Raw genomic sequence first — 113,928 nt, forward strand, 5'->3', positions numbered from 1 at the left:
CGTGTGTGCCACCGCCACCACCCTGCACACCGGCACCCACGACACCGACCGCGGCCCCGACACCACCCTCCACCTCACCATCCCCCTGACCGACCTCACGAGCGGGACGACCCCGGACCCACGCGAGCTCCTCGTGAACCTCACCGGCGGCGTCCGCTCCTCCGCGACGGCGCCTGTCAAAGGGCCGTCGACCGCGCGCGGCGCCGGGACCGTGCTGGCCACCGCCGCCGACGGCACCCTCCTGACATCCGAGACCGTCCGCCGCCTCGGCTGCGACGCCGGCCTCCTGATCCACCTGCTGGGCGCTCGCGGCGAACCCCTCACCCTCACCCGCATCCTGCGCCTCTACACCCGCGGCCAACGCCGACACCTCCTCCTGCGCGACCGCGGCTGCACCTACCCCGGCTGCACCGCCCCCGCCGCCTGGACCCGCGCCCACCACGTCCACCACTGGGCCGACGGCGGACCCACCGACGTCACCAACGCCGCCCTCCTCTGCCCCCGCCACCACACCCACGTCCACCACCGACGCTTCTGGGCCACCGTCCGAGCACACCCCGACCAGCACGGCCACCACGTCACCTGGGACCTCACCCCCGGCTCCTACGACCGCGCCGTCCACGCCCTCCGCCACCCACCCGATGACCGCGCCAGCCCCGCCGCCTGACGAGCCGACCGTCGCCGGAGGAGCGACCCCGGTCGGGTTGCCGGCCCTGCGGTCCCGTCAACCGCGGGAGCCAGTGCCCCACGATGCCGAGGCGTGGGCGGTCAGTGACCGGTGGGGTCGGGGCTCCCGCCTGTCGCTCCTGCGCCGTCGGTGGCGGAGAAGGCAGGGTGCCTCGTGCCGACATCGCGCGCGGTCGACAGGTGCCCGCCGAGGTAGGCCGCGGCCCCCATGGCGGCCGCTCCGGCGAACGCGAGCAGCGCTCCCTGCGTGTGCCGCCCGCGCCGCCGGGAGAGGTAGGAGGCGCCGTACAGCCCGATCGCGACGCCGTTGGTCACCGCGTGCACCAGCCCGACCCGCTGCTCGCGCGGTCCGGAGCCAGACCACTCGGCCCAGCCGGTCCATGCCGTCGGGCCGACCGAGACAAGACCGACCCCGACGAGGGTGCGCGCCGCCCCACGGGTGTCGTCCCCGCCGATGGCGTCGAGCACGGAGGCCGACGTCCACGTGCCGATGACGACGTCGGTGAGCAGGGGGTGCAGCGCGTGGCCGAGCCACTCACCCCGCAGCAGCCGCCCGCGCCGGCCGGTGGCGAAGGCCGCCCCGACGACCGGCGCGACCGCGGCCACCGCGCGGTCCAGGCTCTCGGCCTCCTCCAGGCGCAGCATCGCCGACACCTGCGGCGGCAGTTTCTCGACCGAGCTCATGGGGTCCCCTCTCGACGGTGACGACGCGTGGGTCGCCTACCCGCTCGATGCTCCCCACAACCGCATCCCCCGTCAACGCCCCCCGCCGCGGGCGGCAGCGGGCGCTGCATCGCGCGTCACGCGGCGACTCGCACCGAGTCGCCGAGGTCGCGCGAGGCGACGTCGCCCGAGGCACCCCGCGCGGCAGCGGCGCGTCCGACCACGAACACGTAGAGGACGAACGCCGTCTCGGCGAGCAGGCCGATGGCGATCCGCGCCCACGTCGGCAGGCCCGACGGCGTCACGAACCCCTCGATGACGCCACTGACGAAGAGCACCGCGACGAGCCCGAGCGCGACCCCCGTCCCGGTGCGTGCCTCCCGCGCCAGTGACCGCCCTCGGGGCAGCCCGCCGGGACTGACCCACGACCAGAAGATCCGCAGCCCGACGGCGCCGGCGACGAAGACGGCCGTCAGCTCGAGCAGCCCGTGCGGCAGGATCAGCCCGAAGAACAGCGCGGTGCGCTCGTTGTAGGCCATGAGCGCCCCGGAGATGCCGACGTTGAGCACGTTGTTCGCGAGGATGTAGATGACCGGGAGCCCGAGGACGCCGAGCGCGATGACCAGCGCCGACACCCAGGCGTTGTTCGTCCAGACGAGCCCGGTGAAGTCCAGGTGGGCGTACTCGCTGTAGTAGTTCTCGAAGTCGGTGTCGACGAACTGCGAGATCTCCTCGGGCGTCATCGTCCGGGTCCACACCTGCGGGTGGCGGTAGGCGTACCACCCGACGAGGAAGGCGATCCCGACGTTGACGAGCGCGGTCGTCACCCACCACCACCGCAGCCGGTAGAGCGCGGCGGGGAACGTCGTCGTGAAGAACGTGATCGGCGTGCGCCACCAGGTCCCGCGGCGGCTCGACGTCGCGAACCGCGCCCGCGCGACGAGGGAGGAGAGGTGGGCGACGAGCGAGGGGTCCGGGCTCGCCGAGCGGACGACCGAGAGGTGTGTCGAGACGCGCTGGTAGAGGTCGAGCAGCTCGTCGGCCTCCGCGCCGGTGTGCCGACGCTGCCCCACGAGCGTCTCGAGCCGGTTCCACTGCGCCTGGTGGGCGGCCACATAGGCGTCGAGGTCCACGGGCTCAGCCTAGGCGACCGCGCGCGTCGGCCCACCCGGTTAGCCTGTGCCCGTGAGCAGCAGCGAGCAGACGGGCTACCGCGCGTACGCGAGCGAGGACGTCGTGACGGGCGAGGGCGTCGCCGTCGAGCTGCCCGTCGCCGGCACCCTCGTCCGGGCCGCCAGCGGGCTCATCGACGTCGTCGTGACGGTCGTGCTGCTCATCGCGATCGGCTTCGGCGTCGGCTGGCTCGTCGCCAACGCGAGCACCGCGGTCGCCACCGCCCTCGGGCTCGTCGCCACCGTCGCCGTGCTCGTCGGCTTCCCGACGGCGATGGAGACCCTCACCCGCGGACGCACGCTCGGCAAGCTGGCGCTCGGCCTGCGCACCGTGCGCGACGACGGCGGGCCCATCACCGTCCGCCACGCCCTGACCCGCGCGCTCGTCGGGGTCGTCGAGCTGTGGACCCCGCCGTTCCTCGGCGTCCCCGCGCTCGTGTCGTCGGTGGTCAGCGCCCGCAGCAAGCGGCTCGGCGACTACGCCGCCGGCACCTACGTCGTGACCCAGCGCAGCCGGATGCGCCTGCTGCCGCCGCCCGTGATGCCGCCGCCGCTCGCCGCCTGGGCCGGCGCCGCCGACGTCGCGGCGCTCCCGGCCGGGCTGACGGTCGCCGTGCGCCAGTTCCTCGCCCGCTCGGGCAGCCTGACCCCGGCCTCGCGCGAGCCGATGGCCCGCGAGCTGCTCACCGACGTGCTGCGCTTCGTCGCGCCCGCCCCGCCGGCCGGCTTCCACCCCGAGTACGTGCTCTCCGCGGTCATCGCCGAGCGCCGCCGGCGCGACACCGAGCGCCTGGCCCGCGAGGACGCCTTGCGGCGCCGCGTCGTCGGCGCCGACCCCCTCGCCTGACCCCGGCGCGGGTCTCGTCACCAGTCGCCGGGCCTGCCTCCGATCGCCCGAGCTCCGACTTCTTGCGAGTTCCGCCGCCCGACGCGCCGGCGTGGGGCGTGTCGAGCGGCGGAACTCGCAACCAGTGGAGGGGCGTCAGGCGCCGAGGGCGGCGTACCCCGGCTTGACGACGTGCTCGATGAGCTCGAGCCGCTCGTCGAACGGCAGGAACGAGGACTTGAGCGCGTTGATGGTCACCCAGCGCAGGTCCTCGAGGGTCCACCCGGCCTCGTCGACGAGCAGCTGCATCTCGCGCGACATCGACGTGCCGCTCATCAGCCGGTTGTCGGTGTTCACCGTCACCCGGAAGCGCAGACCCTTGAGCAGCGTGATCGGGTGCGCGGCGATCGACTCCGCCGCCCCCGTCTGCAGGTTCGAGGACGGGCACATCTCGAGCGGGATGCGCCGGTCGCGGACGTACGCGGCGAGCCGGCCGAGCGAGACCGCGCCTCCGTCGAGGACCTCGACGTCGTCGACGATGCGCACGCCGTGCCCGAGCCGGTCGGCGCCGCACCACTGGATCGCCTCCCAGATCGACGGCAGCCCGAAGGCCTCGCCCGCGTGGATCGTGAAGTGCGCGTTCTCGCGGCGCAGGTACTCGAACGCGTCGAGGTGCCGGGTGGGAGGGAACCCGGCCTCGGCCCCGGCGATGTCGAACCCGCCGACGCCGTGGTCGCGGTGGGCGACGGCCAGCTCGGCGATCTCGCGGGAGCGCGCGGCGTGCCGCATCGCCGTCAGCAGCGCGACCATCCGGATGGGGGTGCCGGCGGCCGCGGCCTCCGCCTCGCCCTCGCGGAAGCCGGCGAGCACCGCCTGCACGACCTCCTCGAGCGAGAGCCCGCCCTCGATGTGCAGCTCGGGCGCGAAGCGCGACTCGGCGTAGACCACGCCGTCGGCGGCGAGGTCGAGCGCGCACTCGCGGGCGACGCGGGTCAGCTGCTCACGCGTCTGCATCACGGCGACGGTGTGCGAGAACGTCTCGAGGTAGCGCTCGAGCGAGCCCGAGTCGGCGGCGTCGCGGAACCAGCCGCCGAGCTCCTCGGGGTCGGTCGTCGGCAGCCCGTCGTAGCCGGAGGCCGCGGCGAGGTCGACCACGGTCGAGGGGCGCAGGCCACCGTCGAGGTGGTCGTGCAGGAGGGCCTTCGGGGCGCGGCGGACGACCTCCGCGGTCGGGGCGGCGGTGGCCATCAGGCGATCCGGTCGATGACGACGGAGTCGGGGGTCTGCGCGGTGCCACCGTCGACGACGTCGATGCCGCCCTCGAGCGCCTCCTCGGCGCGGGCGAACCGCTCCGGGGTGTCGGTGTGCAGCGTGAGCAGCACGTCGCCCTCGCGGACGGTGTCGCCGGGCTTGGCGTGGATCTCGACGCCGGCGCCGGCCTGCACCGGGTCCTCCTTGCGCGCGCGGCCGGCGCCGAGGCGCCAGGCCGCGACACCGACGGCGTAGGCGTCGAGGCGGGTCAGCGTGCCCGACGCGGTGGCCTTCACCTCGTGGGTGTGCGCGGCGGTCGGGAGCGCGGCGTCGGGGTCTCCACCCTGGGCGGCGATCATCCGGCGCCAGACGTCCATCGCGCGCCCGTCGGACAGCGCCGCACGGACGTCCTGGCCGCCGCGACCGGCGGCCTCGAGCATCTCCTCGGCCAGGCGGACGGTCAGCTCGACGACGTCCTCGGGCCCGCCTCCGGCGAGCACCTCCACCGACTCACGGACCTCGAGCGCGTTGCCGGCGGTGAGGCCGAGCGGGGTCGACATGTCCGTGAGCAGCGCGACCGTCGTGACGCCCGCGTCGGTGCCGAGGTCGACCATCGTCCGGGCGAGCTCGGTCGCGTTCTCGCGGGTCTTCATGAACGCCCCCGAGCCGACCTTGACGTCGAGGACGAGCGCGCCCGTGCCCTCGGCGATCTTCTTGCTCATGATCGAGGAGGCGATGAGCGGGATCGCCTCGACCGTCCCGGTGACGTCGCGCAGTGCGTAGAGCTTCTTGTCGGCCGGTGCCAGGCCCGAGCCGGCGGCGCAGATGACGGCGCCGACGTCGTCGAGCTGACGCATCATCGCCTCGTTCGTCAGGCCCGCCTGCCAGCCGGCGACCGACTCGAGCTTGTCGAGCGTCCCGCCGGTGTGGCCGAGGCCGCGCCCGGACAGCTGCGGCACCGCGACGTCGAAGACCGCGACGAGCGGCGCGAGCGGGAGGGTGATCTTGTCGCCGACCCCACCGGTGGAGTGCTTGTCGGCGGTCGGGCGCGAGAGGGACGAGAAGTCCATCCGCTCGCCGATGGCGATCATCGCGGTGGTCCAGGTGGAGATCTCGCGGCGGGTCATCCCGTTGAGGAGGATGGCCATCGCGAGCGAGCTCATCTGCTCCTCGGCGACGACCCCGCGGGTGTAGGCGTCGACGACCCAGCGGATCTCCGCGTCGGAGAGCTCGCGGCGGTCGCGCTTGTGGACGATGACGTCGACGGCGTCGAAGGCTTCGGTCATCCGCCCATCATGGCAGGCGCGCACGGCACTCCTGAACGCCCCCGGACCACCACCGCGGGACCACCACGTCGTCGAGATCTGCCGTCCCGCGGACGGTCGACGGTCAGGGGCCTCGGGTCGCCAGGTCGTCCGGGCCGAAGGCCTGCGGCAGCACCTCGCGCATCGTCAGGACGCCCTCCGGCGTCTGCAGGAGCGTGTCCGCAGTTCCGTTCTCCCACAGCAGCTGTCGGCACCGCCCGCACGGCATGAGGGTCTCGCCGCGGCCGTCGACGCACCAGACGGCGGTCAGCCTGCCGCCACCGGTCGCGTGCAGCGTCGACACCATGCCGCACTCGGCGCAGAGCGTGACGCCGTAGCCGGCGTTCTCGACGTTGCAGCCGGACACCATCCGGCCGTCGTCGACCCACCCGGCGACCCCGACGGGGAACTCGCTGTACGGGCAGTACGCCAGGGTCGTCATGCGGACGGCCTCGACGCGCAGCGCCTCCCAGTCCACGTCGGCAGCGGTCACGACTCCTCCTTCGGGGCCTGGCGGCGCGCGTCGAGCCCGCGGACGACCGCGGCGGTCGCGAGCAGCCGCGCGCCGAGGGCGATCGCCCGCTCGTCGACGACGAGGTCGCCCTGGTGCAGGTCGTAGGTCGGCCCGCCCGGGGTGCGGGTGCCGAGGCGCGCCATCGCGCCGGGGCAGTGGTCGAGGTACCAGGCGAAGTCCTCGCCGCCCAGCGACTGGGCGGTGGGGACCGGCGTGAGCCGGCCGGCGAGCGCGCCGCGGCGCAGGGCCGAGATGCCGTCGGCCGTGTTGACGACCGGGGGCACCCCCTTGACCCGCTCGACCTTGGCCTGCACGCCGTACGGCTGGACGACGCCGTGGACGATCTCCTCGAGCAGCGGCCCGACGGTGTGCCACGACTCGGCGTCGAGCATCCGCAGCGTGCCGCGGCACTCGCCGGAGGACGGGATGACGTTGGCGACCCGGCCGGCCTGGACGCTGCCCCACACGAGGGCCGCGCCGGTGCGCGGGTCGAGGCGGCGGCCGAGGACGGCCGGCACGTCGGTGATGACCTTGGCCAGCGCGAAGACGAGGTCCTCGGTCAGCTGCGGGCGCGAGGTGTGGCCGCCCCGACCGTGCAGCGTGATGTGCACCTGGTCCGCGGCCGCGGTGAGCGCCCCCTCGCGCAGCCCGACCTGGCCGACGTCGATGCTCGGGTCGCAGTGGACGGCGAAGACGGAGTCGACACATTCGAGGGCGCCGGCCGTGATGGCGTCGAGCGCGCCGCCGGGCATGACCTCCTCGGCGGCCTGGAAGACGGCGCGGACGGCGATCCCGCGGTCGGCGAGCGCGTCCTCGACCTCGTGCAGGGCGAGCACGGCGCCGACGAGAGCGGCGGTGTGCACGTCGTGGCCGCAGGCGTGGCACACGCCCTCGGTGCGCGAGCCGAACTCGAGGCCGGAGCGTTCGCGGACGGGCAGGGCGTCCATGTCGGCGCGCAGCGCGATGCGGTGCACGGGCTCGGCCGCGCCGAGGTCGGCGAGGACGCCGGTGCCGGGGAGCAGCCGGACGGCGACGCCGGCGGCGTCGAGCCGTCGCGCCACGGACTGGGTCGTGCGCGTCTCCTCGCGGGACAGCTCGGGGTGGGCGTGGAGGTCGCGCCGGATCTCGATGAGCTCGGGTGCAAGCGAGGTGATGCGTTCGCCGAGGGCGGCGAGGAGGGCATCGTCGTTCATCAGAGGACCGACTGTACCGCCGCGGACCTCGCCGCCCGGACCGAACCCGCCGAACCGTCACGCCGGTCCCGACCCGCGGGACGCGACGGCGTCCCGTTCGAGGACGAGCACGACGGCGCCGGCGGCGCCACCCACCCCTCAGACCGGAGGCGTCGTCCGGCGTGCCTTGTACTCGTCCCAGCGGGAGGCCATCTGCTCCATCTCGGCCATGACGAACTCGAGGAACTCGACCGAGAGCTGCATCCGCTCCCCCGCGCGGGTTCCTCCGCCGACGGCATCCCGGGCCGCGGTCAGCGCGACGACGAGCGGCCCGTAGAGGCTCTCCTTCTGGACCATGACGTCGTGCCACGCGTCGTCCTGGACGACGTAGACGTCCCGACGGCTCCCGCGCTCGCGCTCGCGCCGGACCATCCGGACCGAGGTGAGGAAGCGGACGGCGCCGGACACCGCCGCGGGGCTGAGGCCCAGCAGCTCGACCAGCTCGGCGGAGGTGAGCCGGCCGTCCTCGGTCACGAGCAGCGCCGCGAAGACCCGTGCCGGCTGGAGCTGCATCCCCAGCGACGCGAGGGTCCCACCGACCTGCTCGACGACCGCGGCGTCCGGGAGGTCGTGCCCGGGGCTCGTGGGGTGGGAGGTCGCCATGCGGCGCACATTACAACATTCACAACATTGTGAAACCGGAGTAGCGTGGACGACGTGACCACCGCCATCGACGTCGTCGGGCTGCGCAAGTCCTTCGGCCACACCACCGCCCTCGACGGCCTCGACCTCGCCGTGCGCGAGGGCGAGGTCCACGGCTTCCTCGGCCCCAACGGGTCCGGCAAGTCCACGACGCTGCGCATCCTCCTCGGGCTCCTGCGCGCCGACGACGGCCGCGCCACCGTGCTCGGGCGTGACCCCTGGGCCGACAGCACCGAGCTGCACCGCAGCCTCGCCTACGTCCCCGGCGACGTCGTGCTCTGGCCGACGCTGACCGGCGGCGAGACCATCGACCTGCTCGGCCGGCTGCGGGGCGGCCTCGACGAGGACCGCCGCCGACGCCTCGTCGACGCCTTCGAGCTCGACGAGACGAAGAAGGGCAAGGCCTACAGCAAGGGCAACCGCCAGAAGGTCGCCCTCGTCGCGGCGCTGGCGAGCGAGGCGCCGCTCCTCGTCCTCGACGAGCCGACCGCCGGGCTCGACCCGCTGATGGAGCAGGTCTTCCAGGAGGAGCTCGCCGGTCTGCGCGAGCGCGGCCGCACCGTCCTGCTGTCGAGCCACGTGCTGAGCGAGGTCGAGCGCGCCTGCGAGCGTGTGAGCATCGTGCGGGCCGGGCGCGTCGTCGACTCCGGCACCCTCACCGAGCTGCGCCACCTGACCCGCACGACCGTCCAGGCCGAGCTGCGCGAGGTGCCGACGGCGGTGGAGGTCGGCGCGTGGCCGGGCACCCACGACGTCTCCGTCGAGGGCTCGACCCTGCGCCTGACGGTCGACCCCGACCACCTCGACGCGCTCGTCGCCGCGCTCGCGCCGCGCGGGGTCACCGGGCTGACCTGCCGGCCCCCGACGCTGGAGGAGCTCTTCCTCGCCCGCTACCGGACCGAGGCGCACCGGGAGGAGGTGCCGGCATGACCACGCGGCTGGCCGGTCTCGGCCGCTTGCTGCGGCTCGCGCTGCGCCGCGACCGGGTGATCCTCCCCGCGAGCGTCCTCGGCCTCGTCCTGCTCTCCGTGGGTTCCGCGCAGGCCACGCTCGAGCTCTTCCCCGACGACGCCTCCGCGGTCGCGGGCCTCGGCGACCTCGTCGGCAACCCGGCCGTCGTCGCCATGTACGGCCCGATCAGCGCCGCGGACGCCGACGCGCTCGCCGTCTTCAAGACCGTGATGATGGGCGCCGTCCTCGTCGCGGTGCTCGCGGTCGTCCTCGTGCGCCGGCACACCCGGACCGAGGAGGAGGAGGGCCGCCTCGAGCTCGTGGGCGCGGGCGCGGTGGGGCGCTGGGCGCCGCTCGCGGCGGGGATCCTCGTCGCGCTGCTCGGTGTCGTCGCGGCGAGCGGCCTGTCGTCCCTCGGCCTCGCCTCGCTCGGGATGGACCCTGCGGGGTCGGTGGCCTTCGGGGTCGCCTGGGCGACAGCAGGGTTCGCCTGGGTCGGCGTCACCGCGACGGCCGTCCAGCTGGCCTCGACGACGCGCGGGGCCGGCGGGCTGGCCTTCGGCACGCTCGGTGCCGCCTTCGTCCTGCGGGCGGCCGCGGACTCGGTCGACGACGGCGTCGTCCACGCGCTCGGATGGGCCTCCCCGCTCGGCTGGGCCGGACGGGTCGAGCCGTACGGACCGGACCGGACGTGGGTCCTCCTGCTGGGCCTCGCGGTGCTCGTCGCGGGGGTGGCGACCGGGCTCGCCGTGCTCGGCCGGCGCGACCTCGGCGCGGGCGTGCTCCCGGCCCGGCTCGGCCCGGCCCGGGCTGCCCGCAGCCTCACGGGTCCGTTCGCCCTCGTCTCCCGCCTCGCGACCGGGACGGTCACCGGCTGGGTCGTCGGGATGCTCGTCGGTGGCGTCGTCCTCGGGTCGCTGCTCGGGGCGGTCGGCGACCTCACCTCCAACCCCGCGATGGCCCGCTTCCTCGAGGCCCTCGGCGGGTCCGCCGGCACCGTCGAGGACATCTACCTCGCGAGCGAGACGCGCTTCGTCGCCGTCGCCGTCGCCGCGGCCGGGGTCGCCCTCGTCCTGCGGCTCGGCGCCTCGGAGCGGTCGGGCCTCGGGGAGTCGGTGCTCCCGACGGGGACGAGCCGCCTGCGCTGGTACGGCGCGCACGTCCTCGTCGCGGTGCTGGCGACGACCCTCTTCCTCCTCGTCATCGGGGCGACCGTCGGTGTCGTCGGCTCCCTCGCGAGCAGCAGCGCCCCGGGCTTCTGGGCGACGCTCGGCGCGTTCGCCGCCACGCTCCCCGCGGTGTGGGTCCTCGTCGGGGTGGCCGGCCTGCTCGTCGGCGCCCGCCCCCGCCTCGCGCCGCTGGCCTGGGCCCTCCTCCTCGTCGGGTTCGTCGTCGGCGAGCTCGGGCCGACGATGGACCTGCCGGGCTGGCTCGTCGACGTCTCGCCCTTCGCGCACCTCGGACAGCTGCCCGGCGGGGACTTCGCGGTCCTCGCCGCGGCCGTGATGACGCTCGCGGCCGCGGGTCTCACGGCGGCCGGGGCGCTCGCCTACGGTCGGCGCGACGTCGCCTGAGCGCGAGCGACCCCGCCCGGCGGGATGCCGGACGGGGTCGCGCAGCGAGGTCGTCGTCGCCGCGGTACGAGGTCAGTCGGTCGTCACGCGCACCCGGGTGTGCAGGGTGTCGCCCTCCGGCCACATCGACATCCCGACGGCCGAGAGCGGCTCGAGGTTCTTCGCCACCTCCGGCTCGTCGGCAGCGAGCCGGGCGAGCCAGCCGTCGCGACCGTCGACGTCGAGGTAGAACGCCGCGACGGCCGTGTCGGCGTGCGGCACGACGGAGCGGAAGGCCGCCTGGCTGCCGAGCGAGCCGCCCGTGGCGACGCTCGTCCGGTAGTCGGCGTCCGGGCCGACGACGACGGTGCGGTCGCCCTCGCGGGTCGTCGCGAGCAGCTCGCCGACGCTGGGGTCGAGCGACCCGAGCCGGCCGAGGACGTCCTCGATGCCGGCCGCGTCGCCGGTGACCTTGGCCGCCACCGGCAGGGCGCCGGGACCGGCGGTGTCGAGAGCCGCCGGGTCGAAGCCCGGGCCGAGCGAGAGCACGGTGCTCGTGCCGAAGAGCGTCTCGAGGTCACCCGGGAGCTCGAGGCCGGTCGCCTCCCCGATGGCGGAGTACAGCTCCTCGACGTCCGCGCCCGACTGCGCCGACATCCGGGCGGCCTGCGCCTCGAACCACCCCTGGCCGGGGCTCACGGCGAGCGCCGCGAGCGTGTCGTCGGGCAGCGAGGCCATCGACGTCCCCGCCCCGGACCCGAGCATCGTCCGGGTCGCGTCGTCCAGGCCGCTCACGCCCTCGAGCTCGAACCCGCCGTCGGCGAAACGCAGGGTCATCGCACCCCCGACGAACTCGTCGTCCTGTGCGGTGGCCGACTCGAGGGCCGACAGGTCCTCGCCGAGGTCGAGCGACCCGACGAGCGAGCGGATCTGGCTGCCCGGCTTCGGGGCGAGGTAGATCGTCACGAGGCCCTGCTCACCGACGGCGCCGGTCCACTCGGCCCAGTCGCGCGACCCGGCGAGGGTGGTCTTCGCGGCGGCGTCGGCGACGCGCGTCGCGGTGTCGGCGTCCCGGGCCACGTAGGCCCAGCCGTCGCGCACGATCCACGTCGGGGTCAGGCCGTCGGTCTTCGCCGCGTCGTGGTTCTCGGAACACGCGAGGAGCTTGAGCATCCCGGCGCCCGCGGCCTCGTCGTCGGTGACCTGAACGACGCCGACGGGCACGGAGTCCTCGCCGACGGTGACGCCGGCGACGGCCGCGCGCTGCCCGAGCCACGGGGTGACGTCGCGCGCGGGGTCGAGGTTCGCGCACTCGTCGTCGGAGAGGACGAGGTCGGTGAGCGTCGTGCCGAGGTCGGACTTCTGGGAGACGCCCTTCGAGGACAGCCCGGGGAACTTCGAGAGCGTGCGGAGGGCCTCGACCTTCTGGCCCGCGCCGGGGTCGAGGTCGACGGCGGCGTACGCGAACGTCGTGCCGGGCAGGACGTCGGCGGGTCGCTCGCCTCCCCCACCGAGCGCGGTCCACGCCCAGGCGCCGGCGCCACCGACGACGACGAGCGCGGCGATGCCGCCGACCGCGAGCCCGCGCCCGAGGCCGCGGCGCACGCCGGGCTGCTCGGTGACGACGTTGTCGGCGGAGGCGCCGGCGGCATCGGACGGCTCGACGGCTCCGTACGCGGGAGGGTCGAAGGGCGGCTCGGGGCCGCGCAGCGGGCCGGACGGCGGGACGGACGACGACATGGGACTCCCCCTCGGTGGGCATCCCCTGGGGATGCGGGCTCGGCGGTGCGACCGCTCGCCGCGGCCGCACCGGAGCGCACCCTAGCGGCGGGGGGCGACAGGGGGAGAGCACTTCGGCCGCGTCTCCGCCGAACGGGTGACGCGCCGCTCAGAGCAGGTCGGTGCGGCCCTCGGCACGCAGCACGTCGACGACCGCCTTGACCTCCTGGGCCCGGGCCCGGGTCGTCACGAGGAGGGCGTCCGGGGTGTCGACGACGACGACGTCGTCGAGCCCGACGACCGCGACCCGCCGGGCGCCGCCCGGCACGACGACCCCCGAGCCGTCGAGGACGGTGACGTCCGAGCGGTCCCCGAGGACGGCCGTGCCGTCCGGCGCCGGCAGCAGGGCCGAGAGGCTCGCGAAGTCGCCCACGTCGTCCCACCCGAAGGGCGCCGGCACGACGACGACCCGGCCGGCCGCCGCGGCCGGCTCGGCGACGGCGTGGTCGATGGCGATGCGCGTCAGGCCGGGCCACACGTCGTCGAGACGGCTCGGTGCGGCCGCGATCTCGCGCAGCCCGGCGGCGAGGTCGGGGTGCCACTGCGCGAGCAGGTCGAGCAGGACCGAGGCCCGGACGACGAACATCCCCGCGTTCCAACGGAACTCGCCGGAGTCGACGTAGGCCCGGGCGCGCTCGGCATCCGGCTTCTCGACGAACTCGACGGCGTGCAGGGCCGTCGGGAAGCCGGCCAGCGGCTCACCCGCCCGGATGTACCCGAAGCCGGTGGCCGGGTGCGTCGGCTCGACCCCGAGCGTCACGAGGTGCCCGTCGCGCGCGACGTCGACCGCCTCGCGGACCGCCGTCCGGAAGGCGTCGGCGTCGGGGATGACGTGGTCGGCGGCGAAGGACCCGATGACGGCGTCGGGGTCGGTGCGCTCGACGACGGCGGCGGCGAGGCCGATGGCGGCCATCGAGTCACGTGGCGCGGGCTCGGCGAGGACGCGACCGGCCGGGAGCTCCGGCAGCTGGGCGCGGACGGCGTCGGCGTGCGCGGCGCCGGTGACGACGACGGCGTGGTCGCCGGTGAGGGGGGCCAGCCGGTCGAGCGTCGCCTGGAGCAGCGAGCGGCCGCCTCCGGTCAGGTCGAGGAGGAACTTCGGGTGGCCGGCGCGGCTCAGCGGCCACAGCCGGGTGCCGGCGCCCCCGGCCGGGACGACGGCCCAGAACCCCTCGATCTCCGGCATGGCCCGAGGGTATCCGGTCACCCGCTGGTCACCGGATCCCGACCCGGCCGTCGCCGGCCCGTCGCCCGGCGGGGGGACGCTGGGGGTCGTGCGCATCGTCGTCGTCACCGAGTCCTTCCTCCCGACCCTCAACGGCGTGACCACCTCGGTCTGCCGGGTCGTCGAGTGCCTCGCCGCGCAGGGGCACCGCGTCTCCGTCGTCTGCCCGCGGCCCGCGCCCGCGGAGCACGCCGGCGTGCCGGTGCACGCCGTCCCGTCGGTGTCGGTCCGGGCCTTCCCCACCGGGCTGCCGTCCGGCGCCGTGCGGGACGTGCTCGAGGAGCTGCGGCCGGACGTCGTGCACGTCGCCTCCCCGTTCGTCCTCGGGGCCCGCGCGCTGCGCGAGACCGCGCGCCTGGGCATCCCGTCCGTGGCCGTCTACCAGACGGACATGCCGAGCTACCTGGCGCAGCACGCGCCCCGCCCGGTCGGGCCCGGTGCCTCGCAGGCCGCGTGGCGCTGGGTGCGTCGCGTCCACGGCCTCGCCCACCTGACGCTCGCGCCGTCACGACACACGATGGCCGAGCTCGCCGCGCACGGGGTGCCCCGGACGGCCCGGTGGGGACGGGGCGTCGACGCGCGGCTCTTCCACCCCGGCCGCCGCGACGCCGTCGCGGCCGCCCGGCGCGAGCTGGCCCCCGACGGGGAGGTCGTCGTCGGCTACGTCGGCCGGCTGGCCCCCGAGAAGGAGCTGGACCGGCTGGCCGACGTCGCGCGGGTGCCGGGCGTGCGCCTCGTCCTCGTCGGCGACGGCCCGGACCGCGCCCGCACGGCCGCGCTGCTCGCCGAGGCGGTGGCGAGCACCCCCGGTCGCCCGAACCGGCCGCCGGTCCTGCTCGGCGCGCGCTCCGGCGAGGCCCTGGCCGACGCCTACGGGCTGCTCGACGTGTTCGTCCACACGGGGACCCGCGAGACGTTCGGGCAGACCCTCCAGGAGGCGCACGCGAGCGGGCTGCCGGTCGTCGCGCCGGCGCGGGGCGGGCCGCTCGACCTCGTCGAGCACGGACGCACCGGGCTGCTCGTCGACCCCGACCGGCCGGGCGCCCTCGCCGCCGCGGTGGCCGCGCTCGTCGCCGACCCGGCCCTGCGCGCGCGGACGGGCCGCGCCGGCCGTGCGTCGGTCGAGGGACGCACCTGGGCCGGCGTCACCGCGGAGCTCGTCGGCCACTACGAGGCGGCGGTCGACGCCCGGTGGAGCCGCCGCGGACGCCGGGCCGCCTGAGCGCGACCGGTCGTCAGCCGCCGAGCGGGAGCGACCGGATGACGCGCCAGACGCCGTCCGGGTCGTGGTGGTAGAGCTCGATGCTCGCGACGGTGAAGGCGCAGCGGAACCCCGCGAGCCCCTCGAAGGCGCGGTCGAGCGCGTCGTCATCGAGGTGGTGGGCGATCGTCACGTGCGGGTGGTACGGGAAGTCCAGCGTGCGCTCCACGGGCCCGCCGCGCACGGCGCTCTCGAGCCGCTCGCACTCCCCGATCCCCTTGGAGACCTGGACGAACACGACCGGCGAGACCGGCCGGAAGGTCCCCGTGCCGGACAGCACCATCTCGAACGGCCGGACCGCGCGGCAGACGTCATCGAGGTGGTCCGTGAACTCCGCGTGGTGCTCGGGCGGGACGACCGTGGGCGGCAGCAACGTCACGTGCGGCGGGATGGCGCCGGCCATCGGGTCGCCGAAACCGGCTCGGGCGGACTGCAGCTGCTCGCCCCAGGGTTCGGGGATGGTGACGGCGACGCCGTGGACGGGCACGAGCAGGCTCCTCAGCGCGCGGCCGGCAGCAGGCCGACGGCGTCCCGGACGCGGGTCATCGTCGCCGCCGCGACGACCGCGGCGCGCTCGGCACCCCGGGCGAGGATGCGGTCGAGCTCGGCGGGGTCGTCGAGCAGCTCGGCCATCCGGGAGCGGAACGGGCCCACGGCCTCGAGCACGACCTCGGCCACGGCCTTCTTGAGGTCGCCATAGCCGCGCCCCGCGAACTGCGCCTCGAGGTCGGTCACGGGCGTCCCGGTGAGCACGCTGTGGATGACGAGCAGGTTCGAGACCCCGGCCTTGGTCTCCGGGTCGTAGCGGATCTCGGTCTCGGTGTCCGTGACCGCGGACATGATCTTCTTGCGCAGCCGGTTCGGCTCGTCGCTGAGCAGCAGCAGGCCCTTGTCGGGCGAGTTCGTGCCGGACATCTTCGACGTGGGGTCGGTCAGCTCCATGATCTTGGCCGACTCCTTGAGGATGTACGGCTCGGGCACGGCCAGCGTCGGGCCGAAGCGCGTGTTGAAGCGCTCGGCGAGGTCGCGGGTGATCTCCAGGTGCTGGCGCTGGTCCTCGCCGACCGGCACGTACGCGGCGTCGTACATGAGGATGTCGGCGGCCATGAGCATCGGGTAGGTGAACAGCCCGACGTTGGCGTTCTGGCCCTTGGCCGTCTTGTCCTTGAACTGCGTCATCCGGCTGGCCTCGCCGAAGGCGGTGAGGCAGTTCATGACCCAGCCGAGCTCGGCGTGCGCCGTGACGTGGCTCTGGCAGAAGACGGCCGAGCGCTCGGGGTCGACCCCGCCGGCGATGAACTGCGCGGCGGTGACGCGGGTGCGGCGGCGCAGCACCTCGGGGTCGGTCGGGACGGTCAGCGCGTGGAGGTCGGCGACGAAGTAGTAGGCGTCGAAGTCCTCCTGCAGCCCGACCCAGTTGACGAGCGCCCCGAGGTAGTTGCCGAGGTGGAGCGAGTCGCTCGTCGGCTGCATCCCGGAGAGGATCCGGGGGCGTGCGGCATCGGTCGGGGGCTGGGCGGGCATGGTCCCCATTGTGCCCTGCCGCGCGTCCCTAGACTCACCCGCATGACGAGTGCCGCCACCACCCACCGCGACGTCCACGGCTCGGCGCCCGAGGGCGTCTGGTCGGCCCCCGGACGGGTCAACCTCATCGGCGAGCACACCGACTACAACGGCGGCCTCGCCCTGCCGATCGCCCTGCCGCAGCGCACGACCGCCGCGGCGTCGCCCCGCACCGACGACCTCCTGCGCGTGCACTCGGTCCAGACAAGCGAGACGGTCGAGGTCGACCTCGGCACCGTCGGCCCCGGCTCCCCCGCCGGCTGGGCCGCCTACGTCGCCGGGGTCCTGTGGGCGCTGCGCGAGGACGGTCACCCGGTGCGCGGGATGGACGTGACGGTGACGAGCGAGGTGCCGCTCGGCGCCGGCCTGTCGAGCTCGGCGGCGCTCGAGTGCGCGGTCGGCGCGGCCGCCAGCGGCCTCTTCGGGCTCGACCTGCTCGGCGACGACGACGCCCGCTCCCGCCTGGCCACGGCCTGCGTGCGGGCCGAGAACGAGGTGGCCGGCGCCGCCACGGGCGGGATGGACCAGTCGGCCGCCCTGCTCTGCCGGCCCGGCTCGGCCCTCCTGCTCGACTGCCGCGACGGCGCCACCGAGCACGTGCCGTTCGACCTCGAGGCCGCCGGGATGGTGCTGCTCGTCACCGACACCCGGGCCTCCCACGCGCTCAACGACGGCCAGTACGAGAAGCGCCGGCGGGCCTGCGAGGCGGCGGCCGCCGAGCTCGGGGTCGCGTCGCTGCGCGAGGTCGACCCGGCGGGGCTCGACGCCGCCATCGACCGGCTCTCGACCGACGAGCTGCGCCGGCGCACCCGTCACGTCGTCACCGAGATCGAGCGGGTGCGGCAGGCCGTGGCCGCGCTGCGGGCGGACGACCTCGACGAGGTCGGCCGCCTGTTCACCGCATCCCACGCCTCGCTGCGCGACGACTACGAGGTCAGCTGCGACGAGCTCGACGTCGCGGTCGAGGCCGCCGAGGGCGCCGGTGCGCTCGGGGCGCGGATGACCGGCGGCGGCTTCGGTGGTTCGTGCATCGCGCTCGTGCCGCGCGACTCCGCCGACGACGCCGTCACCGCGGTGCGCGCGGCCTTCGGCGCCCGCGGGTGGGAGGAGCCGACCTGCTTCACCGTCACCGCCGGCGGCCCGGCCGCGCGCGACGCCTGACGCCGCGCCCGACCCGACGCCTGGCACGACGGAGGGCGCCCCGCGACCGCGGGGCGCCCTCTCGTGCGTGCGGGGACTAGTTCGTCATCCCGGCGCCGACCGTGGTGCCGGTGGCCTCGTCGATGAGGATGAACGAGCCGGTCGTGCGGTTCTGCTCGTACGGGTCGACGAACAGCTGCTGCGTCGTCCGCAACCGGATGCGCCCGATCTCGTTGAGCCCCAGCTCACCCGCCTCCAGGTCGCGGTGGAGGGTGTTGATGTCGAGCCGGTACTGCACGTCCTTGACGAGCGCGCGCGCCGAGCGGGTGGTGTGCTTGATGGCGAGCTTGCGGCCGGGCCGCAGCGGGTCGCGCGTCATCCAGCAGACCATCGCGTCGATGTCCTGCGTCGGCTCCGGCGCGTTGCGCACGCGGCAGATCATGTCGCCGCGCGAGACGTCGAGGTCGTCCTCGAGCCGCACGACGACGGACATCGGCGGGAAGGCCTCGGCCACCTCCTCGTCGTACAGGTCGATCCCGGCGATCTTGCTCGTCAGGCCGCTCGGGAGGACGAGGACCTCGTCACCCGGCTTGAGGACACCGCTCGCCACGCGTCCCGCGTAGCCGCGGTAGTCGTGGTGCTCGTCGGACTTCGGGCGCACGACGTACTGCACCGGGAAGCGGACGTCGCGCAGGTCGCGGTCCGAGGCGATGTGCACGTTCTCGAGGTGGTGCATGAGCGAGGAGCCCTCGAACCAGGGCATGTTCTCGCTGCGCGTCACGACGTTGTCGCCCTGGAGCGCCGAGATCGGGATGACCGCGAGGTCGGGCACGTTGAGGCGCTGCGCGAACTGCACGAACTCCTGGCGGATGCGGTTGAAGGTCTCCTCGTCCCAGTCGACGAGGTCCATCTTGTTGACCGCGAGGACGAGGTGCGGGACCCGCAGCAGCGAGAGGATGACCGCGTGCCGGCGCGACTGCTCGGTGAGGCCCTGGCGGGCGTCGACGAGCACGAGGCCGAGGTCGGCGGTCGAGGCACCGGTCACCATGTTGCGCGTGTACTGCACGTGCCCCGGGGTGTCCGCGATGATGAACTTCCGCTGGGGAGTGGCGAAGTAGCGGTAGGCGACGTCGATCGTGATGCCCTGCTCGCGCTCGGAGCGCAGGCCGTCGGTGAGCAGCGCGAGGTCGGTGTAGTCGAAGCCCTTGGTCCTCGACGTGGCCTCGACGGCCTCGAGCTGGTCCTCGAAGATGGCCTTGGAGTCGAGCAGCAGACGACCGATGAGGGTCGACTTGCCGTCGTCGACGGAGCCGGCGGTGGCGAACCTGAGCAGGTCCATCAGAAGTAGCCTTCCTTCTTGCGGTCCTCCATGGCGGCCTCCGAGAAGCGGTCGTCGCCGCGGGTGGCACCACGCTCGGTGACCCGCGCGACCGCCACCTCCTCGACGATCTCGGCGAGCGTGCTCGCCTCGCTCTCGACGCAGCCGGTGAGGCTGAGGTCGCCGACGGTGCGGAACCGGACGGTGCGCTCGGTGACGACCTCGCCGTCACGGCACGGGTTGGCGGGGTGCTCGCTGAGGAGCATCCCGTCGCGCTCGAAGACGCGGCGGCGGTGGGCGAAGTAGATCGAGGGGATCTCGACCTCCTCGCGCTCGAGGTAGTGCCAGATGTCGAGCTCGGTCCAGTTGGACAGCGGGAAGATCCGCATGTGCTCGCCGGCGTGGAGGCGCCCGTTGTAGAGCGACCACAGCTCGGGACGCTGGTTCTTCGGGTCCCACTGGCCGAACTCGTCGCGGTGGGAGTAGACGCGCTCCTTGGCGCGGGCCTTCTCCTCGTCGCGCCGGCCGCCGCCGAACGCCGCGGTGAAGCCGTTCTTCTCGATGGCGTCGAGCAGCGTGCCCGTCTGGAGGCGGTTGCGGCTCGTGCGGCCGTCGTCGACGACGACGCCGTTGGCGATGGCCTCGTCGACCGACGCCACGACGAGCGTCGCGCCGAGGCGCTCGACCCAGCTGTCACGCGTCGCGAGCACCTCGGGGAAGTCGAGCCCGGTGTCGACCTGGAGCAGCGGGAACGGCAGCCGCGCCGGGTAGAAGGCCTTCTCGGCCAACCGGAGCATGACGATCGAGTCCTTGCCCCCGGAGAACATGAGGACAGGTCGCTCGAGCTCGGCGACCACCTCCCGGAAGATGTGGATGGACTCCGACTCGAGCTCGTCGAGCTGCGAGAGCCGGTAGTCGGCATGGGTCTGCACTGGATGTTGCCTTCCGTGACGGGTCGCGGCCGACCCTACCCGCGACCGTGTACCCCACGTGGTGGGAATCTGCACCTCGGACACCGATTTGTGGGCAGACTGGCCGCGTGACCGACCCGCTGCCGACGTTCTGCCCACCGAGGGCGGACCTCGACGACCTCGTCCTGCTGCGTCGCGGGCTCTACGGACCGGACGCGTCGATGCGCCCGCTCCCCCTCCCCGACGACGTCCGCCAGAACGCGATTGCCGCCGGCGGGCTGGTCGTCGTCGACCCCGAGGGCGTGCCGGTCGTCCGCCTCGAGGAGCTCGACGACGCCGGTGGCCCGACCGTCACGGGACGCCCGCAGTGGCTGGGGTGGCCCTCCAGCCGCCCCTTCGAGGAGCTGCACCCCGCCGAGCCGGTCGACCTCACCGGCCGCCGGGTCCTGCTGGTGGACAACCCGTCCGAGGTCCCCGCCGAGGTTCCCGCCGGCGCCGTGGTCCTCGCCCTCGTCTCGACCTCGCTCGACGGGCCGTCGGGGGCCGTCGACACCGTCCGCGCGGCCCTCGCCGCGACGGGGGGCCCGTCCCGGGTGCTCGTGCTGCCCCTCCCGCCCGGTGACGCCGAGCGCCGCCGGGCGCTCCTCGCGACCCTGGGCGTCGACGACGCGCACGCCGCGTCCTCCGCCGCCCCCGCCACGGACGGGAGCCCCGACGGGCTCGGAGGTGTCGTCCTCTTCCTCACCGGCTTCTCCGGGTCGGGCAAGTCGACCGTCGCCCGGGCGGTCTCGACCCGGCTCGTCGAGGACGGTCGCGCGCTGACCCTGCTCGACGGCGACGTCGTCCGTCGCCACCTCACCGCCGGCCTCGGCTTCAGCCCCGCGGACCGTCGGACCAACGTGCTGCGCATCGGCTGGGTCGCGGCGGAGGTCGCCCACCACGGCGGCATCGCCGTCTGCAGCCCGATCGCCCCCGAGGACGAGGTGCGCCGGCAGGTGGCCGAGCGCGTGCGCGAGCGCGGCGGCCGGTTCGTCCTCGTCCACGTCGCGACCCCGCTCGAGGAGTGCGAGCGCCGCGACCGCAAGGGCCTGTACGCCGCCGCCCGGCGCGGCGACATCCCCGACTTCACCGGCATCTCGGCGCCGTACGACGTGCCCGCCGACCCCGACCTGCGCCTCGACACGACCGGGCGCGACGTCCCCGGCTGCGCCGACGAGGTGCTCGCGCTGCTCCGACCGACCGACGGGACCCACCGTGCTTGACGCGCTGTTCACCACCGACGCCCTCGCCGTCCTCGTCGTCGCCCTCGGGGTCGGCGTCGTCGTCGGCCTCACCGGGATGGGCGGCGGGGCCCTCATGACGCCGGCGCTCGTGTTCCTCGGCATCCCGCCGACGGCGGCGGTCGCCAACGACCTCGTCGCGGCCGCGGTCAACAAGTCGATCGGCGCCGCCGTGCACACCCGGCAGGGCTCCCCCGACCTCCGGCTCGCGGGGATGCTCGTCGCCGGCTCCGTGCCGAGCGCCCTCGTCGGGGCGTGGCTCGTGGGGCAGCTCGGCTCCGGCGAGGCCGCGCAGGAGACGCTGCGGCTGGCCATCGGCGTCACGCTGCTGCTCACCGCGCTGACGTACACGGCCCGCGTCTACGGCTCGACGTTCCTCGACTGGGGCGCGCGCTCCGACGACACCCGCCGGGTCAAGCCCCTCCCGACCGTCCTCGTCGGCGCGGTCGGCGGCTTCCTCGTCGGCCTGACGAGTGTCGGCTCGGGCTCGATCATCATGATCTCGCTCCTGCTGCTCAACCCCGGGATGTCGGTCAAGCGCCTCGTCGGCACCGACCTCGTGCAGGCCGTGCCGCTCGTCATCGCCGCGGCCATCGGCCACGTCGTCGTCACCGGCGTCGACTGGGCGGTGCTCATCCCCCTCGTCGTGGGCGGCGCCCCCGGCACCTTCCTCGGGGCCCGGCTCTCGTCGTGGATCCCCTCGCAGGCGGTCCGGCGGGGCATCGTCATCGTCCTCACCCTCACGGGGCTGAGCCTGCTGCGCCTCCCGCCCCTCGGCGTGGGGGCGGCCGGCGCCGCGCTCCTCGTCCTCGGCCCGCTCGCGTGGGCCCTCCTCCGGGTGCGCCACGGGATGACCCCGTTCCGCACCTCCCGCACGTCCGACCTCTGACCACCGACCCCGACGCTCGACGAAGGACCACCGTGACCACACCATCAGCCGACGACCACGCCGTCGCCGCGGAGGTGGCCGAGCAGGCCGGCGCCCTCCTGCTCGCCCTGCGCGAGGAGCACGCCGACCTCGAGGGGCAGGAGCTCAAGGACCTCGGCGACCGCCGTTCCCACGAGCTGATGATGCGCCTGCTCGGCGAGCTGCGCCCCGACGACGCGGTCCTCAGCGAGGAGGGCGCGGACGACCCCGTCCGCCTGTCCGCCTCCCGCGTCTGGATCGTCGACCCCCTCGACGGCACCCGCGAGTTCTCCGAGCGGCCGCGCGACGACTGGGCCGTGCACGTCGCCCTCTGGCAGGACGGTGACCTCGTCGCGGGCGCCGTCGGCATCCCCGCGCGCGGCGTCGTGCACCGGATGGACCGCCCGTCCCCGCTCCCCGCGCGCCCGGACGGCCCGGTGCGGCTCGCGGTGAGCCGCAGCCGTCCGCCGGCCTTCGTCGTCTCGCTCGCCGAGTCCCTCGGCGCCGAGCTCGTCGCCATGGGCTCGGCCGGGGTGAAGGCCATGGCCGTCGTCGACGGCACGGTCGACGCCTACGTGCACGCCGGCGGCCAGTACGAGTGGGACTCGGCGGCGCCGGTCGCCGTCGCGCTCGGGCACGACCTGGCGCCGACGCGGCTCGACGGATCGCCGCTGGAGTACAACCGTGAGAACCCGTGGCTGCCCGACCTCGTCGTCGCGCGGCCGGAGGTGCTCGCCGAGGTGCGCGAGGCGCTCGACCGGCTCGCCTGAGCCGGGCGGACGCGGGTCGGGCGGGGCGGCTCAGAGGGCGTACTCGACGAGCACGGGCGCGTGGTCGCTCCAGCGCTCCGCGTAGCTCGCCGCCCGCCCGACGGAGGCGGCGACGGCGAGCTCGGCGAGCGACGGGGTGGCCAGCTGGTAGTCGATCCGCCAGCCCGCGTCGTTGTCGAACGCCTGCCCGCGCCAGGACCACCACGTGTAGGGCCCGGGGCCGGGGCCGTGGAGGCGACGGGTCACGTCGACGAGCCCGTGCGCGTCAGCCCAGCGGGTGAGGTGGGCCTGCTCCTCGGGCAGGAAGCCGGCCTTGCCGCGGTTGCCCTTCCAGTTCTTGAGGTCGTCCTGGGTGTGCGCGATGTTGAGGTCGCCGGTGAGGACGGCGAGGCGCCCGTCGGCGGCCCACGCCTCGACGCGCGCGCCGACCGCGTCGAGGAAGCGGTACTTCTCGTCCTGGCGGGGCGTGCCGGCCTCGCCGGTGTGGACGTAGGCCGAGGCCACCGTGACGACCCGGCCGGCGACGACGACGTCCGCCTCGACCCAGCGACCGGCTCCGTCGAACTCCTCGCCGACGTCGGTCCGCACGTCCTTGACCGGGTGACGGGAGAGGACGGCCACGCCGGCGCGGCCCTTCGCGACGGAGGGGCCGTGGGCGAGCTCCCAGGACGCGAGCGGCGAGCCGTCGAGGGCGGCGCGCAGCTGGGCGTCGTCGGCCCGCACCTCCTGCAGCGTGACCACCTCGGCGCCGCTGGCGGCCAGCCACTCGACGCCGCCGCGGCGCTGCGCGGCCCGGATGCCGTTGACGTTGGCGGAGGCGACGATCATGCGGACCAGTCCACCATCCGCGGCCACCGCGGCCCGCGTCGGGGGCGCCGCACCGTCTGGTCACCCCGGGGCGACTCCGCTAGGGTTTGTCTTGACGTCAAGATAACCGCCACCACCGAGGAGCGTCGACGACGACCATGGCCACGAAGATCATCTACACCCTGACCGACGAGGCCCCGATGCTGGCCACGTACTCGTTCCTCCCGGTCATCGAGGCCTTCGCCTCCTCCGCCGGCGTCGACGTCGAGACCCGCGACATCTCGCTGGCCGGCCGCATCCTCGCCCTCTTCCCGGAGTACCTCACGGAGGAGCAGCGCATCGGCGACGCCCTCACCGAGCTCGGCGAGCTCGCGACGACGCCCGAGGCGAACATCATCAAGCTGCCGAACATCTCGGCGTCGATGCCGCAGCTCAAGGCGGCCGTCAAGGAGCTGCAGTCGCAGGGCTACGCCCTCCCCGACTACCCGGACAGCCCGCAGACCGACGAGGAGCGCGACGTCCGCGCCCGCTACGACAAGGTCAAGGGCAGCGCGGTCAACCCGGTCCTGCGCGAGGGCAACTCCGACCGCCGCGCGCCCGCTGCCGTCAAGGGCTACGCCCGCAAGCACCCCCACTCGATGGGCGCCTGGTCGGCCGACAGCCGCACGCGCGTCGCGACGATGGGCGCCGACGACTTCCGCAGCAACGAGCAGTCGGTCGTCCTCCCGGCCGACGACACCCTGACCATCCGCCACGTGGCCGCCGACGGCACCGAGACCGTCCTCAAGGACGGCCTCAAGGTCCTCGAGGGCGAGATCGTCGACGCCACCGTCATGCGCGCCGCCGCCCTCGACGCGTTCCTGCGCGAGCAGGTCGCGCAGGCCAAGGCCGACGGCGTCCTCTTCTCGGTGCACCTCAAGGCGACGATGATGAAGGTCAGCGACCCCATCGTCTTCGGCCACGTCGTCACCGCGTTCTTTCCCGAGGTCTTCGCGACGTACGGCGACGACCTCGCGGCCGCCGGCCTCTCGCCGAACAACGGCCTCGGTGGCATCCTCGACGGCCTCGACGCGCTCCCCAACGGCGCCGAGATCCGCGCCGCCTTCGAGCAGGGCCTCGCCGACGGCCCCCGCCTGGCGATGGTGAACTCCGACAAGGGCATCACCAACCTCCACGTCCCGAGCGACGTCATCGTCGACGCCTCGATGCCCGCGATGATCCGCACGGCGGGCCACATGTGGGGCCCGGACGGCGAGGAGGCCGACACCCTCGCGGTCATCCCCGACTCCTCGTACGCCGGCGTCTACCAGGCCGTCATCGAGGACTGCCAGGCCCACGGCGCCTACGACCCGACGACGATGGGCTCGGTCCCCAACGTCGGCCTCATGGCGCAGAAGGCCGAGGAGTACGGCAGCCACGACAAGACCTTCGAGATCGAGGCCGCCGGCCGCGTCGAGGTCGTCGACGGCTCCGGCGCCGTCCTCATGAGCCACGACGTCGAGGCGGGCGACATCTGGCGCGCCTGCCAGACCAAGGACGCCCCGATCCGCGACTGGGTCAAGCTCGCCGTCACCCGCGCCCGGGCCTCGCAGACCCCGGCCGTCTTCTGGCTCGACGAGACCCGCGCCCACGACCGCAACCTCATCGCCAAGGTCGAGGCCTACCTGCCGGAGCACGACACGGACGGCCTGGACCTCCGCGTCCTCTCGCCCGTCGAGGCCGCCAAGCTCTCGGTCGAGCGCATCCGCCGCGGCGAGGACACGATCTCGGTCACCGGCAACGTCCTGCGCGACTACAACACCGACCTCTTCCCGATCCTCGAGCTCGGCACCTCCGCGAAGATGCTGTCCGTCGTCCCGCTGATGAACGGTGGCGGCCTCTTCGAGACCGGCGCCGGCGGCTCGGCCCCGAAGCACGTCCAGCAGCTCGTCGCCGAGGACTACCTGCGCTGGGACAGCCTCGGCGAGTTCCTCGCGCTGGCCGAGTCCTTCCGCCACGAGGCCGACCGCGGCAACGCCCGCGCCGGCGTGCTCGGCGACGCCCTCGACCGCGCCACCGGCACGCTGCTCGACGAGAACAAGTCCCCGGCCCGCCGGGTCGGCTCGATCGACAACCGCGGCAGCCACTTCTGGCTCGCCCGCTACTGGGCCCAGGAGCTCGCTGCGCAGACCGAGGACGCCGAGCTCGCGCAGGTGTTCGCGCCCGTCGCCGAGCAGCTCGTCGCGCAGACCGACGCCATCGAGGCCGAGCTCCTCGCGGTGCAGGGCAAGCCGGCCGACATCGGCGGCTACTACCGTCCCGACCCCGCCAAGGCCGCATCCGTCATGCGCCCGAGCCGCACGCTCAACGGCATCCTCGACGCCCTCAAGCGCTGACCGCAGGCGCCACCGCGCCGGAGGCCGGGCCCACCACGACGGTGGGACCCGGCCTCCGGCGTGTCCGGTCCCGTCGTCGGCCGGACGCGACACGTCCGGACGGACCCCTCGACGGACCCGTGCGTCCGCGCCGCCGACGCGCCACACTGAGCGCCATGACCACACCCACGATGGTGCAGCGGCTCGGTGCGGAGCTGCTCGGCACGTTCTGGCTCGTGTTCGGCGGCTGCGGGTCGGCCGTCTTCGCCGCGGCCTACCTCGCGCCCAACGTCGTCGCCGGCCAGAGCGTGCAGCTCGGCATCGGCTTCGTCGGCGTCGCGCTCGCGTTCGGCCTCACCGTCATGACGATGGCCTACGCCGTCGGCCACGTCTCGGGGGCGCACTTCAACCCGGCCGTCACCATCGGCGTCGCCGTCGCCCGGCGCTTCGAGTGGCGCGACGTGCCGGCCTACGTCGTCACCCAGGTCGTCGGCGGCCTGCTCGGCGGCCTCGCCGTCTGGGGCATCGCCCGGGGCAAGGACGGCTTCGGCGCCGAGGGGAACCTCGCCGCCAACGGCTTCGGTGAGCACTCCCCCGGCGGCTACTCGCTCGTCGCGGTGTTCGTCGCCGAGGCGCTGCTCACCGCCGTCTTCGTCTACGTCATCCTCGGCGCGACGGACTCGCGCGCCCCCGAGGGCTTCGCGCCCATTGCGATCGGCTTGGCGCTCACCCTGATCCACCTGGTCTCGATCCCGATCTCCAACACCTCGGTCAACCCGGCCCGCTCCACCGGCGTCGCGTTCTTCAACGGTGCGGGTGCGCCCGGCCAGCTGTGGGTCTTCTGGCTGGCGCCGATCTTCGGGGCGGCCATCGCCGGCGCGACCTTCCACCTCATCACCGGTGTCGACCGCCGCGACCGCGACATCTCCGGCGAGATCGAGGCCGAGGACGTCCGCGTCGCCGACGGCGTCGACCCCGACGCACCCCGCTGACCGAGCCGGCCACCTTTCACCCGCACCCCCTCCCCGGGCGGGTGGGAGTGGCCAACCCCACCCGGCCGTGCCTGTGGGCGTCGGGCGCCGCGCTGATAGCGTCGAACCGACATCCAGACTCGCTCGTCCGAAGGGGTTACATCCGTGAGCACCACGCCCGTCAAGGTGGCCGTCACCGGCGCCGCCGGCCAGATCGGCTACAGCCTCCTGTTCCGCATCGCGAGCGGTGCGCTGCTCGGGCCGGACACGCCCGTCGAGCTGCGCCTGCTCGAGATCACCCCGGCCCTCAAGGCGCTCGAGGGCGTCGTCATGGAGCTCGATGACTGCGCCTTCCCGACCCTCGCGAAGGTCGAGATCGGCGACGACGCGACGAAGGTCTTCGACGGCGTCAACCACGCCCTCCTCGTCGGTGCCCGCCCGCGCGGCCCGGGCATGGAGCGCGGCGACCTGCTGGAGGCCAACGGCGGCATCTTCGCCCCGCAGGGCAAGGCCCTCAACGAGGTCGCGGCCGACGACATCCGCATCACCGTGACCGGCAACCCGGCCAACACCAACGCCCTCATCGCGATGAGCAACGCCCCCGACATCCCCACCGAGCGCTTCTCGGCGCTGACCCGCCTCGACCACAACCGCGCCATCTCGCAGCTGTCCGCGAAGCTCGGCGTGCCGGTCACCGAGATCAGGAAGATGACGATCTGGGGCAACCACTCGGCGACCCAGTACCCCGACCTCTTCCACGCCGAGGTCGGCGGCCGCAACGCCGCCGAGGCCGTGGGCGACCAGGACTGGCTCGAGAACACCTTCATCCCGACGGTCGCCAAGCGCGGCGCCGCCATCATCGACGCCCGCGGCGCCTCCTCGGCGGCCTCCGCCGCGTCGGCGACCATCGACCACGCCCGCACCTGGGTCGAGGGCACGCCCGACGGTGACTGGGTGTCGATGGCCGTCCGCTCCGACGGATCCTACGGCGTGCAGGAGGGCATCATCTCCTCCTTCCCCGTCACCGTCTCCGGCGGTCGCTGGGAGATCGTCCAGGGCCTCGAGATCGACGAGTTCTCGCGCGGGCGCATCGACGCCTCGGTCGCCGAGCTCGTCGGTGAGCGCGACGCCGTCAAGGAGCTCGGCCTCATCTGACCCGGCCTCCCCGGCGGCTCACCCCGTCGAGTGAACAGAACACGCCGTGCGGCCCTCGGGCTGCACGGCGTGTTCTGTTCGCTCGACGGGTGTCACGGGGACATCGACAAGAACAAGAAGGCCGCGAGCAGCGTCAGGTGCACCGTGCCCTGCAGCCGCGTCGCGCGACCCGGCACGACGGTCAGCACCGCCGCGATCATCGTGATCGAGAGCAGGACGATCTGCGTCGGCCCGAGCCCGAGGTGCAGGGGCGTCGGCACCCAGATGGACGCCACCGCGAGGGTCGGGATGGTCAGGCCGATGGACGCCATCGCCGACCCCATCGCGAGGTTGAGCGAGACCTGGATGCGCTCGCGCCGCGCCGCGTTGGCCGCCGCGATCGTCTCCGGCAGGAGCACGAGCAGCGCGATGACGACACCGACGAACGACACCGGCAGCCCGGCGGCGAGGACCGCCGACTCGATGGCCGGCGACTCGATCTTCGCGAGGCCGACGACCCCGACGAGCGAGAGCAGCAGGAGGACCAGCGAGACGCTCGCCTCGCGGTTCGTCGGCGGGTCGGCGTGGTCCTCCGAGTCCTCCTCCGTCACCGGCTTGCCCTGCTTGGTGACGGGAAGGAAGAAGTCGCGGTGGCGGACGGTCTGGGTGACGACGAACGCCGCGTAGAGGCTGAGCGAGGCGACGGCGGCGAAGACCAGCTGCGGGCCGGTGAACTCCGGGCCGGGCTGGCCGGTCGTGAAGGTCGGCAGCACGAGGCAGGTGGCCGCGAGGGCCGCGACCGTCGCCAGCGCCCCGCCGGTCCCCTCGGCGTTGAAGCGCGCGAAGCCGAAGCGGCGCGCCCCCAGCAGCAGCGAGAGGCCCATGATGCCGTTGACGGTGATCATCACCGCCGCGAAGACCGTGTCGCGCGCGAGCGTCGCGGCCTCGTCGCCGCCGCTGAGCATGAGCGTGACGATGAGCGAAACCTCGATGACGGTCACCGCGACCGCGAGGACGAGCGAGCCGAACGGCTCCCCGACCCGGTGCGCGACCACCTCCGCGTGGTGGACGGCGGCGAGCACGGCGAGGGCGAGGAGGATCGCGACGAGGACGACGACGAGCGTGCCGATGTCGCGGCCCCAGGTCAGGGCCAGGGCGACGAGCGCGACGACGGGGGCGGCCGTCCACGTCCTCGCGGCCATCGGGTGCGTTCCGGCGACGGCCACCTCAGCCACCCCCGGGGTGCAGTCCGGCGGCACGCTCGGCGGCCTCGACGACGTTGGAGAGGAGCATCGCGCGGGTCATCGGCCCGACCCCGCCGGGGTTCGGGCTGACGAAGCCCGCGACGTCCCACACGTCGTCGGCGACGTCGCCGGCGACCCGGCCCTTGCCGGTCTCCTCGTCGACGATCCGCGAGACGCCGACGTCGAGCACGGCCGCACCGGGCTTGACCATCTCGGCCGTGACGATGCCGGGCACGCCGGCCGCGGCGATGACGATGTCGGCCTGGCGCACCTCGGCCGCGAGGTCGCGGGTGCCGGTGTGGCACAGGGTGACGGTGGCGTTCTCGGAACGCCGCGTGAGGATGAGCCCGAGCGGTCGGCCGACGGTCAGGCCGCGGCCCACGACGACGACCTTCGCGCCGGCGATGGGCACGTCGTAGCGGCGGAGGAGCTCGATGCAGCCGACCGGCGTGCAGGGCAGCGGCGCCGGCTCGCCGAGCACGAGCCACCCGAGGTTCGTCGGGTGCAGCCCGTCGACGTCCTTGGCCGGGTCGACCGCCGACAGGATCGCGTTCTCGTCCAGGCCGGTCGGCTGCTGGACGATGAAGCCGGTGCACGCCGGGTCGGCGTTGAGCTCGCGGACGACCGCGAGCACGTCGTCGAGTGAGGAGGTCGCCGGCAGGTCGCGGCGGATCGAGTGGATCCCGATCTCGGCGCAGTCCCGGTGCTTGGCGCCGACGTACCACTGGCTGCCGGGGTCCTCCCCGACGAGGACGGTGCCCAGCCCGGGCACGACCCCGCGTTCCGCGAGCGCGGCCACGCGGGCGCGCAGCTCGTCCTTGATCGTCGCGAGGATGGCCTTGCCGTCGAGTGTCGTGGCGCTCACCCGCCCATCCTCCCATCGACGCGACGGGGGTGGGGACGCCGTCCGGTCCACGCCGGGAACGGGAGCACCGGTGGGGCGGCCCCTCTGCTACGCCGCCCCACCGGCACCCGTGGCCGGTCCTTCTCTGCCAGGAGCCGGTCACGACGAGCTGTTCGGAACGGTCCGGGGGTCCGGATGGGTCCGGTCGCGCACGACCTCCGTCGGCGACCGCACGCCACTCGTCCGGCCGTGCGGCTAGCGTGGTCGGGGTGGCGGTCTACCGGGTCAACGACGAGGCGGTGGAGCACGTGCGGGCGCGCATCGCGGCCCACCAGTATGTGCTCGACAGCGACTGGGGTGCGGTCCAGCCGGACGCCGCCGCGCAGAACGCCTTCCTCGAGCGCCACTCCTGGCCGGAGTACGCCGCGTGGCACCTCGGGCTGACCGAGGGCGCCACCGACGGCACGAAGGCGCGCTACGCCTTCGTCGCCGGGGACTTCCGCCGCGTGCACCGCAGCGCCCTCATCGCCTGCGTGTACCGGGCCTCGGAGTGGCGCCACAAGGAGGTGGAGCTGGCCGCGCACGACCTGCTCCAGCTCCTCGACTCGACGAGCGGCTGACTGAGGCCGGCACGGCGGCCGGTCAGCGGGGGACGGCCTCCGCGAGCGCCTCGACGGCCTGCGTGAAGCACTGCTCGGGCGGGGTGACGAGACCGGCGCCGACCTGTCCGGTGCCCGCGACGCGGCCGGCCATCCCCGTGTTGATCTGGGGCAGCTCGCCGGTGCGGACGACCTTGGTGACGTCGATGCCGACCGGCGTCCCGCGGAAGCCGAGCACCGGCACCTGGTAGACCGGGTGCTCGCCGACGGTCACCTCGTACATCCGGCGGGTCGCGGCGAGAGCGAACGGCACGTCGCCGCCGACGAACCGGACGATGGCCGGCGCCGCGGCCATCGCGAAGCCGCCGATGCCGCCGGTCTCGGTGATCGCCGAGTCGCCGATGTCGGGGTTGGCGTCCTCGGGTCCGTAGTCGCCGAGGAAGAGCCCCTGCGGCGTGTTCGCCGGGCCGGTGAACCAGCGGTCGCCGGTGCCCGAGACGCGGATGCCGAAGTCGGTGCCGTTGCGCGCCATCGTCGTGACGACGCTCGACCCGGGGATGCCCTCGGCGGCGAGGGTCGCCAGCTTGCAGGCGGGCATCCCGAGGTTGAGGAAGAAGTGCTCGTTCGCCCCCGAGAAGCGCACGGCCTCGGCGACGTCGGCCGACGACGCGTCGGCGGTGATCATCCCGGGCAGCAGCTCGCGCAGGAGCATGAGCGAGCCGGCGCGGTTGCGGTTGTGGCCCTCGTCGCCCATCTGAAGCATCTGCGCGACGATGGCCCGGATGTCGATGGGGCCGGTGCTGCGGACGGCCTGGCGCAGGATCGGGCCGAGGACGTCGCCCATCCAGCGCAGGCGCTCGACGACCTCGGCGCCGTACGCGCCGTAGCGCAGCACCTTGCCCAGGCCCTCGTTGAGCGAGCACCACGAGGTGTTGTCGTGCACCTCGTCGCGCAGGACGTAGGTCCACATCGACGGGCTGACGACGCCGGCCATCGGCCCGACCGCGCCGCGGTGGTGGCAGGGCTCGAGCTCGAACTCGCCTGCCGCGAGGCGCTGCTCGGCGTCCTCGGCGGTCTCGGCGAGACCCTCGAGGAGCACCGCGCCGATGAGGGCGCCGCGCAGCGGCCCGGACGCGCGCTCCCACGTGATGGGCGGGCCGGCGTGGAGGAAGGTACCGCGCTCGAGGCCGAGGGCCTCCGAGGCGGGGGCGACGTCGACGAGGGTGGCCTCGGCCGCGGTCATCCGGGCCAGGGCGGTGGCGTTCGCCTCCTCGCGGCGCGGGTCGGCCATGACCCGGGCGAGGGCGTCCTCGGTGCCGGGCATCGGCGGGTGCCAGCCGGCGTCGGTGACCGGGACGGCCTGGTCGCGCAGCGCGTCGGCGAAGAGGGCGACGCCGGAGGTCGCGACGACGGGGTCGGCAGCGAGCAGGCCGCGGAGCGGGGCGGTCATCGGGCACCTCCGAGCAGGGAGACGGCGTGCCGGGTGGCCGCCGCGTTGGACAGGAAGACGGACGCGCCGGCCGCGGCGAGCGCCTCGGCGCAGCGGCTGCGACCCTGGGGGTCGGCGTCGGTCCCGTTGAGGGAGAGGACGACCGGCAGCGCTCGGCCGTCGGCGTGCGCGGTGTCGCGGGCGGCGCGGACGGCGTCGGCGAGCTCGCCGGCGGGGTCGGGATGGGCGCCGTGCCCGAGGACGAGGTCGAGCAGGAGGACGCCGCAGGTCGGGTCGGCGGCCTCGGCGGCGATCCGCTCCATCCGCAGGGTCGGGTCGATCATCGGGTGGGCGCGGCCGCGGGTCAGCTCGTCGGCGCCGAAGTCGACGACGACGTGCCCGGTGCCCGTGAGGTCGGCGCCCAGCGCCGGCTCGTGGCCGAGGTTGGACGTGATCGGGCCGAGGGTCTCGGTGGCGACCAGCAGCGACTCCTCGGCCAGGGTCCCGCCGCAGAAGAGGCCGCGCAGGGCCGCACCGACGGTGAGGCCGGCGTCCTCGGGGGTGGCGGTCGTCGCGGGCCAGGTCGGCACGGTGACGCCCTCCGCGGCGAGCGCCTGCTCGACGGCGGCGGTGAGGTCGGGGCGGCCGGCGCCGAGGGTCGCCCAGTGCACGCGCAGGCCGAGGTCGGCCGCCTCCGCCCGGACGGTCTCGAGCACGGCGTCGTCCGGGGGCTTGGAGACGACGAGGACCCACTCGGTCGACGCGTCGTCGGCGAGCGCCCGCAGCGCCTGCCGCGTGGAGCGACCGCCGACGGCGGCCTTGAGGTCGCGACCGCCGACGCCGAGGCAGTGGCTGACGCCCACCTCCGCGGCCTCCAGGAGGCACATCGCCTGCTGCGCACCGGTGCCCGACGCGGCGACGATGCCGACCGGGCCCTGGCGCACGACGTTGGCGAACCCCAGCGCGACCCCGCCGACGAGCGCGGTGCCGCAGTCCGGCCCCATGACGAGGACGTCGGCGGCGGCCGCGGCGTCCTTGAGGGCGACCTCGTCCTCGACGGACACGTTGTCGGAGAACAGCATCACCGAGGCCCCGGCGGCGATGGCGTCGTAGGTCTCGGTGACGGCGTGCGCGCCGGGGACCGAGACCACGGCGAGGCCGGCGCCGGCCCGACGGATGGCCGAGCCGAGCGTGGCCGGCGGGACCTCGTCGGCCGCGCCGGTGTCGGACGAGGTGGCGGAGAGGGCGCGCAGGGCGTCCTCGACGGCGGCGAGGCCGCTCTCGACGCCGGCCTCGTCGTCCGCGCGGACGGCGACGACCATGTCGTTGGGCCCGGCGTCGGTCGGCACCTCGAAGCCCATCTGGCGCAGGACGTCGACGTTGAGCTCGGTGGCCATCGCGACCTGGGCCGCCTGCACCCCCGGGGCGCCGGCGACGCTGCGGGAGACCTGCATGAGGCTCACCGAGTCGTGGTAGGCCCCTCGACGGAGCTCGACGTGGACGGTCATGCGGCGATCCTTCCGGTGGGTGCCAGGACGGCGAGGGTGGCGGCGAGCCCGGTGACGACGTCGCGGCCGGAGGTGTGCCCCACCGCGAGGACGGCGGGCAGATGGGTGGTGACGCCGGCGGCGTCGGCGCGGGCGACGGCGCAGACGAGCGCGACGACGTCCGGCGTGGCCCAGCCGTCGACGGCGCCCTCGAGGAGGGCCGCCGAGACCGCCGTGGTCGCGGTGAGCCGCCCACGGACGGCGGCGGCGAGCGCGTCGGAGGGGACGCCCGCGGCCCGGTGCAGGAGCAGTGCGCCGGCGAGGGCGTCGTCCCCGCTCGGGGTGAGCCCCGGCCCACGGCCGACGAGGGCGCGGACGGCGACCTCCGGCTCGGCATCGGAGACGGCGCCCGCGGTGCCGGCGACGAGCCATCCCGGAGCCTCCACGGTGGCGGCGGCCAGCAGCGCGGCCACGCGGCCGTCGTCGAGGCCGAGGTGCCCCGTCGGCACGCGCGCCGGACGCCAGGTGCGCCGCGCGACGACCGTGGCCGCGGGCAGGCGCACCCTCCCCTCGCCGACGACGACCGCGTCCCCCGGGGCGAGGGCGGCGACGTGCACGGGCTCGGCGACCCGCAGGGCCGACGGGAGGGCGACGGCGTCCGGGCCGAGCACCGGGAGGACGCGCCCGTCCAGCCGCAGGTAGACGCCGACGCGGCCGGCAGCGAGCACCTCGGCGCGTCGGGGCGGACCGTGGACGAGGTCGGCGGTCAGCGGCGAGACCGCACCGGCCAGCACGCGGGGCTCGGCGGTGGGGTCCGGGATGGGCATACCGAGACGCTAGTGACGCCGCTAGAGTGCCCGGATGGTCAGAGTTGCCAACGATGGGCCCGATCGCGCACAGACCTTGCCAGCCGTCCCGCCGGAGCAGAGCGCGGACCCGGTCGAGCTCGCGGCCCTCGTCGAGCACCAGCGGGCCCTGCTCGCCCGCGAGGACGAGGTGCACCGTGTCCTCGTCCACGTCGTGCTCGACGGCGGGGGGCTGGCGCAGGTCGCCGAGGCCGTCGCCGGGTTCTTCGGCGGCGCGGCGACCGTGACGACGACCGACGGCCGCCTGCTGTCGCAGGCTGGCTCGCTCGAGGGCGTCGACGACGTGACCGACCTCGCCTGCTTCGACCGCACCGGGCGCCTGCTCGTCGAGGACGAGCCCGTCGGCTGGCGCGACCCCGACCGCGGCGCCGACCCGACCCGTGCCTTCGTCCGCATCGTCGCGGGCTCGTCCGACCTCGGGATGCTGGGCGCGTACTCCCCCGGTCCGGCCCTGTCCCGCACCGACGTCCACATGCTCGAGCGGGCGGCGACCGTGGCGGCGCTGGCCATCACGAAGGAGCAGGCGGTCGCCGCGGTCGAGGGCAAGTACCGCGCGGAGTTCCTGCGCGACGCCCTCGCCGGGCGCGCCGGCGACCCCGCCGACGTCGCCTCGCACGCGGCGTCGCTCGGGTGGCGGGTCGACCGGCCGCTCGTCGTCGTCGCCGCCGAGACCGACGAGGACGACTCGGCGACGACCCGCAGCGCCGAGGAGGTGCGGGGCCTGCAGGACCGGTTCGTCCGGGCATGGACCCAGGCGGTGCGCTCGCGCGACACCTCCGTGGCGGTCGCGGGGTTCAGCCAGGAGGTCGTCGTGCTCCTGCCGGTCGACGAGGACGCCGACACCGAGGCCGTTCTGCGACCCGTGGCAGAGCTCGCGCGGGTCGTCCGTGGCGACGGCGGCGGCGGGAGGCGCACCTTCACCACCGGTGTCTCGCGGCTCGTCACCTCGCCGGCCGACCTGCCCCGCGCCTACGACGAGGCGCTGACCGCGGTGCACGTCGGGCGCCAGGTGCACGGCGACTCCGGGCTCGCGCACTTCGACGAGCTCGGCATCTACCGCCTGCTCGCGCTCGTCCCCGACTCGGCCGACCTGCGGCGCTTCGTCACCGAGAGCCTCGGCGAGCTCGCGACCGACGACGTCCCCGAGAACGCCGACCTGCGCAACACCCTGTCGGTGCTCATCGACACCAACCTCAACGTCGCCGAGACCGCGCGCCGGCTGTTCTTCCACTACAACACGCTGCGCTACCGCATCGCCAAGCTCGAGCGGATGCTCGGCCCGTTCACGACCGACCCCCAGCTGCGCCTCACGCTCGCGCTCGCGCTGCGCGTCCACCGCATGAAGGGCCTCTGACAGCCAGACGCTGCCATTGGGACATCGATGGGCCGCAGCGGGCCGCGCAGCCTCGGCGGGTGTTCAGCAAGCTCATGTGACCGAGTCGAGAAGTCGCCCACGCAGGTCGACGAGCGCCAGCTTCCCCCCGTCACGGTGATGACACGTGTTCAACGGAAAAGACTGGCCAACAGCGCGATTGGACGACTTTGCTCTTGCGGTTCGAACAGGCTTTCGATAGGATGAGGCCATCGCAGCAAGGGGGTGCTCATGGTCGACCCGACACAGGTCGCAACGGCTGTGCGCGCCGCCCGCGAGCTCCTTGCCGAGGCCGACCCAGCGGCTCCGGTCGGTGGTTCGCTCGTCGACTGCGCCTCCCTCGTCGGTGAGCTGCAGGCCCTCGTCAACGTCGCGACGGCCTTGCAGGACAGCGCGATCGTCGCCCTGGCTGCCGTGGAGACGGACGTGGCCGAGGACGGCACGCTCGTCGAGCGCCGTCATGCGCCGGGGCACATCGCCCTCGACGCGCCGGCGATCGTCTCCGGCGTCCTGTGCCTCTCGTCCGTCGCCGCCGAGCGTCGGGTCCGCGACGCCGTGCGGCGCGCGGCCGACGGTCCGGACGGGACCGGCACCCACACCGGGCTCGGCGGGCTGCACGACGCGATGGCCGCCGGCCGGCTCGACGCCTTCCGCGCCCAGGTCGTCGCCCACGAGCTCGAGGAGGTGCCCACCGACGTGGCCGCGACGGTGGTCACGACCATCGACGAGCACCTCGACCGCGAGGCCGCGCCGGCGCTGCGCCGGCGGGTCCGGCGCGCCCTTGCCGGCATCTCGCCGGACCTTCTGCGGCAGCGCGCGATCCGTGCCCGCTCGGAGTCCTCCCTGCAACGGTGGGTCGACGAGCCGGGCGTCGACACCTGGCACGGCACCTTCCCGTCCGAAGAGGCCTGCGCGGCGTGGGCGGCCATCGACCGGCTCGCCCAGCAGTACGTGGCCGACGGGGTCTGCGACAGGGTCGACCGCGCCCGCGCCAAGGCCCTGACCGACCTCGTCATCGGGCAGGCCACGATCGACGTCCGGGTCGTCGTCGCCACCCCGGACGGGTCCACCGCTGTCGCCGAACGGAACTCGGTGGCGCCGCTCGCCACCGTCTCGGACGCCGACCTCGTCGAGGTCACCGGCCTGCGCCCCGGCGACCCGGTCCTCGTCCCCCGCGGATGGCTGGCCTCGGCCCTCGGGCGCAGCAGCGGCAGCGACGCTGCCGACGCGACGCCCCTCCTCCGCTGCGACCCGACCACCGGCGCGCCCGTCGATCCCGAGGACACCCTCGCCACCGCGGCCTACCGACCCGGCGCCCGGTTGGCAGCCTTCGTCCGCGACCGCGACCAGCACTGCCGCTTCCCCGGCTGCCACGTCGCCGCCCGGTTCTGCGACCTCGATCACGTCGTCCCGTTCCCCACCGGGCCCACCAGCGCCTCGAACCTCGTCTGCCTGTGCCGTCGGCACCACCGCACCAAGCAACGCCCAGGCTGGCGGGCCGTCCTCCACCCCGACGCCACGATGACCTGGACCGACCCCACCGGCCGGGTCCGGACCACCCATCCGCCCGACCGCCTTGGCCTCACCGTGCTGCCCGACACCGGGACCGATGCCAGTCCCCCGCCCCGCGGCATGCCGCGGCTCGTCCTGCCCGACGGCCCCCACTCGGCCGTCGAGCACCAGCTCGAGCACGAGCACCGCGCCCCGGCCTGCCGCGTCCACGTCGTCCGCCCGCCGGTCCCGATGACCTGCGCGCTCCGCCCGCACCCTCGATCGCGCCGAGCAGGCACCTCCCGGGCCACCGACCCACCCCCCTTCTGACACGACGCACCGTGGACCGTCGGCAGCTCCGGCGTGGCCACGTCCGCCGTTCAGTGACGGCTGGTGAACCGCAGGTAGTAGCCGTCCGGGTCGCTCAGGCGGAAGTCCCGCAGGCCCCACGGCCTGTCCTGCAGGTCCTCGGCGAGTGGGAGGCCGGCACCGACGACCCGGTCCCGGACCTCACGGATGTCGTCGACGTCGATGACGATCTCGGCACCGGTCGGGACCGCTCGAAGGACCGGGTCGACGGCCGCCGCCTCGGCGGCACCGATCCGCGCGCGCCCCATCCGGAAGGCCGCGTACCGCGGCCGCCCGTCCCGACCGGCCAGTCGTCCCGAAGCCCAGCCGTTCGTAGAACCAGACGGTCTCGTCCAGGTCGGCCACGAAGATCTCGACCCTCAGCGACGCATCCACGGTCCCCGTCCTCGCCGTCGCCGATGCCGCGCGCGCAGCCCGCGGGCCTCCGAACCCACAGAGATCATCAGGCGTCGCGCAGGGCGGCCTCGAAGCCGTCCGGGTCGGCGACCGTGAACGTGGCGCCGGGGTGCCGGATGGTCCCGGTCGGGTCGATCGCCGGGACCGGCCGGTGGAACGAGACGCAGACTCCCCGCGAGCTGTTCGTGGCGAAGGTGACGCCCCGGTCCGTGAACGACAGGTGCGGCGGACCGGCGGTCTTGGCGAACGCGTAGCCGCCCGACTGCTCCACCCCCGCCACGTTGGCGAGCGAGGTGTCGAGGGTCCACCACGAGAACCGCGCCCGCAGCCGCCCGTCGCCCACCTCGACCCACGTCGTCGCCGGCAGCACGCCGAACGGCAGCCCGGCGATCCGGTAGCGGGGGTCGAACGCGAAGTCGAAGCGGCGGGACGTCATCCGTCGACGCTACGGGCGCCAGCCGGGCCGCGGGGCGGGGTGAGCTCCTCGGTCTCGCGCGCGACGGAGTCCCAGTGCCGCGCGGCGTCGAACACCACCTCGCCCGGCCCGTCGCCGAGCAGCGCGAGCGCCTCCCCCACCTGGGATGCCGACAGCCGCCGGCCGAGCGTCACGTGCGGGACCCACCGGCCCGGCTCGACGAGCGGCGACGACACCGGGGCCAGGAGACCCCCGAGCGCGGACTGCACCCCGAGCAGCCCGGCGGTCACCACGACCAGACGGGCCAGCACGAACGGCCCCCGCCCGAAGACGACCGGCGCCCCCAGCCGCGTGGGCAGCGGCAGGTCAGCGAGCGCACCGGCCACCGCCTCGCGCCCGGGCCGGCCCTCGCTCGTCACGAGCGTGACGTGCGGGCGGTTGGACGCCCCGCGGTGCTGCGCCTGGCTCGGCGGCCCCACGTCGGCGAGGGCGCCCCACTCGGCGACGACGGCCGCGTCGCCGGCGTCGTCGAGGAGGAGCTCCACGGAGTGCACCCGGCCATCCTCGCCCGCCCGACACGCCGCTGGACACGCGCGCGTCACACGACCGACCCGGGCGTGTGACACCACGACCGCACCGACAGCAGGTTGCCAACCGAAGCGGCATCCGGCTGTCAAAGATTGCTGAGGGTGTCCTCCCACACCGGTCACTAGGTTCCCGGTATCACAAACCCTGTGAGCGGCGTCACCGACGCGGCCCCGGCGAAAGAGGTCACCGCATGTCCCTCGGTCTCGGATGGAAGGTCAAGGGCGACGGCGCGTCGCTCGGCCCCGGTGAGGTCGTCGCCCCCGACGAACGCCTCTCGTGGGGTCGCACCATCGGGCTCGGCGCCCAGCACGTCGTCGCGATGTTCGGCGCGACGTTCGTCTTCCCGCTGGTCATGGGGTTGAACCCCCAGCTGGCCATCATGATGAGCGGCATCGCGACCATCGCGTTCCTCCTCATCGTCTCGGGCAAGGTCCCGAGCTACCTCGGCACCTCCGCCTCGTTCGTCGGCGGCGTCGCGGCCGTGCGCGCCCAGGGCGGCGACTCGGCCGAGGTCACCGGTGCGATCCTCGTCGCCGGCCTCGTCCTCGCCGCGGTCGGCGTCGCGATCCACTTCCTCGGCTCGCGCGTCCTCCACGAGGTGCTGCCCCCGGTCGTCACCGGCGCGGTCGTCATGCTCATCGGCTTCAACCTCGCCCCCGTGGTCGCCGGCATCTACTGGCCGCAGGACCAGTGGGTCGGCTTCCTCACGATGCTCTTCACGATCGTCGTCGCCGTCGCCTTCAAGGGCTTCATCGGCCGCGTCGCGATCTTCCTCGCGCTGATCTTCGGCACGCTCCTCTCGTGGGTCCTCGACAACACGGTCGGCCAGATCACCTCCGTGCTCGGCGGCGCCACCGAGGCGACGACCCACCTGCGCTGGGACACCTCGGGCGTCGGTGACGCCGCCTGGTTCGGCTTCCCGAGCCAGACGATGGTCGCCGCGGACGGCAAGGAGGTCGTCGGGTGGCACCTGCCGAGCTTCTCCGCCACCGCGATCCTGCTCGTCCTGCCCGCCGTCATCGCCCTCATCGCCGAGAACACCGGCCACGTCAAGGCCGTCGCCGAGATGACCGGCGCCAACCTCGACCCGGTCATGGGCCGCGCCATCGCCGCCGACGGCATCGGCACGGTCATCGCGACCTCGGTCGGCGGCTCGCCGACGACCACCTACGCCGAGAACATCGGCGTCATGGCCGCGACCCGCGTCTACTCGACGGCCGCGTACTACGTCGCCGCGATCGTCGCGCTCCTCTTCGGCCTCTCGCCGAAGTTCGGCGCCCTCGTCGCGTCGGTCCCGGGCGGCGTGCTCGGCGGCATCACCGTCGTCCTCTACGGGATGATCGGCCTTCTCGGCGCGAAGATCTGGAAGGAGAACGGGGTCGACTTCGGCAACCCGATCAACCTCGTCCCGGTCGCCGCGGGCATCATCATCGGCATCGGCAACGTCGAGCTCAAGGTGACCGACGACTTCTCGCTCGGCGGCATCGCGCTCGGCACCATCGTCACGGTCGCCGGCTGGCACCTGGCCCGGGCGCTCGCCCCGGCCGAGCTGCGCAAGGACGCCGAGGGCACGCTCGTCGCGGTCGGCGACCACGTCTACGGCGACAGCGACGGCATCGACGACCTCTACCAGGACGGCTACCCCGGCGGCCGCGGCTCCCGCGACCCCGGGCGCGACAGCCGCCCCTGACCGACCACGTGCGCCCCGCCCGGGCACCGCACCGGGCGGGGCGCACTGCTTTTCCCGGACGACCCGCACACCCCACCCCACCCACCGGCCCCGCCCCTACCGCGGCGCCCACCCGAGAGGCAGGATCGACCAGGTGAAGCCCGCCCCCTTCGTCCACCACGCACCCCGCACGCTCGAGGAGGCGGTCGCCGTCCTCGGCGACGTCGGGCACGACGGCAAGGTGCTCGCGGGCGGCCAGAGCCTCATCCCCCTGCTCTCGATGCGCCTCGCCTCGCCGGCCCACCTCGTCGACGTCAACGGCGTGGCCGGGCTCGACACCGTCGAGGTCGCCGACACCCATGTGCGCGTCGGCGCCCTCGTCCGGCACGCCGGGCTCGAGCGGCACGAGGGCGCGGCCGCCGCGCTCCCCCTCCTGCGCCAGGCGGTGCGCAACGTCGCCCACCCGGCCATCCGCACCCGCGGCACGACCGTCGGCTCGATCGCCCACGCCGACCCCTCCGGCGAGATGCCCGCCGTCACCGTCCTCACCGACGGCGTCGTCGAGGCCGCCGGGCCGCGCGGCCGGCGCGAGATCGCCGCCGCCGACTTCTTCACCGGACCGCTCGAGACCACCCTCGCCGAGGACGAGCTCGTCGTCGCCGTGCGCTTCGGCCGGCTGCCCGCCGGCACGCGGACGGGCTTCGTCGAGTCGGCCCGCCGCTCCGGTGACTACGCCCTCGCCGGCGTCGCCCTCGCGGTCGGGCTCGACGGCGAGGTAGTCACCTCGGCGCGCGCCTCGTTCGTCTCGGTCACCCCGGTGCCCGACGTGCTCGACCTCGGCCCGGCCCTCGCCGGCCGGTCGGCCCGCGACCTCCCCCTCGACGACGTGGTCGAGCTCGTCCGCTCCCACGTCGACCCCGAGTCCGACATCCACGCCCCCGCCGACTACCGGCGGATGCTCGCCGCCGAGCTCACCCGGCGGGTCCTGACCACGACGACCACCCCGACGGAGGGAGCGGCATGACGGACGCCGCCACGGAGCAGAAGCTCGACATCACCCTGACGGTCAACGGCGTCCGCCGGACGGCGAGCGCGCCCGCGCGCCGCCTGCTGTCGGACTTCCTGCGCCACGACCTCGGCCTCACCGGCACGCACGTCGGCTGCGAGCACGGGGTGTGCGGTGCCTGCACCGTGCTCCTCGACGGCGAGCCGGCCCGCGCGTGCCTCGTCTTCGCGGTCACCGCGCAGGCGCACGAGATCACCACGGTCGAGGGCATCGGCAACGACCCGGCGAACCTCAGCCCGGTGCAGCAGGCCTTCGCCGAGTGCCACGCGCTCCAGTGCGGCTTCTGCACACCGGGTTTCGTCACCACGATCACCGCCTACCTGGACGAGAACCCGCGGCCGACCCCGGAGGAGGCGCGGGAGGCCATCTCGGGCAACCTCTGCCGGTGCACCGGCTACCAGAACATCGTCAAGGCGGTCGTGCGCGCCTCCGAGATCGTCCGCGAGCGCGAGGAGGAGACCCGATGACCACCCGCCAGGTCGGCGAGCCGGTCCAGCGGCGCGAGGACCCGCGGCTGCTCACCGGCAACGGCCGCTACCTCGACGACCTCGGGCTGGGCGCCCTGCAGGCCGCCTTCGTCCGCAGCCCGCACGCGCACGCCCGCATCGTCGACATCGACATCGACGACGCCTGGGAGCTCGACGGCGTCGAGGCCGTCTACACGTGGGAGGACCTCGACGGCCGCGTCGGCGAGCCGCTGCCCGTCCTCATCCCCCACCCCGCGCTGACCCACCCGCGCACCGGCTACTGCCTCGCCAAGAGCGAGGTCAACCACGTCGGCGAGGCCGTCGTCATGGTCGTCGCCCGCGACCGCTACGTCGCCGAGGACGCCTGCGGGCGCATCCAGGTCACGTACGAGACGCTCAAGCCGGTCGTCGGGCTCGAGAACGCCCGCGCCGCAGAACGACTCGTGCACGACGACGCCCCGGGCAACGTCGCGGCCAACCTGCTCCAGGAGGTCGGTGACGTCGACACCGCGATGGCGGCGGCCCCCAACACGCTGACCCTCGAGCTCGAGATCGAGCGCAGCGCCTGCATGCCGATGGAGGGCAAGGGCGTCTACGCCCGCTGGGACGCCGACGACGCGTCGCTGCGCCTCTACTCCTCGACGCAGACGAGCACCGGGGTGCGCGCGGCCGTCGCGGCCAAGCTCGAGATGCCGCTGGCCAAGGTCGAGGTCGTCACCCCCGACGTCGGCGGCGGCTTCGGTGTCAAGATCATGCACCCGTGGCCCGAGGAGGTCCTCGTGCCGTGGGCGGCACGCCGGCTCGGCCGCGACGTCAAGTGGACCGAGGACCGCCGCGAGCACTTCGTCTCGAGCGCGCACGAGCGCGGGCAGCTCCAGGAGGTCACCGTCGGCTTCGACGACGACGGCCGCCTGCTCGCCCTCGACGTCCGGTTCTGGCACGACAACGGCGCGTACACGCCCTACGGGATCATCGTCCCGATCATCACGGCGACCCAGCTGCTCGGCCCGTACAAGCCCGGCGCCTACCGCGTCGAGTTCTGGTCGCTCTACACGAACACCGTTCTCGTGACGCCGTATCGCGGCGCCGGCCGCCCCCAGGGCTGCTACGCGATGGAGCGGACGATGGACGCCATCGCCGCGCACCTCGGCCTGGACCGCACCGAGGTCCGCAGCCGCAACTTCATCCAGCCGGACGAGATGCCGTACGACCACGGCCTGATGTTCCAGGACGGCCGCCCGCTCAAGTACGACTCGGGTGACTTCCCCGCGTCGCTGGCCAAGCTCAAGGACCTCGTCGGCTGGGACGACTTCGCCGCCTACCGCGAGCAGGCCGCGCGCGAGGGCCGCAAGGTCGGGCTCGGCATCGGCTGCTACGTCGAGGGCACCGGGGTCGGCCCCTACGAGGGCGGCCACGTGCAGGTCGAGACCAACGGGCGCGTCAACGTCGCGACCGGCCTGACCACGCAGGGCCAGGGCCACCAGACGGTGCTCGCGCAGATCGTCGCCGACCAGCTCGGGGTGCGCCTCGAGGACGTGCACGTCACCACCGGTGACACCCGGCGGATGGCGTACGCGGTCGGCACCTTCGCCTCGCGCGGCGCGGTGATGTCCGGCAACGCCGTCGCCCTCGCGGCGAAGGTGGTGCGCGACAAGGCCCTCCGCATCGCGGCGGACGCGCTCGAGGTCTCCCCCGACGACCTCGAGATCACCGACGGCGTCATCTCGGTCAAGGGCGCGCCCGGCACGAGCATCGACCTCAAGACCATCGCGGTGATGTCCAACCCGCTGCGCTACGCGTTCGACACGGCAGCCCAGGCGGCCACCCAGTTCTCGGGCGCGTTCGACCCCGACAAGCCGCCGGTCGCCGACGACGACGAGCCCGGGCTCGAGGGGCAGGACTTCTACTCGCCGACCCAGGCGACGTTCGCGAACGGGATGCACGCGGCGGTCGTCGAGACCGACCCCGTGACGGCCGAGATCCGCATCCTGCGCTACTGCGTCATCCACGACTGCGGCGTCATGGTCAACCCGATGATCGTCGAGGGCCAGGTCCATGGCGGTGTCGCGCAGGGCGTCGGCGGCGCGCTCTACGAGCGGATGGTCTACGACGAGGGCGGCCAGCTGCTCAACGCCTCGTTCATGGACTTCCTCGTGCCCTACGCCTCCGAGGTCCCGCACGTCGAGACCGATCACCTCGAGACCCCCTCGCCCCTCAACCCGTTGGGGCTCAAGGGAGCCGGTGAGGCCGGGACCATCCCGGTCACCGCTGTCATCGCCTCGGCCGTCGAGGACGCCGAGGGCTTCCCCATCCGTTCCATGCCGATCAGCCCCGCCGAGCTGTGGGAGCTGCGCCGGCAGCACTCGTCCGTCCCCGCCGCCCTGGAAGGTGCGTCATGAAGATCTCCGGTTCGTCCACCCTCGAGTCCCCCGTCGAGCAGGTCTGGGCCGCCATCCTCGACCCCGCCGTCCTCGCCCGCTGCATCCCCGGCTGCGAGGCCCTGCGCACCGTCGGCGAGGACCGCTACGCGATGACGGTCACCGCGGGCGTCGCGGCCATCAAGGGCACCTACCAGGGCGAGGTCGCGCTGACCGACATGGAGAAGCCCTCGGCGCTCACGTTGCGCGCCAACGGGTCCGGGGCACCCGGCACCATCGACGCGGACGTGCGCGTCACGCTGTCGCCGGCGGCCAACGGCGGCACCGACCTCTCCTACGACGCCGATGCGACCGTCGGCGGCACGATCGGCGGCGTCGGCCAGCGGATGCTCGCCGGCGTCACGAAGAAGATGGCCGGCCAGTTCTTCAGCGCTCTCGACGCCGACATCGCCGGCGACGGCCCGGCCACCCCCGTCATCGCGCCGCCCGGTGCGTCCGCCGACGCCGTCGCGGTGCCGAGCGAGGCGCCGGTGGGCACCACCTTCGTCGGGAAGGCGGCCTCCGCCCCCGGCTCCGGCGGCGCGGGTGGCGCCGCGTCGGCGCGCGACCTCGTCCTCGCCGGCGTCGCGGGGGCGGTCGTCGCCCTCGTCGGCGTCGCACTCGGCGCCCGGATCGGGCGGGCCCGCTGATGCGCGCCTTCACCGCCGCCGCCGTCCAGGTCGCGCCCGTCGCGGCCCCGCTGACCGCCGAGACCGTCACCGCCAACATCGACCGCTGCATCGAGTACACGCGCCGCTGCGTCGAGGCGACCGGCGCCGAGCTCGTCGTCCTCCCCGAGTCCTGCACGACCGGGTTCACCCCCGGCTGCCCGACCGAGGAGCTGTGGGAGCTCGTCTCCGAGCTGCCCGGCCCCATCACCCAGCGGCTGACCGACCTCGCCGCCGAGCTCGGCATCCACCTCGTCTTCGGCACCTACGAGCGCGGCCCGAGCCCCGACGTCGTCTACAACGCGTCGGTGCTCGTCGACCCCAGCGGCGAGGTCCGGGGCATCTACCGCAAGACGCACCCGTTCTGCTCCGAGTCGGTCTCCGGCGGCGGCTGGGTGACCCCCGGCGACACGGTGACCGTCGTCGACACCGAGCTCGGCCGGATCGGGATGATCATCTGCTTCGACGGCGACTACCCGGAGCTCTCCCGCATCCAGGCGGTCCAGGGCGCCGAGGTCATCGCCCGCCCGTCGGCGCTGCTGCGCTCGGCGGACGTCTGGGAGCTGACCTCGCGGGCCCGGGCGTACGACAACCACGTCTACGTCATCGGGGCCAACGCCACCGGCACCGACGCCGCGGGCGTGCACTACTTCGGCAACAGCCACGTCGTGACGCCGATCGGGCACATCGCCGCCAAGGCCGCCTCGCACGAGGGCTGGGTGTCCGCGCGGCTCGACCCGGCCGAGGCGCTGGCCTCGCTGACCCCCGGCTCGAACATCGGGCAGGGCTTCGACCACCTGCGCGACCGCAACCTCGACCTCATCCGCAACCACCGCGCGGACCTCGAGGCCCCGGCGAAGACCTCCTTCCCGCATGCGTGAGCGGTGCCGGGTCCGCACCCTCGACCGGACCCGGCACCCCCCGTCGGCGTGTCGCGGACGGATCCGGGGGACACTGGGGTCGTGACCTCACGACGCCCGAGCGGCCCCACGACCTACTCCGCGCGCAGCCCGTTCGTCCAGGCGGTGGAGTCCCCGGTCGAGACCTTCGCCGTCGGTGACCGGGTCACGCACGACCGCTACGGGCTCGGCAAGGTCATCGTCCTCGAGTCCGCGGCCGTCCTCGTCGACTTCGGCGCCCAGCGCGCCCGGGTCACGAGCCCCTTCACCCGCCTCACGAAGATCTGAGACCCGCGGCGCCGCTCCACGGCACCCGGTAGGGTCGCCGGACACGACGGCGCGCACCGGCTGCGTCGCGCTCCCGGGGCGGGAAGGACACGACGGATGCAGGTCACGATGCTCGTCATCGGAGGGGTCGGCCTGCTCCTGCTCGTCGTCTCGCTCGTCGTCGGCGACCTCGTCGACGGCTTCCTCGACGGCATCGGCCCCGACTTCCTGTCGGGCCTCGCGGTGGCGGGCTTCCTCGCGGCCTTCGGGTTCGTCGGCGCCCTCGCCCTCGACGCCGGCGCGCCGAGCGGCGTGGCCATCGGCGCCGGGGTGCTGGCGGGCGTCGCCGCCGGTGGAGGTGCCGGATGGGCCAGCAGCCGCCTCATGCGCGGCGGTGACGAGGCGACCGTGCGCACGGCCGGCCTTGTCGGGCTGACCGGCACGGTCGTCGAGCCCGTCCCGGCCGAGGGCTACGGGATGGTCAGCGTCGTCGCCGCGGGTCACATCACCCGCCTCAACGCCCGCGCCGCCGAGCCGCTCCCGAGCGGCGCGGCCATCGTCGTCACGGGGGTCCTCAGCCCCACCGCCGTCACCGTCGCCCGCCGGACGGACTGACCGGCACCCCGCACCCACGCGTCGGCCGGAACCGGGGGGCCGTCCGCCGCGTCCATGTCGTCACCCCACAGACCTGGGTGCCGAGTGCGCCCGGAAAGGCCAGGCACCCATGTTCGGGCTAGACGTCTCGACCGGGCTCATCGCGGTTCTCGGGCTCGTCCTCCTCGTCGTCCTCAGCGGCCTCGTCGTCGCGTCGCGCTACCGCGTGGCGGGGCCGAACGAGGCCTTCATCGTCACCGGGCGCAAGGGCAAGGAGGTGCGCAACCCCGAGACCGGCGAGATCTCGACCGACCTCTCGGGGCAGAAGGTCGTCATGGGCGGCGGCATCTTCGTCATCCCCTTCGTCCAGCGGCTGCACATCCTCGACCTCTCGAGCCGCCGCATCATGGTCCAGATCCGCGGGGCGGTGTCGGGCCAGGGCGTCAAGCTCAACCTCGACGGCGTCGCGATCGTCAAGGTCGGCGGCAACGAGGACTCCATCCGCGCGGCGGCGCAGCGCTTCCTCTCGCAGCAGGGCGAGGTCGAGACCTTCACCCAGGAGACGCTCGCCGGTTCGCTGCGCTCGATCGTCGGCTCGCTGACCGTCGAGCAGATCATCCGCGACCGTGCCGCCTTCGCGCAGCGCGTCGCCGACGAGGCCGAGTCGTCGCTGACCGGCCAGGGCCTGGTCCTCGACACCTTCCAGATCCAGGACATCACCGACGACGGCACCTACCTCTCCGACCTCGGGCGCCCGGAGTCGGCCAAGGTCGGCCAGCTCGCCGCGATCGCCGAGGCCAACGCCCGGCAGGCGGCCGAGCAGGCGCGCATCGTCGCGGAGCAGGAGATCGCGATCAGCCAGCGGCAGCTCGCGCTCAAGCAGGCCGAGATCAAGGCCGAGACCGACGCCGCGCAGGCGCAGGCCGCCGCGGCGGGTCCGCTCGCGCAGGCCGACCGCGACCAGGCCATCCTCACCGAGCAGGAGAAGGTCGCCGTGCGGCAGGCCGCGCTCAAGGAGCGCCAGCTCGACACCGAGGTCCGCAAGCCGGCGGACGCCGAGCGCTACCGCGTCGAGCAGGAGGCCGAGGCCTCGCGCAACGCCGCGATCGCCGAGGCCGAGGCCCGCAAGGCCGCGAGCATCGCCGCCGCTCAGGCCGACGCCGAGAAGGCGCGCCTCACCGGTGAGTCCGAGAAGGCCCGCCGCACGGCGCTCGCCGACGCCGAGGCCATCGAGGGCTCGCGCCGTGGTGAGGCCGACAAGGCGCTGCGTGTCGCGCAGGCCGAGGCCACGCGCGCGGAGGGCGAGGCGCAGGCGTCGGCCATCCTCGCGACCGGTCAGGCCGAGGCCGAGGCGATGAACAAGCGCGCCGACGCGTTCGCCCGGTACAACGAGGCGGCGGTGCTCCAGATGCTCGTCGAGGTGCTGCCGCAGGTGGCCCGCGAGGTCGCGGCCCCGATGGCGGCCATCGACAAGCTGACCGTCGTCTCGACCGACGGCGCCGCCGCGCTGCCGAAGCAGGTGACGGACAACCTGACGCAGACGATGGCGATGCTCGAGAACACGACGGGCGTGGACCTGCAGGCGCTGCTCCAGCGCTTCACGGCGTCGGCGGCGTCGGGAGCGTCGGCGGCGACCGACGGCGAGGTCGTGCGCGCCACGTCGTCCCCGACCGCCTGACCCCTCCGCGACCTCGACTTTTCGGGGTCACCCCGAGAAGTCCACGAGACCCCGGCTACGAGCCGGGGTCTCGTGGACGTTCCGGGGTGTCGTGACCGGGCGGCCGGTGCGACCTCGCCGTGCCGCGGTCCGGTCGCCTCGCCGGGGTGCCATGGCACGGCGGCACGGCGAGGTCAGCGCGGCACCGCGAGGTCGCGAGGGCAGGGCGAGGTCGGGACGGCAGGGCGAGGTCGGGGCGGCACGGCGTGGAAGCAGTCACGCGACAAGGTTTCCCTTCCACCCAGCATGGTCTCCCTTCCACTCAGCATGGTTTCCCTTCCAGCCGGCAAGGGTTTCCGTCCACCCGGCAAGGGATCCCCTGCGGGTGGAAGGAGTGGTTGCGGGGTGGAAGGGATTCCTTCCGCGCCGCATGGAGGCCGGAAGAGCACACTGTTCCTCCCCGATGAACCGGTGGCGCCCGCCGACCGGTTCTCGGCCGCGGACGACCAAGATTTAGGCTGCGCGGATGGGGCGGAGGGTGCTGCGGTGGACGACCGGCGTCGTCGTCGTGCTCGCGCTCGTCGTCGCGGCCGGCTGGGCGGGGTACCGCTGGGTGCTCCCCCACCACCGTCCGGACCTCGCCGCCGGTGAGCGCTACGGCATCGACGTCTCCGCCCACCAGGGCGACGTCGACTGGGAGGCGGTCGCCGCGGACGGCATCGACGCCGCGTACCTCAAGTCCAGCGAGGGCGCGACGTTCGAGGACCCGCGCTTCGCGGCCAACTGGGCCGGCGCGCGCGAGGCCGGCCTCGAGGTCGGGGCGTACCACTTCTTCACCCTCTGCAAGGACGGCCCCGAGCAGGCCGAGAACCTGCTGGCCCGGCTGCGCGAGGTGGGCGCCGACGACACCGCCCTTCCACCGGTGCTCGACCTCGAGCTGAGCGGCAACTGCTCGGCCCGGCCGCCCCGAGGCGTCGTCGACCAGCGCCTGACCGACCTCGTCGAGGCCGTCGAGCGCGGCACCGGCCGACGCGTCGTCCTCTACGCCCTCGACGACTGGACGAGCCGCTACCCGCTGCCGGAGGACCTGCGCGACCGCGACCGCTGGGAGCGCCGCCTCCTGCTGCGCCCGTCGACGGACGGCTGGGCGTGGTGGCAGGTGAGCAGCCGGGCGAGCGTCGCGGGCATCGACGGCCCCGTCGACCTCGACGTGGTCGCGCCCCGCGGCTGACCGCCGCGGCGAGCAGCCACGGGCCCTGGCGAGGTTGGCCGTCGAATCGGCGTTCCGTCGGCAGCATCTGCCAACGCGAGCGTGACCCCGGGACGGGTTGGATCGTGCCCATGACCGACGGGCACCGCAGACGCATCCGGGTGGGCATCGACACCGGGGGCACGTTCACCGACGTCGTCGCCGTGGACGAGGACTCCGGGGAGGTCGTGACGACCAAGACCCCGAGCACCCCCTCGAACCCCGCCGACGGCTTCATCGCCGGCATCGAGAAGATCCTCGGCGTCATGGGCGCCTCGGGTCACGACCTCACCGCCGTCTCGCACGGTACGACGGTCGCGACGAACAAGCTCCTCGAGGGCAAGGTCGAGCGGCTCGGGTTCATCACCACCGAGGGCTACGAGTTCATGCTCGAGATCGCCCGCCAGGCCGTCCCCGACGGATACGGCAACTCCTACTTCTGGGTCAAGCCGCCGCGCATCGTCCCGGCCGACGCCGTCCGCACGGTCGGCGGCCGCCTCGACGTCACCGGCGCCGAGGTGCGGCCCTTCTCGGAGGACGACGCCGTCGCCGCCGCGCGCTTCTTCCGCGACCGCGGCATCACGACGATCGGCGTCTGCTTCCTGCACGCCTACGCCAACGACGAGCACGAGCTCGCCATGCGCGAGGTCCTGCGCCGCGAGCACCCCGAGGCCGTCGTCTCCATCAGCAGCGAGGTGCTGCGCGAGTACCGCGAGTACGAGCGGGCGATGACGACGCTCGTCGACGCCGCGGTCAAGCCGAACGTCAGCCGCTACGTGACCAACATCCACGAGCGCCTCGACGGGTTCACCGGCGGACGCCCCGTGCCGTTCTATGTCATGAAGTCCAACGGGGGCGTGCTCTCGGCCGACGAGGTCGTGCACCAGCCGATCACGACGGTCCTGTCGGGCCCGGCGGCCGGCGCGCTCGGCGCCGCGCTCATCGCCGAGAAGGCCGGCTTCCACAAGGTCCTCACCTGCGACGGCGGCGGCACCTCGACCGACGTCTCGGTCGTCCTCGACGGCGAGCCGACCCTCACCACGGAGGGCTCGGTCGGGGCCTACCCGAGCAAGATCCCGATGATCGACGTCGTCACCGTCGGCGCGGGCGGCGGCTCGGTGGCCTGGGTCTCCCCGGAAGGCACGCTCAAGGTCGGGCCCCACTCGGCCGGCGCCGACCCCGGACCGCTCTGCTACGGCCGTGGCGGCACCGAGCCGACGATCACCGACGCGCACGTCGTCCTCGGCCGCATCCCCCCGCACCTGCTCGGCGGCGAGATCCCCCTCGATGTCGACGCCGCCCGCGCGGGCCTGGTCGACCTCGCCGGCAAGCTCGGGCTCGACCTCGAGACCTGCGCGACGGGCATCCTCGAGATCTCGGCGTGGAACCAGGCCAACGCCCTGCGCCAGGTCTCGGTCAAGCGCGGCCTCGACGTGCGCGACTTCATGCTGACGACCTTCGGCGGCTCGGGCTCGCTCCTCGCGTGCCGGCTCGTCGACGTCCTCGACCTCGCCGGCGCCGTCGTCCCGCAGAACCCGGGCAACCTCAGCGCGTTCGGCCTGCTGACCGTCGACGTCCGCAACGACTACGTCCAGACGCACGTGACGCGCCACGAGGGCATCGACCTCTCGTCCGTCGCCGCGGTCCTCGACTCGCTGACGGCCAAGGGCGCCGCGGCGCTGACGGCCGAGGGCTTCACGCCCGAGCAGCACGAGTTCGTCCGCACCGCCGACCTGCGCTACTTCGGGCAGGCCTACGAGGTGCGCGTGCCGGCCGGCCCCGGGTCGGTCGACGAGGCGTGGACCGACGAGGTCGCGACGCGCTTCCACGACGAGCACCGGCAGCTCTACGGCTACGACTTCCGGGACGACCCGACCCAGCACGTCGAGTGGGTCAACCTGCGCGTCACCGGTGTCGGGCCAATCACCCGTCCCGAGCTGCGCCCGCTCCCCGACCGCGAGGGGTCGTCCGACGTCACCGACGGGCTGCCCGCGCAGCGCTCGGTGCGCCCGGTCTGCTTCGACCCCGCCGCCGGCTACGTCGACACCCCGGTGCTGTGGCGCCCCGACCTGCGGGCCGGCGACTCCTTCAGCGGCCCGGCCATCGTCGAGGAGTTCGGCTCGACCGTCCCCGTCCACCCCGGCTTCGCCGTCCGCGTCGACACCTGGGGCAACCTCGTCATCACCCAGGAGGCGACCCGATGACCGCCGTCCCCACCACGCCCGACCCGCTCGTCGACCTCGAGGCCTACCTCTCGAGCGAGCCGGTCAACCCCGGTGGCCTGCCGACCGCGTACGAGCACGGCGGCCGCCTCACCCCCGAGGGCAGCGCCGTCGACCCGGTGCTCGTCGAGATCGTCCAGGGCACACTGGCCAGCGTCGAGATGGAGGTCGAGACCGCCATCGCGCGCACCTCGCGCTCCCCCATGATCCGCGACGCCCACGACTTCCGCGCCGGCATCCACGACCGTCAGCTGCGCAAGCTGACCGGCCGCTCGTACTCGGCTCTCGTGCACCCGATCGTGCGCGACTTCCCGCTGGACGAGATGCACGAGGGCGACGTCTTCTTCCACAACGACGTCTACGAGTCGGAGGGCGGCATCGGCCACCTGCCCGACCTCTGCGTCACCGTCCCCGTCTTCCACGAGGGCGAGGTCGTCGCGTTCGTCCAGGCCTTCGGCCACCACGACGACATCGGCGGCGCCTGCCCCGGGTCGATGCCCAGCGGCGCCCAGAGCGTGTTCGAGGAGGGCCTCTCGGTCCCGCCGATCAAGCTGTGGGACAGCGGAGTCCCGAACAAGGCGGCGCTGCGGATCATGACCCGCAACAGCCGGATGCCCGACAGCCTCGCGGCCGACCTCGACGCCGAGTGCTCCGCCTGCCTCATGGGCGCGCGCCGCCTCGGCGAGCTGTTCACCCGCTACGGCCGCGAGACGGTCGAGGCCGCGTTCGACGCCATCCTCGACGCGACGACCGAGACCTACCGCCGCGAGATCCTCGACAAGATCCCTGACGGCTCGTACGTCTGGGAGGACTACGCCGAGCACGACGGCGTCGACGAGCCGATGCTGCACACGCAGCGGATCACGCTGACCAAGACCAGCACCGGCGGCCCCGGCCCCGGTGACGGCGGGCCGCGGCTCATCATCGACTTCACCGGGACGAGCGCCCAGGCGAAGGGTCCGATCAACCACTGCGGCGACTACGTCGGCGGCAACTTCCTCAAGAAGTGGCTGGCCCCGATCCTGCGCAACCTCGCCGACACCCCCGAGCGGATGGCCGAGCTCGACGTCAACGAGGGCGTGGTGCCGCTCATCGAGATGCGCTTCCCGGAGAAGGGGACCCTGCTGACGCCGGTCTACCCGGCGCCGACGAACGCCCGCACCTTCGTCATCCTGCGCCTGCTCGGCGTGCTCGCCGGCGTCGTCGCCAAGGCGGTCGACGGCCGGATGCCGGCCGACCAGGAGACCATCCGCTACACCGGCGTCTACGGCAAGGACCGCGACGGCAACGACTACCTCATGCGCGAGGTGCTCGGCGGCGGCTCGGGCGGCCGCTACTACGCCGACGGCGAGGACACCATCCACGTCGTCCCGGACAGCCGCAACCTCCCGACCGAGTTCACCGAGAGCCGTTTCCCGTTCCGCGTCGAGCGCCTCGGGCTCGCGGTCGACTCCGGTGGCGCCGGGCGCCACCGCGGCGGCCTCGGCTACGAGAAGCAGATCCGGATGCTCGAGGACGCGCACTTCATGTCCATCGCGGACCGCTCGATCCTCGCCTGCTGGGGCGTCAAGGGTGGCAAGGCCGGCCGGCCCTTCGAGGTGACGATCGACCTCGGCGGCCCGACCGAGCGCACCGTCGACGCGCTCGCCGACGCCGAGCCGGTCAAGGCCGGCCAGGTCATCCGGATCCGGACCACCGGTGGCGGCGGCTGGGGCGACCCGCTCGACCGCCCCTACGACGAGGTCGAGCGCGACCTGCGCTGGGGCAAGGTGTCGTTCGACGGCGCCCGCGAGGACTACGGCGTCGTGGCGTCGGGCACGAAGGACGAGCCCGTCGTCGACGTCGCCGCCTCCGACGCGCTGCGCGCCGAGCGCCGGGCCGCCCGCGGCGAGGAGCCGTTCTTCGACCGCGGCCCCGGGTACGCCAAGCTGGCCGGCGGCGCCGGCGCGGCGGACGTCGACTGGCTCTGATGCCCACCGGCCCGGTCCTCGTCGTCGGCGCCGCCGGCAAGACGGGCCGGGCCGTGTGCGGCGCCCTGCTCTCGCGGGGCGCCGCCGTGCGGGCCGCGGTGCGACCGGGCCGTGAGGCGTCCGCCCCGGCGGGCACCGAGCCCGTCGCCGTGGACCTGACGGACGGTCGCGGCCTCGACGCCGCGCTCGCGGGGTGCGCAGCCACGTACCACCTGGCGCCCAACGTCCACCCGGACGAGGTCGGCATCGCCGAGCGCGTCGGCGACGCGGCGCGGCGCACGGGACTGCGGCACCTCGTCTTCCACTCGGTGCTCCACCCCGACGACGTCCGGATGCCGCACCACCTGCGCAAGGGAGTCGCCGAACGCGCGCTGCGGCAACGCGTCTCGGGCTCCCTCGTCGTGCTTCGACCGTCCGCCTACCACGAGAACCTGCTGCCGCAGGTGCTCGACGGCGCCGTCGCGCTGCCCTATTCCGCCGACACCCCGTTCACGACCGTCGCGCTCGCCGACGTCGCCGAGGTGGCTGCCACCGCGCTGCTCGACCCCGCGCGGGACGGCGAGGTGCACGACCTCGTCGGACCGGAGGCGTTGACCACCCGCGAGATGGTGGCCCGCGCCGAGCAGGTGCTCGGCCGGCCGGTACGGCTCACCGTCGGGACCCCGGGGGCGTGGGCCGACGGCCCCGGCGCCGGCCTGCCGGCGTCGGCCAGGGAGGCGCTGGTGGCGATGTTCGCGGCCTACGACGAGGACGGTCTGGTTGGCGACCCCGCGGCGCTCACCGCCCTGCTCGGGCGCCGCCCCACGTCCTGGGCCCAGACGCTCGCAGCAGCATGGACGGCATCCGCGCTCCCCCCATCCTGACCCCGGCCCCCTGACCCCACACGGTCGAGTGCGGAAGTGGCGCCCAGGGCAACCACTTCCGCACTCGACTCCGGGGATGAGAGGTGCCTCAGCGGCGGAAGACCTGCACCTCCGAGATGCCGACCTTCTCGGCGCCGCTGTAGTTCGTGGCGCAGTCGGTCGCGTTGGCCGGGTCGTTGTCCTGCTCACCGGCGTACGCCGGTCCGCCCTGGCACTGGTTGGCGACGGCCACGAACCGCAGGTGGGTGGCCGCGGTCTGCGGGATGTCGAACGAGCGCATCTTGAGCGCCGGCGCCGTCGGCCGCGGGACCCCGGCGGGGAACGCGTCGGCCGGCGAGGTCCACACCGGGCGGTAGTCGGCGTCGCGCGAGCAGTCGACCCGGCCGCGGGCGTCGCAGGCGAGCACCTGGAACTGGCGCAGCGCCTGGAAGCGGCCGACGACCCCGGGCTCCGGCAGGGAGCTGACCTGGACCCGGCGGACGACCTGGCGGCCACCGGCGAGGTCGACGGTGAACGCCTTCTGCGCCGCCGTCGGGCGGTCGACCGTCGTCGCCGTCGTGCCCTCGTCGTCGTCGACGAGCTTGCCGAGGTTGACGCCCTCGCCGGTCACGGTGGCCCCGCGGGCCGTGCTGGCGAGGTTGTCGCGCAGCTTGACCGGGAGGTTGCGGGTCTGGTTCGGCTTGGCGGTCAGCGTGACCCGGACCTGCCCGTGGCCCTGCGCCCACGCGGTGTACGTCCGCTCGCCCGGGGCGATCGAGAACGTGTCACCGAGCGCGCTCGCGGGGTCGGTGTCGGCCACCGGGCGCGAGCGGGCCGTGTACTCGCCGACGTAGAGCTTCGCGCCGACGACCGGGCGCCCCTCCTCGTCGGTCGGGCTGAACCGCAGCGTCGCGTCCTTCGCGTACGCCGAGGCGAAGCTCGGGACAGGCTGCGTGTCACCGGAACCCGCCGAGGTCGCGCCCTGTCCGAGGCCGCGGGCGGCGAACGCGTTCCACAGCAGGTCCTGGTTGGCCCCGCCGAAGCGCAGGAGGTCGGCGGCGAGCATCCGGTCGCGGGCGTCGACCATCGAGACGGCGCCGCTCGGCATGAGCAGCCACGAGTCGAAGACGAGCTGGATCCAGCGCCGGTTGCCCGGGCACTGCGCGGCGGCGCGCTCGCCGTCGGCGCAGGCCTTCTGGGTCGCGGCGTCCCCGAGCCCGTAGCGGTCGATGAACGCTGCCCGGATGTCGTTGTTCGTCGCGGACCAGATCTCGCCGTCCGCGTGCACCTGCGGACCGGTGAGGTCGTAGCCGACGTTCGAGTAGTTGAGCGGGCTCTGCCCCATGTTGTAGTTGCGGATGCCCTGCTGCGGGTTTCCGGTGACGTAGGCGCCCATCGGGGTCGCCTCGCCGCCGAGCGGCGCGTAGCCGTTCTCCTGCAGGTACTCCATCGCCATGAGGTCCGACCAGCTCTCGCCCATGCCGCCGGCCTGGAGCCCGGACAGGCCCTGGACGGGGCCGCCCGCCATCCGGTTGCTGATGGCGTGGCCGTACTCGTGGCCGATGACCGACATGTCGAACGAGCCGTCGACGCACGGGGCATAGAACGAGCCCGCGACCGGCTGCCACATGTACATATTCGAGTACACGGTGCCGCCGTCGCCGAGGGTCAGCTGGTTCGCGTTGTTGCGCAGGCCGACCTGCGCCCCGGACTGGGCGCGCCCGACCTCCGGGTCACCGCCCGTGCCGCCCTTGCCGTAGTTGTCGCGCTGGAGGTTCCACGCCGACTCGGTGAAGCCCAGCCGGTAGGACCAGTCGTGCATCCGGTTGTGCATCGCGAAGAGGTTGGCCGTCGCCGCGTCGATGTCGTTGCGGGTCGGGCTGGAGTACGCGGCGGGGTCGCACCTGCTCGTCTGCCAGACGTTGGTCCAGTCGTAGACGTAGTTGCGGTCGGCCTTCGGGGTCGCCGTGAGGCCGGGCGTCGTACGCCACTGCTCGTAGGTCAGCGCGTTGTTGCCGTTCGTCGTGAACGTGCTGATGTTCGTCGAGGGGTCGACGTCCCACGCCTTCGGGGAGGCCGGGCTCGCGACGACCTCGTCGCACCCCTCGGCGGCGACCCAGCAGAAGGTGCTGCGGGTGTCGGTGGAGGAGCGGTCGGTCAGCGGCGTGCCGGTGAAGACCTTCCAGCGCGGGTTGTCGCTGTCGGCGTCGACGAGGTTCTCGCGGGCGATGACCTTCCCGGTCACGGCATCGACGTGGATGCTGTACGCGGTCTCGGCGTCGACGACCATCTCGACGCGGAACGCACGCCGGGGGTCCTTGCCGGGCACCGGGACCGCGACCTCCTCGGTGCGCTCCGAGACGAGTGACCCGGCGTCGGCGCCGACGCTGCGGGCCGCCGCGGCGACGGCCGCCTTCTCCGAGACCTTCGCGGCGGCCGGGGCCGCGGCGTCGGGGGTGAAGGTCGAGCTGACGTAGCGGACCGACCCGTTCTGGACCGCCACGGCGACCATGCCGTCGAGGCCCGCGGAGACACCGCCGAAGGTCTGCCGCAGCAGGACGACGGTGGCGTCGCCGATGCGGTTGGTGCCGACGAGCTCGACGTCGTCCAGCTGGTCGCTCGTCAGCCCGAAGGCCGCCCGCTCGCCGGCGAGGAAGTCGCGGGCCGCGGTCTCGGGGTCCTTCGCGAGTCCGCGCGCGACCGGTGAGGTGCCGTCGAGCACGTAGCTGGCCGGCGCACCGAACCGGTTCCAGGTCACCGACTTCGCACCCGATGCGCGCCCGGTGTCGGTCGAGCGCTGCGCCGACGAACGCTGTGCCGACGACGGCGCGGCCGAGCCGGTCCGCGTGTCGAGGTCGGGCAGGCCGTGGTCGTGGTCGCTCTCGCCGGGCGGGGTCGACACGATGTCGGCCGGCCCCTCCTCGGCGGCGGCCGCCTGCTGGGCGGTCACCGCCAGGCTCAGCGCGACGGCGGCGGTCAGGCCGGTCGCGACCGCGCGGGTCGCTGGGTTCCTGCGTCTCATCCGGATGCTCCTCGGTGGGGGGTCGCCACGGGAAGCACCGGGCTCCGTGGTCCACCGGGTCCCGGCGGACGACGGCCCCTGCCCCGGCCCCGTCGCGTGCCGTCCACCCAACCCGCTGGAGCTCCTGAGAAGAACCTGTGAGAGACCAAGTCTTGGTCAAGTCTTCGTCAGCGCCCGGGTCCGCCGGCCGCCGGACTGGCAGAAGGTGCCAGCGGATCGGCCGGTTCACGGGCTCGGGACGACGATGGGTGCCCTCCTCCCGGCGGCTAGGTTGACGAGACGCCGACGCCCCACCCCGTCGGCGCACCGCCCCGAGCACCGAGGAGCCCCACCCGTGACCGGACCGCTGGACGGCATCACCGTCGTCGACCTCTCGCGCGCCCTCGCCGGCCCCCACGCTGCGATGCTCCTCGGCGACATGGGCGCCCGCGTCGTCAAGGTCGAGTCCCCGACCGGTGACGACACCCGCGGATGGGGACCGCCCTTCGTCGGTCCCGAGGACGACCCCGTGTCGACGTACTTCCTCTCGTGCAACCGCAACAAGGAGTCGATCGTCCTCGACCTCAAGTCCGACGACGGCCGCGAGACGCTGACCCGCCTCGTGCGCCACGCCGACGTGCTCATCGAGAACTTCCGCCCGGGTGTCCTCGACCGGCTCGGGTTCGACGTCGAGCGCCTCCACGAGCTCAACCCCGGGCTCGTCGTCCTCGCCATCAGCGGGTTCGGCCACGACGGACCCGAGGGCGGCCGCCCCGGCTACGACCAGATCGCCCAGGGCGAGGCCGGCCTGATGTCGGTGACCGGCACCGGGCCCGACGAGCCGCAGCGCGTCGGCGTGCCGATCGGCGACCTGCTGGCCGGGCTGCACGGCGCGTTCGGGGTGGCCACCGCCCTGCGCGAGCGTGAGCTGACCGGCCGCGGGCGCGTCGTGCGCACCTCGCTGCTCGCCTCGGTCGTCGGAGTGCACGCCTTCCAGGGCACCGCGTACACCGTTGCGGGACAGGTCGGTCGGGCGCAGGGCAACCACCACCCGTCGCTCGCGCCGTACGGTCTCTTCCACGCGAGCGACGGCCCGGTGCAGGTGGCCGTCGGCTCGCAGGGCCTCTGGGTGCGCTTCGCGGAGGCGTTCGACATCGACCCCGCCGACCCCCTGCTCGCCACCAACTCCGCCCGTGTCGGCAACCGCGTACACCTCGTCGAGGTCATCGACGCCGCCTTCGCGTCGTGGCGCGCCGAGGAGCTGCTGGCCCGGCTCGCCGAGCTCGGCATCCCGTCGGGCAAGGTGCGCTCCATCGACGAGGTCTACGACTGGGAGCAGACCCGCTCGCAGGGACTCGTCATCGACGTCGAGCACCCAGTGCTCGGGCGCATCGAGCTGCCCGGTCCGCCGATCCGGTTCGACGACAACGCCTTCGGCGGCGGTCGTGACACCCACCAGCCACCCCCCGGTCTCGGCGAGCACGACGCCACGGTCCGTGCCTGGCTCGACGAGGCGGACGCGGCCGACGCGGCCGACGGGGGCCGCCCGTGACCGCCGAGGCGCGGGCGCGCCGGCCCGGCGCCCACGAGCTGCTCGACGCCGTGCTCGACCCGGGCAGCTTCACCTCGTGGGACGAGGCGCCCCTGAGGGTCGCGGAGCCCGGCAGTGAGTACGCCGCCGAGCTGGCCGCAGCAGCCGAGCGCGCCGGCACCGACGAGTCCATCGTCACCGGCGAGGGGCGCATCGGCGGGCACCGGGTCGCCGTCGTCGTCGGCGAGTTCCGCTTCCTCGCCGGCTCGATCGGCCGGGCCGCCGCCGAGCGCGTGACCGCCGCCTTCGAGCGCGCCACGGCCGAGCGGCTGCCCCTGTTCGCCGCGCCCTCCTCCGGCGGCACGCGGATGCAGGAGGGCACGCCGGCCTTCGTGACGATGGTGAAGATCAGCGGCGCCGTCGCCGCGTTCAAGGCCGCCCGGCTGCCGTACATCACCTACCTGCGGCACCCGACGACCGGTGGCGTCCTCGCGTCGTGGGGGTCGCTCGGCCACGTGACCGTCGCCGAGCCGGGGGCGACCATCGGCTTCCTCGGCGCGCGCGTCTACGAGGCGCTGTACGGCGAGCCCTTCCCCCAGGACGTGCAGGTCGCCGAGAACCTCTACGCCCACGGCCTGCTGGACGCCGTGCTGCCCGTCGAGGCGCTGACCGAGATCGCCGGCCGCTTCCTCGACATCCTCGCGGCGCCGCGCGAGCTGACCCCGGTGCCCGACGTGCCGAAGGAACCGCTCGCGGACGTCCCGGCCTGGGACTCCGTCACGCGCTCCCGCCGCCCGGAGCGGCCGGGCATCCGCGCCCTGCTGCGGCTCGGCGCGTCCGACGTGCTGCCGCTGTTCGGCACCGGCGCCGGCGAGTGGGACCGCAGTCTCTTCCTCGCGCTCGCCCGCTTCGACGGCGCGACGTGCGTCGTCCTCGGCCAGGACCGCCGGGCCGAGGCGCTCGAGGCGCCGCTCGGGCCGTCCGGGCTGCGGGTGGCCCGGCGCGGGATGAAGCTCGCGACCGAGCTCGGGCTGCCGCTGGTCAGCCTCATCGACACCGCCGGCGCCGCCCTGTCGAAGGCCGCCGAGGAGGGTGGCCTGGCCGGCGAGATCGCGCGGTGCATCGCCGAGCTCGTCACGCTGCCCGTGCCGACGGTCTGCGTCCTGCTCGGACAGGGCACCGGGGGCGGGGCGCTCGCGCTGATGCCCGCCGACCGCGTGCTCGCGGCGCAGCACTCCTGGCTCTCGCCGCTGCCGCCGGAGGGTGCCTCGGCCATCCTTCACCGCACGACCGAGCGCGCTCCGGAGCTCGCCGACCAGCAGCGCGTGCGCTCGCTCGACCTGCTGCGCGCGGGCATCGTCGACCGGGTCGTGGCCGAGCACCCCGACGCCGCCGACGAGCCCGAGGCGTTCTGCCGCCGGCTCGCGCAGGCCGTCCGCCACGAGCTGGCCGAGCTCGCGGCGCTCGACGACGCGGCCCGGCTCACCGCCCGCCACGACCGCTGGCGCGCCCTCTGACCCCCGTCCCCCACTGATTGCGAGTTCCGCCGCTCGACGCGCCGCGTCAGCGGCGTGTCGAGCGGCGGAACTCGCAAGAAGTCGGAAAACCCCCGAGGAAGTCAGGCGACGGGCAGGGCGTCCTCGGCGCGCGCGGGTGCGACGACGGAGGGCCGCCGCGCGCGCTGCTCGTTGAGCGCCAGCCCGACGACGGACACCAGCACGACCGCGAAGCCGAGCCACTGCGTCGCGCTCGGGCTCGCCCCGAGCCACACGACGCCGACGAGCGCCGCCGACAGCGGGAAGGCCAGCTCGGCGAGGGTCGCCCGCGACGCGGGCGTCCGCCCGAGCGCGCGGTAGTACAGGACGAGCGCGAGCAGCCCCGGCACGAGGGCCAGCAGGAGGATGTTGACGACCGCGTCCGAGCCGAGCAGCACCGGCGTGCCGGTCAGCCCGGCCGTCACCGCGAGGGTCACGAGGCCGAAGGCGAAGCGCAGCGCCGTGAGGTCCGAGAAGCGCAGCTCGGCGGACGCCGCGCGCCCGAGCACCGTCCCCGCCGCCCACAGCGCCGCGGCGCCGACGGCCAGCAGCGCTGCCATGGCGCTCGAGACGCTGACGGCCAGCGGGTCGGGGAAGGCCAGCAGCCACGCCCCGACGAGCGCCGGCACGGCGAACACCGCGTAGACCGGGCGCAGCCGCTCGCCGAGCAGCAATGCCGCGAGTGCGATGGCGATGAGCGGCTGGAGCTTCTGGAGCACCTGCGGCGTGATCGGGTCGCCGGTGCGGAAGGCCGCCGTGAACAGGGTCGTCGCGAGCGCCGACGACCCGGCGCCGATGACGACGACGCTCACCTTCGTGCGCAGGGACGTCGTCCGCAGCCGCCGCAGCGCGGGCACGAGCCACGGCAGGGTGAGCACCACGAGGACGAGGTGCTCCCACAGGACGACGGCGAGGGCGGGGTACTCCGCGGCGAGCGGTCCACGCCACAGCGAGGACAGGCCCCAGAGCGAGGCGGCGAGGGCGACGAGCCAGGTGCGGTCGGACGTCCGGTCGGTCATGGACACAGCGTGGACCACGCGCGCCCCGCGGCCACCACCGGCCCCGCGAGATGTCGAGGGACGAGACACCGGCGGTCGACGTCGGACTGCCAACGCCCGGCCCGCCCTTGGGCAGAACCTGCCAACGCGGGGCCGCGTCCCGGCTCCCTAGGGTCGGTCTCCCGGGCACCCCGTCCGGCGGATCAGGGAGCGAGGTGACGGATGCGGGTCCTCCTGGCCCTCGGCGGCAACGCGATGACCGGCCCCGACGGCAGCGCGACCCCCGCCGCGCAGATCGCCGCGGTGACCGAGGCGATGGGCGCCGCCGCCCGCCTCGTCGCGGCCGGCCACGAGGTCGTCGTCACGCACGGCAACGGCCCGCAGGTCGGCAACCTGCTCGTCAAGAACGAGCTCGCCGCCCACGTCGTCCCGCCGGTGCCGCTGGACTGGTGCGGCGCCCAGACGCAGGGGACCCTCGGCTTCACGATCCTCGACGCGCTCGACGCCGCCCTCGCCGCCGCGGGCACCCCGCGGCCCGTCGCGGCCCTCGTCACCCGCACGCTCGTCGACCGCGAGGACCCCGGCTTCACGCACCCCACGAAGCCGGTCGGCCGCTACGTCGACGCCGACGCGGCCCGGCGCATGGTCGAGCACGGCCAGGTGTGGGAGGACCGCGGCGAGCGCGGCTGGCGGCGGGTCGTCGCCAGCCCCGAGCCGCTCGAGGTCCTCGACGTCCCGGCCGCCCGCACGCTCCTCGACGCCGGCTACGTCGTCGTCACGGCCGGCGGCGGCGGCATCCCCGTCGTCCGCGACGCCGACGGCACCCTGCGCGGCGTCGAGGCCGTCATCGACAAGGACCTCACCGCCGCGCTGCTCGCCCGCTCGCTCGGCGCCGACGTCCTCGTCATCGCCACCGACGTCGACCACGCCGCGGTCGGCTTCGGCACCCCGCAGCAGCGCGACCTCGGCCGGGTCACCCTCTCCGAGCTGCACGACCTCGCCGCCACCGGCGAGTTCGCGTCCGGCTCGATGGGCCCCAAGGTCGAGGCCGTCTCGCGCTTCGTCGCCGCCGGAGGACCGCGCGGCGTCATCACCTCGCTCACCCACATCACCGACGCCGTCGACGGCGGCTTCGGCACCGTCGTCGAACCCGACTGAGAGGAACATCCCGTGCCCGACGCCATCGAGGTCCGCAAGGTCCCGCTGCACACCGTCTCCGACGCCTCCGAGCTCGGCAAGCTCATCGACGCCGGCGTCATGGAGGCCGGCCGCGTCATCGCCGTCATCGGGAAGACCGAGGGCAACGGCGGGGTCAACGACTACACGCGCATCATCGCCGACCGCGCCTTCCGCGAGATCCTCGTCGAGAAGGGCGCCGACCCGGCCAAGGTCAAGGAGATCCCGATCGTCTGGTCGGGCGGCACCGACGGCGTCATCAGCCCCCACGCCACCGTCTTCGCGACCGTCCCCGCCGAGCAGGCGCCGCAGACCGACGAGCCGCGCCTCACCGTCGGCTTCGCGATGAGCGAGCAGCTGGCCCCCGAGGAGATCGGCTACCTGCCGATGGTCGAGAAGGTCGCCGCCGCGGTCAAGGTCGCGATGGAGCGGGCCGGCATCACCGACCCGGCCGACGTCCACTACGTCCAGACGAAGACGCCGCTGCTCACCATCCACACGATCCGCGACGCGAAGTCCCGCGGCCAGAAGGTCTGGACCGAGCACACGCACGAGTCGATGGACCTCTCCAACGGCTGCACCGCGCTCGGCATCGCCGTCGCCCTCGGCGAGATCGAGATGCCGACCGACGCCGACGTGATGCACAACCGCGACCTGTACTCCTCGGTCGCGTCCTGCTCCTCGGGCGTCGAGCTCGACCAGGCGCAGGTCGTCGTCGTCGGCAACGCCCGCGGGGTCGGCGGTCGCTACCGCATCGGCCACTCGGTGATGAACGACGCGCTCGACCAGGACGGCATCTGGGCCGCGATCAAGGACGCCGGGCTCGACCTGCCCGAGCGCCCGCACCGCAGCGACCTCGGCGGCCGCCTCGTCAACGTCTTCCTCAAATGCGAGGCGAGCCAGGACGGCACCGTCCAGGGCCGCCGCAACGCGATGCTCGACGACTCGGACGTGCACTGGCACCGCCAGATCAAGTCCTGCGTCGGCGGCGTCACCGCGTCGGTCACCGGCGACCCGGCCGTGTTCGTCTCCGTCTCGGCCGCCCACCAGGGCCCCGAGGGCGGCGGCCCGGTCGCGGCGATCATCGACCTCGGCGACGAGCCCACCGGCTACCGCGCCTGACGCACCCCCGGACCGGAGCCGGCCCTGCACCCCCTACGGCAGGGCCGGCTCCTGCACGTCCGGGGCGCTGACGCATGACCGGGGACGGATGGGGTACCGGCCGCGGGTGAGCCACACCGCATCCTCGCCGTCCCCCACCCCTCCCCCGGCGCCCCCGCCCGGGCTGCTCGACCCCTCGCGCGCCGACGAGCTCGCCACCGCCCCGGACACCGCCGTCATCGACGCCCTCGCCGAGATGGTCGCCCACCCCGAGTACCCCTGTCTGGGAGCCCGGTCGGTGTTCCGTCGGGATGCCGTCACTCCGCACGTCCTCGACGACCTGACCGACGACCGGCCCGGCGGGTCGCTCGACGAGCTGGGCCGGCGGCTGCGGTCGTTCGCGGCCGCCGCCGACCCCGACGGGGACCTCGTCTCGTTCGTCGTCTGCTTCCGGGGGCCGCGGGCCGACGAGCGCGGCTTCGAGGAGCAGCTGTGGGCGGCGCTGCGCCACCTGCACGCCCAGGACGACCGGCCCTGGCCCGGCCACGTCGCGGCCGACCCCGGCGACCCGCACTTCGCCTTCAGCCACGGCGGCACCCCGTTCTTCGTCGTCGGCCTGCACCCCGGCGCCTCCCGCATCGCGCGCCGCGCGCCCGTGCCGACCCTCGTCTTCAACCTGCACGACCAGTTCGAGCGCCTGCGGGCCGACGGCCGCTACCAGCGGATGCGTGACACCATCCGACGACGGGACACCGACCTCCAGGGTGGCGTCAACCCGATGGTCGCCGACCACGGCACGGCGTCCGAGGCCCGCCAGTACTCCGGCCGCGCCGTGCCCGCCGACTGGACCCCGCCCTTCGCCCCGCACTCCACCCCGCAGCCCGCCCCCGTCGAGGAGCCCGCATGAACCCCGCCCGCACCCGCTTCCCCCGTGCCTCCGCGCCGCCGCCGTACGCCGGCGGGGTCGACGGCCCCGCGGACGGGTGGCACCGCATCGGCCCGCAGACCGGCGTGGCCGTCGAGCTCGCGCCCGGTGACCGGCTGACCCTCCTCGACCCGTGCGGCGAGCAGGTGAGCGACCTCTACCTCGTGCGGTCCGACGACGTCGCGGAGCAGTTCTCGTCCGGCCGGACGACGGACTTCGGCAACAGCATCTACGTCTCGACCGGCTCGATGCTCTGGAGCAACCGCTCGGGCATCCTCGCCGAGGTCGTCGACGACACGGTCGGGGTCCACGACCTCACCCTCACCCCGTGCAGCCAGGCGACCTTCGACGTCCTCTACCCCGAGTTCGACGGCGCCCCGCACCCCAGCTGCTTCGCGAACATCGTCGGCGCCCTCGAGCCGTACGGGGTCGACGCGGACCGGGTCGGGGTGACGCTCAACGTGTTCATGGACGTCTGGACCGACGAGCGCGGTGAGCTGCACATCGACCCGCCGCCGACCCGTCCGGGCGACCGCTTCACCATCGAGGCGCGCGAGCCGCTCGTCGCCGCCGTCACCGCCTGCTCGGCGGAGAAGTCGAACAACGGCCGCTGCACCCCCATCGACTACTGCGTCGACGCCGCCCCCCGCTGACCCGCGACTCCCCCTCTCTCTCCCGCCCCCCTTTCGCGAACGCGTGTGGAACCGCCGGGGAAGCCCGGCGGTTTCACACGCGTTCGCGGAGGAGCGGGGCTCGGGGTCGGTCGAACGGACGGTCGGAGTCGGAGCGGCTGCGGCGCCCGCGGCCGTCCGACGATGCTGGCGCGCGTGACGACCACCTCAGGCCCTCAGCCGATGTCATCCGGGACGCCGCAGCCTGCGAGCACCCTGCGCCGCACCCGGCCGCCGCACGTCCCGGTGGCGCCGCCGGCCGTCACCGTGCGGCCGGCCTCCGCGAGGACCCTGCGCCACGTCGTGCTCGGGGTGGTCGCGTTCTTCGCCGGCGGCGCCTTCGGTCTGCCGGCGGCGACCCGCGGGCTGGACCCGACGGCGGGTACCGCGGTCGGGATGGGCGCCATGGTCCTGGCCGCGCTGGGTGTGGTCCTGCTCGTCCGACGGTGGGGGCGCTCGCTCGTGGCGGAGATCGAGCTCGGCTACACGACATCGCGTCCCCGGTCCGCCGCGTGGTGGTGGGGCCACGGCCCGCGGCGCGGTCGCTCGGTCGACTGGGACCTCTCGGGCCTCTGGTACCTCCGGCCGTCCGGGGAGGTCCGGGCCGCTCCCCTGCCGACACCGCTCCCGGCCGGCTGGTACACCTCGCCCCGTGACCCCGCCCGGCTGGAGCTCTGGACCGGGTGCCAGTGGAGCGGGCTCCTCGGCGCACGGACGGACGGTCTCCTCCCGCTCTGACTCCCCGCCCTCTCCGACGCCCACGCCCCTCCCGCGAACGCGTGTGAAACCGCCGGGCCTCCCCGGCGGTTTCACACGCGTTCGCGGGGGGTCGGCAGGGGGCCGGGGGCGGTAGGTTCCGGTCGTGGACACCGCCGAGGAGCAGCCCGACGAGGAGATCGACGAGGCCTTCGAGCGACTGCTCGAGGAGGGGCGCGACCGGCTGGAGCGACCGATCTGGACGTTGCTGCCGACCGGCCTGCTCGGCGGCATCGACGTCGGCGTCGGCATCCTCGCCTACCTCGTCGTCAAGCACGAGACGGGCAGCCAGCTGCTCGCCGCGCTCGCGTTCTCGGTCGGGTTCGTGGCGCTGCTCCTCGCGCGCAGCGAGCTGTTCACCGAGAACTTCCTCGTGCCCGTGACCACGGCAGTCGCCGAGAAGGGCAACTGGGGCCGGCTGCTGCGCCTGTGGGTCGTCACGCTCCTGACGAACGTCGCCGGCGGCGCGGTCATCATCTGGGTCATCCTCGTCGCCCGGCCCGACCTCGCCGAGGTGACCCGCGAGACGGGCGAGCACTACGCCGAGCTGGGCATCAGCGCCAAGAGCTTCATGCTCGCCGTGCTCGGCGGCCTCGTCATCACCCTGATGACCCGGATGCAGAACAGCACCGACAGCATGGGCGTCAAGATCGTCCCCGCGATCCTCTTCAGCGCGGTGCTCGTCGGCGCCGAGCTCTTCCACGCCGTGCTCGACCAGATCCTCATCATCGGTGCGGCGATCGCGGGCTCCGACATCACGATCGGGCAGTTCCTCACCGCGCTCGTGTGGGCGAGCCTCGGCAACGTCGTCGGGGGCGTCGGCTTCGTGACGTTCCTGCGGCTCGTGCGCTCCGCGCCGCGGGTCGAGGTCGAGCGCGAGCGGTCGGCGACGACCTGACCCGCGCCCGCCCCCACCCGCGGCCGGGCGCGCGACCCGTCAGTGCGCGAAGTGGCGGGTGCCGGTGAAGTACATCGTCACGCCGGCGGCCTGCGCGGCGGCGACGACCTCGGGGTCGCGCATCGAGCCGCCGGGCGCCACGACCGCGCGGACGCCGGCGTCGAGCAACACCTGGAGGCCGTCGGCGAACGGGAAGAACGCGTCCGACGCCGCGACCGAGCCGCGCGCCCGCTGCGCCCCCGCGCGGGTCACCGCGAGGTGGCAGGAGTCGACCCGGTTGACCTGGCCCATGCCGATGCCGACGGACGCGCCGTCCTTGGCGAGGAGGATGGCGTTGGACTTGACCGCGCGCACCGCCCGCCACGCGAACTGGAGGTCGGTCAGCGTGCGCTCGTCGGCGGCGTCGCCGGACACCAGGCGCCAGTGCGCGGCGTCGTCGCCGCCGGTCGTGGCGCCCTCGTCGTCGCGGACCACGGCGTCGACCGCGTCGCGGACCTGCAGGAGCACACCGCCGGAGACGGCGCGGAACTCGACCGGGTCGCTGAAGCGCTCGACGCCCTCGGGCAGGCGCAGCAGCCGGCGGTTCTTCTTCTCGCGGAGGATCTCGAGGGCGTCGTCGTCGAACGCCGGCGCGACGATCACCTCGCTGAAGACGTCGTTCGTCGCCAGCGCCATCTCGCGGGTCACCGGGCGGTTGGTCGCGATGATGCCGCCGAAGGCCGACACCGGGTCGCAGTCGTGCGCGGCGGTGTACGCCTCGGCGACCGTCTCGCCGACCGCGATGCCGCACGGGTTGGCGTGCTTGATGATCGCGACCGTCGGCTGGTCGCCGTGGTCGTACGCGGCGCGCAGCGCGGCGTCGGCGTCGACGTAGTTGTTGTACGACATCTCCTTGCCGGCCAGCTGCTCGGACTGCGCCAGGCCGGGCCGCCAGTGCGTGTAGAGCGCGGCGCGCTGGTGCGGGTTCTCGCCGTAGCGCAGGACCGCGGACTTCTTCCAGGTCGCGCCGGTCCACGCCGGGAAGCCGGTGCCGTCCGAGGTGTCCGCGTAGGCGTTGCCCATCCAGGAGGCGACGGCGACGTCGTAGCTCGCGGTGTGCGCGAACGCCTCGGCCGCGAGGCGCTTGCGCTGCTCGAGGGTGAAGCCGCCGGAGCGCACCGCCTCGAGGGCGACGCCGTAGGCCGCGGGGTCGGTGACGACGGCGACGCTCGGGTGGTTCTTCGCGGCCGCGCGGACCATCGAGGGACCGCCGATGTCGATCTGCTCCACGCACTCGTCGGGCGTCGCGCCGGAGGCCACGGTCTCGCGGAAGGGGTAGAGGTTGACGACGACGAGCTCGAACGCCTCGACGCCGAGGTCCTCGAGCTGCGCGAGGTGGTCGGGCTTGCGCGTGTCGGCGAGCAGGCCGGCGTGGACGCGCGGGTGGAGGGTCTTGACGCGGCCCTCGAGGCACTCGGGGAAGCCGGTCAGCTCCTCGACACGCGTGACGGGCAGGCCCAGCGACTCGATGAGCGCGGCGCTGCCGCCGGTCGAGACGAGCGTGACGCCGGCGTCGTGCAGGCCCTGCACGAGCTCGGGCAGGCCAGTCTTGTCGTAGACGGAGACGAGGGCGCGACGCACGGGGCGGACGTCCTGGGTCGGGCCGGGGGCGGAGACGGATGCCATGGAGGGCTCCTCGGGGTCGACGGGGTCGGTCCCGGAGCACCCAGGCGGGCGATGCCCCGACTGCAGACTTCCCGGTGGTGACCCACCCGCGCCAGTCGTCGTCGGCCACTCTAGCCAGCGTCGACGGCGGCCCCCAAACGCTCCCGGTCAGCGGGCGTAGGGCGACGGGGGCAGCGGGTCGGGCCAGGAGCCACCGAGCACCCGGTCCACGTCGAGGACGACGACGACCCGCTCGGGGTTCGGCCGGGGCGGTCGGTACCGGACGGCGTAGCGCTCCTCGGCGTCGCGGACGGCGTCGGCGTCCTCGAGCACCCGGGTCGTCCCCTCGAAGGTGACCCACCGCCGCCCCTCGTGCTGGGTGAGCGACGCGCGACGTCCGGCCCGCGCCTGGACGACCTTGGCGCTCGAGCGCGCGGCGATGACCCGGGCGACGAGCAGCTCCTCGTCCCAGGTGAAGCCGACGGGCACGCTGTGCGGGCTGCCGTCGCGGCGCAGCGTCGTCAGGGTCGCGAGGTGGCGTTCGCGGAGGAAGGCAAGGACGTTCGGCGCGAGCGCGTCGGGGGTCAGCGCCACGAGCGGTCCTGCGCGAGCCGGGTCAGCACGTCGACGAGCATCCCGCGCTCCTGCTCCTTGATGCGCTCGTGCAGCGAGACGGCGTCGTCGCCGTCCTCGACGCGCACGGCGCGCTGGTCGATGATCGGCCCGGTGTCGACCCCCGCGTCGACCCAGTGGCAGGTGCAGCCGGTGACCTTGACCCCGTGGGCGAGCGCGTCGCGCACGCCGTGCGCGCCGGGGAAGCTCGGCAGCAGAGCGGGGTGGGTGTTGACCACCCGGAACGCCTCGAGGAAGGCCGGCCCCAGCACCCTCATGAAGCCCGCGGACACGACGAGGTCGGGGTCGTGGGCGGCGACGAGGCGCGCGAGGGCGGCGTCCCAGTCGGCGCGGGTGTCGTGGTCGGGCACCCGGCAGACGAACGTCGGGATGCCGCGCTCCCGCGCCCGCTCGACCCCGCGCGTGCCGTCGCGGTCGGCTCCGACGACGACGACCTCGAGGGGCGCGTCGCCGGCGTCGAGGACCGCCTGGAGGTTGGTCCCGGAGCCGGAGACGAGCACGGCCAGCCGCAGCGGGCCACCTGACCCCGCGCTCACCGGCGCAGCCGCCACGCGTCACGCAGGACGAAGAGGACGGCGCCGACGACGAGCCACGCGAGCGCCGAGAGCGCCATCTCGAGGGCCGGGGCCCCGACCGACGACAGCCGGTAGGCCCCGAGCGACCCGCCGCCGACGGCGTCGAGCAGCCCGATGGCGAGCGCCGTGACGACGCACGAGGACACGGCGACGACGAGCTTGGTGCGCAGCCGGGCGAGCCGGGCCACGGTCGCGACGGCGCGTCGCCCGACCCACATCCCGGCGCCGACGAGGAGCAGCACGCAGACGACGCCGACGAGCCCCGGGAAGCGCCCCGGCTGGGGCAGCGCACCGAGCGCGGGGACCATCGGCAGCAACCCCGTCTCGGAGCCGTCCCAGGTGACGGAAGCGCCCTCGACGACCGAGAAGCCCGGGCCGGCGACGAACGAGACGACCCACAGGCCGAGGTTGGCCAGGCCTGCCAGCTGCCCCGCGAGGAGCACCGCGACGCCGACACCCGAGGGAGCGAGGTCGGACTGGATCGACACGACCCGCGGCCACGCGAGGAGCACCGCGAGGAGGACGGCGACCATCCCGAGCATGATCAGGAGGCCGGCGCCCGCGAGCCCCGGACCGACCGAGCGACGGATGCTGTCGGGCAGCGGGAGGACCAGGCGCGGCCCGAGGACGTCGGGGTCGTCGCGGCCGACGGCGCGCAGCGCGTACCCGAGCCCGACGAGGGGCACGAGGACCGCCGGCAGGAGCAGCGTCCAGGGCCGGGGCGGCAGCGGGCCGTTCGCGGCGAGCACCCAGCCGATGCCGACGACGGCCGCGTAGCCGGCCCACCAGGCCCCGACCGCGGCGGCCAACGGGCGCGGCAGCAGGCCGGCCCACCACTCCCCCTCGGAGCTGACCCGGACCATCGCCTCGCGCGCGCCCAGGCGGGCGACGAGCACGAGGACACCGAGGAGCAGCAGGGGCGTCAGCGCGATGGTGGCGGTCCCCACCCCGAGGTGGGCTCCGCCGGCGAGCAGCCAGGCCGAGGCGCCGACCGCCGTCGCCGACGACCCGTCCGAGCTCGAGAGCGGGTCGGCCGCCCACGCCGCGAGGACCGGTCCGACGACGAGCACCGCCGACACGAGCCCGGTCGCGACGCCGATGAGCCCGGAGCGCCGCCAGCCGGGCGCCAGCGGGTGGACGTGGCCACCGGCGGGCTCGGTGCCGGCCGGTGAGGACGTGGTGCGGTCCGTGACGGTCATCGCGGACCAGTCTGCGGCACGGTCAGCCGCGAGCCGTGGTGCCGCGCCGTGCGGCGGCGGGGTCGGCGACGGAGCAGGGTCGGGCCCACCGGTCGAGAGAACAGGACACGCCGCCGGCGCACGGGCGCGGGCGGCGTGTCCTGTTCGCTCGACGGGGTGGGGGCACCCCGAGCGGGCGGTCGGTCGCGGTGGCGTCAGCCGGCGAGCGACTCCATGATGTCGCGCATCAGCTGGGCGGTCTCGGACGGCGTCTTGCCGACCTTGACACCGGCGGCCTCGAGGGCCTCCTTCTTCGCCTGCGCCGTGCCGGAGGAGCCGGACACGATGGCGCCGGCGTGGCCCATCGTCTTGCCCTCGGGGGCGGTGAAGCCCGCGACGTAGCCGACGACCGGCTTCGTCACGTGGTCCTTGATGTACGCCGCCGCGCGCTCCTCGGCGTCACCGCCGATCTCGCCGATCATGACGATCGCGTCGGTCTCGGGGTCGTTCTCGAACGCCTCGAGGCAGTCGATGTGCGTCGTCCCGATGACCGGGTCACCGCCGATGCCGACCGCGGACGAGAAGCCGAAGTCCCGCAGCTCGTACATCATCTGGTAGGTCAGCGTGCCCGACTTCGAGACCAGGCCGATGCGGCCGCCGCCCGAGATGTCGGCCGGGATGATGCCGGCGTTGGAGGCGCCGGGGCTGATCAGGCCCGGGCAGTTCGGGCCGATGATCCGGGTGCCGCCCTTCTGCGCGGCGTAGTTGTAGAACTCCGCGGTGTCCTTGACGGCGACGCCCTCGGTGATGACGACGAGCAGCGGGATGCCGGCGTCGATCGCCTCGACGGCGGCGGCCTTGGTGAAGGCGGCGGGGACGAACGCGACGCTGACGTCGGCGCCCGTCTTCTCCATCGCCTCGGCGACGGTGCCGAACACGGGGACGGAGACGCCGTCCTCGAACTCGACGTCGGTGCCCGCCTTGCGGGGGTTGACGCCGCCGACGATGGCGGTGCCGGAGCGCAGCATCCGCTGCGTGTGCTTCATGCCCTCGGAGCCGGTCATGCCCTGGACGATGACCTTGGAGTCCGCGGTGAGGAAGATGGCCATGGGTGTCTGTTCTCTCTTCTCGCTCGCTCGGGTCAGTTCTGGGAGGCCAGCTCGGCGGCCTTGCGCGCGGCGCCGTCCATCGTCTCCTCGATGAGGACGAGCGGGTGGGCGCGCTCGGCGAGGATGCGGCGGCCCTCCTCGACGTTGTTGCCGTCGAGCCGGACGACGAGCGGCTTGGTGGCCTCGTCACCGAGGGCGTCGAGCGCGCCGACGATGCCGTTGGCGACCGCGTCGCACGAGGTGATGCCGCCGAAGACGTTGACGAACACCGACTTCACCTGCTCGTCGCCGAGGATGATGTGCAGCCCGTTGGCCATCACCTCGGCCGAGGCGCCGCCGCCGATGTCGAGGAAGTTGGCCGGCTTCTGGCCGCCGAACTCCTCACCGGCGTAGGCGACGACGTCGAGGGTGCTCATGACGAGCCCGGCGCCGTTGCCGATGATGCCGACCGAGCCGTCGAGCTTGACGTAGTTGAGGCCCTTCTCCTTGGCCGCGGCCTCGAGCGGGTCGGCGGCGGCGGAGTCCTCGAGGGCCTCGTGGTCGGGGTGCCGGAAGTCGGCGTTGGCGTCGAGCGAGACCTTGCCGTCGAGGGCGACGATGTCGCCGTCCTTGGTCCTCACGAGCGGGTTGACCTCGACGAGGGTGGCGTCCTCCTCGCGGTAGACCGTCCAGAGGGTCTTGAGGACCGGCTCGATCTTCGCGGCGACCTCGCCCTCGAAGCCGGCGGCCTCGACGATCTCGCGGGCCTTGGCGTCGTCGATGCCGGTGTTGGGGTCGACGGCGATCCGCGCGAGGGCCTCGGGGCGCTCGACGGCGAGCTGCTCGATCTCCATCCCGCCCTCCTTGCTGCACATCGCGAGGTAGGTGCGGTTCGCGCGGTCGAGCAGGATGGAGAAGTAGTACTCCTCGGCGATCCGGGCGCCCTGCGCGATCATCACGCGGTGCACGGTGTGGCCCTTGATGTCCATCCCGAGGATGGCGCTCGCGTGCTCCTGCGCCTCGTCGGCGCTCTTGGCGACCTTGACGCCGCCGGCCTTGCCGCGCCCGCCGGTCTTCACCTGGGCCTTGACGACGGTGACGCCGCCGCTCGCGGTGCCGATGCGCTCGGCCGCCTCCCTCGCCTCCTCGGGCGTGGTGGCGACGGCCCCGGCGAGCACGGGGACACCGTGCTTCTCGAACATGTCACGGGCCTGGTACTCGAAGAGGTCCACGAGGCGATCCGTCCTCACTGTCGGCGAAAGTGGTCCGCAGGGCAGCGTATCCGCGCCACGTCGCAGGGCCGAACCCGAGGCGTCCGATGGGGGGAATCTCACGCCGACCGGGCCGTCGACGCGGCGACCGGCGCCCGTCCCGGCGGGCCGGAGGACGCCGCAGGGGCGGCCCGGCCGGTGGCCGGACCGCCCCTGGGAGGGCGTCGAGGGCGTCAGCCCACGGACACCGCGGTGTCGTCGACGACGAACGAGGTCTGCAGCGAGGAGTCCTCGGTGGCGGTGAACTTCACCGTCACGGCCTTGCCCTTGTAGGGCAGCAGGTTGAAGGACTTCTGCACGTACGAGCTGTTCTTGTTCGCGTTGGAGTACGTCGCGAGCGTCGTCGTCGTGCCGCCGACCACGACCTGGGCCTTCATCGTGTCGTAGGCGGTCGACGTGGTCTCGGCCGTGTCGATGCGGACCCAGAACGAGAGGGTCGCAGCCGTCGCGGTCGAGGGGATGGTCACCGTCTGCTGCTCGGTCTCGGTGCCGGTCGTGCCGTTGCCGCCGAGCCACAGCTTCCAGCTGCCGGTGCGCGCCGGGCGGCCGGTGTTGTTCGTGATCGGGCCGGCCGTGCCGGTCCACACCGTGGCGCCGGACTCGAAGCCCGCGTTCTGGAGCAGGTTGCCGCTGGTGGGCGGCGGGGTGGTCGTGCCACCGCAGCTCTGCGCGCCGGCCGGGACCGAGATGGCCGAGAAGGCGCTCTCGACCGCGGTGCAGACCGCGGCGTTGCTCGGAAAGAGCTCCTTGGCGGAGGCGATGGCGCCCTCGCGGGCCGCGGCGTAGTTGCTCGTCGAGGTCAGCTTGGTCGCGAGGGTGCGGTACCAGACCTTCTCGATGTTCGAGCGGCCCGCGCCGGTGACGGTCGAGCCGTTGCAGGTCGGGCTGTTGTACGAGACGCCGTTGACCGTCTTCGCGCCGCTGCCCTCGGAGGCGAGGAAGAACCAGTGGTTGAGCGGGCCCGAGGAGTAGTGCGGGTCGAGGTTCTTCGTGCCGGTGGTCCAGCAGTCCTGGCTGGCACCGTCCTTGCTCGGCTTGTCCATGTAGCGCAGCGGGGTGCCGTTGCCGTTGATGTTGATCTTCTCGCCGATGAGGTAGTCGCCCGGGTCGGCCGAGGAGTTCGCGTAGAACTCGACGGCGGTGCCGAAGATGTCCGAGGTCGCCTCGTTGAGGCCGCCCGCGTCGCCCGTGTAGGCCAGGCCCGCGGTGTTCTCGGTGACACCGTGGCTCATCTCGTGCGCGGCGACGTCGATGCTCGTCAGCGGGTGGGTGTTGCTCGTCCCGTCGCCGTAGGTCATCTGGGTGCCGTCCCAGAACGCGTTGACGTAGGCGTTGCCGTAGTGGACGCGGCTGCGGGCACCCCGGCCGTCGTTCCAGATGCCGGCCCGGCCGAGGACGTTGGTGTAGTAGTCGTAGGTCTTCTCGGCGCCGTACTCGGCGTCGACGGCCGCGGTCTGGCGGTTGGAGGCCGTGCCGTCGCCCCAGACGTTGTCGGCGTTGGTGAACTGCGTGCCGGCCGCGGTCGAGCTCGTCGAGCCGTTGAGGTCGGTCGTGTAGTTGCCGTGGCTGTCCTTGAGCAGCCACGAGGAGCCGCTCTGCGTCGTGTTGAGCGTCACCGTGCCCGAGTACATCGAGTTGCCGGTGCCGTTGACGATCTCGTCCCAGCTCGAGACGACCGCGCCGGTGCTCGCGTCGACGATCGTGTGCAGGCGGCTCGGGGTCTGGTCGGCCTTGACCCCCGTGGTGACGACGTCGTACGCCAGGCGGGGGCTGCCCGAGCCCGCCCAGACCACGAGCTCGCCCTGGCTCTTCTCGCCGGAGGCCTTCGAGCGCTCGGCGCCCGTCGCGACCGCGGCGGTCTTGGCGAGCTTCGGGGTCGTCGAGGGGGCGGCGACGGACTTGCGGCCGGCGTTGTAGCGGACCTCCTCGAGGGCGCCCATGGCGCTCTTCTCGACGACGAGGTCGCCGCCGACGACGCGCAGGCCGTTCCAGGTGCGGTCGTAGCGGGTGTGCGTCGTCCCGTCCTTGTCGGTGATGACGGACCGGGGGACGAGCTTCTCGGCCGCGGCCAGCCCGAGGGCGGCGTGGTCGGAGCCCGCGGCGACCGCGGAGGGGGAGGAGGCCGGGGTGCCGGCGGAGGGGGCGCCGACGGCGCTGGCGGAGGTGGTGCCGGCGACGATCGTCGCGAGGGCGGCGCCGAGGGCCAGGCCGGTGGTGAGTCGTCTCACGGTCGGAGATCTCCTTGGGGAGGGGGGTGCACCCGTGTTCGGGCACGGGTGGAAACATCCAACTCGGATGCCGTGCCGGACAAGGCATCTTGCGAAAGATTGACCGTCCCGCCGGAACTCTTTACCGGTCTGCGGGGGGACCTTGACCTATCCCGTGGGCCGCCTGTGAGTCCCGCTCGCCCACCGGTCGACGGCCGGCTTCCCCCGTGCTAGCGCCGCGCCTACAGTGAGGCCGCGATGGCCGGCCTCCAGCGGCTGCGCGGCGCCCCCACCCCGGACGCCGCGCCCTCCGCCCCGAGGGGCGACTCGCCGTGCCGTGCGCTCGCCGGCGGGGTGCGGGCCCTCGGTGACCCGGCCGTGCTGGCCGGCGCCGCGGTGGAGGCGGTCTGGCTCGGGGCGCACCTGACGACCTGGCCGCTCGGGCTGGTGGGCTCCGGCCGCTCCGGTGCCGGTCCCGCCTACCGCGTCGAGCACCTCCCCCCGGTGCAGCGCGGCATGCTCGTCGCCGACGTCGAGGCCGCGGGGACGCCGATCCTGCTCGTGCACGGCATCGTCAGCAACCGCTCGGTCTTCACGGTGCTGCGCCGCGGCCTGACCCGCCGGGGCTTCTCGAACGTCTTCGCGATGAACTACTCGACGGTCGCGACGGACGTCCGCACCGCGGCCCTGCGCCTGGCCGACGAGGTGGAGTCGGTCTGCGAGCAGACGAGGTTCGAGCGCATCCACGTCATCGGGCACAGCCTCGGCGGGCTCATCGCCCGCTACTACGTGACGCGGCTCGGCGGCGACGCGCGGGTGCACACGCTCGTCACCCTCGGGACCCCGCACGAGGGGACGTGGGCCGCCTACGCCCTGCCGACCCGGCTGCTGCGCCAGATGCGTCCCGGCAGCGGGCTGATGCGCGAGCTCGCGCGGCCCGTGCGCGGCTGCCGCACCCGCTTCCTCGTGTACTGGTCCGACACCGACGCCGTCATCGTGCCGCAGCGCTCGGCGGCGCTTCGGCATCCCGACCTCGCGACCCGGTCGGTCCGGCTGCACGGCGCCGGGCACCTCACCCTGCCGATGCTCGGCGAGGTCGTCCACGGCATCTCGACCGCGCTGACCCAGCTCGACGCCGACGGCAGCACGGTGCGCCGCGGCGTCGTCCCCCTCTCCCGCCGCAGCTGACCCTGCACGTGCGGGATTGTCGCTGTCCGAACCGGGACCAGAGCGCGGAAAGCCCGCACGTGCGCGGTTGTCGCGGTCCGAACCCGGACCAGAGCGCGGAAAGCCCGCACGTGCGGGGTTGTCGCTGTCCTAACCGGGCCGCGGGCTCGAAAAGCCCGCACGTGCGGGGTTGTCGCTGTCCGAACCGGGCCCGCAGCACGTGATGCCCGGCTCCTGAGACGGCTCACAGGCGTGCCCGGCGTCACGCGCGGCACCGTTTTCGCAGGTCAGCGGGCTGCGCACCGACATCGATGTCAGCCCGCCGGAGCGGTCGTCCACACCCCCGCCTTTGTGTCACGGAATGGTCACGGTACGGTGTACCGGCCCCGCCAGGCCCCTGCCGTCGACACCCCCGAGGTCCCCCCGTCGTGAGTTCCCGGTCGTACACCGGGCGCCACTACGCCGGACGCCACCGCGTCCAGCGCCGCGCCCGCACCCCCCGCGCCCTCAGCCCGGGGTTCGTCCTCCCGACCGTCGCCGCGGCCGGCCTCGTCGTCACCGCGACCGGCGCGAGCATGGCCGAGTCGGCCACCACCCAGCCGTTCGAGCTGACCAGCTCGCAGAGCGCGATGGTCCGCACCCAGCAGGCCGCCGACGTCGAGACGGGCGCCGAGCTGGCCAACCGCCGCCAGGACGCGAGCATCCAGTCCGCAGCCCTCCAGGGCCGGACGGAGGCCAAGGTGCGGGCCGCCCGCGCCGCCGAGCGCCGCGCCGCGCAGGTCGCCAAGGCCAAGGCCGAGGCCGAGAAGCAGGCCAAGAAGTGGGTCCGCCCGATCGGCGTCTGGAACATCACCTCCGGCTACGGCTGGCGCTGGGGCAAGAACCACGACGGCATCGACCTCGGCGCGCCGACCGGCACCCCCCTCTCGGCGATGTCCAAGGGCACGGTCATCGGCGCCGGCTGGCACGACAGCTTCGGCTACAAGGTCGAGATCAAGTACTGGGACGGCAGCATCTCCTGGTACGGCCACATGAGCCGCATCGACGTCACCGAGGGCCAGGAGGTCATGCCCGGTGACCGCGTGGGCCTCGTCGGCAACACCGGCCACTCCTTCGGCTCGCACCTGCACCTCGAGTTCCAGCGGACGACCGCGAGCGACACCCCGCTCGACCCGGTGCCCTGGCTCAAGGACCACGGCCTCTGGTGACTTCGGTGCCGCACGGCGGCACCCTCGACGATCGACGACCCCGGCGCATCCCGCCGGGGTCGCGGCGTCCCCGGCTAGAGCTTCTCGAGCGGGGCGAAGCGCAGGACGAACCGCTTGACGCCGAGCTCGCCGCCGAAGTCGACCTCGGCCTGCGTCTTGTCGCCCTCGCCGAGCGTGCGCACGACCGAGCCGAGCCCGTAGGTGTCGTGGGTGACCTTGTCGCCGGGCGCGAGCTGGATGACCGGCCGGTTGCCGGGCGAGCGCACCCCGGGCCGGGCCGCGAGGGTCGCGACGGCCGGCCGCTGGTCGCGACGACCGACCGCCGCCGCCCCGGAGAGCTCGCGCTCCCACTCGAGCAGCTCGCCCGGGATCTCGTCGAGGAAGCGCGAAGGCGGGTTGTACTGCGGTGAGCCCCAAGCGGATCGGACCGCGGCGCGCGAGAGGTGCAGCCGCTCGCGGGCACGGGTGATGCCGACGTACGCGAGGCGGCGCTCCTCCTCGAGCTCCTTGGCGTCGCCGAGGCTGCGCAGGTGCGGGAAGGTGCCGTCCTCCATGCCGGTGAGGAACACGACGGGGAACTCGAGCCCCTTGGCCGTGTGCAGCGTCATGAGGGTGACGACGCCCTGCTCCTCGGCCTCGGCGCTGTCGGGGATCTCGTCGGCGTCGGCGACGAGCGAGACCCGCTCGAGGAAGTCCTCGAGGCTGATGACCTCGCCGGTCTCGCGGCGCGCGTCGTCGAACTCGCGGGCGACGGCGACGAGCTCGGCGAGGTTCTCGACGCGGGTCTCGTCCTGCGGGTCGCGACTGTCGCGCAGCTCGGTGAGGTACCCCGTGCGGTCGAGGATCGCCTCGAGCAGGTCGGCGACCCCGGTCTCCTCGTCGTCGCGGACGCGCCCGAGGTCCTCGAGGATCTGGGTGAAGCCGCGGATGGCGGCGACCGACCGCGTCGCGATGCCCGGCGCGTCCTCGGGCCGCCCGAGGGCCGCGACGAACGGGATGCGCTCGCGCTCGGCGAGCGCGGCGACGCAGGCCTCGGCGCGGTCGCCGATGCCGCGCTTGGGGACGTTGATGACCCGCCGGAGGTTGACGGTGTCGGTGGGGTTGGACAGCACCCGCAGGTAGGCCAGCGCGTCCTTGACCTCGCGGCGCTCGTAGAACCGGGTGCCGCCGACCACCTTGTAGGGCAGCCCGACCCGCACGAACACCTCCTCGAGGGCGCGGCTCTGCGCGTTGGTGCGGTAGAAGACGGCGACGTCGCCGGGGCGGGCCTCGTGCGCGTCGGTCAGCCGGTCGATGGTGCGCGCGACGAACGAGGCCTCGTCGTGCTCGTTGTCGGCGACGTACCCGATGATCCGGGCGCCGTCGCCGCTGTCGGTCCAGAGGTTCTTCGGCCGCCGGCCCTCGTTGCGCGCGATGACGGCGTTGGCCGCCCGCAGGATGGTCTGGGTCGAGCGGTAGTTCTGCTCGAGGAGGATGGTCCGCGCCTGCGGGTAGTCCTCCTCGAACTCCTCGATGTTGCGGATCGTCGCGCCGCGGAAGGCGTAGATCGACTGGTCGGCGTCTCCGACGACGACGAGCTCGCTCGGCTCGACGCCGTGCTCGGTGCGCGTCTCCTCGGAGCCGACGAGCTCCTTGACCAGCTGGTACTGGGCGTGGTTGGTGTCCTGGTACTCGTCGACCATGACGTGCCGGAAGCGGCGCCGGTAGTGCTCGGCGACGTCGGGGAAGGCCTGGAACATGTGGACCGTCGTCATGATGAGGTCGTCGAAGTCCATCGCGTTGGCCTGCCGCAGCCGCCGCTGGTACTCGGTGTAGGCCTCGGCGAGGACCTGCTCCTGGTGCGTGCCCTCCTGCGCGACCCGGCTCGCGAAGGTCTCCTCGTCGACGAGCTCGTTCTTGAGGTTGGACACCTGGTGCCCGAAGGCCCGCGGGTTGTAGCGCTTGGGGTCGAGGTCCATGTCGCGCAGGACCATCGCCATGAGCCGCTGGCTGTCGGCGGCGTCGTAGATCGAGAACTGCGAGCGCATCCCGACCTTGTCGGCCTCACGGCGCAGGATGCGGACGCACGCGCTGTGGAAGGTCATGACCCACATCGCCTTGGCGCGCGGGCCGACGAGGTCGGCGACCCGCTCGCGCATCTCGGCGGCGGCCTTGTTCGTGAAGGTGATGGCGAGGACCTGGCCCGGCTGCACGCCGCGGTCGGCGAGCAGGTGCGCGATGCGGTGGGTCAGCACCCGGGTCTTGCCCGAGCCCGCGCCGGCGACGATGAGCAGCGGCGGACCCTCGTGGAGCACGGCCTCGCGCTGCTGCGGGTTGAGCCCCTCGAGCAGGGCCGCGGCATCGAGGCGGCGGCCCGGACCGCCGTCGGGACCCCGGCCCTCGGCGGCCGCCTCGGCCCACGTCGGCACCCCGGCGGCGTTGACGAGGGCCGCTTGGGCGCTCGCATGGGTCGCGGGGTCGGCAGGGTGGGTCTGGCCGAAGTCGAGGCCGTCGAAGAGGGTGCTCATCTCGGGGTCCACCCTACGTCGCGGCGCCGACGGCCCGGACATGGCGGACCCCCGGAGCGCTCGACCGGTGCAGGGGTTCCGGTCGGGGCGACCCGGGGGTCTTGACCCAACGGTAGAGCCGCTGCGAGCACGGCGTCTAGGGTTTGTCCAAGCAAATTTCCTCAGGGTGGAACAGCGCGGTCCGGTCAGAACCGCCGGCGGTTGCCCGTTCCCGCGAGGAGGGAGCGCACGCGGGCCCACCACGACCGGTGGTCGGCCGGCGAGCGCGGCATCGTCTGAACCCCCGGCGATGGCAGCACGAACGAGAGCGCCATCCCGCCGAGACCCACCGCGAGCAGCACCCGGCGCGGGACCGAGAAGAGGGTCCGGCCGTCGCCGTCGGGTTTCAGGACCCGCTGCACGACGACGAGCGTGAGCACGATCAGCACGGCCCAGGTGAGCGCGGCGACCACGGCGTCGAGCGGGGACCGGCCCCTCCCCACCCGGCGGCCGGCTCGCCGTTCGAGCCACAGCCCGACCGTCCACGGCTGCACCGCGCCGGCGACCGCCGTCCCGACGACCATCGACACGAGGAACGGGGTGACCGGGACCGCGCCGGCCCACGGAGCAGGCGAGGTGAACGCCGTGAAGACCAGCCAGAACCCGGGGAAGGCCACCGCGGTGGCGACCATCAGCCCGAGCACCCGGAGGACCCCGGGCGGGCGGGCCCACTGCGCGGCGTAGTCGGTGGGCTGGCCGAACGCCTCGACCGGGTCCTCCCCGGTGGCCTCGACGTGGGCCAGCACGTCCTGGACGACGACGCGCACCCTCGACTCCGGCAGGCCGGCCAGCCGCAGCTGGCTCGCGAGCACCCGGCAGTACTCGAGCACGTCGACACGCATCCCGTCGACCGGTCGCATCCCCTCCACGTCAGACCTCCAGCGCTCTCGTCATCCGGTCGGCGAAGGACGACCACCCGTCACGGCCCTCGGCGAGGACCTGTCGTCCCGCCGGGGTCAGCGCGAAGTAGCGGCGCGCCGGGGCCCCGTCTGCCACCGTCCACTCGCTCTGCACGAGGCCGTCGTCCTCGAGCCGGCCGAGCAGCGGGTACACCGTGCCGCCGCGCAGGCCGGGCAGCCCGGCGTCGGCGAGCGAACGCAGCAGCGAGTACCCGTACGCCGACCCCTCACGGGCGAGCACGGCGAGCACCGCGAGGTCGAGGACCCCCTTGAGCCACTGGCTCTCGCGGTCCGGCCGCACCACCTCCCCCATACCGCCCAGCATCGGGGCGCTAGGTAGCGGTGTCAACTAGTCGGCGGTGCGACTGCCCGGCACGCGGCCGCGCGCTCCGGACCACCCGTCGGTGCCAGGCCCTAGCGTGGGCCCCATGGCCTCGCGCAAGGGTGAGTTCGGGGAGCCCGTCGTCCTCGACGTCGACGGCTTCGACGTGCGCGTCTCCAGCCCCGGGCGGGTCTACTTCCCGGCGCGCGGCGAGACCAAGCTCGACCTCGTGCAGTACTACCTGTCGGTCGGCGACGGCATCGTCAACGCGCTGCGCGAGCGGCCCTGCATGCTGCACCGCTTCCCCGACGGCGTGGCCGGCGCCAAGGTGCACCAGAAGCGGCTGCCGCGCGGCGCCCCGCCGTGGGTCGAGACCGTGCGCCTGCACTTCCCGCGCTACGGCCTCCACGCCGACGAGCTCTGCGTCACGCGGCTCGCCGACGTCGCCTGGGCCTGCCAGATGAGCACCGTCGAGTTCCACCCCTGGAACAGCCGCCGCGCCGACACGGAGCAGCCCGACGAGTGGCGCATCGACCTCGACCCGATGCCGGACGCGCCGTTCTCGAAGGTCCGGCGGGCCGCCCACGTCGCCCACGAGGTCCTCGACGAGCTCGGCGCCGTCGGGTGGCCGAAGACCAGCGGCGGCCACGGTCTGCACGTCTACGTCCGCATCGCGCCGGAGCACGGCTTCACCGACGTGCGCCGGGCCGCGCTCGCGTTCGCCCGCGAGGTCGAGCGGCGCCTGCCCGACGAGGTGACGACGACGTGGTGGCGCAAGGACCGCGACCCCGCCGCCGTGTTCGTCGACTACAACCAGAACGCCCGCGACCACACCATCGCCGCGGCGTACTCGGTGCGCGGCAACGAGATCGGTACGGTGTCGGCTCCGCTGCGCTGGAGCGAGGTCGACGACGCCGAGCCCGACGACTTCACCATCGCGACGATGCCGGCCCGCTTCGCCGAGCTGGGCGACCTCCACGCCGGCATCGACGACGCCGTCTTCGACATCTCGCCGCTCCTCGAGTGGGCCGAGCGCGACGAGGCCGCCGGGGCCGAGCCGCCGCCCGAGCCCGAGGACGACACCGGGAAGCCCTGATGGACCTCGTCGTCGCGCCGGGACCCGGTGTGCCGCAGGGCCTCACCGTCCCGGGCGCCGACCTCGTCGAGCGCTTCTCCCGCGCGTCCGGCCCCGGCGGGCAGGGCGTCAACACCACCGACAGCCGCGTCGAGCTCGAGCTCGACCTCGCGGTCGTCACCGGTCTGACCGACGCCCAGCGCCGCCGGCTCGAGCGCGGCCTGGGGGCTCGCCTCGTCGACGGGCGGCTCGTCGTCACGGCCTCCGAGCACCGGCAGCAGGGGCGCAACCGGGCGGCCGCCCGCGAGCGGATGGCCGAGCTGCTGCGCGAGGCGCTGGCCCCACCACCACCGGCCCGCCGGGCGACCCGACCGACCCGCGGGTCCGTCGAGCGGCGGCTCGACGCCAAGCGCCGACGGGCGCTCACCAAGTCCGCGCGCGGCCGGCTGCGTCCCGACGGCTGACCTGCGCGATTCGGTCCTCCGGCGACCACGGGTTACGGTCGACGGGTTTGTCCAGAGGAAGGCACCCGATGTCCGTGACCACCCGATCCGCCGAGAGCAGCCGCAGCGACCGCGGCTTCCTGGGGCACCCGACGGGCCTCTCGACGCTGTTCTTCGTCGAGCTGTGGGAGCGCTTCAGCTACTACGGCATGCGGGCGATCCTCCTGTACTTCCTCGTCGACACCGCCGCCAACGGCGGGCTCGGCATCGACGAGGCGACCGGCACCTCGGTCGTCGCGATCTACGGCTCGGCCGTCTACCTGCTCTCGGTCCTCGGCGGCTACGCGGCCGACCGGCTCGTCGGCGCCCGGCGCTCGACGCTCTACGGCGGCGTCGTCATCATGGCCGGCCACCTGAGCCTCGCCGTGCCCGCGACCCCGACCGCGTGGCTGGGCATCGCGCTCGTCGCGCTCGGCACGGGCCTGCTCAAGCCGAACATCTCGGCGATCGTCGGGCGCCTCTACGCCGACGACGACCCCCGCCGCGACGCCGGCTTCTCGATCTTCTACATGTCGATCAACCTCGGCGCGCTGTTCTCGCCGCTCGTCGTCGCCTTCCTGCGCGACCGCTTCGGCTACCACGCCGGCTTCTCGGCCGCGGCCGTCGGGATGGGTGTCGCGCTCGTCTGGTTCGTCCTCGGCCGGCGCACCCTGCGCGGCGCGGGCGACGACGTCCCCAACCCGCTCGGCGCCACCGAACGCCGCCGGCTGCCGCTGCTCGTGCTCGGCGCGGTGGTCGCCGTCGCCCTGCTCGTCGCCCTCGCCTCGACGTGGCGCGACAGCGTGCTCCTCGCCGTCATCGACGCCATCTCGGTCCTCGCCATCGCGACGCCGGTGGCCTACTTCGTCGTGATGTTCCGCAGCCGCAAGGTCGACGACCAGGAGCGCACGCACCTCGCGGCGTACATCCCGCTGTGGGTCGGCGCGGTCGTCTTCTGGATGATCTTCGAGCAGGCCGCGGGCAAGATGGCCCTCTTCGCGCAGGAGCGCACCGTCACCTCCGTCGGTGGCGTGCAGGTCAACCCGGAATGGTTCCAGTCCGTCAACCCGCTCGCGATCATCGCCCTGGCGCCGCTCTTCGGCCTCCTGTGGGTCAGGCGCGCCGGCCGCTTCCCCTCGACCCCGATGAAGTTCACCATCGGCGTCACGCTCATCGGCGTCTCGGCGCTGGCGATGGCCTGGGCCTTCGCGAGCTACCAGGGCAACACCTCGCCGGTGTGGGTCCTCGGCGGCGTCTTCGTCCTCCAGACCGTGGCTGAGCTGTTCCTCTCCCCCGTCGGGCTGTCCGCCACGACGCGCCTCGCGCCGACCGCCTTCGCCTCGCAGGCGATGGCCCTGTGGTTTCTCGCCACCGCCGCCGGCCAGGCCGTGGCCGCGCAGCTCATCACCGCGATGAGCGGGCTGGGCGACTCGACGTACTACCTCGTCAACGCGGTGATCACCCTCGTCGTCGCGGCCGCGATGCTCGCGCTCGTGCCGTGGGTCCGCTCCCGGATGGCCAGCGCCGAGGTCACGACCGTCTGAGGCGCACCTGCCGGGTGCGGCGTCAGCCCCGGACGAGGTCGCCCACGAGGCCGGTGACCTCCTCGGCGCAGCCCCACGACAGGGTGACGCCGGCGCCGCCGTGCCCGACGTTCGTCACGACCGGGCGCCCGCCGAGGTCGTGGACGCGCAGGTCGACGGCGGGCGCCACCGGCCGCAGCCCCACGCGCGCGCCGAGCACCTCGGCGTCGCGCAGCGCGGGGACCGCGCGACGGCACCGCTCGACGATCTGCTCGTGCTCCTGCGGGTCGGGCTCGTCGCGGTCGCCGGCGGCGTCCGACCCGCCGCAGACCACCCAGCCGCGGTGCGGCAGCACGTAGGTCATCCCGCCGGGTGCGCCGTCGTCGACGAGCCAGCGGTCGAGCCCGGGGTTGGCGAGCAGCGCCACCTGGCCCCGCGACGGCGAGACCTCGAGGCCCGGGAGCAGGGCGGGTGCACGCAGACCGGCCGCGAGGACGACGAGGTCGCCCGGTTGGTCGTCGAGGACCTCGACGCGGCCGTCGACGAGCTCGACCCCGGCGGCGACGCAGGCGCGCTCGAGCCAGTCGAGGTACACGACCATCGCGACGAGCGGGACCCGGGCGACGACGCCGGAGGGCGCGCCCTCGGGCAGCTCGTCGGGCGTCGCGTCGCGCCATCCGGTGAGCCCCTCGGTCCACCAGCGGTCGGGGCCGCCACGCTCGACGAGCAGGCCCTCGCGCAGGGCCACCCCGGTGCCGGGGTCCGCCGCGAGCGACGTGAAGTGCCGCAGGGACGTGAGTCCCCAGCCGACGACCCGGTCGCGCGGCTCGACGTGGTACGGGAACCACAGTCCCCCGGCGACGGCCGAGACGGTGCCGGGCGACGGGACGTCCCGCACGCACCGCACCTCGTGCCCGGCGCGCGCCAGCAGCAGGGCGGACGTCAGGCCCACGACGCCACCACCGACCACGGTCACGGCTGCCACGCACCCATCGTCCCCCGTCCCGCGGCCGTTCGCTGGCAGGACGCCACGATCCGGGCGGCCGCCGTAGAGTCGCGGGATGGAGCCGCTCGACCCGCACCCGGTGACGGGCGCGCTCCTCCCCTCGCCCGTGCCGCCCGGTGCCGGCTGGCCCGGTGACCCGGCCGACGGCGACACCCCCGTGGCGCGGACCGCAGCCGCCGTGCGTCGGCTCGCGGCGTCGGCGCCGGACGTGCCGGAGCTCCAGGCGCGGGTCTCGGTGTGCCGGGCCTGTCCCCGCCTCGTGAGGTGGCGCGAGGACGTGGCGACCACCGGGCGGCGCGCGTCCTTCGCGGACCAGCCCTACTGGGGGCGGCCGGGGCCGTCGTTCGGCGACCCGCGGGCCGGCGTGCTCCTCGTGGGCCTCGCCCCGGCGGCCAACGGCACCAACCGCACCGGCCGGATGTTCACCGGCGACTCCTCGGGCGACTTCCTGTGGGCCGCCCTGCACCGCACCGGTTTCGCCGCCAAGCCGACCTCAGTCGCCGCCGGTGACGGGCAGGCGCTGACCGACCTGCGCATCGTCGCCGCGGTGCGGTGCGCGCCCCCGGCCAACAAGCCGACCCCGGCCGAGCGCGCCACCTGCTCGCCGTGGCTGGAGCGCGACCTGCGGCTCGCGGAGCCCCACCTGCGGGCGATCCTCTGCCTCGGGTCGATCGGCTGGGACGCCGCGCTGGCCGGTGCGCGCGCGGTGGGCTGGGAGGTGCCCGCGCCGAAGCCGAGGTTCGGCCACGCGGCCGAGGCGACGCTCGGGCTCCCGGACGGCCGGAGCATCCGCCTGGTCGGCAGCTACCACGTGAGCCCGCACAACACCTTCACGAAGCGGCTAACCCCCGCCATGCTCGACGAGGTCCTGACCGGCTTGCGCGAGTAACGCGTTGGCGCCGTTCGGCGTCGGTGGCTAGCGTTCCGGGATGATCTCCCTCGTCGCCCCGGACGTCCGCTTCCACCGGTCCTACCTCGCCGCGCAGGACGAGTTCGACGCGGCCGGCGAGGGCACCCGCGACGGCGACGGGGTCTGGGTCGAGGCCCCGGAGGGCGATTTCGCGGGGGTGGAGTTCACGCGCGCCGAGCTCGAGACGCCCGCCGGGTTCGAGCGGTTCGTCGCGCACCGGCGCGGCCAGGTCGACGAGGACGCACCGCGGACCCCGGGACACGTCCCCTGCACCTTCCTCTGGGTCGTCGACGACGAGCAGCCCGACGAGCACCTCGGGTCGCTCGCGATCCGGCACCGGCTCACGCCGTTCCTCATCGAGATCGGTGGGCACATCGGCTACTCCGTCCGGCCGTCGGCCCGCGGACGGGGCATCGCCACGGAGGCGCTGCGACTGTCGCTGCCGCTGTGTCGCGAGCTCGGGATGGACGAGGTGCTCGTCACCTGCACCGAGGACAACCTCGCGTCGGCGAGCGTCATCGAGGCCAACGGCGGTGTCCTCGAGGACGTCCGCCACCTGATGCGCCGCTACTGGATCGACCTGGGCTCCTGACCCCGCCGCGGGCTACACCGCAGTAACTGCTGCTGTGATGACCCTTACTGCGGTGTAGCGCGCGATGCGGCGCGCGCTGGAGGGGCTCTTGGACGACCGGGTCGTCCTAGGGTGGCGGCATGAGCGAGCTCCACGGACCTGCCCTCGTCGTCACCCGCGCCGGGGGCTCCGACGTCCTCGCCGTCGAGGACCGCACCGCACCTGCTCCCGGGCCGGGCGAGGTCGTCGTCGAGGTCGCGGCGGTCGGCGTCAACTTCATCGACGTCTACCAGCGCGAGGGCGTCTACCCGATGGAGACGCCCTACGTGCTCGGCAGCGAGGGCGCCGGCACCGTCTCCGCGGTCGGCGACGGGGTCGAGGACCTCGTCGAGGGCGACCGCGTCGCCTGGGCGATGTCGGTCGGCAGCGCCGCCCGGTACGCGGTGCGCGACGCCTCGACGCTCGTCCCCGTGCCCGACGGCGTCGACCTCGAGACGGCCGCCGCGGTCATGCTCCAGGGGATGACCGCCCACTACCTGACGACGAGCACGTTCCCCGTCGGCCACGGCACGACGGCCCTCGTCCACGCAGCGGCCGGCGGCGTCGGCCAGCTGCTCGTGCAGATGGTCCGTGCCCGCGGCGGGGTCGTCGTCGCGACGGCCGGAGGGCCGGAGAAGTGCGCGACCGCCGAGCGGCTCGGGGCGCAGCACGTCATCGACTACCGCGCCGTCGACGACCTGGCCGCCGCCGTGCGCGAGGTCGCGCCGCAGGGCGTCGACGTCGCCTACGACGGTGTCGGGCGCGACACCTTCGACGCCTCGCTCGCCTCGCTGCGCCCCCGCGGGATGCTCGCCCTCTTCGGCGCCGCGAGCGGCCAGGTGCCGCCCTTCGACCTGCAGCGGCTCAACGGCGCCGGATCGGTGTTCGTCACGCGGCCCAGCCTCGGCCACTACCTCGCGAGCCGCGACGAGCTCGAGTGGCGGGCCGGCGAGGTGCTCGCGGCCGTCGCGGACGGCTCGCTCGAGGTGGCGGTCGGCGGCCGCTACGCGCTGGCCGACGCGGCGCGCGCGTACGACGACCTCGAGGGCCGGCGCACCCAGGGCAAGCTGCTCCTCACCCTCTGACCGCGCTCCAGACCACTCGCGTATCGGGTGACCCGATACGACCGCGCCTCACCCGAGAACCGTTCCGGGGTGAAGCGCACCGGTATCGGGTCACCCGATACGCGTGTGACTCGGGCTGGGGTCAGGAGGCGCTGGTCCACAGGACCGCGACGGCGGCGTTGAGGACGGCCAGCCAGCCGGCGACCTGGACCAGCTGCGGGCGCGAGCCCTGGCCCTTGCGCTCCTTGGCGGCGGCGATCTCGGCGCACGCGGCGACGGCGACCGCGACGAGCAGCTTGACGCCGATCTTCGCGTGGTTGACCGGCTCGTCACCGGCCTCGACGACGCCGACGAGCAGCAGCCCGGTCACGAGCTGGGCGCGCGCACCCCAGACGAGCGCGGGCGTGACCTTCCCCCGGGCGACGAACACGGCGCTGCCGATGATCGCGGCCATGCCGAGGAGGTGCAGCAGGACGAGGACGTGCTCGACGAACTCCATGGGCGCCAGCGTAGGGCCTGCGCCCGCACCACCCGGCGACGCCCGGGGGCCTCAGACGAGGCGCCGCCCCATCGCCCACGCGGTCAGCTCGTGGCGCGAGGACAGCTGGAGCTTGCGCAGCACCGACGACACGTGCGTCTCGACGGTCTTGACGGAGATGAACAGCTCCTTGGCCACCTCCTTGTACTGGTAGCCGCGCGCGATGAGGCGCATCACCTCGCGCTCGCGCGCCGAGAGCCGGTCGAGCTCCTCGTCGACCTCGGCGATCTCGCCGGCCGCCGCCCCGAACGCGTCGAGGACGAACCCGGCGAGCCGCGGCGAGAACACCGCGTCGCCGTCGGCCACCCGCCGCACCGCGGTGAGCAGGTCGCGCGCCCCGATCGTCTTCGTCACGTACCCGCGGGCGCCCGCGCGGATGACCGCGATGACGTCCTCGGCCGCGTCCGACACCGACAGCGCGAGGAAGCGCACCGGCGCCCCGGAGGCCGTCTCGACCCCGGCGCACCCACGGATGACGTCGCCGCCCCCGTTGCCGGACCCGCCGGGCAGGTGCACGTCGAGCAGCACGACGTCGGGCGTCTCGGCCCGGATGACGGCGATGGCGGTGTCGACGTCCGGTGCCTCACCGACGAACTCGCACACCGGGCTCGCGCCCGCCATCGCCTCGGTCAGCTCGGCGCGCACTCCCGTGCGGAACATCCGGTGGTCGTCGACGAGCACCACGCGCACGGGGGCCGTCGGGGCAGGGGTCTGGGTGCTGCTCATGTGTCGTCTCCTTCGATCGGTGGCAGCCGCAGCTCCACCTCGGTCCCGTCCTCGCGCCGGCGCACCCGCGCGCTCCCGCCGTGCCGTTCCATCCGCTCGAGGACCGAGCGGCGCACACCGAGCCGGTCCTCGGGCACCGCGTCGAGGTCGAAGCCGGCACCGCGGTCGCGGACGAACGCCTCGACCCCGGCCGGCCCGATCTCGACGTAGGCCGTGACCGGCGGCGCGCCGTGCCGGACGGCGTTGAGCAGCGCCTCGCGCATCGCCCGCGAGAGCGCCACCCCGTGCTGCTCGAACGGCCGGTCCCCGGTGACGACGAGGTCGACCGGGACGCCGTGCAGGTCCTCGACCTCGTGCGCGACCTCCGTGACGAGCGCGGCCAGCGAGGCCTGCGACCCCTGCGGCCCGTCGTAGAGCCAGCTGCGCAGCTCGCGCTCCTGGGCGCGGGCGAGCCGGGTGACGGCGGCGGGGTCGGCGGACTGGCGCTGGATGAGCGCGAGGGTCTGGAGCACCGAGTCGTGCAGGTGCGCCGCGATGTCAGCCCGCTCGGTCGCGCGGACGGCGGCGTCCTGCTCACGGCGGAAGTCCGCCCACAGCCGCAGCGCCCACGGCGCGGCGAGGATGAGCGCACCGACGAGGACGGCGAGCGCCGCGAGCACGGCGTCCCAGAGGACGCTGACCGAGCTGCCGCGCGTCACGAGGACGAGGACACCGACGAGGGCGAGCCCCGAGCCCAGGAGCACCCGGACCCAGCCCATCCCGTCGGGGCCGCCGGTCAGCCACCGCGAGCGCTGCGCGGCATCGAGGTTCGACCACGCCACGACCGCCCCGACGCCGATGACGAACAGCGGCAGCAGGACCGACCCGCGCGCGGTCATCCCGACCCCGGGCACGAGCAGCGCGCCACCGGCGACGACGAGGACGACGCCCGCGACGAGGAGGACGGCCCAGCGGCGGCGTTCGGACCAGACCCGTGCCTGCACCGGGCCGCCCGCGCCCGCCGGGCCGTCGGCCTCGGGGGTCAGGGCCCAGAGGAAGAGGTAGGCCGCGACGCCGGCCCCGCCGGAGAAGGCGAGGACGACCGCGGCGACGCGCACGAGCCGACGCGAGACGCCGAGGTGGCGGGCGACGGCGTCGCACACGCCCGGCGTCCAGCCCGCCGAGCGGTCGCGGACGAGCGGCGGGCGCGACGGCGGCGCCCCCGGGAGGGGGCCTGCATCGGTCCGCACGCGGGTCGCGGCGGGCTCGTAGGGCGTGGGCACGACTCCATCCTGACGCACGACCGGCGCCTGCGACCCGCCCGCCGGGGTCCGGTCAGGGGGTGCTCAGGGTCGACCCTCATGGCCGCCCCCCGCCCCGCGCGGCCACAGTGGTGCCATGACCGAGAGCTCCACCTCCCAGATGCCGCCGACCGGCGCGCCGTCCGCGATCGACGACGGGCTCGCCCGACTGCGCCGCTCGAGCGTCCGCCGCGACACCGAGCGCCGCTGGTTCGGCGGCGTGTGCGCCGGCGTCGCCGCGCGCTTCGACGTCGACCCCCTCCTCATCCGGGCCGCGGCGATCGCGCTGACCATCGCCGGCGGCATCGGGATCCCGCTCTACCTCGTGCTGTGGCTCCTCCTGCCGGACGCCCGGGGCGAGGTCCTCGCCGAGCGCGCGATCCGCGGCAGCGACGCGTGGGCCATCGTCCTGCTCGTCCTCACCGGGATCGTCCTGCTCGTCGGCGCCGTCTCGGTGCTCGGCGACGGCAACTCGTGGGGCGGCTCGCTCTGGCTGCTCGTCCCCGTCGGCCTCGTCGTGTGGTTCGTCGCGACGCGCAGCCGCACCACCCCGACCCCGTGGGCCGGCCAGGCCCCGCCCCCTCCCCCCGCAGGAGCGACGATGTCCGCACCGCCCCCGGCGCCGCCCACCGGCGACCCGGCCACCGCCTACCGCTACCCGCCCACGCAGCAGCCGGCCTGGGGCGCACCGCCGCCGCCTCCCGGCGGGGGCTGGGCGCCCCGCCCCCAGGGCCCCTCCGGTGGGATGCCGGTGCCGCCGGCCCCGCCGCAGCCCCTCGGCCCGCCGCCTCCCCCGGCGCCCCGCCGACGCCGTCCCAGCGGCTTCGTCGGCCTCGTCTCGCTCGGCCTCGTCATCGCGGTCGTCGGCCTCGTCGCCGCCGTCGCCGAGCCCCTCGGCTTCACCGGCGAGCCGGTCGTCCTCGGTCTCGCCCTCGCCCTCGCCGCGGTCTCCGCCGTCGTCCTCGGGCTCGGGGCCACGGGCCGGGCATCCGGCTTCAGCGGGTTCCTCGTCATCGTCCTCGGGCTCGTGACGGTCGCCGCGTTCGGCGCGACGCACTCCACCGCCCGCGGCGGGGTCGGCGACCGCGTCTGGACCCCCACGGCGACCGCCCTCCCGGCGACCTACTCGCTCGGCGCCGGCGACGCGACGCTCGACCTCGGCGGCCTCGCGGCGCTGCCCGCCACCTCCGACCCCGCGACCGTCTCGGTGTCGATGGGCGTCGGCGAGCTGACCGTCCGCGTGCCCGACGGCCTGGACGTCCGGGTCGAGAACCGCGTCGGCGTCGGCGAGCTGCGCCACGACCGCGAGAGCACCGACGGCGGGCTGGAGACGCTCGAGACCCGCTCGGGCACCGACGTCTCGCGCACCCTCTCGGTCGGCGACGCCGACCGCCCCGACCTCGTCGTGACGACCGACGTCGGCATCGGCGACGTGACCATCATCGAGGAGAGCTGACCATGACCGACGACACCACCCGCCCCCTGCGCACCGAGCTCGGGCTCGACGACGACCGGTCCACCGCCACCCCCGGGCAGGAGCCCACCGCGACGACCACGCAGGGCCCCGCCCTCGGGGCGGACGAGGGACGCACCCACCTCGAGACCGTGCCCGGGCCGGTCGAGCCCCGCTGGCGTCGTGGGCCGGCCCCCTTCGCCCTGCTGCTCGGCATCCTCGGGCTCGTGACGGCCGGCGCGGTGGTCGTGTCCGAGGTCGCCGACGTGAGCATCCCGTGGTCCGACCTCGGGCCGTGGACCGTGGTCGCCGGCGGCGTCCTCGTCGTCCTCGTCGGCCTCCTCGGACTGCGCGGGAGCCGCGAGCGCGAGCCCCGCGCCTAGCGCCGCGGCACGACCCCGGTCGCCCGCAGCGCGTACGAGACGGTCGGCACGAGGTCGTAGCCGCCGAGCCTCCCGAGCGGGACCCACGCCGCCTCGGACGTCGACCCGCCCACGTCGTGCACGACGGGGCGGGTCGGCCGTGTGCAGCGGGCGGTGTGCAGCAGCCGGACCGCGTGGTAGTCCTCGGCGCCGCGCTCGGAGCGCCCGACCCAGTGCTGGGTCATGACGTCGACGAAGCGCACGTCGTCGACGTCCTGGCCGGTCTCCTCGTGCACCTCGCGGACGACGGCCTCGCGCGGGCTCTCCCCATCGTCGAGGCCACCGCCCGGCAGGGTCCAGCGGCCCTGCGCCCCGGTGAGGGGTGCGAGCCGCGTGAGCAGGAGCCGGTCGTCGTCGACGACGACCGCGTAGGCCGCGACCCGCTGCCGCGGCTCCACGCGCGCCCGGTCCGCCTCGGAGAGACCGGGACCGCCGGGCGGCGCCGGCACCCTCGAGGTGACGGCCTCGACGCGGAAGGTGAGGACGATCGACGGCAGGACGCCCTCCACGGACGACCCCAGCGGCTCCCAGCCGCGCGCCGCGAGGCCCGCCGCCGGGTCCTCGCCGTGCCCGAGCACGAACGACACGACCTCGCGCCCTCCGCGCACCCCCCGGACGGTGATCACGACGCGCCGGCCCGCCGGTACTCGTCGAGCGTCGCGGCGACGGTCGAGGGCCAGTCCTGGCGGGGCGGCTGCTGCCGCAGGTGCGCGCGCATCCGGCCCCGGAGGGCGTCGTCGCCGGCCAGGCGTGCGACGGCCTCTGCCACGCCGGTGTCGGTGCTCGCAAGGAGGCCGTCGACCCCGTCCTCGACGACGTCGTCGACCCCGGTGCCGGTCGGCGCGACGACGGGCAGGCCGGCGGCTCGCGCCTCGAGGGCCGCGATGCCGAACGCCTCGAGCCGCGCCGTCGTCACGTACAGGTCCCCCGAGTGGTGCAGCCGCCGCAGCCCCTCGCGGTCGAGCCGGCCGGGCATCGACACCCAGTCGAGGTCGCGGGCGCGCAGGTAGGCCTCCATCGCCCGGCGCTGCGGACCCTCGCCGGCGACGGTGGCGCGCAGCGGCACCGCGGGGTCGAGCCGCCGGCGGGCCTCGTGGAGGGCGCCGAGGAGGGCGAGGGGCCGCTTGCGGCTGACGAGGCGCATCGCGGTGACGACGTGGACGCCGTCGGTGTGGTCCGCGAGAACGCTCGTGTCGGCCGGGGCGGCCCACCACGCGGCGTCGATCCCGTTGTTGAGCACCCCGACCGGGGCGCCGCCGGCCACCTCGCGCACCTGCGCCGCGGCCATCCGCGAGACCGCGGTGAGCGCCACGCCGCGCCCGGCCCACCGGCGCAGGTGGCCGGCGGCGCGGAAGAGCGGCACCCACCGGCCGAGGACGCAGTGCACCGTCGCGGCGACCGGCATCCCGACCCCCAGCGCCACCCGCACCGCGTCGGTGGCGAACGGGCTGACCACGCCGAGGTGCGCGTGCGCGACGTCGAAGCGACCCGCGAGGAGGCGCCGGCGCAGCTCGGGCGGCGCGAAAGGGTTGACGGGCACTCCGTTCGGCAGCGGGATGGCCAGCCGGTGCACCGCCACGCCGTCCTCGACCGTGATGACCCCGCCGCGCTCGCCGGCCGGGCCGGTCGTCGCCGTGAAGACCTCGACCTCGTGACCGGCCGCGGTCAGCGCGTGCGCGAGGTCGTGCACCTGCCGCTCGATGCCACCGAGCCGCGGCGGGTAGCAGTCCGACAGGAGGGCGACCTTCACGAGGGTCCACCCTGCCATGCGCGAGGATGGGCCCGATGTCCCGCACGCTCGTGGCGTTCCACGCCCATCCCGACGACGAGGCTCTCCTGACGGCCGGCACGATGGCGAAGGCCGCCGCGGAGGGCCACCGGGTCGTGCTCGTGCTCGCCACCGACGGCGGCGCCGGCCTGGCCGCCGACGACCTGCGCCGCGACGGCGGGCTCGGCACCCGACGCCTGCACGAGACGGAGCTCTCGGCCGCGGCGCTCGGCGTGGCCCGGGTCGAGTGGCTCGGCTACGCCGACAGCGGCTCCGGCCCGGAGCCCGAGCCGGACGCCCCCGGCCTCACGCGGTTCTGCCGGGCGCCGCTCGAGGAGGCCGCCGAGCGCCTGGCCGCCGTGCTGCGCACCGAGCGCGCCGACGTCCTGCTCTCCTATGACGCCAACGGCGGCTACGGGCACCGCGACCACCGGCGCGTCCACGAGGTCGCCGCCCGCGCCGCGGTCGTCGCCGGCACCCCGAGGGTCCTCGAGGCCACCGTCCCGCGCGACACGATCGTCCGCGCGATCCGGATGCTCACCCGCGTCTACCGCTTCCCCGCCGAGTTCGACCCGACGAGCTTCGAGCGGGCCTTCTCGGAACGGCGCGACATCACCCACCGCGTCGACGTCCGTCGCCACGTCGCGGCGAAGCGGGCCTCCATGCGCGCGCACGCGTCGCAGGCCACCGGCGGCGGCGCGGCCTCGGTCGGCGCGGGCGGCCAGACCGGCGACCGCACCCTCGCGGCGTTCCTGCGCATCCCGCGTCCCCTCTACGATCTGGTCTTCGGGCGCGAGTGGTTCCGCGACCCGTCACGACCGGCAGGGGGACCCGTGGCCACCGACGTCTTCGAGGGGCTGCCGTGAGCGCGCCCTCCGTCGCGACGCCGCGGCACGGCCGGCAGCTGCTCCAGTTCGGCCTCGGGCTCGCGCTCGCCGTCGTCCTCCTCGTCTGGGGCCTGCCGTACTTCGCGAAGACCTCGTGGGGCGACATCTGGGGCGTCATCAGCACCGTGCCACCGCTGCACGTCATCGGCTTCCAGCTGCTCATGCTGCTCGGCCTGTACTGCTACACCTTCACCTTCACCGGGTCGCTGCGCGGGCTGACGCACGGCAAGGCGCTCATCATCAACCTCTGCGGGTCGTCGGTCTCGAACCTGCTGCCCGGCGGTGGCGCGGTCGGGCTGGCCGCCACGTACGCGATGTGCCGCTCGTGGGGCTTCTCGCGGCGCGCGACCTCGACCTCGGCGATCGTCACGGGCGTCTGGAACGTCCTCGCCCGGATCGCGCTGCCGGTCGTCGCGATCCTCGTCCTCGTCATCGGGGGCGTCACGCTCCCCCAGGCGCTCTCCGACCTCGCCGTCGCCGGCTCGCTGACCGGGCTCGCGGTCATCGGCGCCGTCGCCGGGATGCTCGCGAGCGAGCGGGTGGCCCAGCGGGCGGGGGCGCTCATCGACCGCGCGCTGCGCCCGCTCGTGCGACGGCGCCGGCCGGACTCGACGATGAGCGTCGAGGACCTCGTGAGCGACCTGCGCGGCCGGATCATCGACGTCGTCCGCTGGCGCTGGTGGTCGATGACCCTCGGGATGGTCGGCTTCTTCGGCGCGTACTACGTGCTGTTCGTCCTCGTGATGCGCGAGACGGGGGTCATGCTCCCGCTCAACCTGCTCTTCGCGGCGTACGCCATCGGCCGGCTGCTCACCGCCGTCGGCATCACGCCGGGCGGGGTGGGCGTCACCGAGGCCGCGACGACGATCGTCCTCGTCGGGTGGGGCGCCGGCAACGCCGAGGCCACGGCCGGAGTCGTGCTCTTCTCGATCATCACCCACCTCATGGAGGTGCCCCTCGGCGGGCTCGGGTGGCTGCTGTGGTCGCTCAGCGCCAAGTCCGAGCCCCCCGCCGAGGGCGAGGAGCCGGTCTTCGCCCGGCCGGCCTGAGGGGTTCTCGGGCTCGTTCCGTCAGCCGGCGAGGAACGCCGCGACCGCGCCGTGCAGCGCCGCGAGGTCGTCGACGTGGACGAGCTCGCGCGTCGAGTGCATCGAGAGCAGGCCGACGCCGATGTCGACCGTCGGGATGCCGAGCCGGGTCGCCGCGATCGGGCCGATCGTCGAGCCGCCGGGGATCGTGTTCGGGTTGACGTAGTGCTGGAACGGCACGCCGGCGCGCTCGCAGGCGGCGGCGAAGAGCGCCTCGCCCCGGGCCTCGGTCGTGTAGCGCTGGCGGGCGTTGACCTTGAGCAGCGGGCCGCCGCCGGGGCGCGGCCGGTTCGTGGGGTCGTGCTTCTCGGGGTGGCCCGGGTGGACGAGGTGGCCGGCGTCGCTCGAGAGCAGCCACGAGGCGCGGAAGGCCCGCGCGACGTCGGAGCGCCCGGCGCCGAGGCCCTCGAGGACCCGGCCGAGCACGTCCTCGAGGAACGGTCCGCCGGCGCCGGTCACGGAGTCCGAGCCCACCTCCTCGTGGTCGAACGCGGCGAGCACGGGGATATGGTCGGTGTCGGCCGGCGCGTCGAGGAGGGCGCGCAGGCCGGCGTGGACGCTCGTGAGGTTGTCCATCCGCCAGGACGCCAGCAGGTCGCCGCGGGCGCCGATGCGGGCCGGCTCCTGGGTGTCGGCGAGGAAGAGGTCCCAGGCGACGGCGTCGCCGACGAGCCCGCGCAGCCAGTGGGCGCGGTCGTCCGGGGCGGGGCCGTCGGCCGTCCCGACGACCGGCAGGAGCTGGCGCTGCACGTCGGGGGCGAAGCCGTCGTTGACCGCGCGGTCGAGGTGGATCGCGAGGTGCGGGATGCGCGCGACCGGGCCGGAGCGGACCAGGCGCGTGCTGCCGTCGGCGTCGACGACGCGGCCGGCGACGGCGAGGTCGCGGTCGAACCAGGACGGGAAGGTCGGCCCGCCGTAGACCTCGACGTTGAGCCGCTCCCAGCCGTGCTCGCGCACGACCGGGTTGGGCTTGAGGCGGAAGGTCGGGCTGTCGGTGTGCGCGCCGAGGATGCGGAAGGGCGTCGTCGCGCCGGCGCCCTCGGGCACGCGCCAGGCGATGACCGCACCGTCCCGGACGACGACGTACGCACCGGGCGCGCTCGGCCAGGCCTGCCTCTCGTCGAGCTCGGTGAACCCACCGGCGACGAGGTGGTCACAGGCGACGGCGGCGGCGTGGAAGGCCGTCGGCGAGGCGGTGACGTACTCGGCGAAGGCGGCGGCGACGGCGTCCGGGGTGCTCTCACTCACCCGGCCATCCTGTCAGCCGCGCCCGTCACGCACCCTCCCCACCCCGTCCCGGCGCCGGCTACTCCGCAGTACGTGTCGCCGGCGCAGCACCTACTGCGGTGTAGCGCGCGATGGGGTGCGGGGGTGGGTCAGCGGGTGCCGACGAGGCGGCGCACCTGACGCTCGCGGGCCTGCGTGGCGAGGGGGTCGTCGAGCTCGGCCGGCTCGAAGGGGCGCCCGGTCGCGCGCTCGGCGGCGACGGCGATGAGCGCGTCGGAGACCATCGGGTTCGCGGGCAGCAGCGGGCCGTGCAGGTAGCTGCCGATGACGTTGAGCCGGCGCGCGCCCTCGGTGCCGTCCTCGCCGTTGTTGCCGTGGCCGGCGAGCACCCGCCCGAACGGCTCCTGCCCGCTGCCGAGCACGGTCGAGCCGGAGTGGTTCTCGTAGCCGACGACCCGGCCGAGCTCGGTCTCGAGGCAGACCGGCCCGATCATCCGCTTGTCGTTGCCGCGGGTCGTCACGTCGAGGATGCCGAGCCCGGGCAGGACCTGGCCGCCGACGGTGTGGAAGCTGTTGCCGAAGAGCTGGTACATCCCGCAGATCATGAGCATCGGGACGCCGTCCTCGGCCAGCGACTTCAGGGTCGGGCCGATCGCCGCGAGGTCGGCCTCGACGCGGGCCTGGCCGGAGTCCTGGCCGCCGCCACCGGTGAAGAGGTGCGCGTCGCGCCGGAAGTCGCTGCCCGGGTCGTGGAGGACGACCTCGGCGGTGTACCCGTGCCGGCGGATCCGCCCGGCGAGCGCGTGCGTGTTGCCGCGGTCGCCGTAGATGCTCATCTCGCGCGGGTAGAGGTGGACGAGGGTGATCGTCCCCTTGCTCGTCCCGGCCGGCTCGTAGCGCTCGGTCGTGCTCATGCGGGCGTCTCCTCCCCGAAGCGGTCGAGGCCGTGGCGGGCGGCGAGGGTGCGCCGCAGCGCCATCATCGCCGTGTAGGTGCAGAAGATGCGCTTGGGCTCGTCCGGGTGGGCCGCGAGCAGGGCGTCGAGGGCCTCGTCGAGGTCGGGGACGACCCGGTCGGTGTGGACGTCGTCGTAGTGCAGGCGCAGCGCCATGTCGTAGGCGCGCACCCCGCTCGTCAGGGCGACGCCGCGCTCGCGCAGGCTCGCGAAGCTGACGTCGTAGAGCCACGAGACGTCGCGGCCGTCGGCGTCGTTGTCGTTGATGGCGACCATCGTCGCGACCGGCGTCGTGCCGTACGTGCTGAGGGCGACGCCGAAGCCGGCCGGGTTCTTGACGAGGACGAGCTCGAGCGGCTGGCCGTCGACCATGACGACCTCGCCGCGCCCGAACGGCGGGCGCACGGCCGCGAGCGCCTCGGCGGCGGTGGCGGCGTCGAAGGCGTCGCCGAGCAGCAGGCGGGCCGTCGTCGTGGCCGCGGTGGCGTTGATCATCGCCGCCAGGCCCCGCTGCTGGAGGGTGACCGGGCCGACGACGACGTCGTCGAACACGACGTCGAAGGCGCGCTCGTCGCGGGGGCGCAGGCGGGCGTCGCCGGGGCCGGGCTCGTACGTCGTCGGCTCGTCGTCGAAGCGGGCGTCGTGCTCGGTCAGCTCCGGCAGCCGGTCGGCGATGGACGCGTCGAGCCCGAACCAGCGCACGGGCACGTCGACGGCGCCGGCCGCGCGGGAGATGAACGGGTCGTCGGCGTTGGCGACGACGCCCTCGGTGCTCGCGGCGCCGAGCCGCGCGAGGAGGTCGGCGGTGTGGTCGATCTCGGCGAACCGGTCGAGCTGGTCGCGCGCGACGTTGAGCAGGAGCGAGTGGGTCGGCGGGACCTCGGCGATGAAGCGCATCGCGTGCGCCTCGTCGAGCTCGACAACGGCGAGGTCGCTGCGCAGGCGACCGCTGACCGGCAGCTGCGGCAGCATCTCGGACAGCACGCCGCGGGTGAAGTTCGAGCCGGTCGGGTTCGTGAAGACGCTGCGGCCGTGGGCCCGCAGGAGCGCGACGAGCATCTTCGTCGTCGTCGTCTTGCCGTTGGTGCCGCTGACGACGACGATGCCGCCGCGGACGTCGGCGAGCGCGTGCCGCAGGATGCCCGGGTCGATCCGCTCGGCGACGAGCCCGGGGAAGGCCGACCCCCCGCCCCGGCGTCGGGCGATGGCTCGTGCGGTCTTGCCCGCGACGACGGCGGCGGCCGTTCTCAACACGCGGCCAACCCTAGCCAGAGACGCCGCCCCGGCTCGCATCCGACCCCGGCCCCCGGCGCATCGACATTTCGGGGTCACCCCGAAATGTCCACGAGACCCCGGTTCGGAACCGGGGTCTCGTGGACGAACCGGGGTCTCGGGCCGACGCCCCGCCCGGATGGCGCCGGCCGGTCAGCCGGGCAGGTGCGCGTCGAGCCAGCGGACGACGTCCTCGGTGACCTCGTCGCGGTTGGTCTCGTTGAACAGCTCGTGCCGGGCGCCGGGGTACAGCGTGCAGGTGACGTCGGTCAGCCCGGCCTCGCGGTACTGCTGCGCGACGGCCCGCGGGCCCTTGCCGCCGTCGCCGACCGGGTCGGCGTCGCCGCTGACCAGGAGCACCGGCAGGTCGCGGCGCACCCGCGCGACCTTCTTCGGGTCGTTGATGCCGGCCAGCCCACCGAGCAGGTCGACGAAGAACCCGGAGGTGAAGGTGTTGCCGCACAGCGGGTCCGCGACGTAGGCGTCGACCTCGTCGGGGTCGCGCGAGAGCCAGTCGAAGTCGGTCCGGGTGGGCTTGAAGGCGGCGTTGTACTGGCCGAAGGTCAGCTTGTCCATCAGCGCGCTCTGGTGCCGTCGGCCGCGCAGCCGGGCCTCGCCGGCGGCCACCGCCGCCCCCACCTTGCCGAGCAGGCCGGGGTCGCCGGCGGTCCCGGACAGGACGAGCCCCGCGAGCCCGCTGGAGTCCTCGACGACGAGCGCGCGGCTGAGGAAGGAGCCCATCGAGTGCCCGAGGAGGAAGACCGGCAGGCCGGCGTGCTCGGCGCGGGCGTCGGCGATGACCGCGCGCAGGTCGGCGACGACGGCCCCCCAGCCCTCACGGTCGGCGAAGTAGCCGTGGTCGGCGGCCGACGCGGTGCGCCCGTGCCCGCGGTGGTCGGGGGCGTGGACGGCGTAGCCGGCGGCGGTCAGCGCCTCGGCCAGGCGGGCGTACCGGGCGGAGTGCTCGGCCATCCCGTGCGCCACGACGACGACGCCGCGCGCGTCACCGTCCGGCAGCCAGCGGTGGACGAAGACGGCCGTGCCGTCGGTGGCGGTGACGCTCGTCGTCGAGCTCTCCATGGATGACCGTCCTCGGGGGTGGGTTACCGGCGGGTACTGCCGCCCAGCCTGCCACGCCGCGCCCCGCTCGGGGAGCGCGTCCCGCGGGTCACTCCCACTCGATGGTGCCCGGCGGCTTGCTCGTGACGTCGAGGACGACCCGGTTGACCTCGCGCACCTCGTTCGTGATGCGCGTCGAGATCTTCGCGAGCACGTCGTAGGGGATGCGGGTCCAGTCGGCGGTCATCGCGTCCTCGGACGACACCGGGCGCAGGACGACCGGGTGCCCGTAGGTGCGGCCGTCGCCCTGGACGCCGACCGAGCGGACGTCGGCGAGCAGCACGACCGGGCACTGCCAGATCTCGCGGTCGAGGCCGGCGGCCGAGAGCTCCTCACGGGCGACCTGGTCGGCGGCGCGCAGGATGTCCAGGCGCTCGCGCGTCACCTCGCCGACGATGCGGATGCCGAGGCCGGGGCCCGGGAACGGCTGGCGCCAGACGATGCCCTCGGGCACGCCGAGCTCGAGTCCGACCTGGCGCACCTCGTCCTTGAAGAGCAGCCGCAGCGGCTCGACGAGGCTGAACTGGAGGTCGTCCGGCAGGCCGCCGACGTTGTGGTGGCTCTTGATGTTCGCCGTGCCGGTGCCGCCGCCGGACTCGACGACGTCCGGGTAGAGCGTGCCCTGGACGAGGAACTCGACCGGGTGCTCGCCCTCGTGCGAGCCGACGATGTCGCGCGCGGCCTGCTCGAAGACGCGGATGAACTCGCGCCCGATGATCTTGCGCTTCTCCTCGGGGTCGCTGACCCCGGCGAGCGCGGAGAGGAACTGCTCGGAGGCGTCGACGGTGACGAGGTCGACCCCGGTCGCGGCGACGAAGTCCTGCTGGACCTGCTCGGCCTCGCCGGCGCGCAGCAGGCCGTGGTCGACGAAGACGCACGTCAGCTGGTCGCCGACGGCGCGCTGGACGAGCGCCGCGGCCACCGACGAGTCGACCCCGCCGGAGAGGCCGCAGATGGCCCGCTTGTCGCCGATCTGCTCGCGCACGGCGCCGACGAGCTCCTCGACGACGTTGGCCGCCGTCCACGAGCCCGAGAGGCCGGCGCCCTTGCTGAGGAAGTTCTCGAGCACGCGCTGCCCGAAGGTCGAGTGCATGACCTCGGGGTGCCACTGGACGCCGTAGAGCCGGCGCTCGTCGTCCTCGAAGCCGGCGACGGGGGCGCCGGCCGTGGTGGCCGTGACGCGCATCCCGGCCGGGGGCTCCTCGACGGAGTCGCCGTGGCTCATCCACACCGACTGGTCGGACGGCTGGCCGTTGAAGAGCGTCGAGCTTGTGTCGGTGATCGTCGCGGGCGTGGCGCCGAACTCCGACAGGCCCGTGCGGGCCACGCTGCCGCCAAGGGCGAGGGCCATCGCCTGGAAGCCGTAGCACATCCCGAAGACGGGGACACCGGCCTCGAGCACGGCCGGGTCGAGGCGGGGGGCGCCCTCCTCGTACACCGACGACGGACCACCGGAGAGGATGATCGCCGACGGCTGCTTCGCGAGCATCTCGTCGGCCGGCATCGAGCTGGGCACGACCTCGCTGAAGCAGCTGGCCTCGCGCACGCGCCGGGCGATCAGCTGCGCGTACTGCGCGCCGAAGTCGACGACGAGGACGGGCCGGTCGGCGAGGTGGATGGGCTCACCTCCCTCGACCACGGCGTGGGAGGGGTCGACGGGCGAGGGGTCGGCGGGCAGCTCCGGGGCGTCGCTCACGGCGTCAAGGCTATCGGCGCGCGGCGGCGAGGCTCGCCTCGACCTCGCCGGCGACCTTGCGCTCCACCCAGAAGGAGAGGAACGGCACGCAGCCGGCGAGCATGACGAGGACCATCTTCCCGAGCGGCCACCCGACCTTGAAGCCGAGCAGCGCGGTCGCGACGAGGTAGACCATGTAGATGAAGCCGTGCGGCTGCGGCCACCAGTACAGCGGGTTGTCCTGGCCCCTCATCTGGAAGCCGTAGGACAGGACCATCTCGACGACGAGCACGAGCAGCCCGATGCCGACGATGAAGGCCATGACCTTGAAGAAGGTGAGGCGGGGGCGGACGGCGTCGACGTCCTCGGGGGCGATCGCGGTGCCGGCGCGGCCGGCCTCAGGAGTGCTCACGGGCTCCATTGTCACCCGTCGTCGCGATGGCGGGTGCAGCGGTCCGCTCGTGCGCCTCGCGCACCATCCGCCACCACAGCCAGAGCGCGAACGCGGCGAAGACCCACCACTGGACGGCGTAGGCGGCGTTGCGCCAGGTGACGCCCGTCGGCGCGAGCGGGGTCGGGACCTTGGTCAGCTGCGGGCCGGTGGCCGGGCGCTCGGCGGAGAGGAAGACGAAGGCGTTGTAGAGGTCGCCCGACCAGGTGTTGACGAGCACCGAGGTGTCGACCGAGGCGATCTCGCCGGGGCCGGGGGTCACGGCGTCCGTCGGGGACTCGGAGGGGGCGAGGCCGCCCTCGAGGGTCAGGGTCCCGGTGGGCGGGGCGCCGGCCTGCGCGGGGTCGGTGACGAAGCCGCGGAGCACCGGCAGGGTGCCGCCGGTCGCATCGACGAGGAACGGGGTGACGACCCAGGACCCGGCGCGGCCGTCGAGCCGGCGGTCGGGGACGAGGACCTGCCCGTCGAGGTAGCGGCCGCTGACCGTGACCGGCCGCGACGACAGCTCGCCGGGGAAGGGCTCGTGCGGGCCCAGCACCTCGGTGAGGGCGACCGGCTTCGCGGCGCGGGCCTCCTCGACGGCCTCGCGCTGGGCGTTGCCCTCGGCCACCCCGAGCTGCCAGCGGCCGAGCTGGACGAAGACGACGCCCACGACGAGGACGAGCCCGAGCAGCCCGAGGAACCTCGGGGTCAGGGCCGTTCGCAGCACGCTCCCGAGGGTACGTGAGCCGGCTGGACGCCCGGCCCGCCGGCCGGGGACGGTGCATCGGCGGCCGACGGCCGACGGCCGATGGTGGTGCGCCGGTGGCCGACGGCCGATGGTGGTGCGCCGGCGGCCCGGGACCCCGGTTCGTCCGCGAGACCCCGGAACCGAGCCGGGGTCTCGTGGACATTTCGGGGTGACCCCGAAATGTCGAGGCGCGAGGGGGTGTTGGGGCACGTGTGAGCAGCAGCCCGGACGCCCGCGTCGTCACCGCCCTGCACGTCGCCCCGGGGCGCCGCCTGCCGATGCGCGCCCTCGACGCCGTGGAGGCCGAGGCGGGCGCCGGCCTCGTCGGCGACCGCTACCACGGCTCCCGCCACCGCCACGTGACCGTGCAGTCCGCCGACCAGCTCGCCGAGGCCGCCGAGCGCCTCGGCTCGCCGGTCCCGCCCGCGGGCACCCGGCGCAACGTCACCGTCTCGGGCGGGCGCGTCGTCTCCGTCCCGGGCGCCCGCGCCCGCCTCGGCGGGACGCTGCTCGAGGTCGTCCGCGTCGCGGCGCCCTGCCGCATCCTCGACGACGAGGTGGCCCCCGGCGCCGCGGCCGCCCTGCACGACCGCGCCGGCACGGTCTTCCGGGTGGTCGAGGGCGGACGCATCGGCGTCGGCGACGCCTACGAGGAGCTGCCCTTCGACCCCGCCGAGGCGGCCGAGCGCGCCGCCCGCTCGCGCGCCGCCGCGGCTCCCCCGCGCGCACACCGCCTGCCCTGACCGAAAACCGTTGGCCCGAGCGTCGACCCGGCCTCTAGCGTGGAGAGCACCATGCCGACGCACCCCTCCCCCTGGTCGTACGGCGTGCGACCCGACGACCTGCCGCCCACCGGCGCCGACCGCCTCCTCGTCTGGCTCGCACGCCGCCAGTGGCGCACCCTCGTCGCGGGCGCTTGCTTCGGCATCCCGTGGATGCTCTCCGTCGCGCTCGTGCCGGCCGCCGTCGGCCGCGCCGTCGACGACGGCATCGTCGCGCGCGACGGCCGAGCCCTCGTCCTCTGGTCGCTCGCGGTCGTCGGCCTCGGCCTCGTCTCCGCCGCGGCCGGCAACGGGCGCCACCTCTTCGCGGTCCGCAACTGGCTGACCGCCGCCTTCCGGGCGGGCACCGTCGCCGACCTCGCCGTCCGCCGCGCCGGACCGGCGCTGACCCGCCGGATGCCCGCCGGCGAGGTGCTGGCCAGCTTCACGAGCGACTTCGGCCGGATGGGCCACAGCTTCGACGTCTTCGCGCGCTTCATGGGGGCCGTCGTGTCGTTCGTCGTCGTCGCGGTCATCCTCCTGCGCGGCTCCGTCCTGCTCGGGCTCATCATGCTCGTCGGGGGCCCGCTGCTCGTCGCGTCGCTCGCGTTCGTCATGAAGCCGCTCCAGCGCCGCCAGACCGCCCAGCGCGAGGAGGCCGGCCGGCTCACCGCGCTCGGCGCCGACACCGTCTCCGGGCTGCGGGTGCTGCGCGGCATCGGCGGCGAGGACACCTTCCTCGAGCGCTACCGGAGCCAGTCGCAGACCGTGCGCCGGGCCGGTGTCCGGGTCGCCGGCACCCAGGCGACCCTCGACGCCGCCCAGGTCCTGCTGCCCGGCATCTTCGTCCTCGTCGTCACCGGGGTCGGCGCGCACCTCGCCGTCGACGGCCGGATCAGCGCCGGGCAGCTCGTCGCCTACTACGGCTACACCGCCTTCCTCACCATCCCGCTGCAGACCGCCGTCGAGATGGCCGACAAGCTCATCACGACGCGCGTGGCCGCACGACGCATCTCGCGCATCCTCGCCGTCGAGCCCGACCACCCGGTCGGACCGGCCGGGCCGGCCGGGCCGGCCTCCGGCGCAACGGTTCCGGCCGGCCCGCTCGTCGACCCCGCCTCGGGCGTCGTCGTCGAGCCCGGTCGCCTGACGGCCCTTGTCGCCGCCCGTCCCGAAGACACCGCCGCCGTCGCGGCCCGGCTCGGGCGGACCGTCGCGGGCCGGCACGGCGTCACGTGGGGGGCCACGGCCCTGGACGACCTCGCCGTGGCCGACGTGCGCCGGCTCGTGCTCGTCTCGCAGCCCGACCCCCGCCTCTTCAGCGGTCCCCTGCGCGAGGCCCTCGGCGGCCCGGACGACGACGCCCGCCGGGTGGCGCTCGACGTCGCCGACGCGGCGGACGCCCTCGCGGCCGTCGAGGGCGGCCTCGACGGCGAGCTCGAGGAGCGGGGACGCTCGCTCTCCGGCGGGCAGCGCCAGCGCCTGGCCCTGGCCCGCGCCCTCCTGCGCGACCCGGAGGTGCTCGTCCTCGTCGAGCCGACGAGCGCGGTCGACGCGCACACCGAGGCCCGCATCGCCGAGCGGCTCGCGGCGCACCGCGCCGGCCGCACGACCGTCGTCGTCACCGCCAGCCCGCTCCTGCTCGACCGGGCCGACGTCGTCCACCTCGTCGAGGACGGCGAGGTCGTCGCGACCGGCACCCACCGACAGCTCTCGCGGGAGTGCCCGGCCTACCGGTCGGTCGTCGTCCGCGGCGAGGAGGACTGATGTCGCCCCTGCGCGGGAACACCGACCACGCGCGCCGGACCCTGCCCATCGCGGCCGGGCCGGTCGTGCGCGCCCACGTGCGCGTCCTCCTGCGCGAGCACCGGGGGGCGCTCGGCCTCGTGCTGCTCTGGCACCTGATGGCCGCCGTCGTCGGCCTCGCAGCGCCCTGGGTCGTCGGTCAGGTCGTCGGGCTCGTGACGACCGGTCGGGCGAGCATCGACAGCATCGACGTGCTCGTCGGCCTGCTCGCCGCCGCCCTGGTCGCCCAGACCGCGACGACGTGGGTGGCGCGGCGCAGCTCGTTCGTCCTCTCCGAGCAGGTCTTCGCCCGGCTGCGCGAGGACTTCGTCGCCTCGGCGGTGCGCCTGCCCCTCTCGACCGTCGAGCGGGCCGGCACCGGCGACCTGCTCGCCCGCACGACGAACGACGTCGACGCCATCAGCTACGTCATCCGCTTCGGCGTGCCGACGATGGTCGTGTCGGTGACGACGGTGCTCGTGACCGGCGTGGCGACCGTCGTGGCGTCACCGCTGGCGGCCCTGCCGCTGCTGCTGACGCCCCTGGTGTGGTTCCTCCCGACCCGCCGCTACCTGCGCCTCGCGGGGCCCGGCTACCTCTGGGAGCACGCCTCGTACGCGCGCCTCAACGGCGTCGCGGCCGAGACCGTCGAGGGCGCCGCGACGGTCGACGCCCTCGGGCTCCAGGCCGAGCGCGGGGCGCGCTTCGACGAGGCGCTCGCCGAGGCGCACGATGCCGAGCGCTACACGATCGGGCTGCGCCTGCGCTGGTTCCCGTGGCTCGAGGTCGGCTTCTTCGCGCCCGTCGCCGGCGCGCTGCTCTGGGGTGGCTGGCTCGCGTGGGAGGGCGTCGTCCCGGTCGCCACCGCGACCGCGGTCGTCCTCTACGTCCAGCGGCTGCTCGACCCGCTCGGCGAGCTCATCGAGCTGCTCGACGAGATCCAGTTCGCCGCGACGTCGATGTCGCGCATCCTCGGCGTCGGCGAGGTCCCGGCCGACCGGGTCGCCACCGGCGCGACCCCGGACGGCGAGGACCTGTCGGTCGAGCACGTCCGGTACGCCTACCGCGAGGGGCAGGACGTCCTCCACGGCGTCTCGCTCGACCTGCGCCCCGGGGAGCGGCTGGCCGTCGTCGGCCCGTCCGGCGCCGGCAAGTCGACGCTCGGGCGGCTTCTCGCGGGCGTCGACGGCCCGCGCACCGGGCGCATCACGGTCGGCGGCGTGCCCCTCGTCGACCTCGAGCTCGACGCCCTGCGCGGCGAGGTCGCCCTCGTCACGCAGGAGCACCACGTGTTCGTCGGGACGCTGGCCGAGAACCTGCGCCTGCCCCGGCCGGCGGCGGACGACGCCGAGCTGCGCGCCGCGCTCGCCGCCGTCGACGCCCTCGACTGGGCGCAGGCCCTCCCCGAGGGGCTCGCGACCCGTGTCGGCTCCGGCGGGCACCCGCTGACCGAGACGCAGGCCCAGCAGGTGGCCCTCGCCCGGCTGGTCCTCGCCGACCCGCACACGCTCGTCCTCGACGAGGCGACCTCGCTGCTCGACCCGCGCGCGGCGCGCCACCTCGAGCGCTCGCTCGGCGCGGTGCTCACCGGCCGGACCGTCGTCGCCATCGCCCACCGGCTGCACACGGCGCACGACGCCGACCGGGTGGCGGTCGTCGACGACGGACGGGTCCGCGAGCTCGGCACGCACGACGAGCTCGTGGCGGCCGACGGCGACTACGCGGCCCTGTGGCGCTCCTGGCGCGACGAGGGCTGAGCGCGGCGGCTCAGTCGCGGGCGGACGCGGGCTCCGGCGCCTCGTCGTCGTCGGTCCGCGGCTGGTAGCGCGGGTGGAAGTGCGCGGGCTCCTCGCCCGCCTCGACGGCCCGCCGCTGGCGCACCCGGCGCACGACGAGCCAGACGAGCACGAGCAGGAGGACGGCGACGACGCCGCGGCTCACCGGCGAGACGTACTGCTCGACGACGTCGTAGTTCTCCTGGAGGCGGAAGCCGAGAGCGATGAAGGCGGCGTTCCAGATGCCGCTGCCCAGCGCGGTGAGGGCGAGGAAGCGCGGCAGGGGCATCTGGTCCATCCCGGCGGGGACCGACACGACGGACCGGATGAACGGGATGAACCGGCCGACGAGGACGACGACCGAGCCGTGCTTGTCGAAGAACCGGAAGCCGCGGTCGAGGTCCTTCTGCCCGAAGAGGAGGAACCAGCGCTTGCCGGCCAGCTGGTAGAGCCGCTCGTAGCTGAGGGCGTAGCCGACCCAGTAGAGGACCGCGGCGCCGAGGAGCGAGCCGATCGTCGCGCACACCCAGGCCAGCGGCGCGTTGAGCCGGCCGTCGGCCGCGGCGAACCCGGCGAACGGCAGGATCACCTCCGACGGGATGGGCGGCAGGATCGTCTCGAGGGCGATGAGCCCGCCGACCCCGACCTCGCCGACGGACCCGATGATGTCGACGACCGGACCGGTGATGCTCTCCACGGGGACAACGCTACGGGAGGTCGACGGCCCCGTCGGACGCCGCGACGCGCTCCGGTCGGTGGCGGACGGTGGCGGCCGTCAGCCGGCGAGGGTCAGCACGACCCGGACGGCACCGCCCTCGGCCAGCCCTTCGGCGGCCCGGACGGCCTTCTTGACGGGCAGGACGTAGGCGGCCTGCTCGGCCGAGGGGAAGAGGCTCGTCAGCCAGGTGGTGCGACCGACCCGCACGCGCACCCGGACCGACCCGAAGCCGCCGGTCGCGTCGCCGACCGCCTCGTCGACCTCGTCGCTGACCTGCGCCGGCACCGTGACGAAGTGCCACGAGCCGTCGCGCCACCGCCACAGCGTCGCCTCGAAGGACCAGGTCCGCTCGTCCACCACGACGGCCATCATGGCGCGGCCCACCGACGACGGGGCGTGGCCGGAGCCCGGCCTCAGCGCGAGGGTGCCTCGTGGACCACCGACGGGCCGGCGGTCGGCAGGTCCCCCGCACCCGCGGGCGTGGCGAGGAGCAGGACCGACACGGCGCTCGTCGCGGCGATGGCGGCGACGAGGCGCGCTCCGAGCGGGCCGACGCAACGGCGCTCGCCGTACGCACCGGGGGTGGCCCGGTGGTGCGGGGGCTGGAACACGACGACCTCCGAGGACGGACGGCTGGGTCCCGCCACGGTAGGGCCGGGCAGCGGGCGGGCGCGCGCCGTGCGCCCGCAGGACGGACGATCAGCCGTGGGGACCGGCCGTTCGGTCAGCCCGCCACCCGAACGGGTGCCCCGACGGTGGCGGAACGGCCGCGGCGCGGCGCCTTGACGGCGGCGTCGGCGAGCAGCTCGACCTGGCTCGGACGACGGTCCGGCTCCCCCGCCGCCGGCCACGCGGACATCGCGAGCTCGGCCTGCGCGGTGATGGTCAGGGACGGGTTGACCCCGAGGTTCGCCGAGACCGCCGAGCCGTCGAGCACCGAGACGCCGGGATGGCCCCAGACGCGCTGGTGCCGGTCGAGCACCCCGGTCTCCGGCGAGCCGCCGATGGGGACGCCGCCGAGGAAGTGCGCGGTCATCGGGACGTCGAGGACCTCGGGCCACGAGCCGCCGGCCACCGTGTACTCCCCTGTCGCGGAGGCAATCCGGCCGGCCAGCGCCTCCATCGCCCGGTGCCCCTGCGGGATGTAGGCTGGGTTCGGCTCGCCGTGCCCCTGCTGCGAGGTGAGGACCCGGCGCCCGAGCCGCCGGCGCAGCGAGACACGGATCGAGTTGTCGCGGCTCTGCATGACGAGGCCGACGACCATCCGCTCGCTCCACCGCCGCGCCGTCGGCTGCATCCGGAGGAGCGGGCGCGGGTCGCGCGCGACCATCCGCACGAACTCACGCCAGCGCGGGCGGCCCGTGCCGCCGGGGACGGCGAGGGTCGCGAGGAGGCCCATCGCGTTGGAGCCGACGCCGTAGCGGCAGTTCTCGACGTGCGTGTCGGCGTCGACGTGGAAGCTCGTCGTGATGGCGACGCCGCGGGTCAGGTCGACGTCGCGGGGCGCGTGCTGCGTCATCGCGCCGACGAGCGCCTCGGAGTTGGTGCGCGTCAGGTGGCCGAGTCGCGGTGAGAGGGAGGGCAGCTCGCCCTCGTCGCGCATGGCGTGCAGCAGAGTCTGCGTGCCCCACGTCCCCGCGGCGACGACGACGCGCCGGGCCGTGACGACCTGCCGGTCGCGGCCGGCCAGCGGTCCGGTGCGCTCGTGGAGGACGCGGTACAGGGGCTCGCCGTCGCCGGCGTCGGAGCCCGGCACCGGCCCGAGGCGCGTGACGGTGCGCATCGGCCGGATCTCGACCCCGAGCCGCTCGGCGAGCGCGAGGTAGTTCTTCACCAACGTGTTCTTCGCGCCGACCCGGCAGCCGACCATGCAGTTGCCGCACTCGGTGCATCCGGTGCGGCGCGGGCCCGCACCGCCGAAGAAGGGATCGTCGACCGTCTCGCCGGGCTTGCCGAAGTAGACGCCGACCGGGGTGTGCCGGAACGTGTCCGCGACGCCGAGGTCCTCGGCGGCGCCGCGCATCGCCCGCTCTACGGGGCCGTCGCAGCGGTTGGTGACGACGCCCAGCATCCGGCTCGCGGTGTCGTAGTGCGGCGCGAGCTCGGCCTCCCAGTCGGCGAGGTCGCGCCACTGCGGGTCGCGGTAGAACGCCGACGGTGGGCGGTAGAGGGTGTTCGCGTAGTTGAGCGACCCGCCGCCGACCCCGGCCCCGGCGAGGACGACGACGTCGGGCAGCCGGTGGATGCGCTGGACGCCGTAGCAGCCCAGGCGCGGCGCCCAGAGGAAGCGGCGCAGGTCCCAGGAGGTGCGGGCGAAGTCCTCGTCCTCGAAGCGCCGGCCGGCCTCGAGCACGAGCACCCGGTACCCCTTTTCGGCGGCCCGCAGCGCGGCGACCGAGCCGCCGAACCCCGACCCGATGACGACGACGTCGACGTCCGGCTCCGCGCCCGGCTCCGCACCCTCGGACGTGCTCACGGCAGCCTCGCCGCGCGCATCGCCCGGAGCGCCCCGGTCAGGGCGGAGGCGTAGCGGGCGCCGCGCAGCCCCGGGAGGTCCGCGACGTTGACGAGCCCCTGGACGGTGACGTTCTGCGCCTCCGTGTACTTGAGGATGCCCTCGCGCCCGTGCCGGCGGCCGAGCCCGGAGGCCTTCATCCCGCCCATCGGCGAGCCGATGCTCCCCCACGCCGCGGCGTAGCCCTCGTTGACGTTGACCGTGCCGGCCTGGATGCGCGCGGCGAGCGCGCGGCCGCGGCGCACGTCACGCGTCCAGACCGAGGCGTTGAGGCCGTACTCGGTGTCGTTGGCCAGGGCGACGGCGGCGTCGTCGTCGGCGACCCGGTAGAGCGAGACGACCGGCCCGAAGGTCTCCTCGTCGCGGCAGGCCATCGCGGAGGTCACGCCGGCGAGGACCGTGGGCTCGACGACGTACGGCCCGATCTCGGGGCGTGGCCGGCCGCCGGCGAGCACCGTGGCGCCCTTGGCGACGGCGTCGTCGACGTGCCCGAGCACGCGCTCGAGCTGCGCCGGCCCGACGAGGCTGCCCATGTCGGCGTCCCAGTCGAGGGCGGTCGAGAGCCGCAGGCCCGCGACGGCCTCGAGGAAGCGGCCGACGAACTCGTCGGCGACGGCCTCGTGGACGAGGAGCCGCTCGGCGCTGACGCACAGCTGGCCGGCGGAGGCGAAGCAGGCGCGCAGCACGCCGGGCACGGCGCGGCGCAGGTCGGCGTCGTCGGCGACGTAGACGGCGTTCTTGCCGCCGAGCTCGAGGCTCGCGCCCACGAGGCGGCGACCGGCCGCGGCGGCGACCTCGCGGCCGGTGGCCGTCGAGCCGGTGAAGCAGACGTAGTCGGTCTGGGCCACGACGGCGCGGCCGGTCTCGCCGGGGCCGAGGACGACCTGGACGAGGTCGTCGGGGAAGCCGGCCTCGACCATGAGGGCGACGGCGGCGAGCGCCGTGAGCGTGCCCTGCGGGTCGGGCCGCAGGACGACGGCGTTGCCGGCGAGCAGCGCCGGCAGGGCGTCGGTCACCGCGAGGCTCAGCGGGTAGTTCCACGGCGAGACGATGCCGACGACGCCCTTGGCCCGGTGGTGCTCCGTACTCCGGGTCAGCAGCGGGAAGACGCCGAGGTGACGCTGCGGTGCGAGGTGGCCGGGGCCGCGGCGCGCGTAGTGCCGGCAGACGATCGCGACGTCGGCGACCTCCTCGAAGGCGTGGCTGCGCGCCTTGCCGGACTCGAGCTGCACGAGGTCGAGCAGCTCGGTGCGTCGTTCGAGCACGAGGTCGTGCAGGGCGAGGAGAAGCCGGGAGCGCTGCGCGAGCGGCACGCCGGCCCAGCGGCGCTGCGCGGCGCGTGCCCGGGCCACGGCGACGGTGACGTCGGCGGCGGTCGAGGTCGGCAGCGTCGCGAGCGGCGCGCCGGTCATCGGGGTGTGCGTCGTCAGCGGCTCCCCCGAGGCGACGACGCGCGCGGTGAGGGCGCGCACCCGCGCCGG

Annotated in this window: 103 protein-coding genes and 1 riboswitch (1 of these 104 only partly in view); of the genes, 51 read left to right on the forward strand and 52 right to left on the reverse strand. The window is 74.4% G+C overall.

Going from position 1 to position 113,928, the window contains the following annotated elements:
- The coding region (locus IG69_RS0113565) for an HNH endonuclease signature motif containing protein (RefSeq protein ID WP_245616153.1) at positions 1-667 on the forward strand (667 nt) is incomplete at its 5' end.
- Between the two features lie 101 nt (positions 668-768).
- Here IG69_RS0113565 and IG69_RS0113570 read toward each other — a convergent pair.
- Both IG69_RS0113570 and IG69_RS0113575 read right to left on the reverse strand, forming a co-directional pair.
- On the reverse strand, positions 769-1,371 hold the full coding sequence (locus IG69_RS0113570; RefSeq protein ID WP_051750570.1) for a DUF2231 domain-containing protein: 603 nt from the start codon (positions 1,369-1,371) through the stop codon (positions 769-771).
- A gap of 116 nt (positions 1,372-1,487) precedes the next feature.
- Positions 1,488-2,483 (reverse strand): stage II sporulation protein M, encoded by a 996-nt coding sequence (locus tag IG69_RS0113575; protein ID WP_030528709.1) that lies wholly within the window; start codon positions 2,481-2,483, stop codon positions 1,488-1,490.
- A 52-nt stretch (positions 2,484-2,535) separates the two neighbouring features.
- Between IG69_RS0113575 and IG69_RS0113580 the strand changes: the two genes are divergently transcribed.
- Positions 2,536-3,369, forward strand: a complete 834-nt coding sequence (locus tag IG69_RS0113580) for an RDD family protein (protein ID WP_242525885.1) — start codon at positions 2,536-2,538, stop codon at positions 3,367-3,369.
- A 135-nt stretch (positions 3,370-3,504) separates the two neighbouring features.
- Here IG69_RS0113580 and IG69_RS0113585 read toward each other — a convergent pair whose 3' ends face one another.
- The 5 genes from IG69_RS0113585 to IG69_RS0113605 all read right to left on the reverse strand — a co-directional run bounded on the left by IG69_RS0113585 (position 3,505) and on the right by IG69_RS0113605 (position 8,252).
- Entirely contained in the window at positions 3,505-4,596 is a 1,092-nt protein-coding gene (locus tag IG69_RS0113585) for an adenosine deaminase (protein ID WP_030528711.1), read from the reverse strand.
- Positions 4,596-5,885: a thymidine phosphorylase gene (locus IG69_RS0113590; protein WP_030528712.1), complete on the reverse strand. Its 1,290-nt coding sequence runs from the start codon at positions 5,883-5,885 to the stop codon at positions 4,596-4,598. The genes IG69_RS0113585 and IG69_RS0113590 overlap by 1 nt, the downstream gene beginning before the upstream one ends.
- A gap of 103 nt (positions 5,886-5,988) precedes the next feature.
- The gene (locus IG69_RS22770) at positions 5,989-6,396 is read right to left on the reverse strand and encodes a cytidine deaminase (RefSeq protein ID WP_030528713.1); all 408 of its coding nucleotides are present in this window, start codon (positions 6,394-6,396) and stop codon (positions 5,989-5,991) included.
- A complete protein-coding gene (locus tag IG69_RS22775; RefSeq protein ID WP_030528714.1) occupies positions 6,393-7,610 on the reverse strand; it encodes an amidohydrolase in 1,218 nt (405 codons plus the stop codon). Before IG69_RS22775 ends, IG69_RS22770 begins: the two co-directional genes overlap by 4 nt.
- A gap of 138 nt (positions 7,611-7,748) precedes the next feature.
- Entirely contained in the window at positions 7,749-8,252 is a 504-nt protein-coding gene (locus IG69_RS0113605) for a GbsR/MarR family transcriptional regulator (RefSeq protein WP_036830156.1), read from the reverse strand.
- A gap of 54 nt (positions 8,253-8,306) precedes the next feature.
- Between IG69_RS0113605 and IG69_RS0113610 the strand changes: the two genes are divergently transcribed.
- Both IG69_RS0113610 and IG69_RS0113615 read left to right on the forward strand, forming a co-directional pair.
- Positions 8,307-9,221 (forward strand): ABC transporter ATP-binding protein, encoded by a 915-nt coding sequence (locus IG69_RS0113610; protein ID WP_030528716.1) that lies wholly within the window; start codon positions 8,307-8,309, stop codon positions 9,219-9,221.
- Positions 9,218-10,816: an ABC transporter permease gene (locus tag IG69_RS0113615; RefSeq protein WP_036830160.1), complete on the forward strand. Its 1,599-nt coding sequence runs from the start codon at positions 9,218-9,220 to the stop codon at positions 10,814-10,816. Before IG69_RS0113610 ends, IG69_RS0113615 begins: the two co-directional genes overlap by 4 nt.
- 72 nt (positions 10,817-10,888) lie before the next feature.
- Here the strand turns inward: IG69_RS0113615 and IG69_RS0113620 are convergent, their stop codons facing one another.
- Together IG69_RS0113620 and IG69_RS0113625 are read right to left on the reverse strand one after the other, a co-directional pair.
- Positions 10,889-12,535 carry a hypothetical protein gene (locus tag IG69_RS0113620; protein ID WP_030528718.1) on the reverse strand — a complete coding sequence of 549 codons (1,647 nt, stop codon included), beginning with the start codon at positions 12,533-12,535 and terminating at the stop codon, positions 10,889-10,891.
- 148 nt (positions 12,536-12,683) lie between these two features.
- Positions 12,684-13,760: a mannose-1-phosphate guanylyltransferase gene (locus tag IG69_RS0113625; protein ID WP_030528719.1), complete on the reverse strand. Its 1,077-nt coding sequence runs from the start codon at positions 13,758-13,760 to the stop codon at positions 12,684-12,686.
- Here IG69_RS0113625 and IG69_RS0113630 point away from each other — a divergent pair.
- Positions 13,759-15,021, forward strand: a complete 1,263-nt coding sequence (locus tag IG69_RS0113630) for a glycosyltransferase (protein ID WP_084696831.1) — start codon at positions 13,759-13,761, stop codon at positions 15,019-15,021. The genes IG69_RS0113625 and IG69_RS0113630 overlap by 2 nt on opposite strands.
- Positions 15,022-15,034: 13 nt before the next feature.
- Here the strand turns inward: IG69_RS0113630 and IG69_RS0113635 are convergent, their stop codons facing one another.
- Positions 15,035-15,547: a 2'-5' RNA ligase family protein gene (locus tag IG69_RS0113635; RefSeq protein ID WP_030528721.1), complete on the reverse strand. Its 513-nt coding sequence runs from the start codon at positions 15,545-15,547 to the stop codon at positions 15,035-15,037.
- 11 nt (positions 15,548-15,558) lie between these two features.
- Positions 15,559-16,593 (reverse strand): tryptophan--tRNA ligase, encoded by a 1,035-nt coding sequence (trpS, locus tag IG69_RS0113640; protein ID WP_051750571.1) that lies wholly within the window; start codon positions 16,591-16,593, stop codon positions 15,559-15,561.
- A 33-nt stretch (positions 16,594-16,626) separates the two neighbouring features.
- Between trpS and galK the strand changes: the two genes are divergently transcribed.
- A complete protein-coding gene (gene galK, locus IG69_RS0113645) occupies positions 16,627-17,784 on the forward strand; it encodes a galactokinase (RefSeq protein WP_030528723.1) in 1,158 nt (385 codons plus the stop codon).
- A gap of 76 nt (positions 17,785-17,860) precedes the next feature.
- Here galK and IG69_RS0113650 read toward each other — a convergent pair whose 3' ends face one another.
- A complete protein-coding gene (locus IG69_RS0113650) occupies positions 17,861-19,102 on the reverse strand; it encodes a sulfate adenylyltransferase subunit 1 (protein ID WP_030528724.1) in 1,242 nt (413 codons plus the stop codon).
- A complete protein-coding gene (cysD, locus tag IG69_RS0113655; protein WP_030528725.1) occupies positions 19,102-20,013 on the reverse strand; it encodes a sulfate adenylyltransferase subunit CysD in 912 nt (303 codons plus the stop codon). Before cysD ends, IG69_RS0113650 begins: the two co-directional genes overlap by 1 nt.
- A gap of 107 nt (positions 20,014-20,120) precedes the next feature.
- On the opposite strand from cysD, the gene cysC reads away from it, so the two are divergent.
- From cysC to IG69_RS0113670, 3 genes are read left to right on the forward strand one after another with little or no spacing between them, the layout of a single operon-like run.
- Complete coding sequence (gene cysC / locus IG69_RS22780) at positions 20,121-21,254, forward strand: adenylyl-sulfate kinase (RefSeq protein WP_051750572.1); 1,134 nt, start codon at positions 20,121-20,123, stop codon at positions 21,252-21,254.
- A complete protein-coding gene (locus IG69_RS0113665; RefSeq protein ID WP_030528727.1) occupies positions 21,247-22,161 on the forward strand; it encodes a sulfite exporter TauE/SafE family protein in 915 nt (304 codons plus the stop codon). The genes cysC and IG69_RS0113665 overlap by 8 nt, the downstream gene beginning before the upstream one ends.
- Positions 22,162-22,193: 32 nt before the next feature.
- Positions 22,194-22,949: a 3'(2'),5'-bisphosphate nucleotidase CysQ gene (locus tag IG69_RS0113670; protein WP_036830162.1), complete on the forward strand. Its 756-nt coding sequence runs from the start codon at positions 22,194-22,196 to the stop codon at positions 22,947-22,949.
- Between the two features lie 30 nt (positions 22,950-22,979).
- On the opposite strand, the gene IG69_RS0113675 is transcribed toward IG69_RS0113670, so the two are convergent.
- Positions 22,980-23,777, reverse strand: coding sequence for an exodeoxyribonuclease III (locus IG69_RS0113675; RefSeq protein ID WP_030528729.1), 798 nt, complete (start codon positions 23,775-23,777; stop codon positions 22,980-22,982).
- Positions 23,778-23,914: 137 nt separating this feature from the next.
- On the opposite strand from IG69_RS0113675, the gene IG69_RS0113680 reads away from it, so the two are divergent.
- The 3 genes from IG69_RS0113680 to IG69_RS0113690 all read left to right on the forward strand — a co-directional run bounded on the left by IG69_RS0113680 (position 23,915) and on the right by IG69_RS0113690 (position 28,236).
- Entirely contained in the window at positions 23,915-26,131 is a 2,217-nt protein-coding gene (locus IG69_RS0113680; protein ID WP_030528730.1) for an NADP-dependent isocitrate dehydrogenase, read from the forward strand.
- A gap of 155 nt (positions 26,132-26,286) precedes the next feature.
- A complete protein-coding gene (gene aqpZ, locus IG69_RS0113685; protein WP_030528731.1) occupies positions 26,287-27,102 on the forward strand; it encodes an aquaporin Z in 816 nt (271 codons plus the stop codon).
- 144 nt (positions 27,103-27,246) lie between these two features.
- Positions 27,247-28,236, forward strand: a complete 990-nt coding sequence (locus IG69_RS0113690) for a malate dehydrogenase (protein WP_030528732.1) — start codon at positions 27,247-27,249, stop codon at positions 28,234-28,236.
- A gap of 92 nt (positions 28,237-28,328) precedes the next feature.
- Here IG69_RS0113690 and IG69_RS0113695 read toward each other — a convergent pair whose 3' ends face one another.
- The gene (locus IG69_RS0113695) at positions 28,329-29,417 is read right to left on the reverse strand and encodes a calcium:cation antiporter (RefSeq protein WP_030528733.1); all 1,089 of its coding nucleotides are present in this window, start codon (positions 29,415-29,417) and stop codon (positions 28,329-28,331) included.
- Between the two features lie 25 nt (positions 29,418-29,442).
- Positions 29,443-30,324 (reverse strand): bifunctional methylenetetrahydrofolate dehydrogenase/methenyltetrahydrofolate cyclohydrolase, encoded by an 882-nt coding sequence (locus IG69_RS0113700; protein WP_030528734.1) that lies wholly within the window; start codon positions 30,322-30,324, stop codon positions 29,443-29,445.
- Positions 30,325-30,572: 248 nt separating this feature from the next.
- On the opposite strand from IG69_RS0113700, the gene IG69_RS0113705 reads away from it, so the two are divergent.
- The gene (locus IG69_RS0113705) at positions 30,573-30,923 is read left to right on the forward strand and encodes a hypothetical protein (protein ID WP_030528735.1); all 351 of its coding nucleotides are present in this window, start codon (positions 30,573-30,575) and stop codon (positions 30,921-30,923) included.
- Positions 30,924-30,945: 22 nt separating this feature from the next.
- On the opposite strand, the gene IG69_RS0113710 is transcribed toward IG69_RS0113705, so the two are convergent.
- Genes IG69_RS0113710 through IG69_RS0113720 form a run of 3 tightly spaced genes read right to left on the reverse strand, consistent with a single transcriptional unit; the run spans position 30,946 to position 34,645 of the window.
- On the reverse strand, positions 30,946-32,352 hold the full coding sequence (locus tag IG69_RS0113710) for a YlbE family protein (RefSeq protein ID WP_030528736.1): 1,407 nt from the start codon (positions 32,350-32,352) through the stop codon (positions 30,946-30,948).
- Positions 32,349-33,839, reverse strand: a complete 1,491-nt coding sequence (locus IG69_RS0113715; RefSeq protein ID WP_030528737.1) for an AllF/FdrA family protein — start codon at positions 33,837-33,839, stop codon at positions 32,349-32,351. The genes IG69_RS0113710 and IG69_RS0113715 overlap by 4 nt, the downstream gene beginning before the upstream one ends.
- Positions 33,836-34,645 carry an oxamate carbamoyltransferase subunit AllH family protein gene (locus IG69_RS0113720; protein ID WP_051750573.1) on the reverse strand — a complete coding sequence of 270 codons (810 nt, stop codon included), beginning with the start codon at positions 34,643-34,645 and terminating at the stop codon, positions 33,836-33,838. Before IG69_RS0113720 ends, IG69_RS0113715 begins: the two co-directional genes overlap by 4 nt.
- A gap of 76 nt (positions 34,646-34,721) precedes the next feature.
- On the opposite strand from IG69_RS0113720, the gene IG69_RS0113725 reads away from it, so the two are divergent.
- Complete coding sequence (locus IG69_RS0113725; protein WP_245616154.1) at positions 34,722-36,038, forward strand: PucR family transcriptional regulator; 1,317 nt, start codon at positions 34,722-34,724, stop codon at positions 36,036-36,038.
- A 249-nt stretch (positions 36,039-36,287) separates the two neighbouring features.
- Positions 36,288-37,877, forward strand: a complete 1,590-nt coding sequence (locus IG69_RS0113730; protein WP_157577590.1) for an HNH endonuclease signature motif containing protein — start codon at positions 36,288-36,290, stop codon at positions 37,875-37,877.
- 50 nt (positions 37,878-37,927) lie between these two features.
- On the opposite strand, the gene IG69_RS20350 is transcribed toward IG69_RS0113730, so the two are convergent.
- The 3 genes from IG69_RS20350 to IG69_RS0113745 all read right to left on the reverse strand — a co-directional run bounded on the left by IG69_RS20350 (position 37,928) and on the right by IG69_RS0113745 (position 39,281).
- Entirely contained in the window at positions 37,928-38,206 is a 279-nt protein-coding gene (locus IG69_RS20350) for a VOC family protein (RefSeq protein WP_281174742.1), read from the reverse strand.
- A 152-nt stretch (positions 38,207-38,358) separates the two neighbouring features.
- Entirely contained in the window at positions 38,359-38,748 is a 390-nt protein-coding gene (locus tag IG69_RS0113740) for a hypothetical protein (protein WP_036830167.1), read from the reverse strand.
- Positions 38,745-39,281 (reverse strand): 2'-5' RNA ligase family protein, encoded by a 537-nt coding sequence (locus IG69_RS0113745; RefSeq protein WP_030528742.1) that lies wholly within the window; start codon positions 39,279-39,281, stop codon positions 38,745-38,747. The genes IG69_RS0113740 and IG69_RS0113745 overlap by 4 nt, the downstream gene beginning before the upstream one ends.
- A gap of 224 nt (positions 39,282-39,505) precedes the next feature.
- Here IG69_RS0113745 and IG69_RS0113750 point away from each other — a divergent pair, with 224 nt between their 5' ends.
- The 13 genes from IG69_RS0113750 (at position 39,506) to IG69_RS0113810 (ending at position 55,323) form a co-directional block, all read left to right on the forward strand.
- Positions 39,506-41,005, forward strand: a complete 1,500-nt coding sequence (locus tag IG69_RS0113750; RefSeq protein ID WP_036830169.1) for a uracil-xanthine permease family protein — start codon at positions 39,506-39,508, stop codon at positions 41,003-41,005.
- Positions 41,006-41,138: 133 nt separating this feature from the next.
- Entirely contained in the window at positions 41,139-42,008 is an 870-nt protein-coding gene (locus IG69_RS0113755; RefSeq protein ID WP_030528744.1) for an FAD binding domain-containing protein, read from the forward strand.
- The gene (locus IG69_RS0113760) at positions 42,005-42,517 is read left to right on the forward strand and encodes a (2Fe-2S)-binding protein (RefSeq protein ID WP_030528745.1); all 513 of its coding nucleotides are present in this window, start codon (positions 42,005-42,007) and stop codon (positions 42,515-42,517) included. Before IG69_RS0113755 ends, IG69_RS0113760 begins: the two co-directional genes overlap by 4 nt.
- Positions 42,514-44,916 (forward strand): aerobic carbon-monoxide dehydrogenase large subunit, encoded by a 2,403-nt coding sequence (cutA, locus tag IG69_RS0113765; protein WP_030528746.1) that lies wholly within the window; start codon positions 42,514-42,516, stop codon positions 44,914-44,916. Before IG69_RS0113760 ends, cutA begins: the two co-directional genes overlap by 4 nt.
- The gene (locus tag IG69_RS0113770) at positions 44,913-45,584 is read left to right on the forward strand and encodes an SRPBCC family protein (protein WP_030528747.1); all 672 of its coding nucleotides are present in this window, start codon (positions 44,913-44,915) and stop codon (positions 45,582-45,584) included. Before cutA ends, IG69_RS0113770 begins: the two co-directional genes overlap by 4 nt.
- Positions 45,584-46,483 (forward strand): carbon-nitrogen hydrolase family protein, encoded by a 900-nt coding sequence (locus IG69_RS0113775; RefSeq protein WP_030528748.1) that lies wholly within the window; start codon positions 45,584-45,586, stop codon positions 46,481-46,483. The genes IG69_RS0113770 and IG69_RS0113775 overlap by 1 nt, the downstream gene beginning before the upstream one ends.
- Positions 46,484-46,564: 81 nt before the next feature.
- Positions 46,565-46,789, forward strand: a complete 225-nt coding sequence (locus IG69_RS20355; protein ID WP_036830171.1) for a hypothetical protein — start codon at positions 46,565-46,567, stop codon at positions 46,787-46,789.
- A gap of 96 nt (positions 46,790-46,885) precedes the next feature.
- Positions 46,886-47,383: a hypothetical protein gene (locus IG69_RS0113785; protein WP_051750574.1), complete on the forward strand. Its 498-nt coding sequence runs from the start codon at positions 46,886-46,888 to the stop codon at positions 47,381-47,383.
- Positions 47,384-47,492: 109 nt separating this feature from the next.
- Positions 47,493-49,040, forward strand: coding sequence for a flotillin family protein (locus tag IG69_RS0113790; RefSeq protein ID WP_036830174.1), 1,548 nt, complete (start codon positions 47,493-47,495; stop codon positions 49,038-49,040).
- Positions 49,041-49,545: 505 nt separating this feature from the next.
- Positions 49,546-50,250 (forward strand): GH25 family lysozyme, encoded by a 705-nt coding sequence (locus IG69_RS0113795; protein ID WP_051750575.1) that lies wholly within the window; start codon positions 49,546-49,548, stop codon positions 50,248-50,250.
- 110 nt (positions 50,251-50,360) lie between these two features.
- Entirely contained in the window at positions 50,361-52,472 is a 2,112-nt protein-coding gene (locus IG69_RS0113800) for a hydantoinase/oxoprolinase family protein (RefSeq protein WP_030528752.1), read from the forward strand.
- Positions 52,469-54,460, forward strand: coding sequence for a hydantoinase B/oxoprolinase family protein (locus IG69_RS0113805; RefSeq protein ID WP_211251012.1), 1,992 nt, complete (start codon positions 52,469-52,471; stop codon positions 54,458-54,460). Before IG69_RS0113800 ends, IG69_RS0113805 begins: the two co-directional genes overlap by 4 nt.
- Positions 54,460-55,323, forward strand: coding sequence for an NmrA family NAD(P)-binding protein (locus IG69_RS0113810; protein ID WP_036830176.1), 864 nt, complete (start codon positions 54,460-54,462; stop codon positions 55,321-55,323). Before IG69_RS0113805 ends, IG69_RS0113810 begins: the two co-directional genes overlap by 1 nt.
- A gap of 88 nt (positions 55,324-55,411) precedes the next feature.
- On the opposite strand, the gene IG69_RS0113815 is transcribed toward IG69_RS0113810, so the two are convergent.
- Positions 55,412-58,324: a M36 family metallopeptidase gene (locus IG69_RS0113815; RefSeq protein ID WP_030528755.1), complete on the reverse strand. Its 2,913-nt coding sequence runs from the start codon at positions 58,322-58,324 to the stop codon at positions 55,412-55,414.
- A gap of 334 nt (positions 58,325-58,658) precedes the next feature.
- Here IG69_RS0113815 and IG69_RS0113820 point away from each other — a divergent pair, with 334 nt between their 5' ends.
- Positions 58,659-59,855, forward strand: a complete 1,197-nt coding sequence (locus tag IG69_RS0113820) for a CaiB/BaiF CoA transferase family protein (protein WP_036830179.1) — start codon at positions 58,659-58,661, stop codon at positions 59,853-59,855.
- Complete coding sequence (locus tag IG69_RS0113825; RefSeq protein ID WP_030528757.1) at positions 59,852-61,351, forward strand: carboxyl transferase domain-containing protein; 1,500 nt, start codon at positions 59,852-59,854, stop codon at positions 61,349-61,351. Before IG69_RS0113820 ends, IG69_RS0113825 begins: the two co-directional genes overlap by 4 nt.
- A 101-nt stretch (positions 61,352-61,452) precedes the next feature.
- Here the strand turns inward: IG69_RS0113825 and IG69_RS0113830 are convergent, their stop codons facing one another.
- Positions 61,453-62,388, reverse strand: coding sequence for a DMT family transporter (locus IG69_RS0113830; RefSeq protein ID WP_030528758.1), 936 nt, complete (start codon positions 62,386-62,388; stop codon positions 61,453-61,455).
- Positions 62,389-62,589: 201 nt separating this feature from the next.
- Here IG69_RS0113830 and IG69_RS0113835 point away from each other — a divergent pair, with 201 nt between their 5' ends.
- The 6 genes from IG69_RS0113835 to IG69_RS0113860 all read left to right on the forward strand — a co-directional run bounded on the left by IG69_RS0113835 (position 62,590) and on the right by IG69_RS0113860 (position 67,894).
- The gene (locus tag IG69_RS0113835; RefSeq protein ID WP_030528759.1) at positions 62,590-63,525 is read left to right on the forward strand and encodes a carbamate kinase; all 936 of its coding nucleotides are present in this window, start codon (positions 62,590-62,592) and stop codon (positions 63,523-63,525) included.
- A gap of 12 nt (positions 63,526-63,537) precedes the next feature.
- The gene (bar, locus tag IG69_RS0113840) at positions 63,538-64,665 is read left to right on the forward strand and encodes a barbiturase (RefSeq protein ID WP_030528760.1); all 1,128 of its coding nucleotides are present in this window, start codon (positions 63,538-63,540) and stop codon (positions 64,663-64,665) included.
- A 106-nt stretch (positions 64,666-64,771) separates the two neighbouring features.
- Positions 64,772-65,551, forward strand: coding sequence for a guanitoxin biosynthesis heme-dependent pre-guanitoxin N-hydroxylase GntA (gene gntA, locus IG69_RS0113845; protein ID WP_211251014.1), 780 nt, complete (start codon positions 64,772-64,774; stop codon positions 65,549-65,551).
- Entirely contained in the window at positions 65,548-66,222 is a 675-nt protein-coding gene (locus IG69_RS0113850) for a DUF1989 domain-containing protein (RefSeq protein WP_030528762.1), read from the forward strand. The genes gntA and IG69_RS0113850 overlap by 4 nt, the downstream gene beginning before the upstream one ends.
- A gap of 201 nt (positions 66,223-66,423) precedes the next feature.
- A complete protein-coding gene (locus tag IG69_RS0113855) occupies positions 66,424-66,978 on the forward strand; it encodes a hypothetical protein (protein WP_157577592.1) in 555 nt (184 codons plus the stop codon).
- Between the two features lie 124 nt (positions 66,979-67,102).
- Entirely contained in the window at positions 67,103-67,894 is a 792-nt protein-coding gene (locus tag IG69_RS0113860) for a formate/nitrite transporter family protein (protein WP_030528764.1), read from the forward strand.
- Positions 67,895-67,933: 39 nt separating this feature from the next.
- On the opposite strand, the gene purH is transcribed toward IG69_RS0113860, so the two are convergent.
- The 7 genes from purH to IG69_RS0113895 form a co-directional block, all read right to left on the reverse strand.
- A complete protein-coding gene (gene purH, locus IG69_RS0113865; protein ID WP_030528765.1) occupies positions 67,934-69,559 on the reverse strand; it encodes a bifunctional phosphoribosylaminoimidazolecarboxamide formyltransferase/IMP cyclohydrolase in 1,626 nt (541 codons plus the stop codon).
- A gap of 31 nt (positions 69,560-69,590) precedes the next feature.
- A riboswitch (ZMP/ZTP riboswitch) is annotated at positions 69,591-69,668 on the reverse strand.
- Positions 69,669-69,706: 38 nt separating this feature from the next.
- A complete protein-coding gene (locus tag IG69_RS0113870) occupies positions 69,707-70,132 on the reverse strand; it encodes a TIGR03618 family F420-dependent PPOX class oxidoreductase (protein ID WP_030528766.1) in 426 nt (141 codons plus the stop codon).
- Complete coding sequence (gene purN, locus IG69_RS0113875) at positions 70,123-70,683, reverse strand: phosphoribosylglycinamide formyltransferase (protein WP_211251019.1); 561 nt, start codon at positions 70,681-70,683, stop codon at positions 70,123-70,125. The genes IG69_RS0113870 and purN overlap by 10 nt, the downstream gene beginning before the upstream one ends.
- 20 nt (positions 70,684-70,703) lie before the next feature.
- Complete coding sequence (locus IG69_RS0113880) at positions 70,704-71,945, reverse strand: cell division protein PerM (protein WP_030528768.1); 1,242 nt, start codon at positions 71,943-71,945, stop codon at positions 70,704-70,706.
- 194 nt (positions 71,946-72,139) lie between these two features.
- Positions 72,140-73,033: a succinate--CoA ligase subunit alpha gene (gene sucD, locus IG69_RS0113885; RefSeq protein ID WP_030528769.1), complete on the reverse strand. Its 894-nt coding sequence runs from the start codon at positions 73,031-73,033 to the stop codon at positions 72,140-72,142.
- 32 nt (positions 73,034-73,065) lie between these two features.
- Positions 73,066-74,244, reverse strand: a complete 1,179-nt coding sequence (gene sucC / locus IG69_RS0113890) for an ADP-forming succinate--CoA ligase subunit beta (RefSeq protein WP_030528770.1) — start codon at positions 74,242-74,244, stop codon at positions 73,066-73,068.
- A gap of 212 nt (positions 74,245-74,456) precedes the next feature.
- Positions 74,457-76,511, reverse strand: a complete 2,055-nt coding sequence (locus tag IG69_RS0113895) for a M4 family metallopeptidase (protein ID WP_036830181.1) — start codon at positions 76,509-76,511, stop codon at positions 74,457-74,459.
- Between the two features lie 237 nt (positions 76,512-76,748).
- On the opposite strand from IG69_RS0113895, the gene IG69_RS0113900 reads away from it, so the two are divergent.
- Both IG69_RS0113900 and IG69_RS0113905 read left to right on the forward strand, forming a co-directional pair.
- Positions 76,749-77,678: an esterase/lipase family protein gene (locus IG69_RS0113900; RefSeq protein WP_030528772.1), complete on the forward strand. Its 930-nt coding sequence runs from the start codon at positions 76,749-76,751 to the stop codon at positions 77,676-77,678.
- Between the two features lie 407 nt (positions 77,679-78,085).
- Positions 78,086-78,865, forward strand: a complete 780-nt coding sequence (locus IG69_RS0113905) for a M23 family metallopeptidase (RefSeq protein WP_051750577.1) — start codon at positions 78,086-78,088, stop codon at positions 78,863-78,865.
- 74 nt (positions 78,866-78,939) lie between these two features.
- Here the strand turns inward: IG69_RS0113905 and pcrA are convergent, their stop codons facing one another.
- From pcrA to IG69_RS0113920, 3 genes are all read right to left on the reverse strand, one after another.
- On the reverse strand, positions 78,940-81,372 hold the full coding sequence (gene pcrA / locus IG69_RS0113910; RefSeq protein ID WP_030528774.1) for a DNA helicase PcrA: 2,433 nt from the start codon (positions 81,370-81,372) through the stop codon (positions 78,940-78,942).
- Between the two features lie 185 nt (positions 81,373-81,557).
- Positions 81,558-82,271: a hypothetical protein gene (locus IG69_RS0113915; protein WP_157577594.1), complete on the reverse strand. Its 714-nt coding sequence runs from the start codon at positions 82,269-82,271 to the stop codon at positions 81,558-81,560.
- Positions 82,272-82,281: 10 nt separating this feature from the next.
- Positions 82,282-82,623 carry a PadR family transcriptional regulator gene (locus tag IG69_RS0113920; RefSeq protein ID WP_030528776.1) on the reverse strand — a complete coding sequence of 114 codons (342 nt, stop codon included), beginning with the start codon at positions 82,621-82,623 and terminating at the stop codon, positions 82,282-82,284.
- A 115-nt stretch (positions 82,624-82,738) separates the two neighbouring features.
- Between IG69_RS0113920 and ligD the strand changes: the two genes are divergently transcribed.
- From ligD to IG69_RS0113935, 3 genes are all read left to right on the forward strand, one after another.
- A complete protein-coding gene (ligD, locus tag IG69_RS0113925) occupies positions 82,739-83,728 on the forward strand; it encodes a non-homologous end-joining DNA ligase (RefSeq protein ID WP_030528777.1) in 990 nt (329 codons plus the stop codon).
- The gene (arfB, locus tag IG69_RS0113930) at positions 83,728-84,171 is read left to right on the forward strand and encodes an alternative ribosome rescue aminoacyl-tRNA hydrolase ArfB (protein WP_425414811.1); all 444 of its coding nucleotides are present in this window, start codon (positions 83,728-83,730) and stop codon (positions 84,169-84,171) included. The genes ligD and arfB overlap by 1 nt, the downstream gene beginning before the upstream one ends.
- Before the next feature lie 68 nt (positions 84,172-84,239).
- The gene (locus tag IG69_RS0113935) at positions 84,240-85,733 is read left to right on the forward strand and encodes a peptide MFS transporter (protein ID WP_030528779.1); all 1,494 of its coding nucleotides are present in this window, start codon (positions 84,240-84,242) and stop codon (positions 85,731-85,733) included.
- 22 nt (positions 85,734-85,755) lie between these two features.
- Here the strand turns inward: IG69_RS0113935 and IG69_RS0113940 are convergent, their stop codons facing one another.
- The gene (locus IG69_RS0113940) at positions 85,756-86,697 is read right to left on the reverse strand and encodes an NAD(P)/FAD-dependent oxidoreductase (RefSeq protein WP_036830184.1); all 942 of its coding nucleotides are present in this window, start codon (positions 86,695-86,697) and stop codon (positions 85,756-85,758) included.
- 76 nt (positions 86,698-86,773) lie between these two features.
- Between IG69_RS0113940 and IG69_RS0113945 the strand changes: the two genes are divergently transcribed.
- The 3 genes from IG69_RS0113945 (at position 86,774) to IG69_RS0113955 (ending at position 89,323) form a co-directional block, all read left to right on the forward strand.
- Positions 86,774-87,607: a uracil-DNA glycosylase gene (locus IG69_RS0113945; protein WP_030528781.1), complete on the forward strand. Its 834-nt coding sequence runs from the start codon at positions 86,774-86,776 to the stop codon at positions 87,605-87,607.
- 40 nt (positions 87,608-87,647) lie between these two features.
- Complete coding sequence (locus tag IG69_RS0113950; RefSeq protein WP_030528782.1) at positions 87,648-88,220, forward strand: GNAT family N-acetyltransferase; 573 nt, start codon at positions 87,648-87,650, stop codon at positions 88,218-88,220.
- A 119-nt stretch (positions 88,221-88,339) separates the two neighbouring features.
- A complete protein-coding gene (locus IG69_RS0113955) occupies positions 88,340-89,323 on the forward strand; it encodes a quinone oxidoreductase family protein (protein ID WP_030528783.1) in 984 nt (327 codons plus the stop codon).
- A 121-nt stretch (positions 89,324-89,444) separates the two neighbouring features.
- Here IG69_RS0113955 and IG69_RS0113960 read toward each other — a convergent pair whose 3' ends face one another.
- Genes IG69_RS0113960 through IG69_RS0113970 form a run of 3 tightly spaced genes read right to left on the reverse strand, consistent with a single transcriptional unit; the run spans position 89,445 to position 91,828 of the window.
- The gene (locus tag IG69_RS0113960; protein ID WP_030528784.1) at positions 89,445-89,801 is read right to left on the reverse strand and encodes a hypothetical protein; all 357 of its coding nucleotides are present in this window, start codon (positions 89,799-89,801) and stop codon (positions 89,445-89,447) included.
- A gap of 51 nt (positions 89,802-89,852) precedes the next feature.
- Positions 89,853-90,566, reverse strand: coding sequence for a LuxR C-terminal-related transcriptional regulator (locus IG69_RS0113965; RefSeq protein WP_030528785.1), 714 nt, complete (start codon positions 90,564-90,566; stop codon positions 89,853-89,855).
- On the reverse strand, positions 90,563-91,828 hold the full coding sequence (locus IG69_RS0113970; RefSeq protein ID WP_245616156.1) for an ATP-binding protein: 1,266 nt from the start codon (positions 91,826-91,828) through the stop codon (positions 90,563-90,565). The genes IG69_RS0113965 and IG69_RS0113970 overlap by 4 nt, the downstream gene beginning before the upstream one ends.
- Positions 91,829-91,943: 115 nt before the next feature.
- Between IG69_RS0113970 and IG69_RS0113975 the strand changes: the two genes are divergently transcribed.
- On the forward strand, positions 91,944-93,302 hold the full coding sequence (locus tag IG69_RS0113975; protein WP_030528787.1) for a PspC domain-containing protein: 1,359 nt from the start codon (positions 91,944-91,946) through the stop codon (positions 93,300-93,302).
- A gap of 2 nt (positions 93,303-93,304) precedes the next feature.
- Positions 93,305-93,682 (forward strand): hypothetical protein, encoded by a 378-nt coding sequence (locus IG69_RS0113980; protein WP_030528788.1) that lies wholly within the window; start codon positions 93,305-93,307, stop codon positions 93,680-93,682.
- Here the strand turns inward: IG69_RS0113980 and IG69_RS0113985 are convergent.
- The gene (locus tag IG69_RS0113985) at positions 93,679-94,329 is read right to left on the reverse strand and encodes an NUDIX hydrolase (RefSeq protein WP_242525894.1); all 651 of its coding nucleotides are present in this window, start codon (positions 94,327-94,329) and stop codon (positions 93,679-93,681) included. The two genes, IG69_RS0113980 and IG69_RS0113985, sit on opposite strands and share 4 nt — an antisense overlap.
- 14 nt (positions 94,330-94,343) lie before the next feature.
- A complete protein-coding gene (locus IG69_RS0113990) occupies positions 94,344-95,489 on the reverse strand; it encodes a glycosyltransferase family 4 protein (RefSeq protein WP_036830187.1) in 1,146 nt (381 codons plus the stop codon).
- Positions 95,490-95,506: 17 nt separating this feature from the next.
- Between IG69_RS0113990 and IG69_RS0113995 the strand changes: the two genes are divergently transcribed.
- Positions 95,507-96,355 (forward strand): PIG-L deacetylase family protein, encoded by an 849-nt coding sequence (locus IG69_RS0113995; protein WP_425414812.1) that lies wholly within the window; start codon positions 95,507-95,509, stop codon positions 96,353-96,355.
- Positions 96,352-97,425, forward strand: coding sequence for a lysylphosphatidylglycerol synthase transmembrane domain-containing protein (locus IG69_RS0114000; RefSeq protein WP_245616157.1), 1,074 nt, complete (start codon positions 96,352-96,354; stop codon positions 97,423-97,425). Before IG69_RS0113995 ends, IG69_RS0114000 begins: the two co-directional genes overlap by 4 nt.
- Positions 97,426-97,446: 21 nt before the next feature.
- Here the strand turns inward: IG69_RS0114000 and IG69_RS0114005 are convergent, their stop codons facing one another.
- The 7 genes from IG69_RS0114005 to IG69_RS0114035 form a co-directional block, all read right to left on the reverse strand.
- Positions 97,447-98,712: a M18 family aminopeptidase gene (locus IG69_RS0114005; protein WP_030528793.1), complete on the reverse strand. Its 1,266-nt coding sequence runs from the start codon at positions 98,710-98,712 to the stop codon at positions 97,447-97,449.
- Between the two features lie 128 nt (positions 98,713-98,840).
- On the reverse strand, positions 98,841-99,605 hold the full coding sequence (locus tag IG69_RS0114010; protein WP_036830189.1) for a type 1 glutamine amidotransferase: 765 nt from the start codon (positions 99,603-99,605) through the stop codon (positions 98,841-98,843).
- Complete coding sequence (locus tag IG69_RS0114015) at positions 99,602-100,900, reverse strand: Mur ligase family protein (RefSeq protein ID WP_030528795.1); 1,299 nt, start codon at positions 100,898-100,900, stop codon at positions 99,602-99,604. The genes IG69_RS0114010 and IG69_RS0114015 overlap by 4 nt, the downstream gene beginning before the upstream one ends.
- Positions 100,901-101,071: 171 nt before the next feature.
- On the reverse strand, positions 101,072-101,998 hold the full coding sequence (locus IG69_RS0114020) for an alpha/beta hydrolase (protein WP_030528796.1): 927 nt from the start codon (positions 101,996-101,998) through the stop codon (positions 101,072-101,074).
- Between the two features lie 88 nt (positions 101,999-102,086).
- Positions 102,087-103,676, reverse strand: coding sequence for a glutamine-hydrolyzing GMP synthase (gene guaA / locus IG69_RS0114025; protein ID WP_084696836.1), 1,590 nt, complete (start codon positions 103,674-103,676; stop codon positions 102,087-102,089).
- Between the two features lie 67 nt (positions 103,677-103,743).
- Positions 103,744-104,124 (reverse strand): DUF3817 domain-containing protein, encoded by a 381-nt coding sequence (locus IG69_RS0114030; RefSeq protein ID WP_425414813.1) that lies wholly within the window; start codon positions 104,122-104,124, stop codon positions 103,744-103,746.
- Positions 104,111-104,872 carry an SURF1 family protein gene (locus tag IG69_RS0114035; protein WP_036830192.1) on the reverse strand — a complete coding sequence of 254 codons (762 nt, stop codon included), beginning with the start codon at positions 104,870-104,872 and terminating at the stop codon, positions 104,111-104,113. The genes IG69_RS0114030 and IG69_RS0114035 overlap by 14 nt, the downstream gene beginning before the upstream one ends.
- Positions 104,873-105,105: 233 nt before the next feature.
- Between IG69_RS0114035 and IG69_RS0114040 the strand changes: the two genes are divergently transcribed.
- The 3 genes from IG69_RS0114040 to IG69_RS0114050 are packed head-to-tail and all read left to right on the forward strand — an operon-like array spanning position 105,106 to position 109,196.
- Positions 105,106-105,636 (forward strand): MOSC domain-containing protein, encoded by a 531-nt coding sequence (locus tag IG69_RS0114040; RefSeq protein WP_245616158.1) that lies wholly within the window; start codon positions 105,106-105,108, stop codon positions 105,634-105,636.
- A gap of 51 nt (positions 105,637-105,687) precedes the next feature.
- The gene (locus tag IG69_RS0114045; protein WP_084696838.1) at positions 105,688-107,421 is read left to right on the forward strand and encodes an ABC transporter transmembrane domain-containing protein; all 1,734 of its coding nucleotides are present in this window, start codon (positions 105,688-105,690) and stop codon (positions 107,419-107,421) included.
- Positions 107,421-109,196, forward strand: a complete 1,776-nt coding sequence (locus IG69_RS0114050) for an ABC transporter ATP-binding protein (RefSeq protein WP_030528802.1) — start codon at positions 107,421-107,423, stop codon at positions 109,194-109,196. Before IG69_RS0114045 ends, IG69_RS0114050 begins: the two co-directional genes overlap by 1 nt.
- Positions 109,197-109,206: 10 nt before the next feature.
- Here the strand turns inward: IG69_RS0114050 and IG69_RS0114055 are convergent, their stop codons facing one another.
- From IG69_RS0114055 to IG69_RS0114075, 5 genes are all read right to left on the reverse strand, one after another.
- Complete coding sequence (locus tag IG69_RS0114055; protein WP_211251015.1) at positions 109,207-109,911, reverse strand: DedA family protein; 705 nt, start codon at positions 109,909-109,911, stop codon at positions 109,207-109,209.
- A gap of 78 nt (positions 109,912-109,989) precedes the next feature.
- On the reverse strand, positions 109,990-110,292 hold the full coding sequence (locus tag IG69_RS0114060) for a DUF1905 domain-containing protein (RefSeq protein WP_342666167.1): 303 nt from the start codon (positions 110,290-110,292) through the stop codon (positions 109,990-109,992).
- Positions 110,293-110,345: 53 nt separating this feature from the next.
- The gene (locus IG69_RS0114065; protein WP_030528805.1) at positions 110,346-110,543 is read right to left on the reverse strand and encodes a hypothetical protein; all 198 of its coding nucleotides are present in this window, start codon (positions 110,541-110,543) and stop codon (positions 110,346-110,348) included.
- Positions 110,544-110,656: 113 nt separating this feature from the next.
- Entirely contained in the window at positions 110,657-112,408 is a 1,752-nt protein-coding gene (locus IG69_RS0114070) for a GMC family oxidoreductase (protein ID WP_051750581.1), read from the reverse strand.
- A protein-coding gene (locus tag IG69_RS0114075) for a succinic semialdehyde dehydrogenase (protein WP_030528807.1) crosses the window boundary here: on the reverse strand, positions 112,405-113,928 show its 3' portion. 57 nt of this gene lie beyond the right edge of the window; 1,524 of the gene's 1,581 nt are visible here — the last part of the coding sequence; its start codon lies beyond the right edge, outside the window; the stop codon is at positions 112,405-112,407. Before IG69_RS0114075 ends, IG69_RS0114070 begins: the two co-directional genes overlap by 4 nt.

It is taken from the genome of Phycicoccus jejuensis (genome assembly GCF_000720925.1).
Classification (GTDB): Bacteria; Actinomycetota; Actinomycetes; order Actinomycetales; family Dermatophilaceae; genus Phycicoccus; species Phycicoccus jejuensis.

What these genes read in the sequence shown, in the direction of transcription:
- IG69_RS0113720 (WP_051750573.1), bottom strand. Translation starts at nt 34,645, where the DNA reads ATGCCCATCCCGGACCCCACCGCCGAGCCCCGCGTGCTGGCCGGTGCG.
- IG69_RS0113715 (WP_030528737.1), bottom strand. Translation starts at nt 33,839, where the DNA reads ATGACCGTCCACGTCGAGCTCCGTCGAGGGGCCTACCACGACTCGGTG.
- aqpZ (WP_030528731.1), top strand. Translation starts at nt 26,287, where the DNA reads ATGACCACACCCACGATGGTGCAGCGGCTCGGTGCGGAGCTGCTCGGC.
- IG69_RS0113625 (WP_030528719.1), bottom strand. Translation starts at nt 13,760, where the DNA reads ATGCCGGAGATCGAGGGGTTCTGGGCCGTCGTCCCGGCCGGGGGCGCC.
- IG69_RS0114045 (WP_084696838.1), top strand. Translation starts at nt 105,688, where the DNA reads ATGCCGACGCACCCCTCCCCCTGGTCGTACGGCGTGCGACCCGACGAC.
- IG69_RS0113855 (WP_157577592.1), top strand. Translation starts at nt 66,424, where the DNA reads ATGTCATCCGGGACGCCGCAGCCTGCGAGCACCCTGCGCCGCACCCGG.
- IG69_RS0113850 (WP_030528762.1), top strand. Translation starts at nt 65,548, where the DNA reads ATGAACCCCGCCCGCACCCGCTTCCCCCGTGCCTCCGCGCCGCCGCCG.
- IG69_RS0113835 (WP_030528759.1), top strand. Translation starts at nt 62,590, where the DNA reads ATGCGGGTCCTCCTGGCCCTCGGCGGCAACGCGATGACCGGCCCCGAC.
- IG69_RS0113740 (WP_036830167.1), bottom strand. Translation starts at nt 38,748, where the DNA reads ATGACGTCCCGCCGCTTCGACTTCGCGTTCGACCCCCGCTACCGGATC.
- IG69_RS0113960 (WP_030528784.1), bottom strand. Translation starts at nt 89,801, where the DNA reads ATGGAGTTCGTCGAGCACGTCCTCGTCCTGCTGCACCTCCTCGGCATG.
- cutA (WP_030528746.1), top strand. Translation starts at nt 42,514, where the DNA reads ATGACCACCCGCCAGGTCGGCGAGCCGGTCCAGCGGCGCGAGGACCCG.
- IG69_RS0113760 (WP_030528745.1), top strand. Translation starts at nt 42,005, where the DNA reads ATGACGGACGCCGCCACGGAGCAGAAGCTCGACATCACCCTGACGGTC.
- IG69_RS0113805 (WP_211251012.1), top strand. Translation starts at nt 52,469, where the DNA reads ATGACCGCCGTCCCCACCACGCCCGACCCGCTCGTCGACCTCGAGGCC.
- IG69_RS0113990 (WP_036830187.1), bottom strand. Translation starts at nt 95,489, where the DNA reads ATGGCAGGGTGGACCCTCGTGAAGGTCGCCCTCCTGTCGGACTGCTAC.
- IG69_RS0113675 (WP_030528729.1), bottom strand. Translation starts at nt 23,777, where the DNA reads ATGATCGTCGCCTCCGCCAACGTCAACGGCATCCGGGCCGCGCAGCGC.
- arfB (WP_425414811.1), top strand. Translation starts at nt 83,728, where the DNA reads ATGGACCTCGTCGTCGCGCCGGGACCCGGTGTGCCGCAGGGCCTCACC.
- IG69_RS0113710 (WP_030528736.1), bottom strand. Translation starts at nt 32,352, where the DNA reads ATGACCGCCCCGCTCCGCGGCCTGCTCGCTGCCGACCCCGTCGTCGCG.
- trpS (WP_051750571.1), bottom strand. Translation starts at nt 16,593, where the DNA reads ATGGGGACCATGCCCGCCCAGCCCCCGACCGATGCCGCACGCCCCCGG.
- IG69_RS0113790 (WP_036830174.1), top strand. Translation starts at nt 47,493, where the DNA reads ATGTTCGGGCTAGACGTCTCGACCGGGCTCATCGCGGTTCTCGGGCTC.
- IG69_RS0113915 (WP_157577594.1), bottom strand. Translation starts at nt 82,271, where the DNA reads ATGCGACCGGTCGACGGGATGCGTGTCGACGTGCTCGAGTACTGCCGG.
- IG69_RS0113630 (WP_084696831.1), top strand. Translation starts at nt 13,759, where the DNA reads ATGGCCCGAGGGTATCCGGTCACCCGCTGGTCACCGGATCCCGACCCG.
- IG69_RS0113920 (WP_030528776.1), bottom strand. Translation starts at nt 82,623, where the DNA reads ATGGGGGAGGTGGTGCGGCCGGACCGCGAGAGCCAGTGGCTCAAGGGG.
- IG69_RS0113770 (WP_030528747.1), top strand. Translation starts at nt 44,913, where the DNA reads ATGAAGATCTCCGGTTCGTCCACCCTCGAGTCCCCCGTCGAGCAGGTC.
- IG69_RS0113750 (WP_036830169.1), top strand. Translation starts at nt 39,506, where the DNA reads ATGTCCCTCGGTCTCGGATGGAAGGTCAAGGGCGACGGCGCGTCGCTC.
- IG69_RS0113605 (WP_036830156.1), bottom strand. Translation starts at nt 8,252, where the DNA reads ATGGCGACCTCCCACCCCACGAGCCCCGGGCACGACCTCCCGGACGCC.
- IG69_RS22775 (WP_030528714.1), bottom strand. Translation starts at nt 7,610, where the DNA reads ATGAACGACGATGCCCTCCTCGCCGCCCTCGGCGAACGCATCACCTCG.
- IG69_RS0113880 (WP_030528768.1), bottom strand. Translation starts at nt 71,945, where the DNA reads ATGACCGTCACGGACCGCACCACGTCCTCACCGGCCGGCACCGAGCCC.
- galK (WP_030528723.1), top strand. Translation starts at nt 16,627, where the DNA reads ATGACGAGTGCCGCCACCACCCACCGCGACGTCCACGGCTCGGCGCCC.
- IG69_RS0113695 (WP_030528733.1), bottom strand. Translation starts at nt 29,417, where the DNA reads ATGGCCGCGAGGACGTGGACGGCCGCCCCCGTCGTCGCGCTCGTCGCC.
- IG69_RS0113620 (WP_030528718.1), bottom strand. Translation starts at nt 12,535, where the DNA reads ATGTCGTCGTCCGTCCCGCCGTCCGGCCCGCTGCGCGGCCCCGAGCCG.
- IG69_RS0113965 (WP_030528785.1), bottom strand. Translation starts at nt 90,566, where the DNA reads ATGAGCAGCACCCAGACCCCTGCCCCGACGGCCCCCGTGCGCGTGGTG.
- purH (WP_030528765.1), bottom strand. Translation starts at nt 69,559, where the DNA reads ATGGCATCCGTCTCCGCCCCCGGCCCGACCCAGGACGTCCGCCCCGTG.
- IG69_RS0113945 (WP_030528781.1), top strand. Translation starts at nt 86,774, where the DNA reads ATGGAGCCGCTCGACCCGCACCCGGTGACGGGCGCGCTCCTCCCCTCG.
- IG69_RS0113830 (WP_030528758.1), bottom strand. Translation starts at nt 62,388, where the DNA reads ATGACCGACCGGACGTCCGACCGCACCTGGCTCGTCGCCCTCGCCGCC.
- IG69_RS0113800 (WP_030528752.1), top strand. Translation starts at nt 50,361, where the DNA reads ATGACCGACGGGCACCGCAGACGCATCCGGGTGGGCATCGACACCGGG.
- IG69_RS0113615 (WP_036830160.1), top strand. Translation starts at nt 9,218, where the DNA reads ATGACCACGCGGCTGGCCGGTCTCGGCCGCTTGCTGCGGCTCGCGCTG.
- IG69_RS0114050 (WP_030528802.1), top strand. Translation starts at nt 107,421, where the DNA reads ATGTCGCCCCTGCGCGGGAACACCGACCACGCGCGCCGGACCCTGCCC.
- IG69_RS0113590 (WP_030528712.1), bottom strand. Translation starts at nt 5,885, where the DNA reads ATGACCGAAGCCTTCGACGCCGTCGACGTCATCGTCCACAAGCGCGAC.
- IG69_RS0113680 (WP_030528730.1), top strand. Translation starts at nt 23,915, where the DNA reads ATGGCCACGAAGATCATCTACACCCTGACCGACGAGGCCCCGATGCTG.
- IG69_RS0113995 (WP_425414812.1), top strand. Translation starts at nt 95,507, where the DNA reads ATGTCCCGCACGCTCGTGGCGTTCCACGCCCATCCCGACGACGAGGCT.
- IG69_RS0113815 (WP_030528755.1), bottom strand. Translation starts at nt 58,324, where the DNA reads ATGAGACGCAGGAACCCAGCGACCCGCGCGGTCGCGACCGGCCTGACC.
- pcrA (WP_030528774.1), bottom strand. Translation starts at nt 81,372, where the DNA reads ATGAGCACCCTCTTCGACGGCCTCGACTTCGGCCAGACCCACCCTGCC.
- IG69_RS0113585 (WP_030528711.1), bottom strand. Translation starts at nt 4,596, where the DNA reads ATGGCCACCGCCGCCCCGACCGCGGAGGTCGTCCGCCGCGCCCCGAAG.
- IG69_RS0114010 (WP_036830189.1), bottom strand. Translation starts at nt 99,605, where the DNA reads ATGAGCACGACCGAGCGCTACGAGCCGGCCGGGACGAGCAAGGGGACG.
- IG69_RS0113980 (WP_030528788.1), top strand. Translation starts at nt 93,305, where the DNA reads ATGACCGACGACACCACCCGCCCCCTGCGCACCGAGCTCGGGCTCGAC.
- IG69_RS0114020 (WP_030528796.1), bottom strand. Translation starts at nt 101,998, where the DNA reads ATGGAGAGCTCGACGACGAGCGTCACCGCCACCGACGGCACGGCCGTC.
- IG69_RS0113975 (WP_030528787.1), top strand. Translation starts at nt 91,944, where the DNA reads ATGACCGAGAGCTCCACCTCCCAGATGCCGCCGACCGGCGCGCCGTCC.
- IG69_RS0113950 (WP_030528782.1), top strand. Translation starts at nt 87,648, where the DNA reads ATGATCTCCCTCGTCGCCCCGGACGTCCGCTTCCACCGGTCCTACCTC.
- IG69_RS0113730 (WP_157577590.1), top strand. Translation starts at nt 36,288, where the DNA reads ATGGTCGACCCGACACAGGTCGCAACGGCTGTGCGCGCCGCCCGCGAG.
- IG69_RS0113650 (WP_030528724.1), bottom strand. Translation starts at nt 19,102, where the DNA reads ATGGACCTGCTCAGGTTCGCCACCGCCGGCTCCGTCGACGACGGCAAG.
- IG69_RS0113900 (WP_030528772.1), top strand. Translation starts at nt 76,749, where the DNA reads ATGGCCGGCCTCCAGCGGCTGCGCGGCGCCCCCACCCCGGACGCCGCG.
- IG69_RS0113795 (WP_051750575.1), top strand. Translation starts at nt 49,546, where the DNA reads ATGGGGCGGAGGGTGCTGCGGTGGACGACCGGCGTCGTCGTCGTGCTC.
- IG69_RS0113935 (WP_030528779.1), top strand. Translation starts at nt 84,240, where the DNA reads ATGTCCGTGACCACCCGATCCGCCGAGAGCAGCCGCAGCGACCGCGGC.
- IG69_RS0113810 (WP_036830176.1), top strand. Translation starts at nt 54,460, where the DNA reads ATGCCCACCGGCCCGGTCCTCGTCGTCGGCGCCGCCGGCAAGACGGGC.
- sucD (WP_030528769.1), bottom strand. Translation starts at nt 73,033, where the DNA reads ATGGCCATCTTCCTCACCGCGGACTCCAAGGTCATCGTCCAGGGCATG.
- IG69_RS0113775 (WP_030528748.1), top strand. Translation starts at nt 45,584, where the DNA reads ATGCGCGCCTTCACCGCCGCCGCCGTCCAGGTCGCGCCCGTCGCGGCC.
- IG69_RS0113785 (WP_051750574.1), top strand. Translation starts at nt 46,886, where the DNA reads ATGCAGGTCACGATGCTCGTCATCGGAGGGGTCGGCCTGCTCCTGCTC.
- IG69_RS0113955 (WP_030528783.1), top strand. Translation starts at nt 88,340, where the DNA reads ATGAGCGAGCTCCACGGACCTGCCCTCGTCGTCACCCGCGCCGGGGGC.
- IG69_RS0113570 (WP_051750570.1), bottom strand. Translation starts at nt 1,371, where the DNA reads ATGAGCTCGGTCGAGAAACTGCCGCCGCAGGTGTCGGCGATGCTGCGC.
- ligD (WP_030528777.1), top strand. Translation starts at nt 82,739, where the DNA reads ATGGCCTCGCGCAAGGGTGAGTTCGGGGAGCCCGTCGTCCTCGACGTC.